Below are 115,343 nucleotides of genomic sequence, written 5' to 3' on the forward strand. Positions count from 1 at the left end.
GCGGCCGCCGCTCCGGCTCCCGCGCCTGCTCCGGCTCCCGCCCCGGCCCCCAAGCCTGCTCCCGCCCCGGCCAAGGCTCCGGCCGCCGACGGCAACGGCGCGACACCGTACGTCACCCCGCTGGTGCGCAAGCTCGCCGAGGAGAACAACGTCGACCTGGCCACCCTGCAGGGTTCCGGCGTCGGCGGCCGCATCCGCAAGCAGGACGTGCTCGCCGCGGCCGAGGCCAAGAAGGCGCCCGCCCCCGCGCCCGCGGCCGCTCCGGCTGCCGCCGCACCCGCCAAGGCTCCGTCGGCTCCGGCCGCCGCGCAGCTGGCGCACCTGCGCGGAACCGTCCAGAAGGCCAACCGGATTCGGCAGATCACCGCAACCAAGACCCGCGAATCGCTGCAGACCACCGCGCAGTTGACCCAGGTCCACGAGGCCGACGTCACCAAGATCGCGGCGCTGCGCGCGCAGGCCAAGGGCGCGTTCAAGGAGCGCGAGGGCGTCAACCTGACGTTCCTGCCGTTCTTCGCCAAGGCGGTCGTCGAGGCGCTCGGCGTGCACCCGAACGTCAACGCCTCCTACGACGAGGGCACCAAGGAGATCACCTACCACGCCTCGGTGCACCTCGGCATCGCCGTCGACACCGAGCAGGGCCTGCTCTCCCCGGTCATCCACAACGCCAGCGACCTGTCGCTCGCCGGTCTGGCCCGCGCCATCGCCGACATCGCCCACCGGGCACGCAACGGCGGCCTGAAGCCGGACGAACTGGCCGGCGGCACCTTCACCATCACCAACATCGGCAGCCAGGGCGCGCTGTTCGACACCCCGATCCTGGTTCCGCCGCAGGCGGGCATGCTCGGCACCGGCGCGATCGTCAAGCGCCCGGTGGTGGTGACCGACGAGACCGGCAACGAGTCGATCGGCGTGCGCTCCATGTGCTACCTGCCGCTCACCTACGATCACCGCCTCATCGACGGCGCGGACGCCGGTCGCTTCCTGACCACGATCCGTCACCGCCTCGAAGAAGCCGCGTTCGAGGCCGATCTGGGTCTGTAACCCGGGGAAGGTTCGTCCCGCAATGAAGGTCGTGATCGCCGGTTCGTCCGGGCTGATCGGGACGGCGCTCGTCGCGGCCCTGCGCCGCGACGGGCACGAGGTGGCGCGGCTGGTGCGCCGTCCCGCCGCCGCACCGGACGAGTTCGTCTGGAATCCCGTCCGCGCCGAACTCGACGAGCGGGCGTTGCGCGGGGCCGACGCGGTGGTCAACCTGTGCGGGGCGAGCATCGGCAGGCGTCGCTGGAACGGCAGCTTCAAGCAGGAGCTGCGCGACAGCCGCATCACCCCGACCGACGTCCTCGCCAACAGGGTGGCCGCCGCGGGCGTGCCGGTGCTGGTCAACGCCAGCGGCGTGCACTACTACGGCGGCGCCACCGGCGACCGCGTGGTGGACGAATCCTCCCCCGCCGGTTCGGGTTTCCTCGCCACGCTGTGTCGTGACTGGGAAGCCGCGACCGGTCCCGCCAGTGCTGCGGGCGTGCGCACGGTGCTGATGCGCAGCGCCGTCGTGCTGTCCAAGCACGGCGGAATGCTCGGCATGCTGCATCCGCTGTATTCGCTCGGCCTCGGCGGGCGGCTCGGCACCGGCCGCCAATACACGCCGTGGATCTCGCTGGACGACGAGATCGGCGCGATCGTCTTCGCGCTCACCAACGACACCGTGTCCGGGCCGATCAACGCGGTCGGCCCGGCACCGGTCACCAACGCCGAATTCAACCGCGCCCTGGGTCTCGCGCTGCACCGCCCGACCCCGCTGGTGATGCCCGCGTTCGCGCTGCGCGCGCTCGTCGGTGAGTTCGCCGACGAGGCCATCCTGCGTGGGCCGAGGGCTATCCCGACGGCGCTCGAAGAGGCGGGCTATCCCTTCCGGCACCCCACGATCGGCTCCGCACTGGCAGCGACCATCGGGCGCGACGCCGACGACAGGTGAGCCGTTCCTCCACGTGACGTTGGTGGATCTCCACGTGGCGTTCCCAGAGTTGTGAGCGATTGACGCCAACCATGGGCAGCTCGCGACTATGGCCATTCGCTAGCCAGCCCGAACAGACGGCACTGCTAAGAACATGACGCGGCTCATTAGCTCGCTCCGCCCTCGGATGGGTGGCTGTCGCGCAACCGCCCACCCTTACCGGCCCGGACGCGCGGCCCACAGGTGACCGATCCCGCATTGCCGCGTCACCCGTGACGCGCGATGATCGAATTTCGAACACCGACCGAAAGCCGCGTCGGCGAACACCCCGCACAACGCGCAGATGCCGACCTCCTGCACCGAACCACGGAGAACCTCGTTGACCGCCACGGACACCCGCCACGCCACCGTCATCCGCGACGCGCGCGAAGGTGACCTGCCCGCGATCCTCGACATCCACAACGCCAACATCGCCACCTCCACCGCCATCTGGGACATCGACGAGGTCGGCATCGACGAGCGACAGACCTGGTTCCGCACCCGCACCGCCGAGGGCATGCCCGTCCTCGTCGCCGAGGTCGATGGCGAGGTCGCCGGGTACGCCAGCTACGGCCAGTGGCGGCCGAAGGTGGGCTACCGGTACTCCGTGGAGAACTCCGTCTACATCGCCGACCGCTTCCAGCGCCGCGGCCTGGCCAGCGCCCTGCTCACCGAATTGATCGACCGCGCAGGGCAATCCGGCCGAGTTCACGCCATGATCGCCGCCATCGAATCGGGCAACACCGGTTCGATCGCGCTACACGAGCGGTTCGGATTCATGGTGGTCGGCGAATTGCCGGAGGTCGGCCACAAATTCGGCCGCTGGATGGACCTGACGTTGATGCAGTTGAGGCTGCCGGTCGACCCGCGGGACTGACCCGGGCATGCCGCAACCGTGTGGCATCCACCACACCGGCCCTTTGCCGGCGGCGCGGTCACTGGGCGTACCGTCAACGACGTGAACGACACGCGCACCACTCGGTCCGCCCGCTTCGATCGCACCCCGATCGTTGTCGAGGACCTCGGGCTAATCGACTACCACTCCGCCTGGGACCTGCAGCGCACCATCGCCGCCGAACGCGCCGACGGCCTCGGCGCCGACCGGCTGCTGCTGCTCGAACACCCCTCCGTATACACCGCGGGCCGCCGCACCGAGGAGGAAGATCTGCCCGTCGACGGCAGCCCGGTGGTGCAGGTCGATCGCGGCGGGAAGATCACCTGGCACGGGCCCGGCCAACTCGTCGGCTACCCGATCGTCCGGCTCGCCGAGCCTGTCGACGTCGTCCAGTATGTGCGCCGCCTCGAGGAGGCGCTGATCTCGGTGTGCACCGACCTCGGCCTGGTGTGCGGCCGTGTCGAGGGCCGCTCCGGCGTCTGGCTGCCCGCCGACGACTGGAACCCCGAACGCAAGATCGCCGCCATCGGCGTGCGCGTGCAGCGCGGCGTTGCCCTGCACGGCATCTCATTGAACTGCAACTCCATGGACGGCTTCGGGGCCATCGTCCCCTGCGGTATCCGCGACGCGGGCGTCACCACGCTCACCCGCGAACTCGGGCGCGAGGTCACCGTCGCGGAGATCAAGCCGCTGGTCGCCGACGCGATCGTGCGCGCACTCGACGGCGAACTGCCGGTCAGCGATCACAACATCGGCCGTACCACGGCGCTGGTAGACGGCTCCGCGCATCCGGCCACCGCAGCCAAAGCCGCCGACGGAACTCCTGACGTGGCCGCGAAGGCCGTGGACATCACTGCCCCGGCGAGCGCCGTCGACAACGGCACGGCAATCACCAGCGCCGGCACTGTCCCGAGCACCCCGGCGACCGCCGAAACCCGAGGCGTAAGGTCGATGAAGTGACCTCAGTCGACACCCCGACACCGCACAACGCGTCCGCACCCAACGGCCGCAAACTCCTGCGCATCGAAGCCCGCAATGCGGAAACCCCCATCGAGCGCAAACCCAAGTGGATCCGCACCCGCGCCACCATGGGCCCCGAGTACACCGAACTCAAGGGCCTGGTGAAGCGCGAGGGTCTGCACACCGTGTGCGAAGAAGCGGGCTGCCCCAACATCTTCGAATGCTGGGAAGACCGCGAGGCCACCTTCCTCATCGGCGGCGAACAGTGCACCCGCCGCTGCGACTTCTGCCAGATCGACACCGGCAAACCCGCCGCCCTCGACCGCGACGAACCCCGCCGCGTCGCCGAAAGCGTCCAGGCCATGGGCCTGCGCTACTCCACCATCACCGGCGTCGCCCGCGACGACCTGGAAGACGGCGGCGCCTGGCTCTACGCCGAAACCGTCCGGGCTATCAAGGCTTTGAACCCCAACACCGGCGTGGAGCTGTTGATTCCGGACTTCAACGCCGACCCGGACCAGCTGGCCGAGGTCTTCTCCTCACGGCCGGAGGTCTTGGCGCACAACCTTGAAACGGTTCCGCGGATCTTCAAGCGCATTCGGCCTGCGTTCCGCTACGAGCGCTCCCTCGCGGTGCTCACTGCCGCGCGTGAGGCCGGGTTGGTCACCAAGTCCAACCTGATCCTCGGCATGGGAGAAACGCCGGAGGAAGTCACCCAAGCGATGCGCGACCTGAACGAGGCGGGCTGCGACATCCTCACGATCACCCAATACCTCCGCCCCTCCCCGCGCCACCACCCCGTGGACCGCTGGGTCAAGCCGGAGGAATTCGTGGAACACTCGCGCGTCGCCGAAGAAATCGGCTTCGCCGGCGTCATGGCGGGCCCCCTCGTCCGCTCCTCCTACCGAGCAGGCCGCCTCTACGCCCAGGCGATGACCCACCACGGCCGCGGAATCGCCCCCACCATGGCCCATCTCGCCGAAGAAGGCACGGCTTCCCAGGAAGCTTCCTCCGTCCTCGCCCGCTTCGGGAGCTGACGGCCGAGCAACGGCCTTTCCACACCGTGATCGCATGCAAGACAACGAGTTCATCGAACCGGAGCAATCCGAATTTCTGGAGACCTTCGGCGCCGATCGAGTTGCGATTTCGGGCGACGTAGCTTCATTTCTCGTAAAGATCGACGCCGACCCGGATAACACGATCGAGTTGACCTACGACGTCATCGCGCGATCCGTCCGGGTTCGTTGGCTACACAACGCGGCTGTAGTTGCCGACCTGTACAAAGAGCGGGTTGACCGCCTGAGCGTCGACAAACACGGCTCGATCGAGATCGCGAGCCGAGGAACGGATCTCGCAAGCAAGTTGACCATCGAGGTCTACCCCATTCGTATCTCCGAGGTGCAATTAGCGTTTTGAGGAGAGATCAGCTCCCGGCGCCGGTCTGCTTATGTCCACCGTGCATCTGGAGCTTCCTGCTCTGATCACCGAGCTGGCGCCGAGCCCTCTTCGTCAGCGGCACTGTCGAGGAGGCACCCGGCGGATACGTGAGTGCGCAATGGCGTGCTATCGCCCAAGCGTTGATCTCGGTCAACACCCCGCCGTTCGCGTTCGAAACCGGGCTGCTCATCCAACGCGATGACCTCGGCATGCTCGGTGATCAGCTTGATCGCACACGATACGTTGTCGTTGCGGCGGGCCTTTGCTTCTTCCCAGCCTGAGTCTCAACCGTTCCAACCCTTTCGGCCACGGACGGACTCCCATCACCGTTCTGGAAACCGCTGCCCACATCCGTCCGACTCGGAGGACAATGTCGGCCATGATCGATGCGGTCGAAGCCACCCGCGCGCCGGTGAGGAGTGCTGAGTCGAGTGCCGAACGGGCGATAGCTCGGCTTTCTCCGGATCTGTCGCCGCTGTGGGACGCGCTGTATCAACGCTTCTCGTCGGGTCGGGCGGTCCAGCGGGTGCGCGTAGGCCCCCTGACCGCCGCGCAGCAGGCCGCAGTGGCCGACCTACTCGGGCTCGCTCGTCTGCCCGGTGAGTACGCGACCGTGCATCTCGTCACCATCGACAGCGCGTTGCGCGAGATCGCGGGCTGTGACACCAGAACCGCGCTCGAATTCCGGACCGGGCCGATCCCGGACCGGTCTGCGCAACGGGCGGCCGCGATGGCGGAGCGAGATCTGTTGTGGGAGTGGCTCACAGACCATGACGTGGTGCGCGCCCAGCCCGCCCTGGCCATGTGGGCAGCGGCGATGCGGCGCAACGGTCTGATCGCGGGATCGGTGACGCGCACGAAGACCGAACTCGACCGCGCCTTGCGAGTCCTGCGCGAACTGCCCGGCACCGGAGTACAACTACCCGTGTTCGCGGCGAATGTGCTCGGCGATCCCCACGCGCTCGACGACGGCTCCCGCCTGCACACCATCGTCGTTCGCGCGCTGACCGCCCTCTACGACGCGCAACCTCCCGCCGACGCGGTCGGACTGCGGCGACTGTGGGCGCGCGCGGGCATCTCCGACGACGAACTGTCCTCGACGGTGCTGGCCGCCGGCCTGCCGACCACCCGCGGCGACGCCGCGGTCGGCCCCATCCTGCGGACCTGCGCCGGCTCCGGCCTCGCCGCAGTGCTCAGTCTGCAGCAACTGCGCACCGTCCGCCGAGATCCCGAGGTAGCCGAAATCGTCTGGGTTGTCGAGAATCCCAGCATTCTCGCGACGGCTCTGGCCCGATTCGGTCCGCACTGCCCGCCGATGGTGTGTATATCCGGCTGGCCGAGCAGCGCCGCCGCCGTCATGCTGGAGCTGTTGTCGAACGCGGGCGCGAAACTGCGCTATCACGGCGATTTCGATGGCGAAGGCCTACGCATCGCGGCCAACATCGTCGCCAGATTCGGCGCCCTCCCGTGGCGTATGACCAGCGAGGACTACCTCTCCGCCGTCGGCAGCGAAGGCCCGCCCGCGGGCCGGGTGACGCCCGTGCCCTGGGACACCGAGCTGTCCGACCACATCAGCCGATCCGGGATAGCGTTGCCGCAGGAGCGCGTCATCGATCGGCTGCTGGCCGACATAGCACCGTGAGCTGTCGGTCCCCGCGCTTATGGTTGCTGCTGACCGCCAGCCGAGGGGAGGTTACATGGATCCGATTCGGGTGCCACCCGAGATGTTCCGGTTCACCGCCGGAGATCGCGCGGGCCTGTATGTGTCCATCCTCCATGCCTTCGGCGAGGCCAACGAACGGATGGAAACCGCTCTCGGGATCGATGACGTCCGGTCCCGGCTGCGCACTGTCGGCTGGCTCGAAGCCATCGAGGACGACGACCTGACCCACGCTCTGGGGCAACTGCGCGACTGGAACCTCGTGGACGTCGTCCAGAACCACACCGAGAACTACCGCACCGCCGCCGAATACGAGCGCCGCAATCTGCAGTACTCACTGACCAAACAAGGTGAGGCGGCTTTCGCCGGAGTCGTGCACGCGATGACGGTCCTGGCTTCGACCGGCGCGTTGCAGACCGCGGTCCTCGACGCGATCGCCGACCGCCTTGCCGATCTGCTGCGAGAGCTGGAATCGGATTCGGATCGCCGAGTGTTCACCACACTCACCGAACTCGAGGCTCACCTCGAGGCGTTGCGCGGCAACACCAAACAGTTCAACGGCGAACTACAACGCCTGCTGCGCGACGAGGGCGTCGACCTCACGGTATTCCACGAGGTCAAGGCCGCCACCGTCGTCTACCTGCGCGAATTCCTCACCGATATCGAGCACCGCACCCAGGCCATCGCCGCGCGAATCCAGGCGGTGGAGGACCACGGCGTCACCCGTGTCCATCAGCGTGCTCTCCTCGGCGCCGATCTGCCCCGGCTCACGGGAACCGATCCGGCAGCGGCCTGGCTCGAGCAGCGCCGCGCACGCTGGGACGGACTGCGCGCCTGGTTCCTCCCGACAGACGGGGCGGCGCCACGCATCGACCAGCTCCGCGTCGTCGGACGCAAGGCGATCGTCTCCCTGTTGCAGGTGCTCGACCGGATCACCGAGTCGCGTCGTCGTTCCAGCAGCGCCGTATCGGACTTCCGCGAGCTGGCGCGCTGGTTCTCGATACTGTCCGACCAGGACGATCTGCACCGTCTGTGGTCGACGGTGTTCGGCCTCGGGTCGGCACGGCACGCGCACCTGGCGCACGCGGACCCCGAGCTGGTCGGCTACACCGAATCCTGGACCTCGGCGCCCGCCGTCGAAGTCTCACCGTTGCTCCGCGCCTCCGGCCGCACCGAACGCTACGGCCGCACCGGAGCGATTCCCGATGTCGCCGCGATCAGAGCCGAGCGCAAGGCACGCGCCGCGATCGAACGCGCGGAGCTGGAGGCGGCGTGGGACATGCTCGACACCGGTGGCGCCGTGCGGCTTTCGTCGTTCGGGAAGCTCGAGCACGGTGTGTTCGAGCGGCTGCTAGAGCTGCTCGGCCGTGCACTGGCCTGCGCCCCCGGTTCGGGCGGCGTGCGTCGCGGCAGCACGTCCGACGGTCGCGTCGAGATCGCGCTGCGCCCACCGTCGGATGGCGCGATCGCCGAATTGACGACCCCGCGTGGCGTCTTCCGCGGTCCCGACTACGTCGTCGAGATCGTCCGCGGCGGAGGCCTGCGGCGTGGGGTGTCCGCTTGAACGCCGGACCGGAAGAACGGGGGGCCGCGGATGAGTGACCTCACCAATCAAATGGTGATCGCCGAACGCACAGAGGTCGCCCGCGGCGTGCGGCACCTACTCGCCGCCCCGCTGATCGTGGAGCGCGACGCGCCGGAGGTGTTCGACATCGTCCGGCGGCGGCGCGATCCGATCGCCAAGTGGTTCGACTACTACTGCGGGTGGACGCTCATCGTGGAGCCACGCCTGGGATACGCCCGACTGGTGAAGGTGCGCGCGGCACTCGACCCGACGCGTCCGGCTCGCCGGATACGCTCCAGCCGAGCCGAATTCGACAGGCTGCGGTATGTCCTGCTGTGTGTCACCGCCGCCGAGCTCTTCGCGGCGCCGGTGACGACGATCGGCTTGCTGGCCGGCCGCGTGCGGGCAGCCACCGCCGAGGACCCACTGCTCCCGAGCTTCGACTCCGCCGCACGCGCCCACCGCATGGCGTTCGTGGACGTCCTGCGGCTGCTGGAGTCGTTCGGCGTCCTGCAGGTGATCGACGGCGTCACGGACTCCTACGTGGATTCCGATTCCGCGAAGGTTCTCTTCCGTGTCGACGCGACACTGTTGTTGCGGCTGCTCGCCGCGCCGACCGGACCGTCCCAGCTCGCCGTCTCGGCCTCGGAAGTGCCGCTGCGCGTGGACGAACTACTGGACGAACTGGTCCGGGAGCGCCGGTACGGGCCCGCGAGCTACCCCGGCAAACACACCGACACCTCCGGTATTTCGGAAACTCAGCGCAACCTGTGGTTGAGGCACAGTGTGTTCCGCCGTTTGATCGACGACCCGGTCGTCTATTTCGACGATCTCACCGCCGACGAACGCGCCTACCTGGCGTCCCCGACCGGCAGGCAACTCCTGCGCAGAGCCGCCGACCAGGGTGGTTTCGTGCTCGAAGAACGCGCCGAGGGAGTGCTGTTCGTCGATCCGGAAGCCATCTCCACCGACTCACGTTTCCCCGACGATGCCGCGACGGCGAAGGTCGCGGCGCTACTCCTGCTGGACACGATGTCCGGCCCCGCCACCGACGAGCAGCTGCGCCGCGCCGCCGCCGACCTGCTGACGAAGTTCCCGCGTTGGGCGCGCACCTACCAGGGTGAGGAAGGCGCCCGGCAACTGGTGGCCGATGCACTGATGGTCCTGAGATCGTTCGGACTCGTCCGCATCCATGCATCGGGCCTGGTCGTTCCCCTTCCCGCTGCCGCCCGCTACCGCGTCACCGGCATTCGCACGTCCCCAGCTTCCGAGGACCCCTCATGACCGTCACCACATTGCCGAACCTCGTACCGACCGCCGAACGGGAACCGCGATGGGTGCCCACCAGGGCAGGCATCGTGAATATCTGGCGTTACTACGACGAGATCCTCGAATTCCACGACGGCCGACTGCTGTTGCGCGGACCGAACGGCAGCGGCAAATCCAAGGCGCTCGAGTTGCTGTTGCCCTTCCTGTTCGATGCGAACCTGCGGGCGAACCGGCTGTCCACCTTCGGCACCAATGAGCGCACCATGCACTGGAACCTAATGGGGGAAGGCGCTTCCGGAGCCACTCGAGTCGGGTACGTGTGGCTGGAGTTCCGGTTCCCCGGCGAATCGGGCCGGTGGTTCACCTGCGGGGCGCGCCTGCAAGCGACCTCACGGACGACGACCGTGCACGCCGACTACTTCACCACCGCGCTGCGCGTCTCAGACCCGGACGCACCGGATTCCCTCGCACTGACCGACGCGAACCGCCCGCTGACCAAGGCGGCCCTCGCCGAGCGGCTCGGTGAGCAGGGGACGGTGCACGAGAATGCCACGGAATACCGGGCGGCGGTGCGCTCGACCCTGTTCCCGGCCATGGGAGCCGACCGCTACGACGCGCTGATCACCGCGTTGCTGCAACTGCGCACGCCCAAACTGTCGCAGCGGCTGGACCCGGCCCTGCTGTCGTCATTGCTGTCCAGCGCGCTGCCCCCGCTCGATCGAGACGAGATAGCCGACCTGGCAGAGGGATTCGAACGTCTCGACGCCCAACGCGAACGACTCGCCCGGCTGGGCGAGGAGGTGGCGGCCACCCGAAAGCTGGCACGCCAGCAACAAACCTACGCGCAGCGGGTATTGCGGTCCGCGGCCGCGACTCTCAGCGCGGCGACCACCGAGATGGACAAGCTGGCCGACGCCGCGAAGTCGTCCGCGGCCGAGTACGAGCGGATCGCGGCGCTCGAAATGGAAACCATTGAGCGCGTGGGGAACTCGGAAGCCGATCTCTCGATCGCCGAAGGCGAGCGCGAGGGATTGATCAAGTCGCCCGCTTACCAGAAGGGCCTCGAACTGGACGACCGTCGCCGCGAGACCGCGAAGGCGCGCCGATGGGCCGACGACGCCGAGGCGAAATCTGCCGAGCTGCTCAGCCGGGCCGAGCGGGATGGGGCGAAGCACGCCACGGCACTCCAGGCCGTCGACCAGTGGGAACGAGTGGTGGCCACCGCCGGAATCGAGGCCGGTCAGTCGGGTCGCCGCGCGGGTATGACCGGCATCCACGACGAGCTCGCCGCCGACCCCGGTTCCCGGCAGAGCCGGACACTGCTCAGCGCCGCCGTCCGCGCCAAGCGCGGCCAGGTCGACGACATGCTCAAGGTGCTCACGCGCCACGACAACGCCGTCGCGCGACGCACCGACGCAGAGACGGATCTCGACAAGGCTCGCGCCGCACTGCTCGCGGCCGAACACGAACACGCGGAGTCCGAGCGCGCATTCGAAACCGAACTCGGCACACTGCGCGAGGCCGTGTGGTCCTGGGCGGGCTCGTGTGACGCGCTGTCGTTCGACGACCCGGATACCATTTCCGATCTGGTCGAGGACCGGCCCGCGTTGGTCGAAGCGGCCAATCGCGCCGCGACCCTACGCCTGCAGGAGGTGACCCGGCAAGAGACCCTGCACCAGAACGAGATCGACGCCGTGACGGCGCTGCGAGACGCCTGTGCGGACGAGCGCGAACAGTTGGCCCTCGAACAGGACATCCCGCCGGAGCCACCGCGCTGGCGTACCGCCGACCGCGCGGGGCGAGCTGGCGCACCGCTGTGGCGGTTGATCGATTTCGCCGACGGTCTCGCGCCCCGAACCGCGGCGGGCGTGGAAGCCGCGTTGGAGTCCTGCGGACTGCTCGACGCATGGGTGGGGGCACGAGGCGAGGTGGCCGGCCACGATCTGTTCGCCGATCCGTCAGCGGTCGAACCTGTTTCCGGCCGCTCGCTCGCCGAGGTGCTGGTCCCGGTGCCCGGCGCGGACGTCGCGCCGGAGCAGGTGAACCGGTTGCTGTCGAGCATCGCGTTCGGCGAACGTCTTCCCGGAGAAGCGGTCGCCGCCGTCGGGGCAGACGGCGCCTGGCGCTTGGCCACCGCGACCGGCTCGTGGTCGAAGGATCACCCCGCCTTCATCGGGGCATCGACCCGAGCCAAGGCACGCGAGGCGCACATCCAGCGCTTGCTCGCCGAGATCGCCTCGCACGACCGCCGCCTCGACGAACTGCGCGAACAACTGGACCACTGCGCCGCCCACCGCGCACTCATCGAGTCCGAGCGAGCGAACCTGCCGGCGTTCACCGAGGTGGACGCGGCCGAGAAACAGCTCACCAGAACGGAATCGGCGCTGTCGACCGCCGACGCGCAGGTACGCGACCGCGCGGCCACACTCACCACCCGCGAAGTCGAGGTGCGCCAAACCCAGCACGCCTTGGCAGTCGCCGCCGCCGAGACCGGGTTACCCACCGACCGTCTCGCGCTGGGACTCGTCGTCGAGGCCATCGAGAATTTCGCCGGTCAGGCCGGTGCGTGGCTGGACTCTCACGCAGACCTGCGCGCCGCCCGAGGCACCGCGGACACGGCTCAGGCTCTCGCCGAACAGTCCGCGGCCGACGCCACCACCTACGCCAAGACCGCCGCCGCAGCTGAGGACGAATACCGCCGCGCCGCAGCCGAACTCGCGGCGATCGAGGAATCCGCCCGGCAGGACTACCAGGAGACGCTGACCCGGATCAATCAAGTGCGCGCACGAGTCCGCGCACTCAACGATTCGATCAAAACCGACCGCGCCACCCTGACCGACCTCGCGCACCGGCTCGGCAAACTCGATTCCCAGCGCGCCACCGACCTCGCGGCCCGCGACACCGCGATCGCGTCCCGTGACGAAGTCGCGCTGCGATTCCGCCACCTGGCCGGCGGCACCTTCCCCGAGGACGGCCGGTTCCCCGACCTGCCGAAATTCCGCGCGACCCTCACCGCATCCGAGGGCGTGCGGGCCGCGCTCGACGCCGCCAGGATGATCTCGGCGGCCTGGCCGACCATCCCCCATTCACCGACGAACATCAGCGAGGCGATGCGCAGACTCGCCGACTCGGTCCACGAATGCCGGACCGCCTTGAGCACCCGCGCCGACCTCGATCTCGAATCCGACGGCGAGGTCCAGGTATTCGCCGCGGTCATCGACGGTGTGCGCGTGGGTTGCGCCGAACTGCTGCGCATCATCGAAGACGAAGCCAAGCAAGCCGAGAACGAGATCACCGAACACGAACGCCGCCTGTTCGACCACACCCTCACCGGCGACACCCGCCGCCACCTGGCCGCCCGCATCCGGCAGGCCAACGAGCTGGTCGACGGCATGAACACCCGGCTCAAAATGGTGCGCACCGCGTCCAACGTCGCCGTCGAACTCGTCTGGCAAGTCGGCAAAGACCTGCCACCGGGCACCAAGGCCGCGCGCGAACTGCTGCTAAAGGACCCCGCGCGACTGACCGAGACCGACCGCGAATCCCTGCACCGATTCCTGCGCGAACGCATCGAAGCCGCCAAGGCCGCCGACACCGCCACCAGCTGGGAGCAACAACTCACCCAGGTCTTCGACTACACCAAATGGCATCAATTCATCGTCAAGGTCGACCGCGGCTCCGGTGACGGCTTCCAAGAGCTGACCAAGAAACTGCACGGCGCCCTGTCCGGCGGCGAGAAGGCCATAGCCCTGCACCTCCCCCTGTTCGCCGCGGTCGCCGCCCACTACCAATCCACCCCCAGCGCACCCCGCGTGATCATGCTCGATGAAGTCTTCGTGGGCGTGGATACCGCCAACCGCGGCCAGATCTTCGCGCTGCTGTCGGCTTTGGATCTGGACTTGGTGCTGACCTCGGACCACGAATGGTGCACGTATGCGGAGCTGAGCGGTATCGGGATACACCAGATCATCAGCGGGGATGGGCAGGACGCGGTGACTACGGCGAGGTTCACGTGGGATGGGGAGGAGCTGCTGCCGGTGTGAGCGCCAGCGGCTGCGGGAGGTAGCTGACACACACCACCGGGCGCGACGGAAGCACCATGCTTTACCAGCCGTAGACCGAAAGGAGTCGCCAGCCGCGATGCACTCCATTGCTGTGCGACAGTATCCAATCATGCGGTCGGGCAGCACATCCGTCGCGAACCATCCCAGCGCACTGCACTTTTCAGGCTCCAGGTTGGTTGGCTCCCCACGCCACGTGTGAACCATGAAGAAGAAGGCCATCCGCCCGCCCGACGACGAGTTGTGCATGATGTGGCGGAAGTGCACATCGTCCGCCGCGATGGTCACGCCGCACTCTTCCTCGGCCTCGCGGATCAGGGCGTCGACCACCGATTCGTCGGCTTCGAGATGGCCGCTCGGCAGGTGCCAGGCTCCGTCCTCGAAGCCGGTGTTCTGGCGCTGGCCCAACAGTACTTCGTTCCCGCGGCGCAGCAGCAGGTGAATGTCGCCAGTCACCTTGTGCCGCTGCGGTTTTGCTTGCTGAGTGATCCGGGTCGTCGTGTCGGTCATTGGTTGGTTTTGTCTCGTCTCGTCGCGATTGAACTGGTTGTTCAATACGTTGAACCCGTAAGCGCACCGAGCCTAGGTCCCTCGCCGGCGGTGCGATATCGAACCGGATTGGTCTGTGTCAATTGGCAGCCCGCATGCTGACCCGCGGTCCGCACCCAGGCCGGTGCCGACGAACGGTGACCCGGACGCCACACCAGCGGTGAGCGTCCGGCCACCATGTCACATCCGTTGCGGTGCGGCGATCCCCAACTGCCCCAAACCGAGTTCTAGAGTGCGAGCCGTCAACTGGCACAGTGCGATTCGATTGGAACGGATAGGCTCGTCGGCCGCGATGACTGGGCACGAGTCGTAGAAGCTGGTGTAAGCGCGGGCAAGATCGTAGAGATAGCCAGCCAGCCGGTGTGGCTCCAAGACTTCGGCGACCTCGCCGAGGACGGCTCCGTAGCCGTCGAGGGCCAAAGCGAGCTCCCGCTCCGCCGGTTCGAGAGGACCGAGAGTGTCGACCGTGGCTCGGGTCGCGGCACCGGCCTTGCGCAGGATCGAACACACCCGAGCGTGGGCGTATTGCAGGTAGACGCCGGTATTGCCGTTGAGCGAGGTCATCCGGCCAGCGTCGAAGGTGTAGTCCTTGACCCTGGAAGTAGACAGATCCGCGTACTTGACCGCACCGATACCCGCTTGCTCAGCGATAGTGTCGAGTTCCGCCGAAGTCAGGTCGGGGTTCTTCTCGGCGACAACCGCACGGACACGCGCGACGGCCTCGTCCAGCAGGTCCATCAACCGAACCGTTCCTCCAGCACGAGTTTTGAACGGCTTGCCGTCCGGCCCCAGGATGGTGCCATAGGCAACGTGGTCGACACCGATCGCGTCGGTGAGCCACCCCACTCGCCGTGCCGCTTCGAAGACCAGCTGAAAGTGCAATGCCTGACGCGAGTCGGTGACATACAGCAGCCGGTCGGCGTGCAGCGAGGCGATGCTGTACCGGATGGTAGCCAGATCAGTACTGTCGTAGCCGTAACCGCCGTCGCGTTTGCGGGCCATCAGCACGGCAGGCTGGTTGTCGGTGCCTTTGACCTGTTCGGACAGCACTACGATCGCGCCGTCGCTGTCGACCGCCACGCCCTTGTCGACGAGTTCGGTGACGGTGTCGGCCAACTGGTCGTTGTAGAACGACTCGCCGATGTAGTCATCGGGTGTCAGCAGGACACCGAGGCGGTCATAGATCGCACCGAACGCTTTCTCGGACTCGGCAACGATCTCCCGCCATCGTGCGACAGTTTCGGGGTCACCGGCTTGCAGGGCAACCACGCGGTTCCGCGCCCGGTCGGCGAAGGAAGGATCGGAGTCGAACTGCGCGCGGGCGGCCTTGTACAAGCTGTCCAGCGCAGACACCGAGCTGGTGTCGGAATCGAGTTCCTCTGTGTGCCAGGGCGATTCGGGGCGTTCATCGATGTATTGGATGAGCATGCCGAACTGGGTGCCCCAGTCGCCCAAGTGGTTCGCGCGGACGACATCAGCGCCGAGGAAGCCGAGGACCCTGGCCAGGCTGTCACCGATGATGGTGGTTCGCAGGTGGCCGACATGCATTTCTTTCGCCACGTTCGGGGCCGAGTAGTCGATGACCACCCGACGCCCGTCCTCCGTGGTCGGGACGCCGAGCCGAACGTCGGCCAGTCGCGCCGCGACTGTCTCCCACACGGCCGAGTCCGTCAGGGTGATGTTCAAGAAACCTGGGCCAGACACCTGCACATCAGCGATCACCCCGTCTGTGACATCAACATGGGTGGCAAGCTCGCCGCCGAGCTGGGCCGGCGGCATACCAACCCGCTTCGCCAACGGCAACGCGGCATTGGACTGGAAGTCCGCACGATCGGATCGTCGCACTACCGGGTCCGCATCCGCCGTTTCCGGACGGACTCGGGCGATCGCCTCCGACACAGCGGCAGCAACACGTCCGAGCAGCGGCACAACACCGGCAGAGCTCACCTTCGATTCCTTTCGATGATGATGGTGAACCGATTGTCGCAGGTGCATGATGTGATCTCGAGTGTCCCGAGCATAGAGACCACCAGCAACGCCAAAGCCAGCTCGGCTCGTGGCGGTCTCCCATGATATGCAGCCCGAACCGTTCAATGTGAGGCACGGACCTCAGTCGACTTCGATACTTCTGATCAACCTCGCCAGCTCGATGACGCGACGATCCTGCTCTCCGTACCGAACCGCCATCTGACTGTGCAGATGCTGGAGCCTCGCCACCGCAGCCTGGACATCACCGTTCTGCACATCGCAACTCGCCAACTGCCGCTGGCAGAACATGACCTGCTCGTCGTACGGCCCACGCTCCGTGGTGATGTCGTCGGCGAGGCTCCGGTATACCTCGGCAGCGCCGGAGTAGTCGCCGATTTCGAAGCGGAGGTGGGCGAGCTGCATCCGGGCTTCGACCACATCCGCATCGCGCGACCCGAACAGGGGAACTGCCAAGTCCACCATGGTCTCCAGCGCATGAAGTGCCGGATCGTACTGCGAGTCGTCCGCGAGATCGCGTGCGCGTTCGACTGCCCGGTGCAGATCGCCGCGACTGAAATCAGCAGTCACAGCGACCTCTTCGAACACGTCGGCGCGTCTGCTGTCAGCCGGAGCGGATGTGCGATCGGCCGCATCACCAGGTGACATCCCAGTCGCGCCAACGGCTTTGGCGTACATAAATGCCGGACCATGCAGATCACCGACTTCCGGCAGCGACCCTAGCTCGGTCGCGTACCTGAGCAGCACCGTATACACCGTGGCCGCATCCTCGGGTCGCTGGTCGGGCGACTTGGCGAGCATGCTCATGATGAGACCGGCCATTTCGGCGGGCATCTCGGGAAGTATTTCGCGAATATCGGGCGACGGCAGGTGGACTTGGTTCTGCCACACCGAATACGGCGTAGTACCGGTCATCACCCGATCTCCGGTGAGCAGCTCGTGCAGCACCAACCCGAGCGCGTAGAGATCGGTCTGCGGCACCACCGGTCGGCCCTCGACCTGCTCGGGTGCCATGAAAGCGGGCGTACCGAGCGTGTGCCCGGTACTGGTGTACCGGGTCATGTCGGTATCGAGGATGACAGCGAGGCCGAAGTCCAAAACCTTCACGGTCCCGTCGGCGCACAGCATGAGGTTCGACGGCTTCAGATCGCGGTGGTAGATCCGATTTCGGTGGGTCGCCGCAAGCACGGCCGCCGCTTGTGCTCCGAGCGTCGCGACCACTCCGATCGGCAGCGGCCCGCGCCGGTCCAGGAGCTCACCGAAGGTGATTCCTTCGATGAATTCCATCACCAGATAGGGCCGTTCCGGGTCGCCTGGAACCGTGCCCGCGTCGTGGATCACGGGCATCCCGGGATGACGCAGGCGCGCCATGAGTTCGGCCTCACGGAAGAAGCGCTTGGTCCAGTCCGGATCGCTGTCGAGGCCCGGTTGCGGGAACTTCACCGCGATCCGCCGTTTCAGGTGGCGATCGAATCCCTCATAGACCTGCCCCATTCCACCGGCGCCGATCTCCCTTATGAGTTCGTACCGATCTCCGACGACCTGCGGTTGCACCGCCGCTACCTCCGTGAGTCCCGATGGGCTGGCACGCCGAGCTAATCGGCTGGGCTGGGTCGCAGTGCCCCTGCCGCCAATCCCCCGATGCCCGCGCGCACCACTTGTTCGATGCTCGCACGTCGTCGCCACCAGGACGACTCGAGTTCGGTCAGCTGCTCGAAAGCTGCGCCGTAACAGCGTTGCTCAGCCAGCGGGACACGGGGGACCTCGACTTGGTACAGATCGAACGGAAGACCGTCAGCGACATCGACCGCGCTCCGCAGCACACACGCGAGAAATCGTGAATCGAACGTGTCGGGGTTCCCACGGACGAGGTGAATACCCGGCCCGAGCAGTACGCCGTCCTCGGCGCATACTCTGACCGCGGCACCGCTTCCGATGACGACCGCGACGTCGCCGGTACGCACCGTAACGGTGCCCGGAGCATCGGCCGCGCCCCATCTCGAAGGCGGCCGAACGAGGCGGATGTCCTTCGCCGACAGCATCGGAAGGTCACCACATCCGGACCTGATCACCGCTGGTGACTCGTGAACGGAGACCGCCCCGGCCTCGACCAAGTCCTCGAGCGAGACGGTGCCACGGGACGCGAGGTTCGGTAGCAGCGCGGGCGGCATCGGCATCGGCTGGTCGAGCAACGCGGCCCGCAACGTGGCGTAATCGTCCCAGCCGTCGGTCACCGTCGCACCTCTCCGACATCGATCGAGTCATCGGGCACAAGTGCCCCCGCCGTGAGTCCAGTAGTCATGAGTTCGGTGACGTCTTCGGCGGCAGCGAAAGCGCGGCCCGCGGTAGCTCGCAGCAGGAACAGCCGACGAAAGATGGCCCCATATCGTTGTTGCTCCGGTAATGAAAGCACCGGGACCCGAAGTCTGCTCGGGTCGAACCGAACGGTAGAGGTCCTTGTCGCGGAGACATTCTCGGCCCCGGTCAGAAAGCCCGCGACAAACCACGGGTCGAGCCGTTCGCCGTCGAGACGCAACGCGTGCACATGCGGACCCAACACCGCACCGGCGTCCTCCGTCCCCGCCACCCGCGCGGCGCGTCCTGCACTTCGATCACTGCGCACGGCCGGAAGCAGGACGTCCCCGGCTCGGACCTCCATCACATCGGACGGCCGCGCGGACGCCATCGTCCCCGACGCCGGGTTTCCGGTGGCCACATCGGGCGCCGTCAGCACCCGCCTCGTATCGGTGGGTTCGCCGTGATCCGCATCCGCTGGTCGCGCGCGGATCCACTCCAGTTGGCCGTGGGACGCCAGATCGGCGACCGTCACGAACCGCCACGATTTGCCAGCCGCCTCGGACCAGCCGGTGACCTCCGCGGCCAAGGACGTCAACTCCGACGCCGCGGCGGCGAGTCTGCTCATCGCGTCACCGACCTGATCGGAGACCGCCCCCGAGTCCAGCGACGATCGCACATATCGCACCGGAGTGAGATCGACCTCGTCGTCGAGCACGTCCACCAGTCGCGCCGCCGCGGCCACACCTGATGTCTCCGCTCGATCGGGCGCCCCGGCATCGAACGCCTGCCACATCTGAACAACGTTGTCGGCGACCAGCTCTCGGTCGATCCGTTCCTCACCCGATACATCCTGGGACAAAGTCGTGGTGTCGACGAAGAGCAGTGCGTCGGGCACCGCCGCTCCGGGCACCGGGCGACGCAGGATCCAGATCTGCAGTCCGATATGCCACGGCTGTGCCGCGCCCGGAGCCAGGCCGATCACCGCGCGCAATGCCCCGGTCCGCACCAGATTCGCCCGAATCTTACGGCCCGAGGATCGAGTAGCCACCGCCGGTGGAAGCAACAGCACCGCATAAGCTCCAGGATGTAGATGGGCAAGCGCGTGCTGAACCCAAGCGAGTTCCGGTTCGCCGCGCGGCGGCAGGCCGTAGTCCCACCGGGTGTCCAGCGCGAGCTCGCTGGAACCCCAATCCCGTTGACCGTAGGGCGGATTGCACAGCACCGCGTCGAACTGACGACCGGCAAATGCGTCAGCCACGAGACTGTCGCCCAGTCGTATATCGGCTTCGAGTGCGGCATCCGCCTCTATCATGAGCCGCGCGCGATCGACCTGAACCCGCGAAACGTCCTGACCGTGCAGCTCGGCGGCGCCGACCTCGGCGGCCGCCAACAAGAGGGAGCCACTCCCGCATGCGGGGTCCAGCACGGTGCCGACCGCCTGTTTCGTTGCCGACGACAGCGCCGCCATCAGTTTCGCGACTTCGACCGGCGTCGTGTACACACCGGTGACAGGAGTGCCCTCCATTGCGCGCTCCGCCAGGGTGTCGACCGCGATCCGAATGCCCTCCTTGCCGGCTGTCCGCGCGACCGACTCCGCCACTTGCGCCGCGAACACCGCGTTGTCTCCGTCCAGGCTTGGCGCGACCCAGCCGTCATCGGAGCGGTGCAAGACTTCCATGACCTGTCGAACGAGCTTGGGCTCACGAGATCGAACCAGCGTCCGGAGGTCGGTCGACGGTGATTCCGACACCTCCACCCCATGCTCGGACAACCACCCCTGCACCTGATGCAGGTCGAAGAGCGGACGCGCGTCGGTGCCTGCGATGGCTTGGGGAAAGTCGTCGTGCCTCCGGCGCCAGTTGCTGACCGTCGCGCGGGTGACACCTGCGAGCCGAGATATCTCAGCCGCACTCACCTCAGACATGCCCTCTCCTCTCTGTTCTCTCCAGGCCACCCTGGCCCAGCGATGAGCAAAAATCAATCTCCTAAATCGTTTGACATTGCTTTCAGTCGAACATACAGTCTTACATCATTCGAACGACGATTCGTCGAAACCAATCGCTCACGACGAGGAGTTGCCGTGACTACGGAATCCGAAGGACCACTCGACCTGTGGAAGACCGCGGAATCACCGGTCCAGCGCTCAGCGACGGCACCGGCCGACCCGGTCGCGCCGCGTCCGCTGCCGGTTCACCACACACAGGGACCGCACCCGACCCCGGCCGTGGAGCCCGAACGTTGACCCCCCACCCGCAGCCGGGACCGCACTACCCACAGCACCATCCGGCACAACCGCCGTACCCGCCGATGCCGTATCCGCAGCCGCCGCCGGTTCCACTGGTGAATGTGGTGCAGCACAACGCGAATCGCGGAACCGGCCCGATCGTGGTGCGCCCGGCTTTCCCGCACGGACTGCACTTGGTGCTCTCGCTCATCACCTGCGGTATGTGGCTGCCGATCTGGCTGATCCACTACCTCATTTCCGGCAACCGCTGACCCACTACACCGCACTACGAGGTATACGAAACATGCGTACCGTCTCGACCCTGCTCGCGATCGGCGCGACCGCTATCGCCCTCACCGCCGCGGCGCCCAACACGATGGCCGCGCCCGACACCGGTTCAGCGAGCGGCTCCAGCAGCGGATGTGGCCCGCGCAGCGACGCGGACCGGCTCTTCCTCCGCGAGTCGTATCACGACGAAGAGAGCTGCGAGGTCCAGGAAGCCGCGATTTGGCTCGCCCTGTCGGAATGCCGGTGGCTCGACGCACACGGCAACTCAGCGCACAACCAGATCGTGCTCGCGGAGGACACGAGCGACACCCTTCAGTACCCCTACATCTTCCTCGACGCCGCCATCGCGGCCTACTGCCCGCAACACCAGCTCTGAAGTCGTTCGAAGGAACCGGAAACACCATGTACCGCAGACTCTCCACCGTTCTCGCCGCCAGCGCCCTCAGCATCCTGGCAACCGGCATCGCCAACGCCGAACCCGCCGCCCGGCTCCACGAGGGCATGCAAGTGGTCGGCCAGGACGTCCAGGCCGGCCTCTACCACACGTCGGGCCCGCGCCCCGACGACTACGGCGCCTGCTTCATCGAATGGCTGCCTTACAAGGGAGCGAAGTCGTCGGAACTCATCGACATCGAGTCCTACACGGGCGCTTCGTACGTCCACCTCGACGACGGCGACGTCGTCGATGTCACCGGCTGCGTCTGGATCCACGAGTAGCTCGCGCTCGAATCACTCTCGACAAGAACAGGTAGATACACCGTGGTTGACAATCACATGGGACTGATGGAACACGACGGCCTGGACAAGGCCCTGACGGCGGCGTCGGCCGACGCCGCCGCGGCGGGAGCGCGGGTGTTCCCCTGCACCGTCTTTCGCCAAGGGCAGCGCACGATGATCTCCACCTCGTTCCCTTACTCCTTCCTGGCGCGCCAGGTCGTGTCGGAGTCCGTGGACAAGGGCGGAGACCCGGCGAACACGACCAACCGGCCGCTGCTCACCGATCACGTCAAGACGATCAACACCTACGTGCGGGAGAACCAGGACAACTACATCCTGCCGCCGGTCACCCTCAACGCCCGTGAGCTGCCCGCACTGCACATGTCGCGCGGCAACTTCAAGAACCGGCTCGGTTTCATGGTGATCGGCGACAACGTACGCTTCTACGTCACCGACGGCCAGCACCGCATCACCGCGATCAAGGGCCACGGCTCGGGACGCTCGGCGATTCCGGGGCTGGTCGACCTGGGCACCGGCTTCGAGGACGACAGTCTCGCCGTGCTGATCGTCGTCGAGGACGATCTCAAGCGCATCCATCAGGACTTCGCCGATGCCGCCCAGACCAAGCAGATCCCGGCTAGTCTCCTCGCGGTCTACAACACCCGCGAGCCCGTGAACGGTGTCCTGGCCGATCTGGTGGAGCAGACTCGATTCTTCCGCGGCCGCGTCGACGCCACGGCCAAGACCCTGCCGAAGGCGTCGCAGTCGGTGTTCCTGCTGAACCAGGTGCGCCAGTTCGTCAAGGAGCTGCTGTTCGCCGATTACGCGCTGGCCGAGGAGTCGGTGGCGCGCCAGAGTGCTCAGCTGCTCGGTGACAAGGCTGCGCGAGACGAGTTCGTGGCCGATGCGGTCGCGCTGATCGATGCTTTGTCCGCGCACATGGACCCGTGGCAAGAGATCTGTTCGCTGCCGACCACGGGCGGACCTGCCAACCAGGTCGCGGACTTCCGGCAGAAGTACATCAACATGACGGCGACCGGGCTGGTGGTCATCGGCCGTGTGGGCTACGAGATCCGTAAGAGCCCCGACTTGGCGTGGCGTGCCCACCAGTACAAGCGGCTGGCCACGGAGATCGACTGGCGTCGAAGCGCGAGCATCTGGCGCAACAACGTCGTCGTGTCCGACGACGGCAAGGTGTCCACCCAGCGAGCACCGGTACGCGAGGCAGTCGAGAAGGTAAGGGAGCAGCTGGGTCTGCGGCCCGGTCAATAGGCGCGCCTCGGCTCGGCGAGAAACAGAACCACGGATCGCGCCGATCCTCCTGTGAAGAACGGCACACAGCCTGCCGAACCCGCTTGGTTCGGCAGGTCGTCCGATGCATCGGTACCTTGCCCGAGCAGGCTAATGTTGCCTGCAACAGGTGGGGCCGTATCGGCGGTGAACTGCCCGATATGCACGTACCGCACGAGCGGTGCGGACATCGCACGGTCTGTCGCGTTCGCGGGGGATCAGGCGACGTTTGGAACGACGAGACAGGACTGCGCATCTATGGACGAGGGTCGGTGGACAACGGTCACCGAGTCGAGTTTCGAGCATGAGCGCCGGGGGCTGGAAGCGATCCGGACGCAGCTGCCGAACGTCGATCCGTGGTACGCCTGGTCGAACTTCACCTTCACCGCCAAGACAGGGCACGTGCGTGAGGTCGACCTGCTGGTGATCGCCCCGAACGGCGTGTACATGATCGAACTCAAGGACTGGAGTGGAAGGCTCACCGGCCAGGGCGGAGATTGGGTTCAAACCACCACACGCGGCGATCGCCGGTTCCACCGGAATCCACTGCATCTGGTGAACCAGAAGAGCAAGGAACTGGCGGGCCTGCTCGGCGACAACGGTGCGCGCGTCTTCCTGAACTCCGCTGTGTGCCTTACCAATGCAGGGCTGCGGTTCGAACTTCCGGCGGGTGACCGCTCGAACACGCACACGATCCGGGAGCTAATCGATCGGCTCGACGCACCGGTCCGCGACATCAAGCACACGATCAACGCCCAGCGCGCGAAAGCGATCAAGAAGGCTCTAGAGCAGGTCGGTATCCGGCGCAGCGACGCGGATTTCACCGTCGGCCCGTACCTGTTGGAGCGCAAACCGTTGGACGCGGGCCCGACTTGGCAGGACTATCTGGCCGCGCACACCGAGCTGCGTGAGCCCGTCCGCGTCCGCATCTACCTGCGTGAACGTGGCGCCGACGAGCAAGCCCGCAAATCGGTTGACGCGGCCGCTCGGCGCGAAGCCGCTGTGCTGCGCAGGTTCCGGCATCCGGGTGCCGTGCAGCTGGAGCTGTTCGACCCGTCGGGCCACATCGCGGGGCCGGCTCTCATCTTCCGCTATCACCCGGACACGCTGCACCTGGACGATTACCTCTCCCGCCATGGCGAGTCGCTTGATGTCGGTGACCGAATCGAACTCGTGCGCCAGCTCGCGGAGACGTTGCGGTCGGCGCATTCGGCCCGCCTGTATCATCGGGCGTTGGCCGCTCGCTCGATCCATGTGATTCCCCGCGCTGGTGCGGGCGAAGGCCAGCGGTGGCGCTCACCCCGGCTGCAGATCTCGGACTGGCAGGTGGCAACCCAGCGCTCGGCCGGTACGGCGCTGACCATGACGCGGCACGCCCCGACTCTGCTTTCGGCGCACCACCTGTCCACCGGTTCGGACGCCTACCTCGCGCCGGAGGTGTCGGCACCCTCCCCCGACCCCATCGCCATGGACGTCTACGGCCTGGGCATGCTGACCTACCTGCTGGTGACGGGTAGAGCTCCCGCCACCACCCAGGCGGAGCTGCTGGCCCGATTCGAGGCCGGTGAGGAACTGCGCCCGAGCGCACTGGTCGACAACCTGCCGTCGGATGTCGATCTCCTGGTGGCCGCGGCGACGGACTATCGCCCATCCAAGCGGCTCACCTCCATGGACGAGTTCCTCGAGCTGCTCGAGGATGTCGAAGAGTCGCTCACCGCTCCCGTCGAGGAAGAGGTCGTCGCCGAGGAGAAGGACCCCCTGGAAGCCGTCCCCGGTGACGTGCTCGCCGGACGCTGGCTGGTGCGCCGCCGCCTGGGCACCGGCTCGACCAGCCGGGCCCTGCTCGTGCGCGACCTGCAGGCCGAGACCGACAAGCGCGGCGCCAAAACCTATGTGGTGCTGAAGATTGCGCTCTCCGACGACCGAGCCGATGTGCTCGAGCGCGAGGCCGGAGTGCTGCGCGGCCTGCGGCGGCATTCGGGCGTGATCAACCTGGTCGACCCGGGCGTGCTGACACTCGGCGGCCGCACCACCCTGGTCCTGGAGTATGTCGGCGACGAGCAGGGACTGGACCAGGACTCGGGCCATCGCACCGAAGAGACCGTCGCCCGCGAGCTGCGCGACAACGGCCGCCTGCAGGTCGGGCGTCTGGAGACCTACAGCGACTATCTGTTCGCCGCCAGCGATTTCCTGGAGGGTGAGGGCGTCTGGCATCGCGACCTGAAACCGGACAACATCGCGATCCGCGTGCGCCCCAACCGAACCCGCGAACTCGTCCTCATCGACTTCTCGCTGGCGGGGTACCCGGTGCAGAACACCGAGGCAGGCACCGACGGCTACTTGGACCCGTTCATCGGCACCCTGATTCGCAGCGTCTACGACGCGCAGGCCGAACGCTACGCGCTGGCGGTGACGCTGCACGAGATGGCGTCGGGCGAGCTGCCACGGTGGGGCGACGGCAGCGTGTTGCCGCGCCAATTGGATCCGGCAGAGTTCCCGTACCCGGCGATTGCCGCCGACGCATTCGATCCCTCGGTGCGCGACGGGCTCGTGGGGTTCTTCCGTAAAGCACTGCATCGCGATGTCGCACAACGCTTTTCGGATCTGAAGCCGATGCGCGATGCCTGGCGCAAGATCTTCCTCGACATGAGTCGCTCGGTGCCGCCGCGGCCGCTGAGCACGCACGCTGCGCCATCCGCCGATGTGGACGAGGTGTCGCCGGAGGACCAGCGTCGCTTGATCGCCGAGCAGGCGACAGTCGAGACCCACCTGTCGCAGGCGGGTCTGACCGCCGCCACCGAGCAGTTCCTCTATGGACTGGGTGTGAACACGGTCGGTGAGCTGCTCGACTACGGCCGAGGGAAGCTGATCAACGCACCCGGCCTTGGTGCGCGAGCCCGTCGCGAGATTCAGGACCGGCTCAAGGAATGGGGTCGCCGCTTCGGCAAGGACGAGCCCGCACCGCTCACTCCGGAGGCGCGCAAGGAAGCGAAGGAGGAGCTCAACGCCGCCGAGGCCGATCTCGGCGCAGGCCTGTTACGCACACTGAGCTTGGATACTCTGGCCGCCCGTTTCGTCCCGGAGCGCAATAACAATGGCTCCAACACCAGCAAGGTCAACGCGGTGGCTCGACTGCTGCGGATTCCCGGCGCGGGCGATCTGCCCGAACTGGATGCGTGGCCGACCCAGTCGGCGGTGGCCGAAACCCTCAACCTGACCTCGGGTCGAGTCGCGCAACTGCTGAAAGCCCAACGGCAGCAGTGGAAGAGGGATCCCGCGGTGCAGGCCCTGCGCGCGCAGGTACTGGAACTGCTCGAGGGATTCGGCCGGGTCGCCGCGGCCACCGAACTCGCCGACGCCTTGATCGCCCGGCGAGGCACCCGCCTGTCCGACCGCGCCCAGCGCCGCGCGCTGGGCCTTGCGGCCGTGCGCGTCGTGGTGGAGGTCGAGCAACTGACACCGGACGAGGCCGCGCTCTACACCGCTCAGAAACGCGACTCCGGCGCCAACCCGGTGGTGGTGCTGGCCCTCGAAGCAGGCGAGGACGCCGACCCTGACACCCCGGCCGCACCGGCACTCGCCAATTACGCACTGCGCCTGGGCAAAACGGCTGATGCGCTGGCAGCGCAGGAGACTCTCCCGACAGCGGCGACCGTGTTGGATCGGCTGGGCGCGATCGATCCGCCCGCAGGCACTCCCACCTTGGACGAGCGCCGCCTCGTACAAGTGGCTGTCGGCGCATCCCGCAACGCCGCTGTGACGCCGCGCCTCGAGATCTATCCGCGCGACCTCCCGTTGGTACGCGCCGTCCGTTTGACCCAGGCCGGTCTGCTGACCCTCACCCCGGGCGTTCCACTGAAGCAGCAGGCCGGGCTGCGGGCCGAGCGCGTGTTCGAACGGATCCTGGCACGGTTCCCCGAGCTGACCATCGCGGGAAGCGACCGCGACGTGCCCACCCCGGAGTTGACGAAAGCGTTGCGCGAGGCCGGGTTCGACCTTGTGGTGGCGACCCATCCCGAGTCCCGCGTCCAGCGCTACATCCCCGAGCACGCCGACCTGCAGTCCAGCTACACCGCGCACGCACCGCGCTGGACGACCGCCGTCAACAGCCACGCGGCAGGCAGGTACGCCGACGACCCGAACCTTGCCAAGGCCGCCCGCGCCGAGGAACTGCTTACCGGAGCCGCGCCACGGGACGGTTTCCGGGTGCTCACCTCCCCGACCACACCGACCTCGGCCACCCCAGCTGCCATTCGCGAACTGCGCGAACGGTTTTCGGTGCGCCCGATGTCCGCGACGGCCCTGTTCCTGGCGAACATGCACGATCTGGTCCCGCCGGGCACCAAACCCACCTGGGAAACCATCCTGCGCGCCGATATCGCCGAGCCGGGTTCCCGCGCGGCGCTGAAGTTCAGCGAATACGCGCGCACCGCGTGGGGCCGCATCGAAACCGAGATCGCCGACAACATCGCGGGCGACGGCCCGCTGCTGCTCACCGACACGCTGGTGTTCGCCCGCTACGACGCCATGGGCGTCCTCGGCCGCCTGGCCGAACAGGCCCGCCGTGGCAAGGGCGGCCTGTGGCTGCTGTGTCCGCAGTCCGACCCCCTGCGCCAGCCGCACCTCGGTGCGGTAGCGGTGCCGTACCAGTCCGCTCTCAACGAGTGGATCCAGTTGCCCGAAGCGTGGATCCGCAACATCCATCGCGCCACCGCCTCGACCGACACAGGAGTAATCGCATGATCGACCGCGCCGCACTGCTCGCCGACCTGAAGAAGCAGGTCGTCGCGGTCGAGACCGACCTCGAGAAGCAACTACGCATCCTGCCCGAGGTCAAAGCACGCCTGCACGACGAATGGGCCCAAGCTCGCAAACTCAACCGCACCGCCGCCACCGAAATCTCGTGGCTCGGCGAACGCATCACCCAGGTCGCCGTCGCCTGGGTTCTGGGCACCGTCTTCGTCCGCTTCTGCGAAGACAACCACCTCATCGCCGACCCCTACCTCACCGGCCCCACCGACGACCGGCGCGAACTCGCCCACGCCCGCTACGACGCTTACGTCGAAACCGACCCCGACCCGACTTACCGTGGCTGGCTCGAACACGCCTTCGCTGAACTCGGCGCGGGCCAAGCAGGAAAGCTCCTCTTCGACCCCAACCACAACGCCCTCTACCAGATCCCCGTCTCCCACGACGGCGCACGAGAACTCATCGAATTTTGGCGTGCCCGCGACGAACACGGGGTTCTCGTCCACAACTTCACCGACCCCCTCGACGAAGACGGCATCAACGGCTGGGACACCCGCTTCCTCGGCGATCTCTACCAGGATCTCTCCGAGGACATACGCAAGAACTACGCTCTCCTCCAAACGCCCGAATTCGTCGAAGAGTTCATCCTCGACCGCACCCTCGAACCCGCTATCCGCGAATTCGGTTACGAGACGATCCAACTCATCGATCCGACCTGCGGATCGGGGCACTTCGTTCTCGGGGCGTTCAAGCGGTTGACACAGCGATGGGCCGAAGAGCAGCCGACGAAAGATCGGCATGAGCGCGTCCACGCCGCGTTGAACTCGGTGCACGGCGTCGACATCAACCCGTTCGCGATCGCCATCGCCCGCTTCCGCCTCCTGGTCGCCGCTATGGCCGCCGCCAATGTGCGCACGCTCGCCGAAGCCGCGCGATACGAGTGGCCGATCAAGCTGGCGGTCGGTGACTCGCTGATCAAGGCACGGCAGCTGGAGCTCACCTTCGACGGCGACCAGCGCGACCTGCTGGCCGAATTCTCCTACGCTACCGAGGATGTCCACGACTACCCGGGAATTCTCGAAACGGGCCGGTACGACGTCGTTGTCGGCAACCCGCCTTACATCACTGTCAAAGACAGGAATCTCAACGAGCTGTACCGCGGCCTGTATGACGCTTGCTCAGGCAAGTACGCACTGTCAGTGCCCTTTGCACAGAGGTTCTTCGAACTCGCAAAGCGCGGCGATTCCGAAGGCAACGGCTTCGGTCGAGTCGGACAGATCACCGCAAACTCCTTCATGAAACGCGAGTTCGGTACCAAACTAATCGAGAACTATTTTGCACACTCTGTCGAACTCACCGAGGTGATCGATACCTCCGGCGCATACATTCCAGGTCATGGCACACCGACTGTCATCCTTGTGGGGACGCGGCGCTCGGGCAAAGATCGCGCTGCGACAGTCCGCACAGTTCGAAGCGTGCAAGGTGAGCCCAAAGCTCCCACCAATCCCGAAGATGGGCTGGTTTGGCGCGCAATTGTCGAACAGATTGATAATGCCCCCAGCCTGAGCCAGTGGGTCTCGGTCGACAACCTCGATCGCGAACGATATTTCGGCAAACAACCTTGGATTCTACTTGACGGCGGCCTGGAAATGGTTCAGCAGATTGACGCCAATAGTTCAGGCCGATTGCGCTCCGTTCTGGTACGCGACATCGGATTCGCCAGCTTTCCTGGTCAGGACGATGCCTTCATCAGTACACCGGACTCACTCGCACGCCGGGGCATCAGTAAACCGATTGCCCGGTGGCTGATCATCGGGGAGGCTGTGCGCGACTGGGACACCCATTGCCGCGAACAAGCGATCGCACCTTACGATTCCGAGCTCCGACCGCTAGCCTACGACGCTATGAGCCCGTGGGGCGCCCTCCTGTGGAGAGTTCGGAGCCATCTTCGAGCAACCACCGACTTCGGTGGCAAATCCCAGCAGGACCTTGGCAAGCCGTGGTGGACGTGGTACCGATGGGTCGCGGAACGCTACCGGGTGCCGCTTTCAATCACATATGCCGAAGTTGCAACACACAACCATTTTGCACTGGACCGTGGCGGAAAGGTGTTCAATAGGACAGCCCCGGTAATCAAGCTGCCTATGGAGGCTGGCGAGGACGACCACTTGAGACTCCTCGGACTACTTAACAGCTCCACCGCCTGCTTCTGGCTGAAAATGTCGTGCCACAACAAAGGCAGCACCGTAGATTCGCGGGGAGCGCGTCAATCTCGCGTACCGTTTGATGACTTCTACCAGTTCAACGGCACCAACTTGGCAGACTTTCCACTGCCGACACGGTATCCACTCAAACTGAGTATTGAACTCGACCGACTCAGCCAGAAGCTCAACCAATCCACCCCTGAAGTTGTGTCCCAAAACCAAACACCCACGGCAGAAGCGCTCCGTGACGCGAGGCAGCACTGGGAGTCGATTCGCCGTCAGATGATCACCCTCCAAGAGGAGCTCGACTGGCATGTGTACGGGGTTTACGGACTCATTGAAGCCGGAGACCTATGCGCGCCGGGTCACGATATTCCAGCGCTTACCTTGGGCCAGCGCGCATTTGAAATTTGCCTTGCACGCCAGGTGGCCAATGGTAAGTCCTCTGCGGAGTGGTTTTCTCGCCACGACTCGAGTGCCATAACCGAAATCCCCACTCACTGGCCGGACTCGTATAGACAGGTCGTTCAACGCCGGATCGACGCGATTGGGTCAAACCGGGCAATCGGCATGATCGAGCGACCAGAGTACAAACGCCGCTGGAAGTCCGACGGCTGGGATGATCTGCAGGAGAAGGCGCTGCGCTCTTGGCTCCTCGATCGCATGGAGCGCGACCTGTGGTTCGGCGACAGCGGTCAACCGCAGATGCTGACTTTGTCCCAAATCACCGACCGCCTCGCCGCTGACGAAGACTTCGTCTCTGTCGCAACGCTATACGCACCCCGCAACGACCTGGCCCAGGTCGTGGCAGACCTGATCACCGACGAGCACGTCCCTTTCCTCGCCGCCCTGCGCTACAAGCCCACCGGCTTGAAGAAACGTGCGGACTGGGAACACGTCTGGGGCATGCAGCGCCAAGAAGACGCAATGCCCGACGGCCACGAGAAGAACAAATTCCGGGACTCCATCCCGGTACCACCCAAATACACCTCCACGGACTTCCTGCGCACCTCCTTCTGGCAGGCGCGCGGCAAACTCGACGTGCCCAAGGAGCGGTTCATCTCCTACGGCTCCACCAACGTCGCCACCCCCGCGCTCTACGGCTGGGCTGGCTGGGACCACCGCGAACAGGCAATGGCCATCGCCATCTACCTCGCCGAGAACAGCCTCTCCACCGAGGAGATCACCCCGTTCCTGGCGGGCCTGCTCGAACTTCAGCCCTGGCTGGATCAGTGGCACAACGAGGTCGACCCCAACTACGGCATTGCCCCCTCGTCCTTCCTCTCCGGCGACCGCCGAAGCATGCAAGGCGAACACGGCCTCACCGACGACGACCTCCGCAACTGGCGGCCTCAGCCCGCGACCCGAGGTCGCCGCACCACCACCAAACGCACCACGAAGAAGAAGTCCGCTGCGGCGGAGGGGGACAACTGATGGACCAGCGCCCACTTCTGCGTGACCTCATCGATATCAAGGAGCACGTCGCCGGCTCGGACTACGTGCTCACCCTCGCCGATGCGGTCACCGAGGAAGGCTCCACGAAAGCGGTTGAGGACTACGTTCTCACCGACCGACTGCTCAACAACTTCGAGGAAGCCCTCGCGCTGATCAAGTCCGCGCTCGACGGGAACACCTCGAAACCGGCGTTCTTGCACGGCTCGTTTGGTGCCGGTAAGTCGCACTTCATGGCCGTCCTCTACGCCCTGCTCTCCGGCAACCCGGTCGCCCGCTCCCGCGGCGAGTTCGATCCGGTCATCACCAAGAACGATTGGCTGTTGTCGGACGGCAAGAAGTTCCTGATGGTGCCGTATCACATGATCGACGCCAAGGCGATGGAGCAGCGGGTGCTCGGCGGCTACGTCGAGTTCGTGCGCAAGAAGCATCCGGAGGCACAGATTCCTCCGGTGTATCGCACGGACGCGCTGTTCACCGACCTGCGGGCACTGCGGGCATCGATGGGCGAGGAGCGGTTCCTCGCTGTCCTCAACCAGGATCAGGCCGACGAGGACGACGAATGGGGTGAGTCGACCGCCTTTTGGACCACCCAGAAGGTCGATACCGCCCTGGCCGCTGAGGAATCGCACGACGGCGGCGGCCTGAATCTGGTGAATCCAACGACGCCGCCGGAGTTGCGCGCCAAGCTGGTGCACGACGCGGGCACCCATCTGCTGCCGGGGTTCGCTCAGCGCGCCGCCGAGGACGAGAGCGGATTCATCTCCCTCGATGCCGGGCTCAGTGTCATTGCCGCGCATGCGAAATCGCTCGGCTACGACGCGATCATCCTCTTCCTCGACGAGCTGATCCTGTGGCTCGCCAGCCTCATTCACGACGAGAAGCGGGTGGCGCGCGAGGCCAGCAAGATCACAAACTTCCGCGAGGGTGGTGATGCTCGCCGCGCGATCCCGATCGTCTCGTTCATCGCCCGCCAGCGCGACCTGCGCGAGCTGGTCGGTGAAGAGCTCGCGGGCGCGGCGGAATCGGCGATCCAGGACGCCCTCAACCATGCCTCCGGCCGGTTCGACCTGATCAGCCTCGAGGACCGCAACCTCCCGCAGATCGCCCACGCTCGATTGCTGAAGCCGCGTGACGCCGCCGCGAGCGCGGAACTCGACGCCGCGTTCGAGAAGACCAAGAAGCTCGGGCCGAAGGTGTGGGACACGCTGCTCGGCTCCGATGAGAGCACCACCGGCGCCGACGAAGCGTCGTTCCGGTTGAGCTACCCGTTCTCCCCCGCGTTCCTCGACACCCTCGTCCATATCTCGGCGGCCCTGCAGCGTTCCCGCACCGGTCTGAAGCTGATGGGCCAGCTGCTCGCCGACCACCGCAACGAGTTGCGCCTCGGCGACCTGGTTCCGCTGGGTGATCTCTACCAGCAGCTCACCCGCGGCGGTGACCGGCCGTTCGTCGCCGACAAGAAGGTGCTCTTCGACGCCGCAGACAAGCTGTACAAGACGCGGCTGCGCCCGTACCTGCTCAGCTCGTGCGAGGTCACCGAAGACGACATCGACGCCTACGTCAACCGGCGCGAGACCATCACCGATCCGAAGCTCGCAGGCAACTGCAAGAAGTTCGTGGGCCAGAACCGGCTTGCCTGCACGGTACTGTTGGCGGCACTGGCTCCCAGCGTTCCGGCGTTGCGCGACTTGACCATTCGCCGTCTCGGGGCGCTCAACCACGGCTCGATCACGACCATGATCCCCGGGCGGGAGGAGGGCGTGATCAAGGACATGATCGGTGAGTGGGCATCCCGATTCCCGGAGATCAAGCTCACCGGCACCGACGCGAATCCCGGTGTGCGCCTGGAACTCTCCGGTGTCGATGTGGAGTCGGTGATCGCCAACGCGCAGGTCAACGACAACCCGGCCAACCGGCTCGCGCTCGCTCGCGACCTGCTCGCGGAGGAGTTCGGGCTGGATCGCGCCAACGGCCGATTCGATGCCGACGAACTACGTTTCGTCTGGCGCGGGTCGAACCGCATCGCGGAAGTGGTCTTCGGGAACGTCAGCGATGAGGATGCCCTGCCCAACCACGACCTGCAGCCCGCCTACGAGGGCCGTTGGCGCATCGTCGTCGACCTGCCCTACGACGAGGGCATCCTCGGGCCGGTCGAGGACGCCGACCGCATCCGGCGGCTCAGGGAGGAACAGGGCGACAACCATCCGCGCACCGTCGCCTGGCTGCCGTCGCACCTGACCAAGCCACGCTGGGAGGACTTCCGCCGCCTGCTCGTGGTCACCAAGGCACTCGCCGACCCGTATCGGTTCGACACCCAGTACGCCCAGCACCTCAATCCCGACAACCGGGCCAGCGCGAAGCAGCTGCTGGAGTCCCAGCGCGAGACCCTGCGCAAGCGAGTGCTGGCCACGTTCAAGCAGGCGTACGGCTTGGCCGAACGCAAGCCCGACGACGTGACGAACGAATTGGACCGGCTGTTTCACCCGCTGCCCGATATCGACGGTCTCACCGTCTCCATCGGCCAGTCGATGCACGACGCCATCCGCACACTCGCGAGCAAACTACTCGCTCACCAATTCCCGGAGCACCCGAACCTCGACCCGGACGGCACCGGGACTGCGGTCAAGGCCGCCGACGCGAAAACCGTTCTCGCGCAGGTGAAGGGCGCGGCCGAGGCGCGGGACAACCGCTTCGAGGTCCCGGCGAAGGACCGCGCGCTCATGCGCCGGGTCGCCGAGCCTCTCGGTCTGGGCCAGCAGAAGGAGGCCTACTTCGAGCTGTCGAAGCGGTGGGCCGACCACTTCCGCAAGTCGGCGCAGAACGCGGGCAGCACCGGCGACCTGTCGGTGATCTCGCTCGGCGACTGGATCGACCTGCCGCAACCGCGCGGCCTGGAGCAGCACATCGCCAATCTGGTGATCGCGTCCTTCGCCGAAATGGACGACCGGATCTGGGTGCGCGGCGGTGTGCCGATCGACGCGCCGGAACTCACGAAAATCCAGGCCGGCGACGCGCTGCGCACTCAACCGCTGCCGAGCGAATCGGATTGGGACACCGCCCGAAACCGGTTCGAAGTCATCTTCGGTGAGAAGGCGCCGACGCTGCGGCGAGGCGGGCCGGTGCAGCTGTTCGCCCGGCAAATCAACAGCGCCGCCACGAAGTACCACGATCTTGCGGCACGACTCGTCGAACAGTTGGAGAAGCACGCCGATTTCCTCCGGCTCGACGACAGCGAACCCGGCGAGCGGCTCGCTCTCGCTCGTCGCTCGCTCGAGCTGCTGTCGGCTCTCGCGTCTGCCGGTGCGGGCGGGTCCGCCGGTGCCAAGAAGACCGTCGAAGCGCTCGCGCACTTCGACCTCGCCGACGTCAATGCGGACCGGTACGCCACCTCGATCAAGTCGGCGGAGACGGTGATCACGGCGCTCACTCACGCTGCCTGGCGCAATCTGGAGCAGGCGAGTTTGCTCGGCCCCGAGGGTGCCAAGTTGTTGGACTCGCTGCGCACCGTCGCCCGAGCCGATCAGCGCTCCGCCGATCTGGCAGAGGCACTTCGCAGCACTGACGCCAAGGTCACCGAGCTGACCACGCGGCGGCTTCGCGAGGAGGCCGCGCGCAATCAGCAGGCGGCCACAGTAACGCCGCCACCACCGGTATCCGGCCAGACCACCGAGGCCGCGACCGGTGCGGACGACATCGACCTGGTGACTCCTTCCAGCAACCCGCCGCTGGACGGCAGCACACCGCATTCGGACAAGCGTTCTACTCGCCGGTCCGGCAAATACACCACTACGGCTGGTGATGCGGTGGCGAAGTTCTCCGCCGACTTGGCGGAGCTGGCCGAACTGGAGCCCGGCGCCTCGATCGAAATCCTGTGGAAGGTCATCGAATGACCGGTACCACCGTGACCACTGCGCTGCGGCTGTCGAGAACGACCGTCGCGCAGTATCTCTCGTCGCACAAGCGGCTGAAGGAGGTCGTCGGTACGCCAGGTGACCCGGTCACGCTGCTGTTGCGTGGCGAACCTGAGTGGGAGGGCGACCCCGTCTTGGCCCTCGCGGACGGTCGCCGCGTGCGGGTATCGGTCGGCGCTTCGCCGCTGTCGGTGCATGAAACAGTTCTCGCGCACGCTCGTGAGATCAGCCCCGATCCGCGAGTACTGGTGGTGCTGACCGGTGTCGAGGAACACGACCTCGATCCGGCCATTCTCGTGCGTACCCACCGCGGTCGCGTACACACGGTGGACCGATGGGACATCGTGCGGGAAACTTTCGGCGCCACCGAGGTCGACCCCCGGCTCAAGCGGGAAGGGTGGGCATGCGAGGCGCTGCTCGATGCCGCCGGAGCGCAGGGGTGGCCGACCACGCTCGCCGGCGGTGTTCTCTCCCGCACCCCTGCCCTGGCCACGCTGGCCACCCGCCGACTGGGCATCCAGGCCGCGGTCGACCGAATCGATCCCCTCAGCCTGCTCGAATGGTCTCAACGGCCGGGTGGACCGCAGCTCCTGCTGGATCTGCGTGCTCCCGAACGTGACGGGCTCACCGAATTCCTCAGCGAGAACGAGCAATCCGGCGCAACCGGTGCTGTTGTGACAGCGCTCGTGCGCACCGGGCACGGCGCAGAAGCCATCGCCTACGGCTTGGTGTGCGCGACCCTGTGGCGGCATGCCATCGCGGACAACGCGGTGTATCAGGCGCGCGGGCGGGTCGAGCGCTGGCTCGGCGACCATCCGCCTGCGGTGGGTGGCGAACTGGACCGCCTGCTGGCGACCTTCGGCCGCACCTGCGAGGACTACGTCCGGGATCTGCTGGTGAAGGCACGTTCCTCGGCCGACCTGCACGACGAAGCTGAAGAATCCGCTCGGCACGCCCGCAAAATAGCGGATACCGTGCTCACACAGGCCGATCTTCTCGTCCGCCAGTTCGGTGCGGGCACGGCCGCGGAACACAGTCCGCTGCTCACCGCGGGCCTCGAGGCCCGACTCACGGCCGCGGGCAAAGCCCTCGGTCGCGGCAAGGCCGAGGAGATCGACAAGGCCGTGGCCGCTCTGCGCGCACACGACCTCGCCGCAGACCATCGTGTCCGCATCGGCCGAGTTCGGATGGCTCAACGCCTCACCCGGTGGCTCGACACCGATCCCGACCCGACCGGTGGCAGCGTCGCTGCAGCACTCGACCGGCAGATGCGGGACACCGCTTGGGCCGACCGCGCCCTCGACTACCTCGATGCCGGCGGCGATGACGACGCCGCCCTACGCGTCGCCTACGACACCATTGCCACCCGAGCCCGCACGATCCGCCGTGAATTCGACCGTGAGTTCGCGGAAAACCTTGCGGTCTGGACCGAATCGGGAACGTCGCCCGGCAAGATGTTGACGGTCGAGAGTTTCTTGCATCGTGTGGTTCGCCCGCTCGCCTCCGATCACCGTGTGCTGCTGATCGTCGTGGACGGCATGAGCGCCTCCATCGCGACCGAGCTGGCCGGAGAACTACGCAGCACCTTCGCCGAATACGATCCCCTGCCCGGCGAGGGGAAGCCCTACCGCCGCTGTATGGCTGCGGCGCTGCCGAGTCTGACCGCGGTCTCGCGCACTTCGCTGTTCGCGGGCAAACTCATGAAGGGCGATCAGAAGACAGAGGAACGTCTCTTTCCCCAGCATCCGTTCTGGGGCGCGAAGCGGGCCGAGGTCTTCCACAAGAACGACCTGCGCAGCAAGCCCGGCGAGCGGTTCGGAGCAGACCTGAGTGCGGCTCTCGCCGATCCCGGCTGCCATGTCGCCGTGGTGCTCAACACCATCGACGACCGCCTCGCCAAAGAAGCCAAACTCGACGACTCCGGCTGGGAGACACGAGAAATCGGCGATCTGCGGGCCTTGGTCTCGGTGGCGACGGGGCAGGGCATGGTCGTTCTCATCACCAGCGACCATGGCCATGTCATCGACCGGCACGGTGTGCTCGTCGAGGCGGACAACGTCGAGTCGGCACGGCACCGCCTGCCCGCTGCCGAGTTCGACCAGCGCACCGAAACCGAGATCGCGCTGCACGGGCCCCGTGTCGTCTGGCCGGAGCCCGGCGCCTCGATTGTCGCATTGTGGGACAACGACTCCCGCTACACCGCTCAGAAGGCGGGGTATCACGGCGGCGCTGCCCTGGCGGAGATCACCATCCCTGTGCTGGCGTTCCTGCCGTTCGGCGCCACACCGCCCGTCGGCTGGCGGGAACTGGGTGACCAGCGGCCCGAATGGTGGCGCGACGGTACCGAATCGCTGCCCCAGCACCCGACCCCCGCTGTCGAACACAAGGCACGGACTCGCGTCGCCAGCAAGGCGGCCGAGAAGCAGACCGATCAGATCACTCTGGACATTCCGCTGCTCAGCGCCCCAGCCCTGCCGCCGCAGACGAACGCCGCCGACGAGCTGGTCACCGGACTGCTCGCTTCGGAGGTGTTCGCCGCGCAGCTGGAGCAACTGGCGCGGAAACCGGCAACCACCAAGCTGGAGAAGGCGATTCGGGCACTGCTCGACGGACCGCAGTCGACCACCGCGCTCGCCCAACGGGTCGGCGACCCACCGACCCGCGCCGGCGGCTTCGCGGCCGTACTCGGGCAGCTGCTCAATGTAGACGGAGCGCAGGTGCTCGAGACTCTGCCGGACGGCCGGACGCTGCGGCTGCATGTCGGGCTACTGCGTACCCAGTTCGGGCTGCGATGAGCGCAGGGCGTCGCCGGCGATGTCCGTTCGGTACATCGTCGTCGGTGCCTGGCCGATGGCGCAGCCGCAGAATTGCTCGGTACGCGAAACCCCTACGGAAACGGATCCGCTCGATGTTGAATCGACACGCGGTGCACCTGGGCAAAGCAGACTGGGACCAGTAGTCTCCTGTAGCCGAAAGACCTTGGTACACAGACGATGACAGATCGCGATCTCCGACGGTAACGTCGGAGACATCAGACGGGGGGAACTATCCCTTGGCGCTCGACAACCCGATGCTGCGGACCCTGTTGGAACGCATCCACTCCGGCGAACTCCAGCTGCCGGACTTCCAACGCGAGTGGAAATGGGACGACCAACGCATCCGAGAGCTGATCGCCACGGTCACTCTGAACTACCCGCTCGGCGTGGTGATGACACTGGACACCGGAGGCGCAACCCGCTTCCGTACCAGGCCACTGACCGGTGCCGAAATGGCGGGGCACGTCGAGCCCGGTGTGCTGCTGCTGGACGGACAGCAGAGGCTCACCTCCCTGTATCAGTCACTGTTCCTCGACAGGCCGGTCCGCACCGTCGACTCGCGTGGTAACGAGATGGAACGGTGGTATTACGTCGATATCGTCAAGTCCGTCGGTTCACCGACGGACCGCGACGACGCCATCGTGTCGGTCCCAGCAGACAAGGTCGTCCGGACCGGCCATGGCCGCCGACCGGGCCTGGATCTCAGCGATGTCGCCGCCGAATGCACTGCCGCGTACTTCCCGCTGCACATTGTGTTCGACATCAACCAGGTCCACTCGTGGCAACGTGCGTTCACCGAAGCGGATCCCGGCCGCAACTGGCCCATCTGGTCCGAATTCGAAAGACAGGTCATCCAGCATGTGCGGTCGTACGCCGTTCCAATGATCCGACTCGGCGCGGAAACCTCGACAGACGCGGTCTGTTCCGTTTTCGAACGGGTGAACACTGGCGGTGTACCGCTGAACGTCTTCGAGCTGCTGACCGCGACCTACTCCGGTGATCGGGAATACGAAACCCAACACGGCGACTACTACCGGCTGCCCGAGGTATGGAGCGACATCAAGAAGGGCCTGGCAACGGCTCGGCACGTATTCGGCAATGTCGACGCCGGCATCGAGAACGGGCTCACCAGTAGTGATTTTCTGCAGGCAGTCGCTCTGGTGCGCACGTGGAAGATCAAGCAACATCGCCCGACAGCGCCGGTCTCGTGCAAACGCCGCGATCTGCTCACCCTGCCGCTGCACGACTTCGACCAGCTCGCACCGGCCGTGCGCGACGCGTTCGCCTGGGTGGGGGAATTCCTGGCCGAGCAGTGCATCGTGACACCGGCCGATCTGCCCTACCGCTCGCAGCTGATACCACTGGCCGCCGTGCGCGCCATCCTCGCGGAGCGAACCGACGAGCCTGAGATGCGCGCGCGGCTCACTCGTTGGTACTGGTGTGGCGTTCTCGGCGAGATGTACGGCGGGTCGACGGAGAGCCGGTTCACCCGCGACGTCGAGCAGCTGATCGCATGGCAGGACGCCCAAACGACCGTTCCCGACACTATCAGCGAAGCGATCTTCGTCGCCGACCGAATGGACACGTTGAGCACCCGCAACAGTGCCGCGTACAAGGGCATCATCGCTCTGCTGATCAAACAGGGAGCCACCGACTGGTACTTCGCTACGGATCCACTCACCGAGGCGACCTTGGTTCAATACGCCGTCGACATACGTCAGATCTTCCCGAAACAGTGGCTCGCCCGGCGCGGAGTACCCAACTGGCAGGCAACGTCGATCGTGAACAAGACACCGCTGTCAGATCGCGCCAACAAGAGCCTTGTCGGCCCGCCCAGTCGGTATCTGCCAGTTCTGGCGAGCGAATGCGGCACACGTAATGAATGGTTCGACGACGTGGTGGCCACCCACCTGATCGATCCCACGCTGTTGCACGCCGACGACTTCGACGAGTTCTACCGCGATCGCAAAGCACAGCTGCTGAAGCTCGTCGCCGAGGCGATGGGCAAGAGTACGTTCGGAGGCACGAAGTGACCTCAGTGCCGACACCGCAGCAGTTGCAGGCACTCGTCGATACGAGTATGCCGGTGAAGGATTTGTTGGAATACTTCGGTTTCCGCAGACGAACCTATGACACCGTACCCGTGATCAGCAAGGCACTACAGGCCGCCGGGCTGACTACGACTCCGGGCTTCGCGACGTGCCATCGGGACACACTGATCATGATTGTCGACATCGACAACACAACAGTGGAGACCGACGACGACGAGAGCTGCGACGACTTCCTCCCCGGAACCTTGCCGCAACGCCCGTTTCTGGTCGGGGATCTGCCATCGGCTCGTGGTCGGCTGATCTCGGTGACCTCCGATGTGTCACTTGCCAAAGCGGTCCACTTGATGCGAAGTCACGACATCTCTCAGATACCCGTCATCGACGGCTCGTCGGACCTCAAAGGAGTAGTGACCTGGCAGTCGGTAGCCGCGCTACGGGAAAAACCGCACCTGCAAGCGAAGTTGGCCGATGCGACGGTCGGAACCGTCGACAGCGCGGAGACGCATCAGGAGCTCTTCCCCAGGTTGCAGATCATCGAAAAGCAAGGATTTTTGCTGATCCGGGAAAGAACCGGTGTTTTCAGCGGCATCATCACAACTGCCGATGTCACAGCCCATTTCCATCAGAGCGCTCTGCCGTTCTTTCTCGTCGGTGAAATCGAAGGCAAGCTACGCAGACTGCTCAGCCCGATCAGCCCGGAAGCGATCGAGCTCGTCCAACACGATAAACAGAAGACGGGCAACATCAACGATCTAATGTTCGGCCAGTACGAGATGCTGCTCCGGCACAACCATACGAAAACGAAACTTGCTGCGAGCGCGGACGCCAACTGGCAGTGCCTCGGCTGGAGCACCGTCGATCGCAGCCTGTTCGTGGCACAGCTGGCTCGGGTCCGCGCAATCCGGAACGTCATTGCGCACTTCAGCCCCCAGCAACTCCCCGAATCCGACTTGAACGAGCTGCGAAGCTTCGCCCAACTGCTCAACCACCTGATGTAGGCGACGATCCGCGGCGCCTGTCCACGCTGCGAGCCCGCCGCGTCGGCGGCACTGATTTCGCCGCGGACTGGGGACCCCGATCCGCATCTGCCAACACGTTCGCAATCCCCGACTTAGCGGAGTAGACGTTCGCTCCTCGATTCGGCGTCATCTCTGCCCATGCGAGACTGTCCAGGTGAGTAGCCAGCCAACCCAGGTCAGCGCGGCCCGGCGTCGCGCGGTCATCGATGCGCTGCGGCGGGGCGCGGTGCCGGAGAGCGGACTGGACCTGCTCGCTACCGGGCTCGACCGATTCGAGGCCGCCCTCGACGCGGAACTCGACGTGGTCGAGTCCGGCGGGTCGGTGTTCAAAGCGGTTCGTGGTGAATACGGATCCGGTAAGACGTTCTTCTCGCGATGGCTGGGCGAGCGTGCGAAGCGGCGCAACTTCGCGGTGTCGGAGGTTCAGATCTCCGAAACCGAGACACCGCTGCACAAGCTGGAAACGGTGTATCGGCGGCTCACCGAGAGGCTCACGACGGCGAGCTTCCCGCCGAGCGCGCTTCGCTCGGTTGTGGACGCCTGGTTCTACGCGCTCGAGGAAGACGCTCTCACCGCCGGCGCTGACGAAGACTCGCTCGTCGGCGCTGTCGACGAACTAATGACCGCCCGGCTGGTCGAGGTCTCGCGCCATGCGCCTTCCTTCGCGACGGCGCTACGGGGATACCGCACGGCGCTGGTCAACGGTGACGAAGCTACAGCCGCCGCGATCCTGGCATGGCTGGGCGGACAGCCGAATGTGGCCGCCGCCGCCAGGCGGGCCGCGGGTGTGCGAGGCGAACTCGACCACTTCGGCGCCTTCGGGTTCCTCCAAGGCCTGCTCACCGCGTTGCGCGACAGTGGTCATCGGGGTCTGCTGCTCGTGCTCGATGAGGTGGAGACCTTGCAGCGAGTGCGGTCCGATGCCAGGGACAAAGCCCTCAACGCCCTGCGTCAGCTCATCGACGAGGTCTACTCCGGCCGGTTCCCTGGGTTGTATCTGCTCATCACTGGCACGCCCGCGTTCTACGACGGGCAGCAAGGGGTGCAGCGTCTGGCGCCGCTGGCGCAGCGTCTTGCCACGGATTTCACCACGGATCCGCGCTTCGACAACCCCCGCGCCGTGCAGCTCCGGTTGCCGGGGTTCACGATGGATTCGCTTGTTGCGCTAGGTATTACGATCCGCGAACTGTATGCCGACGGTAGTGAGCACCCCGAACGGATCCGTGACATCGCCGACGACGCCTACATCGCCGATCTTGCCCAAGCTGTGAGCGGTACTCTCGGCGGTAAGGTCGGTGTCGCGCCCCGATTGTTTCTCAAGAAGCTCGTTGGCGACGTTCTGGATCGCATCGACCAGTTCCCCGACTTCGATCCGCGACAGCATTACAAGCTCACCGTCGGCACCTCCGAACTGACCAACGCCGAGCGCAATCTCGTTCGTGCCGACGACATCGACCTGAAACTGTGACCGACGAGCCGTGGGATCGCCTCCACCCGGTGGTGGTCCACCACATCGTCAACACGCTGGGCTGGCCAGGCCTTAGACCACTGCAACAGGACGCCATCGCACCGCTGGTCGACGGTGCGGACGCCGTTCTCCTCGCGCCGACAGCGGGCGGAAAGACGGAGGCGGCTTGCTTTCCGCTGTTGAGCGCCATGGAACAGCAGCACTGGACCGGCATTTCGGTGCTGTACCTGTGCCCGCTGAAGGCACTGCTGAACAACCTGGTCACGCGGATCGACTCGTATGCGCAGTGGCTCGGCAGGCGTGCGGCGCTCTGGCACGGCGACGTCACGGACTCCAAGCGCGATCGCCTCCGCCGCGAGCACCCCGATATCCTCCTGACGACGCCGGAGGCGTTGGAAGCCATGCTGATCGGCACGAAGACCGACCACAACGAGTTGCTCGGCAATATCCGCGCTGTCGTCGTCGACGAGGTCCACGCCTTCGCCGGTGACGACCGTGGTTGGCATCTGCTGGCTGTGCTGGAACGTCTACAGCGAGTCACTGGGCGTCCAATTCAGCGCGTCGGCTTGTCCGCCACGGTCGGCAACCCGAACGATCTTCTCACTTGGCTACAGGGGTCAGGGGCAAGCACCCGCCCCGCCCGAGTCGTCGCTCCGGGTGTCACGCTGCCGTTAGCGGCGAAGAGCGCCGCTCCCCCGCCGGGGGAAGTCGAACTCGACTATGTCGGCTCACTCGACAATGCCGCCAAAGTGATCGCGGCGTTGCATCGGGGCGAGAAACGCCTGGTCTTCTGCGACTCCCGACGACAAGTCGAACACTTGGGCGCCGCGCTGCGGGAACGCGAGGTAACGGTGTTCCTCTCCCATTCGTCGCTCTCCGTCGACGAACGCACGCGCGCCGAACAGGCGTTCGCCGAGGCACGGGACTGCGTGATCGTCTCCACATCGACCCTCGAGCTCGGCATCGACGTCGGCGACCTGGACCGGGTGATCCAGATCGACTCACCCACGACGGTCGCGTCATTCCTCCAGCGAACTGGACGCACCGGCCGCCGCGCCGACAGCACCCGTAATTGCCTGTTCTTGGCAACCACCGACGATGCCCTTGTCCAAGCCGCGGGGCTGCTGCTTCTCTGGGGCCGCGGTTGGATCGAACCTATTACTCCGCCACCCGAGCCGAGACACCTTGTCGCCCAGCAGCTGCTGGCCGTCACGTTGCAGCACCACAGCATCGGCGACCGCCTCTGGACACACGAGTGGAATGATCTGGCCCCCTTCGACGAATCCGCCTCGCCGATACTGCGGCATCTGCTCGCCCAGGGATATCTAGACGAAGACGGCGGACTGCTCCACGTGGGCCCGGCCGCCGAAAAGCGGTTCGGCCGCAAGCATTTCCTCGATCTCACGGCGGCCTTCACAGCACCACCGCAGTTCACTGTCCTCGCTGGGCGCCAGGAGATCGGCCACACCGACCCCTCGGTTCTGACCGACGACAGCCCTGGCCCGCGGCGACTGCTGCTCGCCGGGCGCAGCTGGCAGGTCACCTACATCGACTGGAGTCGGCGCCGCGCATTCGTGGAACCGGCGCAGACCGGGGGCGTGGCGAAATGGTCGAATCTGGGCCTTAGAGGTTTGTCGTTCGAACTCGCGCGCGCAATACGCGATGTGTATCTCGGTGCGGACCCGCCGGTCGACTTGACCCGTCGGGCCAGGACGCAACTGGCCGACATCCGAGCCCCCGAAGGAACAGGCAATGCCCGCGCGGAGGCGACGGTCGTTCACCGGGACGAAGAACGGGTTTACTGGTGGACCTGGGCGGGATTCCGAGCCAACGCCACATTGGCCGCATCGCTGCCCGACATCGTCTATCCGAATCAGCGGCCGAACGATTTCAGCATCCGACTGCGACCGGATCTGACGATAGACATGTGGCGAAGCGCGCTGGCCGAACGGCGCGAGCTCCTGCCGTCCCTCGTGTTGCCAGAGGTCGACGGGCGTGCGGCGCGCGGGTTGAAGTTCTCCGACGTCCTACCGGACGAGGTCGCAACGGCGATTGTGTCCGCTCGTCTCGCCGATCTCGACTCTGCGCGGAGGGTGCTTGGGGAGAACACGGCGTTCTACACCATCTGATTTGCAACGAGCTCCGCACGTCGAGGCTGGGGCAATGACACATCACCGAGCTGGACCCGGAGGTCTTTGACTAGAGTCCCATGGGCGCTAAAGCCAACAGGAACCTAATCGATTACTGCAGAATGCTTTTCGTCCGATGACCTACGGGCGAGTCGGGCCGCGCCTGCCTATGCTGCTGTATGGCGGGCTGAACAGTTAGGGGGGTATGTGGGCTGGCGCGAAGAGGTGGTCACCGCACTGGGTGCATGGCTGGAGGCGGAGGGCGGCGGTGGCGACAAACCGCGCTGGCGACGGATCGGCCGCGCGGTCCGGGCCGCGGAAGAGGGCATGTTCAGCATCGATGTTCGCGGGCTGAACATCAACGCCGATCAAGTCCAGGCCGACAGTCTCCGGCTCGCCGGTCCCGACGAGTCCAGTCTCGAGAACAGCCACGCGGTCATGGACGTCTCTCAGGACGGTTCCACACTCCGCGTGCGAGTCGCGGAATTCGTCGACCCATCCGATCCCACCCTGTGGCTGTATCAGCAACCGCCGACCTTCCTCATCGAGTCGCTGCGCAAGGGAATCGCGGCCATCAACGAGGACGGCCTGGCGGGTTCTCTGGCCCGGGGCGAGCTCGCGGGCACTCTGGCCCCGATCGGCACCGCTGCCGATGTTCTCACTCCCGCTCAGAACAAGGCGTACCGGGCGTGCCGTGGTTCCGGTCTGTGGCTGGTATGGGGGCCGCCGGGAACTGGCAAGACGTCCGTACTCAAACGCGCCATCAGTGATCTGATCGCCGACGGCAGGCGCGTCTTGCTGGTGTCGGCCACCAATATCGCCGTCGACAACGCTTTGGCGGGCGTAGTGCGCGAAAACCGCCACGGCTCGGGGCAGTTGGTGCGCGTCGGGCCACCCCACCTCCGCGAGGTGGCCGAGAACCGTGAGGTCTGCCTGCCGCTACTGGTGCGGGACCGACTGTCCGACGTCGAGCGCCGACGTGCCGAGCTTGCCGCCGAGATCACCGAGATCACGGTTCGCAAGAAGCGTCTGGATGCCCTGGACGCCGCACTCGTCGATTTCGACGCCGTGACCTACATCCAGGCCAGCACCCGGCTCTCCGACCCCGAGTTCACCGTCGAACACATGACCGCGGAAATCGAGCATCTAACCGAGCGGCACCGGGTCGTGAGCGAATCCCTGCCCGCCGCGGAGCTCCGGGTGGAGACGGCGACAGAGCGAGAGACGGCGGTCAGCACGGATCGCCGAATATGGGCACAGGTTGAAGAATTGAGCCAGGAGGCAGCAAACCTGGCGCAGGCAGCGGCCAAAGCCAAGTCCGATGCCGCAGTGGCCGAGGCGTCCGTAAAAGCCGCGCTGCGCGAGCTGTCCCGTCTGCACGGGCAGCCGCCACTGAACCGGTTGCGTCAGCGCGCGGCTCTCGCCGAAGCCAAGCAGAAGCTGCAGGCTGCGGAAGACGAGCACGCGCATCTGGCAGAAAGCGCCCGCACGGCCGACTCGGTTGCCACCGTCCGCCGAGCCGAGATCGCATTGGATATCGACCGGCTGACCCGTCGAGCGTTGATCGATCGCCGCACCCTCGACCGCATCGCCGCGGAGTTGCGCGAAGCCACCGCGACCGCCACCGTGCTTCGAAGCAACGAACGGACCTATTCGGCACGACTGCGGCTGCTGCACAGCGCATTACGTGAGTCATCGGACGCCGCGGAGATCGTGGCGGAGGCCGCCCGCCGCGGGTATCCCGATCGATACCGCGACGCAGCGGAACTACGGCCGCAGGTCACCGCCGACAACTCCCGGCACGCCGCCTTGGTCGAGCAGCATCGAAAGATCCAGCAGGAGTACGAACAGCTCGCCAAAGACGCCCAGGGCGAGATCATCCGCTCGGCGCGACTGGTCGCCACCACACTCGCCAGATTCCGCACCAACATCGCGGTATTCGAGGGACCCTATGATGTGGTTCTCGTCGACGAGGTCGGCGCCGCGACCTTGCCCGAAGTGCTGCTCGCGGTCTCGGTGGCCCGCACGACCGCCGTACTCCTCGGCGATTTCCTGCAACTTGGGCCCGTGTTCTCCGAAAAGCTGCGCATGAGCCGCCGCACCGACGTCCGCAGGTGGCTACTCACCGAGGTGTTTCAACACTGCCGCATCAACAGCCCGGCGGCGGCGCAAGGCCACGACTACTGCATCACTCTGCAAGCTCAACATCGCTTTGGTGTCGATGTCATGGAGCTGGCGAACACCCTGGCGTACGGCGGAGTGTTGACCGCAGGCGAAGTGGCGCGGGCGCGTCAGCGATTCATGGTCGCGGGCGACGCCGAGATCGTCATCATCGATACCGACGGTCTGGGTGAGCTCGCGCAGATCTACCGCCTCGGCCGGGCGAAGGGCTGGTGGCCCGCGGGAATGCTGCTCGCGCGGGCACTCGCCGATCTTCACTACGGGGAGGGCAACACCGTGGGCGTCGTCACCCCATACTCCGCGCAGGCCGACGCGACTCTCGAGGCGTTGCGCGAAATCGAGAGCCCCACGGGAACAATCGCCGATGTCGGTACCGCGCACCGGTTCCAGGGCCGCGAGTTCGGGGTTGTGATATTCGATCTGGTCGAGTCCGCCCTCGGATCGGGTATGTGGATGGCCAAAGCCCGCCGGTCCGACACCGACGACTGGCAGAACAGCGGGCTGCGCCTGTTCAACGTCGCAGTGACCCGAGTACAGCAGCGCCTCTATCTCATCGGGAGTCGCAACCGAATTCTCGCGGCCTCGCCCGATTCGGCGTTAGGCGCGGTCCGCAGCCTGATCGAAGCGCGTAGGGTCCGTACCATTCCCGCGGCGCATTTGGTGGCTCCAGTCGGCGATTCGGCTTCGCGCCTCGGGCCGTTCGGCTCGCAGCTGGCCGAAGTACTCGGCCGACACGTCGAGATATCCAGCATCGAGGACGAAGACGCATTCTATGAATTCCTCGGCGATCGACTGGCTCGAGCGCGGCACTCCATCTGGATCTGGTCTCCGTGGGTGGCCAAGCGTGTCCGCTCGCTCTTGCCAGCGCTGGACGCGGCTCAACGGCGGGGGGTGCGGATCACCATCTTCGTGCGTGACCCGAAGAGCGCCAAACAACCGACGTTCCCCGCATTCGTCAACGAACTGAAAGCGGTCACCCCTACCGTGATCGCGGTCAATTACCTACACCAGAAAATCATCGTCATCGACGAGAAGCTCGTCCTTCTCGGCAGCCTGAATACGCTCTCGCAGAGCCACAGCCGTGAAGTGATGGTGGCGATCCACGGTAGTCACTTCGCCAGACGCGTACTCGACCACGAACACGCAGAAGATTTCGCCAAAGTGCCGCTGTGCCCGCACTGCGGTACCGGCGAAGTTGATCTGCGGCGGTATCAGCCCCGTGACAGTGGGCCGCACTGGCGCTGGCACTGCTACAACGAGAAATGTCCGGGCCGCAAGGGAAATCGAGCGTGGACGACGCAGATAGCTCTGAAGTCACACAACCGGAAACAGCGTTCCAGAGACTGAAGGTCGGCTCAGCCGATATCCGGCAGCGCCAGTCGAAATCGGTTCGGTTCGCTACTGCCACCGTGTCGGCGATCCGACCGATCGTTGTCGGTGATGCGACAGGCGAGGATATGATGGGCCACCGGCACGGCGAACCTGGATCTGTGCCGCTCACTCGGACAATCGATCCGATGATCAAGGCACCAGATCGGTGAGGAACTCCTGGGTCTCGGGGTCGGTGGCGTAGATGATTACACCCCGCATACCGCGGGTGAGCAGTACCTTGTAAACATTGCGGATAAGCTTGTCGAAATCCTCGTCGAACAGTCGCTTCGACTTCATAGCCTTGTCCTGGTTGCTTCCCCGCACGCTGGCGAGGCGCCCGTCGCGAACCACCAGATCGGGTCCGATGATTACGCCCGCCCAGTCGTATTCGAAGCCTTGCGCGGTGTATACACAGCCGATCTGATCGAAACCGGCCGGATCGGTTGCCCAGTACAACCTGGACGGGACTCCATTGACCGCCCTGTCGGACTTCGAATTCCATGGCATCGACCACGACCCGATGCGAACGTCGTCGACCAGGCTGCCATCAGGGTTCGGATCGCTCCACGGCCAGCAGTATCCGGCAGTGACGCGCGCCGACTCCCCGGCGTCGTTTTTCGCCCGCAGAAAGTCCCGCATCTGTTGCGGTGACTGCGCCACCCGAACCTCGAAGTTCGGGTGACCACGCCACAGAGTCGGACCGCCAACCCGCAAGCCGAGTAGCCGACGTACCCACTCGTCATACTCTTCGCTACCACCGCACCGGAACAAGCCATCCAATTCGATAGGGTGCACCGGGTAGCCGGCACGGGTTGCGTGCGAATGGATCTCCTTGAAAGTTCCCACTTCACCCGGCCGAACGACCTGATATTCGTCCAAGAGGAACACTGGGACCTTGGCCGCAGCGATTAGTTCGTCGACCTGCGGCCGATCGGTGCGCTTCTCCTTCTTGGTGAACCGGTTGGTCGAAACCGACCGGATGCGATGAGCTTCATCGCAGATCAGTACATCCAACTCGTTCTTCCGATAATCGGCGAACGTGCGGTAGTACTGGAACAAGCCCTTCAGCTCGGTAGAACCTCTCGCTGGGAATTTCCGTAGCGATTCGGTGAACGCTTGTGAGCCGGTCGCGTGCCGGACCCGTTTACCTTCGCGGTGTAGTTCCGCGAGCAACGTGACCGCGATGAGGCTTTTCCCGCTGCCGGGACCGCCGGTGACGATCACGACGCTCTTCTGATCCCGCTCGTGGGACAACCGCACCTGGTCGAGCACCCGCTGGTAGGCTATCTCCTGCTTGTCCAGCAGTGAGTACTCTGTTGCACTCCGCAATTCCGATGCCGTCAAGGCAAACAGGCTGGGTCGCTGACGGATCGGGCTCTTCAACAACCGTTCTGAGGTGGCAACGCCTGACTCCGGCGCGAACCGACTCTTCAGGAACCTCAGAAACTCGTCGCGCCCCTCTCCGGTGAACATCCGGCCAAATCGATCGGGTTGTCGGGCTCGCAGGGTACTGATCGAGTTCTCGGTCGCGTTGTGCAGGTAGGCCACGCCATGTACCGCGTGCGGCCGATCGTGGAGCACCTCGACATATTGTGCGAGGTATTTGCAGTAGCCGCGTACCTGTTCGATCGGATGTAGCTGTTCATCTGGTAGCCCACGAGCCCTGACAATGCGGTCGCTGTTGTACGCCAGCTCGGCCTCGCTCCACTGCTTGAGCTCGACAACTACATAGCTGTCTTCACCGGTCTGCGGATCGATTCCGCTGAGGATCACGTCCGCCCGGGAACTCGTCTCCGGCAGCCGATATTCGATCAGCATGTCGACCTGCTCCAGTCCGGCATCCTGCAAGTCCTGCGCTAACCGTGGGAGGCTGGCTTCCCAGGATCGCATCTCGGAGTTACGCTGCCCCGCTTGCCGTCGTAGATGATCGGCGATCATCTCGGCGAGCGTCGCCTCGGCCGACCAGTTCAGCACCTCTGCCGCGGTCGACCGCAGAGCCTTCTCCACCACGCCCCTCTACCCCTAGGCAGCACGAAACCTCGTGCAGCGGGGGGCCTATCCGCGCAGCGGAAGCCCGTCGGGCCGCAACATGACAAGCAAGATCGTATCCCATCTTCTCACTCCGGTCCGATCCTCGTGTCGTACAAGACATTCGACTTGAGCTGCGGAGCTGCCCACCGCCAGCCCGCCCCCCATGAACGCGATCTGGCTAATATATGGCTACCATCAGTCGGGCAATGGCATCCCTGGTGATCCGAACGCTGGCCGGATCAACCATGCCGGATCGGATACTGCCGGGCCTATGGCAGGATCTCTGCCCATGGCACGCTCGACAACGATCACGATCAATGGCAGTCATGTTCAGATCAGTGATGAACAGATCTTCCTGGCCACCCGTGACCAGACCCCGGGGACGCCGCAGACTTACGTGGTTCTTGTCAACAACGTCCTTTGGCCGCCGACTCAACTCATCCGATCGGCCACGGGAGTGCCGGCAAGCTCTGGTGAGACCACCAATTACAACTCGCACGCCGCGCTGAAAGCATTGAACGAGCTGGGCTTCGCGACGTTCGAGCGGGTGGAATACGACGCGCGGGGAGCGGTAGTGGTGCGCGAAAGCCGCAAGCGCAGCTAGGTTCTGTGTCGAATTGTTTGGGTTGGTGGCCTCTGATTACTTGTGTCGGAGCCATTGGTTGATGGCTGCGACGTGGAGTGTGGCGAGGTAGCGGACGGCGAGTTTGTCCGCTGCCTTCGCGGCGTGCTCCGGCGGCGTGAAGATGGGCTCGCATGGTCGTGGAATCCACACAGATCTGCCCGCCAACGGATCCCGTCGATGAGTTGCCGTCTGCTCCACTGCGGCGGGCGACCCGTTGGTCGTTGAACCCATCTACCGGAGTCCTCACCCATTCACCAACGCCCACAACAGCGTTCATCGAGCACAGCAGCCCTGCCGGAGACCTCTTCGATCACTTCGACACAGGCCCTACGTGCTGGTGGAGGATACGGCCATTATGCTGCCGCTACCCGGAGTCGTCCGCACGAAGTGTAAGCGTCCGACCGTCCGGGTCCGTCACGGTGAAAATACCGCTTTCCACCCGAACGATGTCCGCACCGACCCGACGCAGCGCGGCCTCAGGCTCGGGCACCGCCAGTGTGATCTCAATTCCGCCGGCAGGCTCTAGTCCCCCGCGGGACTGGCGAATTGCCATGCCTGGAACGACGGTCACGGTATCGGCGCCGACCATAAGTTCGGCACCGAGGAGCCTGCCGTAGAAATCCGCGCACCGACCGAGATCGGAAGTCGGCAGAACCGTCTCGATGAGCCGTCCACCGGATCGATCGCGGCATAGCTCGGCGGAATCATGATGAAGTCGCACCTCACGTTCGGGCGCGATCGGCGTATCGAGCATGACGGACTGCCCCTCGTCGAGACATAGCCGCACCCGCTGACGTTGCTCGTCCAATCTGTTGATTCCGGTTACACGGAAGGTTCGTCCATCCGGAAATACGCCAGTATCACCGCATTTCGATGACGCCAGACCATCGACGGCCGCCCGGCGCTGTCCGGACGGACGCCTATCCGGGGGCTGCACCGGAACTCCTGGACCGGAGGACAGATCCGCCGCGACCGAGACGAGATACGAAGCGTCCTGGACCGAGGTTCCCAGCGATCCGAGCCATTCGTACCCGTGCATAGCACCCAGCAGACCACCGGCCATCGACGCGAGAGTATCGGTATCGGCCTTACGCAGAAATGCCGCCGCTACGAGTCCCGACAACGGCTCGTCGGCAAAGTGCGCCGCGACGAAGATGGCGCCGGCCGCCGTGATGGTTCCGGAACCATTGGAATCGGAATCACAGCAGCCGAGTTCACGTAGCGTATCTTCCGGCGCGCTCGCCGATCCTCCGCGCAGCGCAGCGTCGACGACCGTCAATAGCTGATACATCTCCCCGCAGGTCGCCGACCAAGTGGCTATGAATTCGTCTACTTGCTCGGGCGTACCCCAGTCCTCGGGCAGCAGCTCCGCGGCTCTAGTCGCCTCGACGAGGCTGCGTTCGGCGACACCGAGGATTTCGCCGCATCCCAACACCGACTCCGTCCGCAGCAGATACGCCAGGACGTGCGCGTAGACGAGCGCTCCCACCAACGCCCGCGGATGACCATGGGTCGTGACGCCATCGCGGATCACGCGCCCGGTGAGATCGCGCGGGCCGGACGCACAGATCGCATGCGGCGCGATCCGCATCGCGACACCATTGGCCCCTGCGTCCCTATACGTACGCAGCGATCGCGTACCGTTCGATCGCGGAGGAACCCGCCACGGTGCGACGCCCCTCGCCCAGGAAGCGGCTGCCCGCAGAACTGCGCCGCCACCGCCGCGCTGATAGATTGGCCACGTCGGCAACTCGACCTCGACGAGCTGCGCCGCCCAATGCGAACCGTGTAGACAGGCACGGGCGGTCGCCAACATCAGCTGCGTATCGTCGCTGTACGCACCGGCGTCGACCACATCGCGATAGCGGGACCGATAGTGACCGGCCGTCCGCGTCCACGACCGGAACACCGGCTCGGGCTGCCGCTGGTCCCGCGCTCGCTGGCCTCCGAGCAAACCTCCGCGCTGTTCCTGCGGCCACCCGAGCGCATCACCGCAGGCCGTGCCCACGATCACGCCGCGGGCTCGGTTACCGAATCGGCTAGCGCTCAAGGTTGTCCGCCCGCTACTGGCCGCCATACCGTCTCCTCGAGGCGACTCGAGGTGGTGACCGCGGCGCTGACCAGCTGTTTGTCGAAAAGACCCAGCGAGACCAGCGAAGGAATCGACTTCGGGACCGACGTGATGCCGATGCGCTGCACTCGCCCGTACTCCTCCTCGGCGGCGTCGGCCGAGGGGAAAACGATCGCGCGCACCGCCGACAGCGGTATGGGACCCGGTACCAACAATTCCGCTTGGACGTCGGTCGGACACCGTGGGTCATGGTTCGCACCCCGGGTACGCACTCGGTTCCCCTGCCCGGAAACGCTGGCCGCATAGCACCGACGCAGCGCCTCGACACCCGGTGCCGCACCACCGGCAGCGGCGTTACGCGCGCAGAACAACGTCCCGTGCCGTGCGGCGATTTCCTTGTCGATCAGGAAGCACACCCAGTCCGGGTAGCTGACGGCGTTCGGCTTGCTCTTGGCCACCGACAGGTAGTACGCGTTCGGGTATTGGAAGCTGCAACACACCCTGTCCGGATGCCCGTCGAGGCGCTCGAGGTCGGTCTCGGTAAAACAGGCGCGGACGTCGTCGCGGAGTTCGGCGGCGCTTCGTAGTTCGCCGTCGGCGAGGATGTGTCGCAGGTTGCGCGCCGGCGTGAAATGCGCCAGACGTTCGAGCGGCATACTCCGCAGTTCTGCCAGAACCTCGGCATCGAGCAGGGTCATCGCCCGCCGCCGTACAGGGTGTCGTCGAAGGGCGGCAGCAGGGGCGTCAACTTTCCGGAGTACGTGATGACGACCTCGCTCCTGGCCCGCGTGACACCGACGTACAGCAAACGACTTTCACGCCCGGCGGCCTCGTCGAAGCCGAACGACTGGATCACTTCCGGGTTGGGCATGCTGTCGACGCCGCAGTACGGCATCAAGACGATGTCGAACTCCAGCCCCTTGGCGGAGAAGTAGGTTCCCGCGTAAATGCCCTCCGTCACATCCCATTTCGTCATGTCGTCGTGCAGTATGCGCACATCGCTCAGACCCTGTACCGCTCGAACGGTATCCTCCCGCGTGCGGACAAGCACCCCGATTCGTTTGGTGTTGCGTTCCAGTTGCGCCTTCCACGCGATGTACCCGGCCTCCGCGTCGCGGTTGCGGCAGTGCATCAAGGTCGGTTTCCTGCCGGGCGCGCGCCGCGGCTGGTTCGGAACGACAAGATCAGGGGCGTCCTGAAAGTGCGGCATCTCGGCGATGGCCAACGCCAGCCGGGCGATCTCCGGGCTGTTCCGATAGTTGTCGAGGAAGGTCTCGACCTTCGACACGCTCAGTCCACAGGACCGCCACGACACACCCCGCCCATAGATCTGCTGGGCATAGTCCGCGAAGAGGGTCAGGCTGCCGTCCGGGGGGATCGACTCGGCGAGCGAACGAATGGCCTCCGGCGAGAGATCCTGTGCTTCATCCACAATGATGTGCCGGTAGGCACGCTCGGTCTCGTCTTTCGCCAGCGCGGTACGCACCGCCGAGGCCACCGAAGGCCAGTCGTACTGCAGGTTCGCCTCAGCTAGCAGTTGCCGGTATGCCTCGCGCACTTTCCACACCGCGGCGCGCTGATTCGACTGCAGCGCCACGCCACGACCGCGCCGACTGACTTCGAGGTACTCGGCTTCCGAGGCCAGTCCGTGACCGTCGATCCATTCCAGCTCGTCCTCGAAGAACCGATTCGGTCGATCGAAGAAGGCCCAACCGGGGTACTCGGCCGCAACACCGCGGACACCTTTATCGATCAGTGCCTTTCGCCGATAGTCCTTGGCAATCGCGTTGCTGCCCAGCACCTTCCGGCTCATCAGATAACTGGTGGCGAACTGACCGTAGGTCTGGATCGTGATCCGGCCACGATACTCGGCGGCAAGGTGGCGCAGGTATGTCGACAACGAACGATTGGAGGTCAGCACCGTGGTCGGGCCGTTATCGCGCGTACGCCTGTCCGCGAGATGCGCGGCCCGATGGATCGCCATCACTGTCTTCCCCGATCCGGCGGTACCGAGCACAACATGATGACCGCTCGCCCGTAGGTACACGACATCGGATTGACGGCCGTCCGGCATGGGCAACGCCACGAACACCCTCCCCCACTTGGAAACTGATCCCTGCGAGGATCACAGGAACCGTTCGCGATAGTAACGGATCGAGGGGTCAGTCGCATCAGCTGTCCCGAACGAATGATGTTGCAGCACTGCGCAGTTCATGACAACCAGCCAATAGTCTCCCGGGCCGATCGACGCCGGCTGGCGATCACACGTAGGCGTACAGCTGGTAAGTGTGATCCCACCGGCTCCATCGCCCTCAGGCCACACACCGACCTGACCACCGGGGTAGCCCAACGGGCACGCCACCTCACCTCCCTGAGAGATCGCCGATGAATATCCATGGAGTGCCATGCACAAGTGGGATATGACCAGATGCGCGTTCAGGCGAGATGTCACTCCACCACGCGTATTTCGGGGGCCCATGGCAGCAAAGCATTCCTCCAGTTGCCGACCCGCGAGGAGTTGACCGTCGACCAGCACCGGGGCCGCGCACCTCACCGCGGGCATAGCGACCTTGGCACCCGACAGCTGCGCTTCGCTCAGGCGGGTGGCCGTCGGGCCGAAGTGGCATCCTCGGAGATCCGCACCACGAAGATCGGCTTGCCGAAAGTTGGTTGAGCTCAGCCCACACCCGCGCAGATTCGCCTGGCGCAGACGGGATTTCACGAAGCTAGCCCGGAATAGGTTCGCGCCGGACAGGTTGACGCCTTCTCCTTCACACCCGTCCGCCTCTGCCTTGTGGAGATTGGCACCGGACAGGTCGGAGTTATGCAGCTTTGTACCGAGCAGCGTTGCCCGGTCCAGGTCGGCTCCCGCGAGATTTACACCGTCGAAATCAGCCATGGCAAGATAGGCGTCGGAAAGATCGAGATCTCGGAGATCTGCGCCGTGGAAGTTCAAACCAGCACCGCCGAGCACACCACGGAGACCCTCACCCGGAGCGGTACGGATCCGAATGTATTCATGCAACGCGGTTGACGCGGCGCGGTCGACCGGCCATACGCGCACCTCGTACGAACGTTCCCCGAATTCCTCCACCACTGCTCCGCAGCACCCGTTCAACTCGCCACACCAACGCGTCCAATCGACCCCACCTTCCGATCCATTGCGGGACTTAAAGGTAGATGTAGCCGAAAAAGGCTAATGGTTGCCCGTCGTGGCCAGGAGCTTCTGCAGATCGAATACCAGCAACTCGCTGTATCCGCCGACGCTCGCCAGATGATCGAAGATCGAGCGAGCAGCTGATTCTTCGCGCTGCTTGTTTCCCTCGAGGTCGCGAATCGTTACAACTATCGGATATTTCGAAAACGGGATTCCGAAATCGTCCTCGTAATCATGTGAGGTTTCCACCTCGACGACCCAGTGCTCGACAATAGCCCGGTGAATCACTGCGTCGCCCGAAGTATCATCGAGATGCAGCTCGGCGCCAGCTGCGAGTCCTATATCTCTAATTGCTTCTGCGTCACTCTTGCGAGCTCGCAAGAATATCTCATGGAATGCGCTCATAATCCTCCCTCTCTATGGCCACACAATTTCCCATCCATCTCCGACTATTCGAATGTTGGTCATCTTACCTGGGCTCGCGCCGAGGAAGCGATTCAATCCCCGTCGAGCTTCATCCTCAGTTATTCCACTACCCCGACCATCGATAATGGCACTTTGCGCCTGGCCGGACGCACTGTTGAGCGCGTTCTTCACTGTCGAGTTGGATGCCCCATCGGTTAGTGTCTTGAATTCCGTCGGAACCCCGTCGACTGTGGCATCTGGGGTCCTCTGCGCGCCTTCGGGAACCCCCTTCACATCTTTGCCTTCATCGGCTAGGAGGTCTGCGATCTTTCGTTCTTCGGGACTGAACGCCTTCTCGGACTCGTCGATCTTCCCACGCTTCTTGGGTCCATTTGGCCCGCCCTGGCCGCCGTCCTTGCCATCCTTCTTTCGCAGTATTCGGTCGCGTAGCTCCCTCATTTTCTTCCGGGCACTCACCATTTTTGCTACCGCATCATCGGCCAGCCCTCTCAACTGAAGGGCCTTGCGTGCTCGCCAGGCGGTGACGGCCGCTTTGATCGTCACGGACCATCGTCGTGCCGACTCGACTGCGCTAGCCCCAGCGATGATGCCGCCTACGCCCGTGATACATGTGGCAATGATGGTCACGGTCGCTTTGATGGCGGCCTCGCGAACAATGGATTCGATGTATCCCAGGATCTGCTTGCGCAGTTCTTCGATGGAATCCTTGTAGCCTGCGCAGGATTTGCTTATCGCCTTACAAGTATCGAGCAGATCGCCGATCGAGGCCTCGATGCTCTTCAGATCTTCGCGAACCTGGCCCACATCATCAGATTTGACTTGGTCGAACAGCGTCACCGAGATCGTGATCTTGTCCTTGGCGTTCGTGTTCTGGTAGATCGTGCCCAGGCGGTCCCATGCATCGGCGGCTTTGGCAAGTTTCGTTGTGTCACCGTCTGGCAGCGGGCAGTTGATCGCGTCGAGGACTTCGACTGCCGTTTCCGCGAGACCTATCCCGCTTCCGCCGGCTGCGGCGGGCACCGAATAGGGGCCGAATCCCTTGGCTGCGGGATCTTTTGGCCTCTCCGGCTGCGCCGTTCCCTTCAGCTTCGCATCGGACTGCGCATGGACGAATCCGAGGTCGTTGAGCGCGACGCCATAGGCATACAAGGCCCCATGCGTCTCCTCGAAGAGCCCTACCGCGTCCGCGGCCGACTGGTTGTAGTTGGCGGCCCACGCCCGCCCATCCTCGTCGATTCCGGCCATTGCCCCGCAGCTGGAGAGTTCGCTGAAAACGAACCTGAAGCTGTCCCACAAGGCTTCTGCGGCATCGAAGCAGTTGGTGGCAGCCTTGTAGTAGGCGCTCGGATCAACGGCTAACGTCATATGCCGAGAATCCGTCGGTTCTCGGAGACCGCACTGGTGTAGCCTTCGTGCGCAACCTTCACCGCTGCTTCGAGGGCTGCGAGGCCTTCCTGCATATCGGTGACGCCTTTGGCCCACTCGGCGTGTGCTTCTCTATACGCCAATGCCGCCGTCCCCACCCAAACACCTTCGACTTCCTTTGCCTTCTGCTCGATTTCGGCGAGCCGGTCGGCAACGGCGGCGGCGTATCCGCGCATGCGGGCGGCCAAGTCCTCCAGTTTGTCGAGATCAACTGAGAACGATGGTGTCTCCGCTGTCATAGCTTGTGATGTCCGTTCACGGCAAGTCCAGGGAGCTGATCCCAGCCGCATGTGACTGGTCAGTCGCGCGGAGGGTTTCGGCAGTCACACCCAGCTTCTCTGCCAACTCGAACAACGCGTCCCACACCTGGTCAGCGCCTTCGTGGAACTCCGCCCACCCCGCAGCGAAGATGTCAGCGTTGTTTCCGGACCAGCTGTCGATCGTGGCGTGAGTATCCGCCACCAGCGACGCGTATCCGGACTTACACTCCTCCGCGACGGCATATGCCAAACGCCCTAATGCCCTGACTTCGTCAAGATCGACCGACAACGATGCTTCAGCCACGGCATCCCCCTTTCCAGCCGAACTGGCTCCAACGCAACGATACCCGAGGCTCATAGAGTTTCTAGGCAAGAGGCACAGCAGTCACGTCGTCCGGCCTGCCATGACATGCTGAAATCCGACTGCGACGGCAACCTGCGCACTGGCCGAAGGCCTCGAGCGCTCGCCAATTGGGCAACGCGACCGATCTCCGATCAGGACAACTCAGCGGACACCCGTTCCTCCCTCTCCATCTCGTCGACCTCCCACATGCACGAATCGCAGAGGAGCGGGAACGGTCGGCACCGGGATCGGGTCCGCGCCACACCGCGTCCGCACGCCGTAGACAACTTTCGGACAACCCATCTGCCACCGTCGCCGACGAGCCCTCAATATGTAAGCAAGCACATCGATCTCCTCGCCACCACAAAGTGAATTACCCTCCGGTACCGCGTGATTCGTCGGCAGATTCGTGGCAAACTGCCGACCGCAATACAACTGGATGGAGCACCATGAAGTACATCGTCACCCTCGCTTCCGCCGCGATCGCGGCCTTCGGCTTCGCTCTCGCTACCCCGCAGGAAGCCACCGCCGAACCCTCCAACTGCCACGCCTCTTACGTCCCCTGCCTGCCCATCGTCAGCGACGTGGACTGCGAGGGCGGCAGCGGCAATGGTCCCGTCTACACCGGCCGCGTCCAGGTCATCGGCCCCGACGAGTACGGACTCGATCGCGACGGCAACGGCATCGGCTGCGAGTGAACGAAAGGGCGGCCCCGCCTCGGCACGGCCGCCCATCGCCCTCGCAGCGATTTCCGCGCATACCTGAGGAATTCAGTTGTCGGCCCCGGCGGATACCGTGCGGACAGCACTACCGCTGTCACCGCACTCCGACTCCGGGTAAATGCTGGAAGTTACTGGATTTCACTGGAAGATATGGATACGCTCGCGCCATGACCGACGCCGCCGAGAAGCTGGAGGCGCGCATCACTGAGCTGCGTGCCGAGGTGCGGCGCGCGGTGACCGCAGGGGATCGCGCGACCGCCCGCCAACTCCGAGCCGAGTTGCGGCGGACCGAGGACGCTTGGGATTCAGCCGTTCTCGGGGCCGAGACGCCGCAGGCGGAGGTGCCCCCGGAACGGACGGAAGCGGCCGCGATGCCGATCCGCGAGCACGTTCATCGCGCGCTCACGCTGATCGGCGCACCCGCTTCGCCGAAACTGGTTCTGGCGGTCCATGAATCGTTCTTCTCCGGCGCGATCGCTCCCGCCCGGCTGACCAGTCTGCGCCGCGACGAGGAGCGGTCGTTCCGCGCCTCGCCGTTCACGCGCCCGTACTACATCTGCGCGGCCCTCACCGCCGATCACCTCGCCCCGGCGCGCGGACTGATGGCGGTGAGCACCTGGCCGTTGGCGCAGCGGATGATCGGGCCGCTCAGTCCGCGTGTGGATCTGCTCACGGCGACCGTCCGGCTCGCCGAACAAATTGCCGCTCAGCCCGACTGCGGACCCGGTGCGCGACGGGTGTTGTGGAAGCTGTCGGTTTCCGTTCCCGGCGTCCAGGGTTCGCCGGACACGATCGACCCTGTCGCGGTGATCGACGCAGCCACGAGAGAGCTCGCGGTCCACCGCGACGAGGACACCCGCCGCCGCGCCGAGGCCGCGCGACGTGCGAGTCAACAGCTCGATGAGGCCTCCCGGTTGTTCGGTGTCCGGCTCGGTGTGGCTGGCAGACGACGAAACGAGGTGGGATGAACACACTTTCGGCACGGCTGGATGAGCTGCGCGGTGCAGCGCCGGCGTGCCGCCACAATGCCCGCACCATTGCGGCGTTGACGGCGAATCCCGGCTGCGCACGGCGCGCGCTGCTGGACGCGGCGGCGGCCGACAAGGCAGCCATCGCCAGGGAGCTGGGCTTTCCGCCCCGATTCGGTCAGTCGCAGTTCGCGATCACGCGGGGCAACGCGTTCGAAGCGATGGTGAAGGAGAACGGTTGCGCGGAGCTGCTCGCGTTGCTGCGCGACAAGCTGCACCTCCCTATTCCCGAGGTCGCCTATCACGATCTGAATTCGGTCGGTGACAACGCGGGTAATGCCGTGCGCTACAAACGGACTCGTCAGCTGCTCGCCCACGCGATCAGTTCCGGCGAGGGCACCCTGTTCGACCATCCGATGCTGCGGCTGGACATAGCGGGCGCCACCGCCTATCTGGAGCCGGACGTGGTCGCGTTGCAGATCGGCGGTCGCTTCCACGTGGTGGAGATCAAGTCGTTCCCCGTGGTCGACGGGCAGGCCGATCCGATGCAGGTCGCCGCGGCGGCGCGGCAGTCTGCCGTCTACGTCATCGCGCTGCGCGAACTCATGACCGAGATCGGCGAATCGCCGGACCTCGTGTCGCACAACGTGATCCTGGTCTGCACCAGGGATTTCACCAACCGGCCCACCGCCGAGCTGGTCGACTTGCGCAAGCAGATCGCGGTCGTGTCGCGTCAGCTGTCGCGGCTGACGTCCATCAGCGAGCTGATCGAAACCCTGCCGGAGGGTGCGTCGTTCGCGCCCGGTGAGCATCTTGCGAAGACGATCGCCGATATCCCCGCCCGGTACGCGCCCGAATGCATGTCGTCGTGCGAGCTGGCTTTCGCGTGCCGCGATGCCGCGCGGACGACCGGCTCGGTGGACGCGCTCGGCCGCGGTGTCTGCGACGATCTCGGCGGCCTTGATGACATCGACACCGTGCTCGCCGTCGCCGATGGTTCGCGCGACCTCGGGCCCGAGTTCGCCGACATCACCCGGATGCTGCGGCAAGCCGATCGGCTTCGGCTGGAGATCGCCGGATGAGCAAACGGAGTGAGCGAATCATGTGCCAGCGCGCATCGCGCATGCGGGAGCGGAGCGTCAGGAAGTGCAGGCATGGGCGAACCGACCAGGAAGCGGCGCGTGAGCAAGTGCATCGGTCGCCGGTGCGCGACACGCATGCCGACGCTGAGCGACGGTGAGCCTCAGAAATGAGTGCGCTGACCGCCCTCGCCCGCCTGTACGCCGTACGCGCGGGCCGCGCCCAGCCGATCGCCGACGTGCGCCACACCCACCTTTCGGACAATCCGCTTGTCATGGTGCCGCTGAAGCTGGCAGGTGAGGCCGCCGCACCGCTGGCGGTCATGGTGGGCACCGATCCCGCCGCACCGACACTGCTGACCGTGCCGCAGCCACGAGACCGCGTGCTGCGCCTGCGCTTCCTCGCCGAACTCGCCGATATCGTGCTCCCCTACCTCACTGCCTACGCCGAGAGCACCGAGCAGGTGACCACCAAGTCGGGAGAAACCTACGAGCGGTGCGTCGACGCACCTCAGCTGTGGGTGCCGAACTCGGGCGGAGTGGGATTCCTGAAATTACTCGGTCGCTCGGTGCGTTTTCACCGAACCGAGGGCGAAAATGCTGTCCCCGAATCGATTCCGCTGCTCGGCCGTTGGCTCACGTGGTTCTGTGATCGCGCCGAGCATCCCGGGTCCAGCACGCTGGTTCCCCTCACCTCGGCGCTCTCGGCGCACTGGGCTACCGGCCAATCCGCCCTCGAGGACGCCAACCTCGCGGCGCTGCTCGGGTGGATCGCTCCTCCGCCCGGCAGCACTGGCCCCGAGGCCGCCGCGCGGGCTGAAGACCCGCTGTCGGTGCCGCCCGCCGGTCCCGCCACCGACCCCGGCTTCGACAATGAAGAGCTTGCCCCGCTCATCGCCGCATACGACGCGGCCGAGGACGACGCGGCGAAATCCTCTGCAGCACGGCGCATCGAACGCGCGCTGCATGCCCAGGTCGAGCCGACCTGGCAGCTCATGTGGCAGGGGCTCGCGCTGCTGCGTGAACTCCCGGCCGGTGCGCGAGTCGCCCGGCGGTGGAACGAGGACGTCGGGTCGTTCTCCTACTTCGCCGGATCGGTGTCCGAAGGTGTGCCCCAAGCGCGGCGGGATTCGGCGGTGTCAGCCGTGCGGAAGCTTCTCGATCGCGAGCGAGCACTCGAAAAGTACGAGGCGGAAAAGGCTTTCGACGATCCTCGGGTCATGGTCGAACATCGCCTGGCCGGAACGGCTTTCGTGGGAACCGTCATCGGTGTCGATCCGCTCCGCGTTGTGATGAGTGAGAAGAACCGTCCCCTGCTGCGCCCGATCCTGCAAGTGCGTACCGCCGATCCGCTCATCGCGGCCGAGGGCGATGAATTCTGCAATGTCGGCAATCCCACCCAGACGGCAACGGTGTTGCCGGTGGAGGGCGATCACGACTACGTCGTGCTTGAACTGTCCGGCGGGATGGGCAGCGGGAAGGTCGCCCGCCCAGGGTCGGTTCCCGAGCTCGGCGCTACTGTCTGCTTCGCCGGTTTCAAGATCGGTAGTGGCGGGCCGCCCGCGAAACTTCCCGCTCGCGAAGAGACTCCGTGGACACACGGCGGCCCGCCGCCGGAGTGGACGCCGGACTCCGAACCCATCGAGGAACTGTGATGCGAACAGCGGACGCGGCCGTCGACGGCATTCTCACCGACCTCGCCGACACCTCGCACCGCGCCGTCGTGGTCGATTCACCGCCCGGCGCAGGCAAATCCACGCTCGTTGTGCGTGCGGCGCGACAGCTCGCGGAATCCGGTGGGCAGCACATCGTCGTCGCGCAGACCAACGAGCAGGTCGATGATCTCATCGATCGCCTGGCCACCGCCGATCCCGCGCTGCGTATCGGAAGGTTGTCTCGCGCGGGGTATCTCAAGCCGGAACGCATCGACCGGCCGAGCGTGACCGTCGGACAGAAGGTCGCGGACCTCACCGAGAGCACCATTCTCATCGGCACCGCGGCCAAATGGGCGACGATCGACGATGGGCGGTGGCCGCACGCCATCGTCGACGAGGCGTACCAGATGCGATCGGATATGTTGCTGCGCATCGCGAATCGTTTCGATCACGGACTGTTCGTCGGTGACCCGGGCCAGCTCGATCCGTTCGCGACAGTCGAGGTCGGTCGGTGGGCGGGCCTGGACTGGGATCCCACGATGAGTGCGGTCAGCGTGATGCTGGCGAACAACGACGACATCCCCGTGCACAGCCTGCCCGTGTCTTGGCGGCTGTCCGCGACGGCGGCGCCGGTGGTCTCGAAGGCGTTCTACCCCTTCAACGAATTCCGAGCAGGAACCGGAATCCACGATCGCCGGATGGAATTCGCAGCGGCCGGGCTGCGGGGCGCGATCGACGACGTGCTCGATGAAGCGGCAGAACACGGTTGGGGCTGGTACGAACTGCCCGCCCGTCACACCCTGCGCACCGACAGCGAAGCCGTCCGCGCGATCGCCGAGATCACCTGCCGCCTGCTCGAACGCGGCGCGACAGCCCATTCCGAACAAGGCTCCCGCCCGGTGACGGCCGAACGAGTCGCCGTCGGGACCGCCCACCGCGACCAGGCTGATGCCGTGCGCACCGCACTGCGTGGAACCCCGGCCGAAACGGTCACCGTCGACACCGCCAACCGCCTGCAAGGCCGCGAATACGATGTCACCGTGGTCCTGCACCCACTGTCCGGCCGCCGGGACGCCAGTGCATTCCACCTAGAAGCGGGACGTCTCTGCGTTCTCGCCTCCCGCCACCGTCACGCTTGCATCCTCGTCGGACGCGCCGGCATTCCCGAGCTCCTCGACGCCCACCCCTCCGCCGAACCCGTGCACCTGGGCGTTCCCGTCAAGTTTCCCGACGGCTGGGAGGCCAACCAGGCCATCCTCACGCACCTGTCCCATCACCGCGTCGCGGCAAACGTCTGACGCTCCGACACACTTCTTCCTTTCCGAGCAAGCGCTTCGACCCCCGACGACCTTGTAGTTCGGTCTGTCATCCACCTGCCAGACGCCTCACTCCATGCCTGGCGGTCTGCGTTCGGTCTAGTGCGGCGAGCGAGTCGCGGTCGACCGATTCAGAACTGAAAGGAACCCGATCGCAACTCGGTACGTCCAACCTTGCTATGGAGAACGTCAACGGAAAGAAGCACAAAGAACCAGGTAGCAGCGACCCACAGCGTCGAATGAGACGGCAGAACCATCGGTGTGACGGTTGCCGCGTGCGAGTCAATCGACGAAAGGAGCCGATGTGATGGGACGCCACCTTTCGCGGCGTCCCCTAGCGGCAAGCCCCAACTTGATCGCTGACGTTCAGCATTCGGGCGGGAACGGAAAGCAGACAGGCGGTACAGCCATCGGCCCCGCGCCAGACTGCTCGGCGACCTGCCCTGGCGGCGGAACGACTTCCGACTGCGAAACGGGTCGGGCTGGTTCGTTCGCGCTGTCGGGCCTCGCCGAGCAGGTAGACGCCATGAGCCAAATCGCGCAGAGAGTCAGGGCGACTACGGCGCAGGCAGCCAGTTGCTGGACGCGATGGTTGTCGCGCAACGCCGAAGAAACTCCGGTGCTCTCCAACGTTTGCGGAAGAGAAATCGTCCGTCCGAGGATCTCGACGCTGCGCCGCGTTTCCGGGACGGGTGCTGGGCGGAGGCGGCGCAGCGGTTGTGGCTCGGTCTCGGGTGTGAACCAGGCTGGTTCGCGGATGACCGACGAAATGGCTTGCGGGCGGGGAGCTTCGGTCTCCGGCAGTATCCAGGATGACCACCGGTCGGTGAACTGCGATTCCGTGGCGCTGTCGGGGAGCGTAGACACCGGGTGCTCGGGGCGTGCGGGGCGGGGGTTGTCCTTGATCAGCACAACGCCTCCCGACGACTGCGTCTCGGTCTGCTCGGCGAGCGACGGCTTGATGTCGTCCTCGACCAGAACCGAGCCCTCCGGCGATGGCTGTGTGTCGGCCTCGTCTGAGTGCGAGGACCGGTGGGTTTCCAGTGCCACTGCGGAGTGTGTCGCTTCCGCGCCGTCCTCCAGAGCAGGAGCGGACGCTTCCGCCGGTAGCGGGAACGCGGCTTCCGCCGTCTCCGCGTCCTCCGGTTCGATCAACGGTGCGTGCCCGCCGCCCTCGGACCTGCGTGGTGTCCGGATCGGCTCGACGTCGGGGTCGGGCTCGATCCAGGGCGGCTGCTGTTCGCGCGGCCGTCGGTCGGGCACCTTGTCGAGAAGTGGCTTGCGCTCTCGCGGAAAACCCTCGGTTACAAGCTCTTCGATCGACACCTTGTCGCCGAAGTTCAGCTCCTCCAGCAGCGCGTGGACGTCCTCTGCGGTCCACACGAACCGCCGGCCCGCGGTGCGGTGGAACCAGGCACGCAAATCGCCCGGCGTAGAGCCGAGCACGACGCCGCATCCGTGTCGCCGCGATTCGACGTTCAACGTCACGGTCGATTCCCGCGGCGGCACGACGACGACCAGACCGTCGACGAACGCGTCGGGATGACGCGAGCTCACCAGCGCCTTCAGGTTGAAGACGTTGTTCGTGACCTGGTCGAACGGGCTGGTGTCTTGCTCACGGACGTGGATCGGATCGCCCTCGAACCCCGACAGCCGCCAGCGGCCGTTGGCCTGGACGGTGAGGGTTCCCGCGCTCGCGTCCGGAGCCATGCCCTTGACCTCTAGGACCACGACCGCTCGAGGTGTGATCACCAACAGGTCCGCTTCCTGCGCGCGTCCTCTGTGATCGCGCTCGGGGATGTGGCAGCCCGAAATGGCCAGGCCCACAATGACGTACTGGCCCGTCCATGTCCGCATCCACTCGAGCACTCGCTGCTCGGATCTCGGTATCGCCGTTCGTTCGTTGATGACCAGCATCGACGGCCACCTCCATCGCGTCCACGCCAATCGACGGCTCAACGTTATTCGCCGCCGCGGCGCCTCGCGAATCGAAAGGCACTGTAAGAGCAGGGTATTGGCGACGCAAGGGCTGGCGTGTCGGGCGTGCCGGTCCACGATCGCCAACTGAAACGAATACCTTCCCGAGGTCGACAGACCTAACGACCTGTTCGGCCATATCGAGTCCGAGGAGTACGTATGAACCGCATTGTGAGGAAGATCGCCGGAGTTGCGGCGGCGGCCGCGGTGGCGCCGGTGGTGCTGGCCGCGACCGCGCACGCCGAATCGGGGCCGGTGTTCTTCAGCGCGGGCGGCATGAACTGCGCGATCTACGACAACGGTACTGTCGGTTGTGATCTCGGATCACCGACGCGCTTGCAGTACAACTTCCTGCCCTTCCTGCTGACGGTGAACGAGATCGTCATCGACCAGCCGTTCCTGCCCGCGCACCCGACCTTCGATCCGGGCACGCCGTACACCCTGCCTGGCGGCAACCCGCCACTAAGGGATGTCAAGACCGGCGACTGGCAGTGGGGCTCCTACATCGAGTACGCGGGGGCGCGCTGCGAGTCCGGCTTCCACGGCAGCTTCAGCTGTCAGTCGAAGGGACGGTCGTTCACGTCTTGGAGTGGAACGATCTCGGCCTGATCGAAAGTGTTGGCCGCAACAGCGGAGCGAGACGTCACAGTCCGCTCCGCTGTGGCGTTTCCCGCCGTCGTGCCACGTACCGATCGCCATGCTGCTCTGCCTCTGCGAACCGATACACCAGGTGACTGCGGCGGGGCCCGCCCTTCCTCTTCATGTATCTGCACGTACGACCGGTCTGGAGTTGAATCAGGTCTATTGCGAGCGGCACGTGACAGTAGCGATGACCCGATGCACACCTCCGGATCCCATCGGTGAGCAAGGGCTCGCCGCGATCAACGAGCTTGGAACCACTTGGGGCCGTGGACCGCTGCCCCCTGGCGAGCAATGCCGCGTTAGTTGACCATATTGCGAGTCCGGCCGCAGCCATCGCGATGCCGCCGATATCATTAGCAACAATCAAGTAGCACAACACGTTCCGTGATACGGTGACCACTCGCCACGTGGGGTGTGGTTCGGCGTGGTCGAGTCTGTCGGCCCGGGAGGGGGCGGGTGGTACGACATACAGGGGGACTGAGATGGCGCGCACAGCTAATGCGAGGGGCGGCCGATGATGCAACGCCCATCGCCTATTTGGGTCTTTCACATCACCCGTCTCGAACATGTTCCATCGATGATGGCGCATGGAATTTGGAGCGATACCCTCGCCTCGGCGAATGGGCTGACATCTATCCCGATCGGGCACAGCCACCTCAAGCAGCAACGTGCCGCCCGGACAGTGCCGATACCCCCAGGCGGATTTTTATCCGATTATGTTCCCTTCTACTTCGCCCCTCGCAGCCCGATGCTGTACGCGATCAACAAAGGACGCGTCGCGGGATATACCGACGGTTGCGATCGCATTGTGTACTTGGCCACTACCGAGGCCGAACTGCGCGGGCGCGACCTTCCAGTGCTCGGCACCGACAGGCATGCACTCGCGGCTTACGCACGCTTCACCGCCGACGGCACGGAGCTCCGACAGCTGGTGGACTGGCCGTTGATGAGGAGCACGTACTGGCACGATGTGGACGAGTACCCAGACCGGTGCGAACGTCGGCAGGCAGAGTTGCTCGTTCACCGGCGTGTCCCGTGGGATAGCATCCTGTTCATAGCGACTCGATCCGACGAGGTTGCGGCCGAGGTCAGGCAGATCATGGGGTCCGGCAGCCCGGTACCCAAGGTGGATGTCAGACCCGGCTGGTACTTCTAGGGGATGGAGGACGACATGATTCGGGAGGAACACGGGAACCTCCTCCGCGCCGATGCCGACGCACTGGTCAACACAGTCAACACGGTCGGAGTGATGGGCAAGGGCATCGCCCTGCAATTCCGCCGTGCCTACCCCGATATGTTCCACGCCTATGAATGCGCAGCCAAGGCAGGTCGGATCAGGATCGGCGAAATATTTGTCTGGGAAACCGGAGCGCTGAGCGGTCCGCGGTTCATCTTGAATTTTCCAACAAAGCGGCATTGGCGCTCACCCAGCAAGCTTCCTGATATCGAAGCTGGACTGAAAGACCTTGTGACGGTCATCCGCACATATCAGATCCGTTCCATTGCCATTCCCCCGCTTGGCTGCGGAAATGGCGGCTTGTCCTGGCATGATGTTGCGCCGCTGATCTGGACGGCACTCGAACCCACGGCGGCCGACACCGAAATCAGGGTTTATCCGCCTGAGGGCGCCCCTCCAGCGGCCGAGATGATCACTCGCACGGCGGCGCCGAGGATGACCATCGCCAGAGCCGCCGTCCTCAAGCTCCTGAAGGTATATGAAGACACCGCCATGCGCGCGGCAAGTCAGGTCGAACTACACAAGCTGGTCTACTTCCTGCAGCATGCGGGACAGGATTTAAGGCTAGAATTCACGAAGGGGCGCTACGGGCCTTACGCCGACAATTTGCGCAAGACATTACGCGAAATCGAGGGTCATTTCATCACCGGATTCGGGGATGGCAGCCGAAGGGCATTGGAATCCGAGCCAATTCGCGTGATACCGGATGCTGCCGATCGTTCCGATTCGATACTCGCCGATCATCACGCGGCGACACAGCGCGTCGAGCGAGTCATCGCGCTGTCCGAGGGCTTCAACAGCATGTATGGCATGGAACTGCTGGCTAGCGTCCATTGGGCCGCGGTGCACGGCAAGTCCCGGAACCGATACGAGATCATCGAGTATGTCCAGGCCTGGACGGAACGCAAGGGGATGCTTTTCACCGAGGAACATATCGCCGCCGCAATCACGCAGCTTGTGAAACAAAACTGGCTTTCAGCAGGACTCATCGATTAGATGCCGCGTGAGCCTGTTCGACGCCGCCGTGCCGGCATCGCGAACAGCCCACTCGAGAGTTCGATAGGGGTGTCCGCTGAGCGGCTGCAAAGGTCGCGGCGGAAGGCCGTTCGCTTCATCACACCGACAGCAGCTCTCGCCCATCCCAAGTGAACCGCGCCGTCGTCACCGCATCATCGCCATCCCCGCCCACGATCTGGTGGATCCCGATCCCACCCAGCTCCCCATACCTGCACCACTCGTGAGCCGAGGTCCTTCGTGGCGGGCAGCAGCAGCGGCCGCACGCTCAGCGGACCGATTTCCGATAGGTCCGCTCAACTGCTCGACAACGGCGCGAGCATCGAACCCGGCGGAGTCGAGCAGCAGCGCGTTCAGCTCGGCGACGTCGACCATCCGGTATTCGCCGGGTCCCCTGGTCGATCCGAGAAGATCCGCGATAGCGGTTTGATCACCGATGTTCAATTTCCAATCGGGTGATCTGACGCCCCGTCGAGAGCCGCCGATGCAGCGCAGTCCACAATGGCGCCAGGTCGATCGAGAGACGCCGAACGGACCGGGATGCCTCCATCTACGCAGGCTGCGCCTCACCTCGCCGGCCAACCCGTCCCCGCAGCGCCAGCACACCCAGAGCCGACGCCACCATGCACCCGCCGACCACCCACAGTCCGGCTCGCTGCGTCCCGGTCCAATCCTTCAACCAACCCGTCACATACGGCGCAGCGAATCCGCTGACGTTCCCGATCGAATTGATCAGCGCGATCCCGCCCGCCGCCGCGGTGCCGGAGAGGAATTCGCTGGGCAACGCCCAGAAGGTCGGCAGCGCGGCGAGTACTCCCACTGCGCAGACGGTTACCGCGGTCATGGCAGCGAACGGGTTGCCGAGGTACAGCGCGACAGGGATGGCGAGGCCGCCGACGAGCGCGGGTAGTGCCACGTGCCAAGCACGTTCGCCGGTGCGATCTCCGTGCCTGCTCCACCAGACCATCACGACGGCCCCGATGAGGTAGGGCACCGCGTTGATCAAGCCGCGCTGCACGACCGAATAGCTGACGCCGTACTGCTCCTCGAATCCTTTGATGATGGTCGGCAAGAAGAAGCCGAGCGCGTACAATCCGTAGACGACGCCGCCGTAGATCAGCGCCAGACCGAAGACGCGGGGATGGGTGAGCGCTTTCCGCACCGTCCAGTGTTCGGCCTGTTCCACGGCTTCGTGTTCGGAGGCGAGTTCGTTACTGAGCCAACGGCGTTCGTCAGGGGTGAGCCAGCGTGCCAATGCGGGACTGTCGGTGAGATAGAACCACGTCACGACCGCGAGCAGGATCGCGGGAATGCCCTCCACGAGGAACATGAACCGCCACCCGCTGAGGCCGAGAATGCCCTCACCGTATTCGATTATCAGGCTGGAGACCGTCGAGCCCAGCGCCGTGGACACCGGTACGGCGACCATGAACAACGCCACGATCTTCGCCCGCTGCGACCGCGGGAACCAGTACGTGAGGTACAGCAGGATGCCGGGAAAGAATCCGGCTTCGGCGATGCCCAGCGCGAAACGCAAGATGTAGAGCACGGTTTCGTTGGGTACGAACGCCATCGCGGTGGCGACCGCGCCCCAGCTGAGGAGGATGCGGGCGATCCAGCGGCGCGCACCGAACCGGTGCAGCGCGAGGTTGCTCGGTACCTCGAGCAGCAAGTAGCCGATGAAGAAGATGCCGGAAGCGAATCCGAACGCCGTCTCGGTCAGCCCGAGATCGGCCTTCATTCCGCTCGGACCCGCGAATCCGATATTGACGCGGTCTAGGTAGTTGACGAAATACAGCAGGCCTAGGAAGGGCACCAGCCGAAGGGTGGTCTTGCGCAACGTCGTTCGGGACACATCGGTCGTGACAGCCACCCGGGCACTCTTCCCGGGAAGGCTCGGCACGTCAAGTTTCGGCTCCATGCGCCGTAGACCCTTCTGCAGATCGGGCCCGCCAGGCACTCACGCCGCCGGTCGCCGCTGTGCGGCGAACGTGGCGGCCGAGCACGTCGAATCGCTACATCGCGGCGGTCAGTCGAGGATGTTTAGGACGACCCCGACAAGCATCAACCCCACGAATGCCGCCAGTAATGCGGTGATCACCCAACTGAACCTGATCCAGTTCAACCCCGGCCATCGCATGGGCTGGGGACCGATCGCACCGCGCAGTATGTACAACGCCGGGGAGCGATAGTGGACCGTTGTGCAGTGGCCTGAGACGACAGGGACCACCGTATCGGCGAACCCCATATCCCGCACCCACGCCTGAAAGATCCATTCGTACCACCACTTCGGCTTACTGGTCGAGACTTCGACGTGGTGCAGGCCAGGTGTCATTGGGATGTGCGTCCTCCCCCAAGCCACATCCGGCACCTCGACACCATCCACGAAAATCCGTGGGTGGGCGGACGCGTATGCGTTGGCGGCGATCCACCATCGAAAGTATCGAGCATCCAGGAGGATTCCCGTCTCACCTCGCCCCGGACGATAAGCGTCGACCGGATCGACGGCGGTCCCGTGCTTCAGCAGGAACCCGTGCGGGCCGATGGTGCCGGGCGGCGGGGCCATGTACGCGCTACCGTGCGGCGGGACACCAGAGAATCCGTGCTGCGGCTGAATCCCGCTGTGCGGCGGCATGTTGTGCCCGGGATACCCGACAGCGCCGTTGTGACCCGACGGTCCGGTCGGCGGGGCACCCGCGGAGGAACCAGTGCCGGGTGTTCCGAAGCGCGCACCGGGCTGTTGTTCGTAGCTCATCAGGGTTTCATCTCTCCATATGCACAGGCTGCTCGAGGCACATACCTGCGAGGTCTCGGCTACGCGGTCTGCGGCTGATTCTGCTTGCCGAGGAGGGCGTTGATGACACCCATGACGGCCTGCATGAGGGTGTTCACGTCTTTGAAGGCGCTGGCCATCTCGACGAGCAGCATCGAGATCTTGAAACCGTCACGCGCGAACCGTCCGTACACCGACGCGATGACGTGCGCGGCCCCGCCGCCCAGCGTGAGTGCGAGTTCGATCGTGTAACCGATCAGAGCGCCCAGCAGGCTGGCCAGGATGTCCTGCACCATCTTGCGGAACGTCTTGACGATGTCCGCCACGATCTGCATCGCCTCCCCGAGGCTGGCCGCGACCCCGCCGGCTCCGAGGATCTGATCGATCATGTCGGTGGCACGGTTCCGGTATGCGTCCCCCGCGTTACCGGTCCAAGTCGCGATGTCCTTCTCCAGACCGTTCTTCCAGGTTTCGCTCATGCTGGTGAGTTCGTTGGCGATGTTCGTCCAGCTTTCGGAAAGCGCTGCGCATACTGATCGGCGATCGCCGTGCCCGCCGGATCCTCGCCCACGGTGTCGTTCACGGTCTGCGCGACCTGGGTGCGTAACGTCGCCTGGGCCCGCCGCAGGCACGACATGATCTCGGCCGAGACCACCGCTGGGTCCATGCCGCGGGTGCCGGCGGCGAGCGCGATGTCGGTAGGCACGCCGTTGTTGTCCACCGTCACACCGATTCGCCCATCGCGACTGGTCTCGGTGACCGTCAGCGTCGCCATCCGCTCGCGCAACTGCTCGAAACTCTTGGCCTGACGCTCGAAATCCGCTGCTATGCGTGCGATGTCCTCCGCGGCACGGCTCGGATCCAATACCTCCATCAACCCCTCCTCCTCGAACTCCTACGTCACTGCAGGCGACGCGCAGCTCACGACGTTGTGGGTCTCGCCTTCTTCCTCTGACACGACCGCCGTCCGATCGGTTCCATCGAGATCCCGCGATCACCGAGTCGATCTTGTGCGACCACCGCGGGATCTGCGGCCCGTCCGGCCAGCTCATCGCCCTTCTCCCCCCGATTCGTGGACGCACGGCTACCGATGGTGGGAAGCTCGATATAACCGCGGTGTCGAGGCGAGGAAGCGTGACACATGGTGGACAAATCGAGTGGACCTGCCGGGGGCAACGGCAGAGCAGTGACGGTGGATCGGCCGGAACGCATTCGGAACGTGGTCCTGGTCGGTCACAGCGGGGCGGGGAAGACGACGCTGGTCGAGGCGATGGCGCTGACGACAGGCGCGGTGAATCGCGCGGGGCGGGTGGAGGACGGCACGTCGCTGTCGGACTACGACGAGATCGAACATCGGCAGCACCGGTCCGTGCAGGTGTCGGTGGTGCCGCTGGCGTGGCAGGAGATGAAGGTCAACCTGGTCGACACCCCGGGATACGCGGATTTCGTCGGCGAGCTGCGGGCGGGGTTGCGCGCGGCGGACGCGGCGCTGTTCGTCATCTCGGCGGCAGAGGGCGCGGAGGGGGTGAGCGGGGCGACGCGTGCGCTGTGGGAGGAGTGCGCGGCCGTCGGCATGCCGCGCGCGATCGTCATCACGCACCTGGACACCGCGCGCGCGGACTTCGAGGAGATGGTGCAGACGTGCCGGGAGGTGCTCGGCGGCGGGGCGTCGGAGAACATCCTGCCGCTGCATCTGCCGGTGTACGGGCCGCGCGGCGTTGACGGGCATCGGCCGGTCACGGGGCTGATCGAGTTGCTGCCCAACTGCGTGGCCGACTATGCCTCCGGTGAAGGAGTGCGCGGCGAGCCGTCGCCGGAGCAGGCCGCGGAGCTGGAAGAGGCGCGCAATCGGCTCATCGAAGGCATCATCGCCGAGAGCGAGGACGAGTCGCTCATGGAGCGCTACCTCGGCGGCGAGGACATAGAACTGGACACGTTGGTCGGCGATCTGGAGCGCGCGGTGGCTCGCGGCAGTTTCCATCCCGTGCTGTTCGGCGCACCCGCGCCGGAGGGCGCGCGGCAGGGTCTGGGAACGATGGAGCTGCTCGACCTGATCACAGGCGGTTTTCCCGCTCCGACCGAACACGTCGTCTCTGCGGCCCCGGCGACCAACGGCGCCGCGCCGACCCCGCTCGCCTGCGACCCGAAGGCCGCGCTGGCCGCGGAGGTCATTCGCACCGCTTCCGACCCTTATGTGGGCCGGGTGTCGCTGGTGCGGATCTTCTCCGGCACTCTGCATGCCGACGACACCGTGCACGTCTGTGGACACGGGCTGGCCGAGCGCGGACATCCCGACCACGACGTGGACGAGCGCGTCGGTTCGGTGACGGCGCCCTTCGGCAAGCAGCAGCGCCCGCTGGGCGAGGCCATCGCCGGCGACATCGCCTACGTCACCAAACTCGGCCACGCCGAAACCGGCGACACACTGTCCGGCACCGGAAAACCGCTGGTGATCGAGCCTTGGCCGATGCCGGATCCCTTGTTGCCCATCGCGATTCAAGCGCACAGCAAGGCCGACGAGGACAAGCTCTCACAAGGTCTGGCCCGGCTTGCGGCGGAGGATCCCGCCCTGCGCGTGGAAAACAACAGCCAGACACACCAATTGGTGCTGTGGTGCCTCGGCGAGGCGCATCGTGATGTCGCGCTGGAGCGGCTGCGCACCCGGTTCGGCGTGCAGGTGGACACCGTCGATCACAAGGTCGCGCTGCGAGAGACGTTCGCGGGCAGCGCGAAAGCGCGCGGCAGGCACGTGAAGCAGTCCGGCGGGCACGGGCAGTTCGCGGTGTGCGAGATCGAGGTGGAACCACTACCCGGTGGCTCGGGAATCGAGTTCGTGGACAAGGTGGTCGGCGGTGTGGTGCCGCGCCAGTTCATCCCCTCGGTGGAGAAGGGCGTGCGCGCGCAGGCGGCGCGCGGAGTCGCCGCGGGATATCCGCTGGTGGACGTGCGGGTCACGCTGTTCGACGGTAAGGCGCATTCGGTCGACTCGTCCGATGCCGCGTTCCAGACCGCGGGCGCGCTGGCGCTGCGCGAGGCGGCGGCCACGGCGGGCATCGATCTGCTGGAGCCGTTCGCCGAGGTCTGGGTCGTGGTTTCCGACGACTACCTCGGGCCGGTGCTGAGCGATCTGTCGAGCCGTCGTGGACGGGTGCTGGGCACCGAACCGCACGGGACCGGGCGCACGCGGATCCGCGCCGAGGTGCCCGAGCTGGAACTCAGCCGCTACGCGATCGACCTGCGTTCGCTCTCGCACGGGACCGGTGATTTCAGCAGGACCTACGCGCGCCATGAGCCGATGCCCTCGCAGCTCGCCGGTGCGCTCCGGGAAAACAGCAAAGGCTGATCACCCTTCGAAACTGTCGCCTGTCCCGGCGCAAATGCTGAGCTCGGCGGCCACTATTCTGAAACACATGGCAGCAGGCAAGGGCGGTAACCCGTCGAAGGAAGCGAAGGCCGCGGCGAAGGCGGCGCGCAAGCAGGCGTCGAAGGAGCGGCGCCAGCAGCTCTGGCAGGCGTTCCAGATGCAGCGCAAGGAAGACAAGCTCCTGCTGCCCCTGATGATCGGCGCGGTGCTCGGCATCACCCTGCTGTTCCTGGTCATCGGGCTGATCTTCGATCTGCAGTGGTTCCTGCTTCCGATCGGCATCCTGCTCGGCGTGCTGGTGGCGTTCATCGTCTTCGGCCGTCGCGTGCAGAAGAACGTCTACGCCAAGGCCGAGGGTCAGGCGGGCGCGGCCGCGTGGGTGCTCGACAACCTTCAGGGCAAGTGGCGGGTCAGCAACGGCGTCGCGGCGACCACCCAGCTGGACGCGGTGCACCGGGTGATCGGCCTGCCCGGCGTGATCTTCGTCGGCGAGGGTTCACCACAGCGGCTCAAGTCGCTGCTCGCCCAGGAGAAGAAGCGGACCGCGCGGCTCATCGGCGACACCCCGATCTACGACGTCATCGTCGGCAACGAGGAGGGGCAGGTCCCGCTGAAGGAACTCCAGCGCTACCTGACCAAGCTGCCGCGCAACATCGACACCAAGCGCATGGACAACATCGAGGGCAGGCTCGCCGCCCTCAGCTCGCGCAGCGGGCCCGCGCTGCCCAAGGGTCCGATGCCCGCGGGCGCCAAGATGCGCGGTGTGCAGCGCACGATTCGCAGGCGCTGAGAACGGCTTACGCTAGGCCCGCGTCCCACATTCCGGGACGCGGGCCTTCGTCTTTTTCGGGATGTGCCTGGTCAGGCGGGCAGCTGCCGCGGCCGTGGAAAAAACCTCTCCGAAGCGGGAAGAGCGGACTCGTATCTAACTGTTCAAACTAATTTGAATGGTTAGCCATGTTCGACATCGACCCTAGGAGAGAAGTCATGACTGTCGTCCACCACCGGACCGCCCAGATCCAGGGCCTCACCGTCTTCTATCGGGAGGCGGGCGATCCCGCGAACCCCACCCTGGTCCTGCTGCACGGATTCCCCAGCAGCTCGGCCATGTTCCGCAATCTGCTCCGCGACCTCGGCGACGCCTACCACCTGATCGCTCCCGACCACATCGGCTTCGGCCGGTCGTCCATGCCGCGCGTCGACGAATTCGACTACAGCTTCGACAAGCTCACCGAGATCACCGCCGAACTCCTCGACACCCTCGGCATCGACCGCTTCGCCCTCTACATCCAGGACTACGGCGCCCCGATCGGACTGCGCATCGCGAGCCGCCAGCCGGAGCGAGTCACCGCGATCATCACGCAGAGCGGCAACGCCTACCTCGAGGGGTTCACGCCGTTCTGGGACATCCTCTTCGCGCACGCGAAGGACCGCGCCGCCAACGAAGGCGAGGTGCGCAAGCTCCTCGAACTCGACGCCACGGAATGGCAGTACCTGCACGGCGTTCCCGAGGACCGTCGCGACCGTGTCAGTCCCGACACCTGGACCCTGGACCAGAGTTACCTCGACCGTCCTGGCAATAAGGAGATCCAGCTTCAGCTCTTCTGGGACTACCAGTTCAACCTGGACTCCTACCCCGCTTTCCAGAAGTACTTCGCCGAGCATCGGCCGCCCGTGCTGATCACCTGGGGCGAACACGACGAGATCTTCGGGGCCGAAGGCGCCCGCGCTTACCTTCGCGACCTTCCGGACGCGGAGATGCACCTCCTCGATGCTGGGCACTTCGCCTTGGAGACCCACGGGGACGAGATCGCCGTACTGATTCGCGACTTCCTGGGGCGGACGGTTCGCTAGGGCCCTGTCGCCACGTTCGCGTGGCTCGAGTAAATCGAGCGGAGAGGAATGGCGGTCGACTCGCCGCGTCGAACCACCACTTCTCTCCGCTCGATCGCGGTGGGCGGCATGTTCACCCGGGAGTTGCTCGCTCCCTGGGAGCAGGAAAGCTGAGGGCAGGCGGCCTGAGAGGCCTTCCACTGCGCTCACCACGGCCCACCATGCTCACCGCGGCGGGTTCAGCCAGCAGGCTCGTGGCAACGCCCGATCCGACCGCCGCGTTCGAGCGGCGGCGGTTCCGTCTCGACTCGACCAGCGCCTTCCCGACGCGCCGCTCTAGCGAGGGTTGACCTGCGCAGTCCCGGCTTCCCGGTCCTACCGCGACTCGGGTGACGCCCCAGGACAAATCGTCTCCAGCGCGTCCCGGCTGCCCGCGGTCCTACCGCGACTTGACCAACGCGGTCCCCGTCGCCCGGTCGTGCATACCGCGCCCGTCTCCGTCGGTGAACAGCGCGGGCACCACGAAAATCAGCAGTACCTGGCGCGCCAACGCCCGCACGAAGCCGACCGGCGCGGCCGCGTCGATCCGGATGACTCGCAACCTGAGGAAGTACTGCCCCGGCGTGAAGCCGAACAGCGACACCGCGGCAACGCCGATGACGAACCAGATGAGCAGCGGAAGGTTCGCGTTCACACCGCGCACGATCAGCGCGGAGATGCCGACCGCGATCATCCAGTCCACGAACAGCGCCGCGATCCGGCGGCCCATCCCGGCCAGCGAGCCCGCTCCCTCGCGGGGAAGCCCGAGAAGTTCGCCGGGAAACTCGGACGTAGCCGAGTCCCCGGGGTCCGCAGAGGGTCCGGAAAGCCAGGATCCGGTGATACGCGCCATGGCCTCCAGAATAGGCGGCAACTCTCCCGCGCCCAGCACCGCATAAGAGGAGTTCAGCCTCACAGGAAGCGTCGCGAACGACAGGACTACCATGCTTGGCGAGACAGGGTGGCCATCGCCACCCGACCAGCCGCACGTGTAACACTGGCGAAACACAGCCTTGACTGTAGGGAAACACCGCATCCATAGCGTCTGGTCGCGACGAACCCATGCAATCGACACTGGCTGGGAACCGATCCGTAAGGAGAACAAGTGACGTTCAGCACGGCCGATGAGGTCATCCAGTACATCAAGGAAGAGGACATCGAGTACGTCGATATCCGCTTCAGCGATCTTCCCGGTGTGCAGCAGCACTTCTCGATCCCGGCCAAGGCCTTCACGGCTGACCTCGCCGAAGAGGGTCTAGCGTTCGACGGTTCGTCCGTCCGCGGCTTCCAGTCGATCGACGAGTCGGACATGCTCCTGCTCCCCGACTACTCCACCGCGCGTATCGACCCGTTCCGCGCCGCGAAGACGCTGAACCTGAACTTCTTCGTCCACGACCCGTTCACCCGCGAGGCCTACTCGCGTGACCCGCGCAACATCGCGCGCAAGGCGGAGGAGTACCTGCGGTCGACCGGCATCGCCGACACCGCGTACTTCGGCCCCGAGGCCGAGTTCTACGTCTTCGACTCGATCCGTTACGAGTCGAACATGAACGGCGCGTTCTACGAGATCGAGTCGATCTCCGGCTCCTGGAACACCGGCGCGGAGTTCAACCCGGACGGCACCCTGAACCGCGGCTACAAGGTCCGCAACAAGGGTGGTTACTTCCCCGTCGCGCCGTACGACCACTACGTCGACCTGCGCGACAAGATCTCGACCAACCTGCAGAACGCGGGCTTCGAGCTCGAGCGCGGCCACCACGAGGTCGGCACCGCGGGCCAGGCGGAGATCAACTACCGCTTCAACACCCTGCTGCACGCTGCCGACGACCTGCAGCTGTTCAAGTACATCGTGAAGAACACCGCGTGGCAGGAAGGCAAGACCGTCACCTTCATGCCGAAGCCGCTCTTCGGTGACAACGGCTCGGGCATGCACGTGCACCAGTCGCTGTGGAAGGACGGCAAGCCGCTGTTCCACGACGAGGCCGGCTACGGCGGTCTGTCGGACATGGCGCGTCACTACATCGGCGGCATCCTGCACCACGCGCCGTCGCTGCTTGCGTTCACCAACCCGACCGTGAACTCCTACCACCGTCTGGTTCCGGGCTACGAGGCCCCGATCAACCTGGTGTACTCGCAGCGCAACCGCTCCGCGGCGGTCCGCATCCCGGTCACCGGCAACAACCCGAAGGCCAAGCGCATCGAGTTCCGCGCGCCGGACTCCTCGGGCAACCCGTACCTGGCCTTCGCCGCCATGCTGATGGCCGGCCTGGACGGCATCAAGAAGAAGATCGAGCCGCTGGCCCCGGTCGACAAGGACCTCTACGAGCTCCCGCCGGAGGAGGCCAAGAACATCCCGCAGGCCCCCACCAGCCTGGCGTCGGTCATCGACCGCCTCGAGCAGGACCACGAGTACCTCACCGAAGGTAACGTCTTCACCCCGGACCTGATCGAGACCTGGATCGACATCAAGCGCACCCAGGAGATCGCTCCGGTGAACCTGCGTCCGCACCCGTACGAATTCGAGCTCTACTTCGACGTGTAAGCCGTCGTACGGCAAGGTGTCTCGAGCCCTTCCGCACTTCGGTGCGGGAGGGCTCGTCCCGTTTCGGGACCGAGATCCACCCCTCTGCCACGAGCCGATAAGCCCCGACTGGCACGGTGCGGCTAGAACGGTGGCATGACCGACGTAGCATATTGGGCGCCACAGACTTCCGAACCGCTTCAGTTCGTCACCGATCTGGTCGGTGACGCGATCGTGCAGCCGAATCCAGGGGCGCGGGTTGTCATTGATCCAGAGGTAGCCGCGAAGAGCGTTGCTGCTGAAGCTCGCTCACGTATCGCGGCGGTGCTGGACGGGTTCGGCGGGGCACCGGCTGTTCTGCTCAGCGGTGGCGTGGATTCGATATATGTTGCGGCCGTGGCGGTTTCGCTTGGCGCGAGACCGAATGCGATTACGGTCGTGACCGAAGGACAGTCCGATGAGGCGAATGCGGCCGTCGTGGCGAAGGCGCTGGGGCTTCGTCATGATGTCATCCGGCTTTCTGCGGCCGAGGTGGTCGATCTTGCGCGGGAGGTGATGGCGCGACTCGGTACGTCGGAACTGTGGGAAGTCACGGCTGGGATACCGATTCTCGCTGCCCGTCGCCGCCTCGGCATCATCGACGACCTCGGTGCGATTCTCACCGGCAGTGGCGCTGACGCGATCTTCGGTGGAGGGCGGAAGCTGTCGTACGCGGTGGGCTCCGATGAGGCGCGGGTCGAGCTCGATCACCTCATCCGCGCCGAGACGGCGGCGAATTTCCGGGAAGCGCGTTTGGTGCCCAACTTCTATCCGGCGCTTCTCGATGAGCATGCCGATCGGCTCGTTCATGTATTCCAGACCGTGCGGTGGTGGCAGGTGGCTGAACGGTTCGCTCCGCCGGTGCTTTTCGGTGTGCACGATGGCCGTCAGGTCGACAAGCTGGCGTTGCGGATCGCTGCCGAACATGAGCTCCCCGCCGAGGTGAGAACTCTTGCGTGGGCCGCGAAGTCGCCCATTCAGCGATCCTCCGGCCTCATGTCCGTCCTCGCCGCCGCTGCCCGGACTTACGCCGCGAACCTCGCGGGCGCCCAGACTTACAGCGACCCGCGCACCGAGGATGCCGAGGCCGTCGCGACCCGCCTGTATCTCTCGATTCTCGAGCACCGCTAGAACCGCGAATCGAGACGAGTGGTCTTGCGGAAAGCTGGTGGGGATTCAGCAGCACCCACGTGCTTGCGCTGCGTGAGCACTTCGCCGAGCGCGCCGAAGATACCCGCGGCATCGATTCGGACGACGAGTACATGATCGAGTACAGCAGACGATCTGGACAAGCTGCGTGCTCGACTTCGAGCTCTCCGGGCACGAGATGGGGACTACGACTGACCGCTAATCCATCCCGGCAGTCGATCTGAGGCACCAAGAGGCCGCCGCACCCAAACGCTGGATCCCGTTGGGCGGGTTGTAAATCCCGCTGACCGGGTCGACCGCGACGAACCTGAGAACTCGCTTAGAACACGTTCTAGTGTCGCCCGGCATGAAGATTTCATTCATTGCTCTCATCGGTGCGGCGCTCAGTGCGCTGGCCTTGGTCTCCACCCCTGTTCCGCCGAGCGCGGTGGCCGAGCCGACGGTGGAGGCGTCGGCAACCCGGATCGACTTGCAGGGGGCCGTCAATGTTCGGGATATCGGAGGCTATTGGACGTATGACGGGGCTCGGGTCAAATCGGGCAAGGCGTTTCGGGCCGATTCGCTGGAGAAGCTGACCGATGCGGATGTGCAGAAGCTGGGAACGCTGAATCTGCGTGCGGCGGTGGATCTCCGAACGCCAGCCGAGGTGCAGTTCGCGGGGAAGGACAAGCTGCCCGCCGGTGTTTCGGCGGTCGCTCGGCCGATCGACGACACCGGTTTGTTCCAGCAGATGTTGCAGGCGATCCAGTCGCGGGATCCGCAGAAGCAGGAGGAGTTGCTTGGCAACGGGCGGGCCGAGCAGATCATGGCCGGGGTGTATCGCAGTTTCCTGAACGAGGCCTCGCGCAACGCCTTCGGGCAGACGATCCGCGACCTGGCGAACTCCGACCGCGCCACGCTCTACCACTGCACGGCGGGCAAGGACCGCACCGGCTGGCTCACCTACGTGGTGCTGCGCGCCGTCGGCGTGCCGGAGGGCACGGCTCGGCAGGACTATCTGCTGTCCAATCAGTACCGCGCCGCCGCCGATGCCAAGCTGCGTGAGGACGTGAAACGCGCTGGGCTGATGCAGAACCCAGACTTGTTGATCCCGCTGCAGGAGGTGCGCGACGTCTACCTGGACACCGCCATCCAGCAGATGGAACAGAGCTACGGCGATTTCGGCAAGTTCCTCACCCAGGGCCTCGGCCTGGATCCGGGCACGATCCTGAAATTGCGCAAGAACCTGGTCGGCTGAAGCCTCTGATCCCGAGCCCTCGCCATCCGAGGTGGCGGGGGCTCGGCGCTGTTCTCAGTGGTCGGTGCTCGGCTTCACGACGAGCCCGAGGACGGTGAGATCCAGATCGCCGGACGCCTCGGTCCAGCCCATGGCGCGCAGCTCGCTGGGCGCGCGCACGCCGAGCGCGTGTCGCAGGCCGAGAGCGACCGACCGGGCGAATTCGACCAGGACCGGCTCGGCCAGCGGCCAGAACAGGCTGCGCTGCCAGTTGTCGATCTCGAGCCGGGAGACCGGCGCCTGCCAACCGAGTTCGCGCAGCATCCGCTCGTCGTCGGCGGACATCGGCTGGGCCAGATAGCGATTGCCCGCGAGCTCGGCGGACAGCTTGATATCGAACTGCACGAACTGGACATACCGGTTGCCGGGCGCGGCGATGATCAGCGTCGCGCGCGAGGGTAGTTGGGCCAGGCAGCGAGCCAGCGCCTGCACGAATCGGTCCCAATCCGTGGTCACCGGCTCGGTCATATTTCCCCCGGTCGATCGCACTAGAGCCCGATCATACGCCGACCTGCCTGAGACACCGGGCGAATCTTTATGGCGGCTCCGCGGGCCTGCCGATCGCACCCCACATTCCGGGGCTGGACGGCGGCCCAGGTGACGCACCATAGTCCTCTGGTGCGAGTGGGTTCTGTGGTGGCGCGGGTGGCGGCCGGAGTGGCGTTGACGCTGGGTATGGCGACGCCCGCGGCGGCCGAACCGCCCGGCGTGCCGTTCACCTGGTGGCAGGCCTATCTGACCGCACCGGACGGCACCCGCCTACACGCTGACGTGCTGCGCCCGCCCGGCCTCACCGACGACGCCAAGACGCCGGTGCTGCTCACCGTGAGCCCGTACCGCTCGCACCTGGCCTACCTGACCCACCCGCTGCCGGAGGGCGGCCCGTCCGTCGAGAACCTGCCGGTCGATGACGCGCTGCGGGCGGGCTACACCTATGTGCTGGTGGATCTGCGCGGGTTCGGCGGCTCGAACGGCTGCCCGGACTACGGCGGACCGGGCGAACGGTCGGACGTGGTCACCGCGGTGGAATGGGCAGCTTCCCAGCCTTGGTCGACCGGACGGGTCGGCATGACGGGCACCTCCTACGAGGCGTGGACGGGCATGCTCGCGCTCGCGGCGAAGCCGAAGGGACTGGCGGCGGTGGCCGCGTTCGCACCGGTGGTCGACCCGTACTCGTACCTGTACATGCGCGGCGTCTCGTGGAAGTTCTCCGGGAAACCGGTGACGGACAACGGCATCCGGCCCGCCGACCAGGTCGGCTTGGAACATCTCGCCATCGCCTCCACCCCCGCGCACTGGAGCGACTCCCCCGAATATCAGGCGAACGCGGTGAGCATGCCGCCCGGCTGCGCCGAACGCTACGTCGACCTCACCACCGACCACGACGCCGCCAACCCCGGGTGGCGCGAGCGTGACCTCGTGGACGATTTGCGCGGCAACACCATTCCGCTGTTCCTCAGCCAGGGCTTCCTCGACGCCAACACCCGGCCGGACCGCGTCTTCGAGATGTGGCAGGGCCTCGGCCCCGGCGAACACCGCGCCTGGTTCGGCCCGTGGGGGCATACCGACTGCCACGCCAAATGCGGCACACCGTTTTTCGACGGCGAGCTGATGGCGTTCTTCGATCGGCACGTGGCCGGCAAGGACGTCGAGGTGCCAGGCCCCCGGGTCAGGGTTGGTCAGTTCGACGGCGGCTGGCGGGCCGAAACCTCCTGGCCGCCAACGGATTCGACCCGCGTAGCGGTGCAACTGCGGACCGGCTCCTACACCGACCGCGGCCTGCTGCCCGGCCGGGATCGCGAGATCTGGTCGGTGTCACAGCCGTTGGCGGAGCAGACGCATCTGTCCGGCATGGCGACGGCCGCGCTGCGACTCACCGGTCCGGAATCGGCGACCGTCGGTGTCGAGCTCTACGACATCGCGCCGGACGGACGCGCCACCATCGTCACCCGCGGCATCGCACCGGTGCGGCCCGAGGTCGAGCTCCGGCTGCTGGCCCAGGACTGGCCGCTCGCCACGGGCCATCGGCTCGGCGCGAAGATCACCGACGTGATCGACGACGTCTGGTCGCACGCGCCGAGCAATGCCGCCGTCACCGTGCACGCCGCACGCTTGGAGCTGCCCGTGCTCACCACCCCGCGCAGCCCCGACCTCACCGGCGGGACACCCGACATGCACGCGAGGTGGCGCGTCGAGAAGAGCTTCCAGCTGGGCCCCGACATCATGAACGACCCGGCGACCGCCGTCGACCTTCCGACTTCAGGGTGACGAAGCGGGCCGTCCACCACGGCAGCACCGACCAACCCGTCCCGTTCGCCGACGCGCGTGTTGAAGAATGCAGTGATGCTCACGAACACGCCGCCCCCGACCGGTGCCCGATGACGCCCGCGACCACCCCCGCCGGGGTCGACGACCGCGTCGCCGAGCGGCTCGCGGCGGCGCTGCGCTGCGCCACGGTGTCCACCGAGGACTCGACCGGCGCCGCCGACGCCGCCTTCGAGCAGCTCGCCGCGCACCTGGAGCGCTCGTTCCCGCTGGTGCACGCCGAACTCGAGCTCGAGCTGTTCGGGCACAGCAGGCTCTATCGCTGGCCCGGCGTCGAACCGGGACCTGCCTGCGCGATCCTGCTCGCCCACCAGGACGTGGTGCCGGTCGACGACGCGCGACGCTGGACCCATCCGCCTTTCGACGGCGTGGTGGACGACGAGTTCGTCTGGGGTCGCGGCGCCATCGACGACAAGAGCAGGCTGATCGCCATCCTGGAGGCGGTGGAGTCCGCGCTTGCCGAAGGCGTGCGCCCCCGGCACACCCTCTACCTCGCCTTCGGGCACGACGAGGAGATCTTCGGCGACGCGGGCGCCGTCCGGATGGCGGACCATCTGCGTAGGCACGGCGTGCACGCGGAGCTGCTGCTCGACGAGGGCGGCGTGATCACCGAGGGCGTCGCCGACGGCGTCGACCTGCCGGTGGCCTCGATCATGCTGGGCGAGAAGGGTTATGCCACAGTGCGGCTCCGGGTGCAGGAGACCGGAGGGCATTCCTCGATGCCGGGCAGGCAGACCGCGGTCGGCCGGATCGCCAGGGCGGTGGGGCGCATCCAGGACCATCCGATGCCGCTGCGGCTGACCCCGGTGATCGCCGACATGCTCACCCGGCTGCGCGCGGTGATGCCGGAGACTCGCAGGCGGCTGCTCGGCATCGCCGCTCTCGCCGGGCCGATGATCACCAGGATCATGGCCGCCCGCCCGCAGACCGAGGCGCTTGTGCGCACCACCACCGCCCCCACCGTCATCAGCGGCGGCGTGAAGGCGAACGTCCTGCCGCAGCGCGCCGAGGCGCTGGTGAACTTCCGCATCCTGCCCGGCGATTCGGTGGCCGGGGTGCTCGCGCACTGCCGCAGGGTGATTCGCGATCCCGGCGTGCAGGTGGAGCTGGTCGGGATGTCGTCGGAACCGTCGCGGACCACCGCGCCCGGCCCCGCGTTCGAGCTGGTCGCCCGGCTGGCCGAGACCGTCGTCCCCGGCATCGCGGTCACCACCGGTCTCGTGCCCGGCGCCACCGACTCGCGCCACTACGACGATCTCGCGGCCACCCGGTGCAACTTCGCGCCGATCGTGCTGACCCAGGACGACCTGGCGACAATCCACGGAACCGACGAGCGCATCTCCCGGGTGAACTACGCTCGGCTCATCGAGTTCAATCGGCGGTTGATCGAGGAACTCGCGCATGGTTCTACCCGAGAGGAGCGCAGGTGACCCGCATCGAGGACGGTCATTTCGAGGGCACGGGCAGCCGGATCGCTTGGCGCGCATGGCTTCCCGAGACCGCGGCCAAGGCGGTGGTCGTGCTGGTGCACGGCGTCGCCGAGCATTCCGGCCGGTACGGTCACGTCGGAAAGCGGCTGGCCGACGCCGGGTTCGCGGTCTACGCGCTCGATCACCTCGGCCACGGCAAGTCCGCGGGCAGCAAGGCGAACATCGGCTCCATGGCGGGCTCCGCGGACAATGTCGAGGGCATGCTCGACATCGCCGCCCGTGAACAGCCCGGCGTGCCGAAGTTCCTGCTCGCGCACTCGATGGGCAGCTTGATCACGCTGTATCTGGCCACTCGGGCGCCGATCGACGTGGCGGGCATCGTGCTCTCCGCCCCGCCGCTTGACATCCCGGTCGTCAACCCGGTGCAGCGACTGCTGGCGCCGGTGCTGTCCCGGCTGACGCCGAATCTCGGTGTGCTGACGCTGGATTCGTCGATGATCAGTCGCGATCCCGCGGTGGTCGCCGCCTACGACGCCGACCCGCTGGTCTATCGCGGCAAGCTCCCGGCCCGCACCGGCACCGAGATCCTCAACGGGACCGAGACGGTCAAGCGGCGGCTGGACAAGCTCACCGTCCCGCTGCTGGTGCTGCACGGCACCGAGGACGCGCTCGCCGCACCGTCGAGCACGGACCTGATCGAGCGCGGCGCGGCTTCGAAGGACCTGACCGTCATCCGCTACGAAGGCCTCTACCACGAGATCTTCAACGAGCCGGAGCAGGACCGGGTGCTCACCGACGTGGTCACATGGCTGGAGGCGCACCTCACCGAGCCGTAGGATCCGGTCATGGGAACCACATCGACCGGATCCGTCGCGTTCATCCGCGCCACCTGGCACAGCTCGATCGTCGGCAAGGCCCTGGAGGGCTTCACCGCCGAATACACCGACCTCGGCTTCGACCCAGCCACCATCGACGTCTTCGAGGTGCCGGGCGCGTTCGAGATCCCGCTGCACGCCAAGCGGCTCGCCCAGACCGGTGAGTACTCCGCGATCGTGGCGGCCGCGCTGGTCGTCGACGGCGGCATCTACCGGCACGATTTCGTCGCCTCCGCCGTGATCGACGGACTGATGCGCGTGCAGCTGGACACCGACGTGCCGGTCTTCTCCGTCGTGCTCACCCCGCACCACTTCCACGAGCACAGCGAGCACGTCGACTACTTCACCGGGCACTTCGTGACCAAGGGCGCCGAGGCCGCCCGAGCGCTGGCGACCACGCTCAGTTCGCTGCGCGCGCTGCCCGCCGCGGCCGAATAGCTCCGGCCGCGGCGGACCCGGTCACTTGAACTTGGTCATGCAGGCCTGCTCGCCGTCGAGCACGCCGGTGCGGAACGCCTCGAGCCGCTGGTAGCCGCTCTTCACCACCTTGCCGTCCACGTCGGCGGCGGCCAGCCCATCGGCGAGCAGTCCGGAGACGGCCTCGTCGAGGTCGTTCGCCGAGAGGCGGGGGTCGCTGGTCGGCTCGCTCAGCTTGGTGGTGAAGGCGCCGCTGAGGCAGGCGGTGCGCAGGCCCGCGGTCTCCGCACCGGTCAGCGAGAGCTTGCGCTCCTGCTGCACGGCGAGCATGTAGCGGGAGACGAACACGACGAACGCGTTGTAGTCACCCTGCACGACCGCGGACAGCGGCTCGCCGTCGCCGTCGAGCGGGCCGCCGCGCTCGGCCAGTTTCGGTATGTTCGTGCCGATCGTGTTCGTGCTGGGGCAGTACGAGACCGGTTCGGTGGCGGTCACCTTCGAGCAGTTGCGCACCACACCGGAGTAGTCGAACTTCGGTGCCGCGGCGAGCGGGAAGGTCTTGGCCAGCGCCTGGCTCACGCTGGTCAGCGAGACCTGGTCCACCGGAAGCTGCTGGCTCTCCTCGTCGTCCACCTCGAAGGTCACCGGCAGGTCGCCGCGACGCTGCTTGATCTCCTTCTTGTCGATCCTCTTGCAGGCCTCGGCGCCCTCGGTGTAGCCGAGTTGCACGGCGGTCACCCGCTCGAACGCCGAACCGTGCACGTTGTCGGGGTCGCTGGGATCGGTGTCGCGCACCGCGATGGTGGCGCCGAGCACGCCGTCCAGTCCGTCGGTCATGTTCATGGTGAAGTGCGCCGCGTCGCCCTCGGCGACATGCCGCAGGAAAACACCCGCCAGGCAGTCGGCCTGCTGCTCCTTGACCAGCGCGCCGGTGAACAGCCCGGCGATCTTGGCCTGCCCCTGGATGGCGTGCCCGTACTCGTGCGCGAGCACCATCACCACCGACATCGGGCCGTACTTGTCCTCCAGCAGCGGAAGCAGCACCCTGCGGTCCCAGCCGATGGTGTGGTCGAGCCCGCAGTAGGCCGCGTTGACCAGCTTGTAGGTGTCGGCCTTGCAGAATTTCACCGACTGCTCCTTGGGGGCGCGCGCGTCCCAGGAGATGTACTTGTCCACCGGCTTGAATGCGCCTGGAAAAGTCTTGGCGTACTCGACCTTCCAGTACTCCTCGATGTCGGCGATGGCGTTGAGGGCGAGCCGGTCGACCCGTCCGCCGTCGCCGTTCTCCGCCGTCAGCGGCGCGTCGGGCACGCCGGGACGCGGGCCGCTCGGGCCGGTGCTGGTCGCCGCGCCCGCCACCACCCACGGGTTGTCCGGATCGGCGGCGGTGACGCCCGCCGAGCTCGTCGTGGTCTGTGAGCTAGCGCAGCCCGTGAGCGCAGCGCCGACCACCGTCAGCACCGCGATCGCGGCGAACCGCAGCCGTTTGGTCCTCATCAGGTCTTCCTCCCCGGTCCTGCGGGCCCTCGCCCGCGCCGCCGCCGGACGGTGGTCTACCCACACCGCCGGTCGAGCGTTCACATGGTAATCGCTGACATCCCTACGCGCGTATCGCGTTGGGGCGCCCTCGGTTAGGCATCGGAGCCCACCACCGCCCAGGAATCGCGGCGCGCAACCACCTTCGCGCCGGGTGAATGCCACGCACACTCCGCACGCCCCACATAGGCATCGCCTGTGTGAGGCGTGGATTCGGGACGTGCGAACAGCACGAGGGTCCGCGCCGGTCAGGCCTCGAGCCGCAGCACGGCGAACACCGCGCGGTGATCCGATCCCGGGATGGACAGGCTCTCCATCTGTTCCGCGGTGCCGCCGGCGACCAGGATGTGGTCGATACCGATCACCGGTCCCCATGGCCGGTCGGTCGGATAGGTGGGCAGCGGGCCCGCGCCCGCGAGATCGGCGGCGGAGTCGAATCGGCCGCCGACCAGATCGCGGAAGGCCGAATGATCGCGTGTCGCATTGAAATCCGCGCCGACGAGTGCGGGACCGGCTTGCGCGTCGAGGATTTCACGGATCTGTCTCATCTCCGCGCTCCATGCGGCGAAATCCAGCGGCGGCGGCATCGGGTGGAAGGCGTAGACGGCGACCGGACCGCGCTGCGGGTGCTCCATCGTCGCCGAGAGATTCGCCATCACGAAGCCGTCGTATTTCCTGGTGTCGCGCAACGGGTATCGGCTGAAGATGCCGCTGCCCGATCCCCAGGTCCCCGGTTCCAGGTAGTGGTACGGGAGCTCGCCCGCCAGTTCTGTAGTGAGCCGCGCGGCCGCTTCGGACGTCAGCTCCTCGAGCGTGAGCACGTCCACGCGGCGCTCGCGCACCTCGCGCACCACCACGGGCAGGTCGGCGCCGCCGAACAGCAGATTCGACTGGAGCACCCGGATCTCCGGGCCGCTCGCGGCGCGCCCGTCCGCCACGAACAACGGCAGCTGCGTCCACAGCACCGCGACCGCGACGACTCCCGCGGCCGCCGCGCTTCGCCACCCCCGTGCGACGACGAACAACAGCAACCCGACCATCGCGCCGAGCATCAGATACGACGCCCCGGAAGCGACGAGCACCGGCATCTGCCGTTGCCAGGTGCTGAAATACAACACGACGCCCACGATTCCGACGGCCAGGGCGCACCACCCGAGACCGAGCAGCACCCGGTTCACCCATACACGCATGCGATCGACCCTAGGCGGGCTCGCCTGCGAAAAGCTTGCGCGGTCCATAACGCCACAGGATCCGCACAATTCCTCCACTCGCCGTCGCCGAACGCGCAGGTTCGCATCACTGTCGGCTGCGGTGGGCGTGACGGGGCATCCGCCGGCGGCGTAGGACGCGCTCAGCCCCCGAAGACGCGCTCCACCACCGCTTTCGCGCGCCGCGTGACGCGCATGTAGTTGTCGAGGAACTCGCTGCCGTCGTCGTTGCGCCAACCCGCCACTCGCGCGACCGCCGAGAGCAGGCGGCCGGGGCCGGGCAGCTGATCGGTGGCCTTGCCGCGCACCAGGACCAGGGCGTTGCGCGCCTCGGTCGCGGTGAGCCAGGCGTCGCGCAGCAGCGCGACATCCTCGGCGTCGAGCAGCTTCGTCTCTTCGATGACGTCGAGCGTTTCCAGGGTGGAGGTGTTGTGCAGCGCGGGCACCTCGTGGGCGTGGCGCAGCTGCATGAGCTGCACGGTCCACTCGATGTCGGCCAGGCCGCCACGGCCGAGCTTGGTGTGCGTCGCGGGGTTCGCGCCGCGCGGCAGGCGTTCGGCGTCGACTCTGGCCTTGATGCGCCGGATCTCGCGCACCGCCTCCGCCGAGACACCGCCCGCCGGGTAACGCACCTTGTCGATGACGTGCAGGAAGCGCAGTCCGAGCTCTTGATCGCCCGCGATCTGGTGGGCACGCAGCAGCGCCTGCACCTCCCACGGCTGGGCCCACTGTTCGTAGTAGGCGCGGTAGGCCGCGAGGGTGCGCACCAGCGCGCCGTTGCGTCCCTCCGGCCGCAGTCCCGCGTCGACATGCAGCGGCGGGTCTGTGCTCGGCGCGCCAAGCATCCGCTGCACCTTCTCGGCGACGCCGATGGCCCATTTCACGGCCTTGGTCTCGTCCTCGCCGGGACGCGGATCGCAGACGAACAGCACGTCGGCGTCGGAGCCGTAGCCGAGCTCCATCCCGCCGAGCCTGCCCATCCCGATCACCGCGAAGTCGGCGGGCGCTGGCGCTCCGCTCTCCGCCTCGGTCGCCCGGATCACCGCCGAGAGCGCGGCTTCCAGCACCGCCACCCACACCGACGACAGCGCCTGGCACACCTGCGGAACCTCGAGCATGCCGAGCAGATCGGCCGAGGCGACCCTGGCGAGTTCGTGCCTGCGCAGCGAACGGGCGGCCGCCACAGCGCGTTTCGGGTCCTCGTAACGGGACGCCGCCATGAGGATGCCGCGCGCGACGTCCTCCGGCTGCGGGACCAGCAGCAGCGAACCGCCGGGTCCGTCGGCGTACATGCGGATCGTTTCCGGCGCGTTGATCAGCAGATCGGGCAGGTATTCCGAGGAGCCGAGCACGATCATCAGCCGCTGCGCGATCGCGCCCTCGTCGCGCAGTTCGCGCAGGAACCAGATCTGATCGGCCAGCCCCTCCGACACCCGGCGGTAGGCGAGCAGGCCCGCGTCGGGATTCGGTGTGTCACCGAGCCATTCGAGCAGGGTGGGCAGCAGCAGCGCCTGGATGCGACCCTTGCGCGAGACCCCGCCGGTGAGCGCCTTGAGATGGCCGAGCGCGTTCTCCGGCGCCGCGTAGCCGAGCGCGGCCAGCTGCCGGACGGCGGCGTCCGGGCTCAGCCGCAGCGCGTCGGAATCCATCCGCGCCACCGCGTCCAGCAGCGGCCGGTAGAACAGCTTCGCGTGCAATCGCCGCACCCGCACCGCGTTCCGGCGGATCTCGGAGCCGAGCACGCCGACCGCGTCCTGCCTGCCGTCGGGACGGATGTGGGAGGCGCGAGCCAGCCAGCGCATGCCCTCCTCGTCATCGACCGCGGGCAGTGTGTGGGTGCGCTTGAGCCGTTGCAACTGCAACCGATGTTCGAGCAGCCGCAGGAATTCGTAGGAGGCGGTGAGATTCGCGGCGTCGTCCCTGCCGACGTAGCCGCCCGCGGCGAGCGCGGTCAGCGCCTCCACGGTGCCCTGCACGTGCAGCGACTCGTCCACCCTGCCGTGCACCAATTGCAGCAGCTGCACGGCGAATTCGACATCGCGCAGGCTGCCGTGCCCGAGTTTGAGTTCGCGTTCCCGCAGGTCGGCGGGCACCAGGTCTTCCACGCGGCGGCGCATCGCCTGCACGTCGGCGACGAAATCGGGCCGCTCCGAGGCGGTCCAGACCATCGGCATCACCGCGTCGCGGTACTGGCGCCCGAGCTCGAGATCGCCCGTCATCGGACGGTTCTTCAGCAGCGCCTGGAACTCCCAGGTGCGCGCCCACCGCTTGTAGTAGGCGAGGTGCGACTCCAGGGTGCGCACCAGCGCACCCTGCTTGCCCTCGGGGCGCAGCGCCGCGTCCACCTCGAAGAAGGCCAGACTGCCGACGCTCATCATCTCGGCGGCCAACCGGGTCGCGATCGCGTCGGCGGGTTCGGCGACGAACACCACGTCCACGTCGCTGACGTAATTCAGTTCGCACGCACCGCTTTTGCCCATCGCGATCACCGCGAGCCGGACCGGGACCCGACCGTCCTTGCATACCCGCGCGACCGCGACCGCGAGCGCCGCGGTGAGCGCGGCGTCGGCCAGATCGGTGAGATGCCTGCCGACCATCTGATACGGCAGCACCGGCTCGTTCTCGACGGTGGCCGCCAGATCCAGTGCGGCGAGCAGCATCAGCTGATCGCGATAGCGCCTGCGCAGCAGCGGCACCGCTTCCGGCCCCGCGATCCCCGCGCGGAACAGCAGCGCGTCCGTCCCCGACGCGTGCCCCTCTTCCGGCACCGCGTCGACGGCGTCGAGCAGGTCGGCGAGCACGTCCTCGCGCGTCGGCAGCGCGTCACGGCGCAGCAGCTGCCACGAGGCGGGTTCGGCGACCATATGGTCGCCGAAGGCGCTCGACGAGCCGAGCAGCGCGAAAAGCCTGCCGCGCAAGGACTTATCGGTGCGCAGTGCGGAATCGACTGCGGCCCAGTCGCTTCCGAGCCCTTCGCGGAGACGCATCAGGGTGCTCAGCGCCAGGTCGGCGTCGGGCGCCCTGGACAGCGACCAGAGGACCGGGATGCTTTCGACGTTGTCCCAGCCCAATTCGCGCAGCGAAGCCGCGGCCGTCGGCTCGAGCAATCCAAGCCGACCGACACCGGGGACAGCTGAGCGCGCAGACGGTGGCCGGACCATAGTCTTTAAACTACATGGCCGCGCCGCGCGCCCAGGTCACAGTCCGAGGTACTCCTTGAGCTCGAACGGAGTCACCTGGCTGCGGTAATCGGCCCACTCACGGCGCTTGTTGCGCAGGAAGAAGTCGAACACGTGCTCGCCGAGGGTCTCGGCGACCAGCTCCGAGCGCTCCATCGCCTGCAATGCCTCGTCCAGCGTGCCAGGCAGCTCGCGGAAGCCCATCGCGCGCCGCTCGGCGGTGGTCAGCGACCACACGTCGTCCTCGGCCTCCGGCGGCAGCGTGTAGCCCTTCTCGATGCCGCGCATACCCGCCGCGAGCAGCACCGCGAACGCCAGGTAGGGGTTGCAGGCGGAATCTGGGCTCCGGATCTCGACGCGACGCGAGGACGACTTGTTCGGCGTGTACATCGGCACGCGCACCAGCGCGGAGCGGTTGGACCGGCCCCACGAGGCCGCGGTCGGGGCCTCGCCGCCGTGGATGAGCCGCTTGTAGGAGTTCACCCACTGGTTGGTGATCGCGCTGATCTCCGGCGCGTGCTCCAGGATGCCCGCGATGAACGCGCGGGCGGTCTCGGAGAGGTTGATCGGGTCGTCGGGGTCGGCGAACGCGTTGTTCTCGCCCTCGAACAGGCTCATGTGCGTGTGCATCGCCGAGCCCGGGTACTGGGCGAACGGCTTGGGCATGAAGGTGGCCCGCACGCCCTCGTCGATGGCCACTTCCTTGATCAGATAGCGGAAGGTCATCACGTTGTCGGCCATGGACAGCGCGTCGGCGTAGCGCAGGTCGATCTCCTGCTGGCCGGGCGCGCCCTCGTGGTGGCTGAACTCCACCGAGATGCCCATCGACTCGAGCGCGTCGATGGCGTGGCGCCGGAAGTTCGGGGCCGAGTCGTGCACCGCCTGGTCGAAGAAGCCGCCGGAGTCGGCGGGCTGGGGCTGGGTGCCGTCCTGCGGGCCGTTCTTCAGCAGGAAGAACTCGATCTCCGGGTGCACGTAGCAGCTGAACCCGACATCGCCCGCCTTGTTCAGCTGCCTGCGCAGCACGTGGCGCGGGTCGGCCCAGGACGGCGAGCCATCGGGCATGGTGATGTCGCAGAACATGCGCGCGGAGTGCTGATGGCCCTTGCTGGTGGCCCAAGGCAGCACCTGGAAAGTGGAAGGATCCGGGCGGGCGACCATATCGGCCTCCGACACCCGGGCGAAACCCTCGATGGCCGACCCGTCGAAGCCGATGCCCTCCTCGAAGGCGCCCTCGAGCTCGGCGGGAGCGATGGCCACGGATTTCAGATAACCCAAGACGTCGGTGAACCAGAGCCGCACGAAGCGGATGTCCCGCTCTTCGAGCGTCCGCAGCACGAATTCCTTCTGGCGATCCATGTCCGCGAGCGTAAGCATCCGGCGTTAAATCCGTGTTACATCCGTGCTCGGGATTGCGTTTCAGGTGCGAGAGGGACTATCTGGAACGAAGTTCACCGTCGCCGCGGTGTGACGGTGAGCACTTCCGCCACACCGTCAGCAGGTCAGCCTCGGCTCGGGGACCTTCAGATCGACCAGGTAGGCGATCACCGCGGAGTCCAGGCACTCGTCGCCCGCCACCAGCGCGGCGGTGTGGCGGTTGCCCTGGAAGGTGATCAACGCGGCGTCCAGCTGGGCGGCCAGGTCGACGCCCGCCTGATACGGCGTGGCTGGGTCGTCGGTCGTCGAAACCACCACGACCTTCGGCAGGCCCGCCACGGAGATCCGATGCGGGTTGCCGCTGTTGGGCACCGGCCAGCTCGCGCACAGTTCCAGCGGGGCCTTACCGGTGCCGCGGCCGTCGTCCAGGAACGGCGCGGCCTTGCGGTACTCGGTGTCCTGCCGGCCCGCAACCGCGGGATCGGTGACCCGAGGGTCGTCGACGCAGCGGATGGCGTTGAAGGCGTCCTGGGTGTTGTTGTAGGTGCCGTCGTCGCGGCGGCCGTCGTACATGTCGGCCAGTTGCAGCAGGGTGTCGCCGCGACCGTCGCGCAGTTCGTCCAGGCCGAGGGTGAGCACCTGCCACAGGTCGTCGGAGTACAGCGTCTGGGTGACGCCGGTCATGGCGTCGCTGTAGCCGAGGCCGCGCGGGTCGGTGGTCTCGGCGGGCTTGTCCCAGAGCGGGTTCACCAGCTGGCGGAAACGCGCGACGGCCTGGGCCGGATCGGTGCCCAGCGGGCAGTCCGGTTCCTTCGTGCAGTGCTGGGCGTAGGCGTCGAACGCCGTCTGGAAGCCCGCCGCCTGGTGCAGCGATTCCTGCACCGGATCCTTCGACGAGTCGACCGCGCCGTCCAGCACCAGGGCGCGCACCCGGTCCGGGAACTGCTCCGCGTACAGCGAGCCGAGCTTGGTGCCGTACGAGTAGCCGAGGTAGCTGAGCTTCGGGTCGCCGAGCACCGCCCTGATCACGTCCATGTCCCGCACCACCTCGCGGGTGCCGACGTGCGCGAGCAGCGCGTCACCGCTGCGCTCGACGCACTTGTCGGCGTACTCCTTGTTCTCGGCCTCCGCGGCCGCGATGCCCTCGGGGGTGTTCTCCTCCGGACGCTCGGCGCGCTCCGCGTCGGTCTCCTGCGGCGTCAGGCACAGGATCGACGGCGTCGACGCGCCGACACCACGCGGATCGAAACCGACCCGATCGAAGCGCTCCGACAGGGGCGTGCGATTGGCGATCCCCGACATCGACAACCCCGCGACGCCCGGCCCGCCGGGATTCATGAGCAGCGACCCGATCTTCGCCCCCGACGCGGGAATCCTGCTCAACGCGATTTGCGCCGTCGGACCGTCCGGCTTCGCGTAATCGATCGGCACGGCGATCTTCGTGCACTGCGCGTTCGGCGGGAACCGGTCGTCCGGATCACCGAACCCATCGCACTCTCCCCACTGCGGCGTCTGCTGGTAGAACCGCTCCAACCCCTGCTCCGGCGCAGGCATCGGCCCCTTCGGCTCCGCTTGCTCGACGGTGCACCCCGCCGCAACCACGGCAAGCACCGCCGCCACCAGCACACCACGCCCACGCCGCCATCGCATGCTTCGATCCTGCCAGGAGGGGTACGCGGGACAGCCCGGTGCCTCGATTCGAGTAGTCCACTACGCGCAACAACGGCTGTGCGCGTCATAACAATGGCAAACGCTCGTAATCGAATCCGGGGCCGCGCGCCACTGTCGACGGAGGCGCGGCGAAGGGAGTTCGTCGCCATGGGATCGGTGCTGCTGATTCGCCCGGCGGACCATCTACTGGTCGGCGTCCGCTGGACGGGGTTCACGACCAGCGGCGTGGACGGTGCGGGCGCACCTGTGCTGACGGCAGGCGACCAGGCGCGCCTGGTCCTGCTGTTTCCGCCGCAGCACGTCGGCGAGGAGTGCTCGCCGCCCGCCTCCGCGGCGCCGCTGTCGCTTCCGGCCGGAAGCACGGGATCGATGGTCCCCGGCTGGCGGGCGGTACTGTCCGGGTCCAGCCGCATCTCGATCGATGTCCCACCGGGAAGACGGATCGCCTTGACGGCGAGCGGGATTCTCGATGCTGTCGGGAATGTTCCGCTCGTGGTGTCTTCCGGCGTGCCCGGGGCGGACGAGACCGCGATCGAGCTGCCGTGGCGAGTGCTGCTCGCGCCCGGAGTCCACACGCAGGCCGGCACCGTGGTGTGCCGCCATCCGAGCGCGCCCGTCTCGGCCGGAGGGGTCAGCGGACTGTGGCGCACCCGGTTGGTCGACGCCGCGTTGTCGCCGACCGGTGCGGCGCCGGATGCGCGGCTCACACTGCGGGTCGCCGATCCCGTGCTTGCCGATACGGCGGATCCGGCCTTCGGTCCGATTGCTCCGAACAACACGCTCGCGCTACCTCGGTCGGCGCGCACCCGGCTCGCCCTCGAGACGAACAACCGGCCCGCGACCGCCACGCGCCTCGAGCTCAGTTCCTTCGGCGGGACGCTGTTCGCGGCGGGCGCGTGGCCCGGCTTCGAATGGGAGCAGCAGACGGCACTCGGCCGCGACATGAAGGTTCGCGCCCGATTCGAAGGGGTCATGTACCCGCTCGGCCATCAGGCCGAATACCTGGAGGTGGTGACGCGCGAGTTCGACACGCACACCACGGCGGGCGGCGCCGCGGTGCTCCGGCGCATCGGCATCCTGACCATCGTCGAACCGACCCGACGCGAGCCCGCCGCCGACGCGATTCGCCGCCGTTTCCCGCTCGGCGACGTGGAGATCACCCAGACGACGTTCGTCGACATCGCCTCGCCCAACTCGGCCGTTCCCGGCGCGGCGTGGCGCATGACCGCGCTGCCTGGAATCGGGACGCAAGCGACTCATTTCCGTCCGACGAGCACTACCGGAGAGCCCGTCTTGTTTCCGATCCGGTGTGCGACCGGCGGCGCGGACGCGACCTTCGCCATGCCGCTGCTGTTCGTCGCACGAATCCAGATCGATCAGACGTCGACCTCGCTCACCGATCCCGGCCTCGCCCAACGCCTTGCCGCCGACTACGGAACCGCGCAGGTCCGGTTCGCGCCCACCCCGGTCGACCTGACCGGCGCACGCGCTCGCGGACCCGGCGATGTCCACGAGGTGCACGGCGTGACCATCGCGGGCATCGCGCAGCAGGCCGATCTCACCGGCGGATACCGACCGGCGCTCACCCAGTTGGAGATCGCGCTGCCCGCGCTGCGGGTGCTGCGCGGCGACGCGCAGCTCTCGTCGGTGCGGTTCACCGAGAAGTATCTGCGCAACGGCGCCGAGGACGTGCTGCTGGAGATGTTGCCGAACCAGATCAGGGAGATCGACTTCGCCAAGAGCGCCGACAAGTCGGGCGGGCTGGTCGCCCCGAAGTACGTGGCCAACGCGATCTCGCGGACGCTGGGCCCGGTCAACCTACAGGCCATGCCGCATCCGGCGACCGGCTTGATCGATCCGGCGGCGCTGTTTCCCTCCGACCAGGCCGCGCTGCTCGGATTCCCCTTGAAGTCGCTGTTGACCCAGTTGCGGGTGCCGCCGGAGATCACCGCCGTCCCGAGGTCGGGAGCGCCTCCGGAGGTGCGGATGCAGTGGCGCGGTGTGACGCTGCGCTCGACGGGTCCCTTCGTCGCCCGGCCGAGCACGCGACTCGACCTTTCCGTCACAGCGAGCGCCGAGCGCAACGAGACCGTGTGCAGTATCAAGGATTTCACGCTCGAGCTGCCACCGGGGCCGAAACGTGTGCTGCGCCTGACCTTCGCGGCCCTGACGTTCGCGCAGCGCGACGGCGGCGCGCCGGACGTCGCGGTCGACGGCGTCGCCGCCGAGTTCCTCGGCGAGCTGAAGCTGCTGGACAAGTTACGCGACGTGATCGACCTCGGCGCGGCGGGCAAACTGCTCGATGTGTCACCGCGCGGCGTCGCGGTGCGGTACTCGCTGCCGCTGCCGCCGGTGGCGGCGGGCGCGTTCGTCATGCGCAACATCGCGTTCACCGCGGGCATCGACATCCCCTTCAACGGTGACCCGGTCGGCATCGCGCTCGGTTTCGCCGGCCGCGCCAATCCATTCCAGCTCAGCGTGCTGATGTTCGGCGGCGGTGGTTACCTCGAGATTCAACTCGGACGGGACGGATTGAAGCGCCTCGAGGCGTCGCTCGAATTCGGCGCCTTCGTGGCCGTCGATTTCGTCGTCGCGTCGGGCGAGGTGCACGCGCTGGGCGGTGTGCGGTACACGCTGGAGTCCAGCGGCGCCGTGGCACTGACCGGGTACTTGCGCATCGGCGGTTGTGTCGACGTGCTCGGTCTGATCAGCGTGTCGATCGAGCTGTGCCTTTCGCTGAGTTATCAGTCCGAACGCAACGCGTTGGTCGGCCGGGCGACGTTGGTGATCGAGATCGATCTGACGCTCTGGTCCGACAGCGTGGAACTCGACAGCGGCGAGTGGGTGCTCGCCGGAGCGCCAGGCCGCCGCCTCATGCCTCGCGACACCGACGCCGCCCTCGCGCGATGGCGCGAATACCGATCCGCCTTCGCGGGCCAGCGGCGCGAGCAGCCGCCGCTGGCTGCCGCGACGACCGAAAGCCATGAGCGATGAACGAATCCGAGTACTTCCACATCCCGCTGCGCGTCGACCTGCCGCACGCGGCTGAACGAGTCACCTTCAGCCCGGACGGTCGCCGGCTCGCCGTCGGCGCCGGGTGGCGTTTCTTCGGCGGGAACGAGAGACGAGGCCTCAGCGTCGTGGATGCTGACTCCGGCGAGATCGTCTGGACCACAGCGGATCTGAACTGCCTCGACATGACATTCACACCGGACGCGCAGCGGCTCGCGGTGAGCGCGCTCAGCCACAACAGCGACCTTCGCATCCTGCTGTTCCAGGTCTCCGACGGCGAGAAACTCTGGGAGGCTCCCGCTGCCGGGTTCCTCGCGTTCAGCCCGGATGCGACCCTGCTGGGCGTCGACGGTGTGAGCGAATCCGCGGGCGGTGAACCACCGCGCAGTTTCGTGCTCGACGCGAACAGCGGCGCCCTGCTGCACAAACAGGGCTCTTCGATGGCCGTTCCCGGGTTCACCGCCGATTCACGGCTGATGTGCACGGGATGCCCCTCGGTCGCCGAGGCATCGACGGGCACACTGCGGTGGACCGGGGGCGATCACGTGAACGTCGCGTCCGCCGCGGTCTTCACCGACAACGACGATGCCGTCCTCTTCGCCAGCGCGCCCGACGCGCATATCCTCGTTCTCCAGGTCGAAGCCGGCCTCGACGGCGCCCCCGGCATTCGGTCGTTCGTCGACGCACCGGAGCTCTTCAACGCCGACCAATGGATCGGCGCGATCTCCTTCAGTCCAGGTCGCGGCATGATTCTGCAGCTGGGCAGGCAGGATCTGACCCTGATCTCCGTGACCGACGGCAGCGTTCTGCATCGGTTCCCGAAGACCAAGCCCGCCATCAACACCGCCGCCGCCTTCCGCGCGAACGACCGGCAACTGGCGCTCAACATCTCGGTTCCGCCTGCGCCGCCGGACTTGCCGGGCGCCGGGATCAGCGTCGTCGACACGCGAACGGGTGCGACCCTCTGGTCCGATCCCGGTCTGGAGTGCACCGATCTGGCACTGAGCGCCGATGGCGCCCGCCTCGCCGCCGTCGGCGAAACCTCCCTGCTCGTCTACGAACTCGGCCTCCCGGCACGCTCGCGACGCGACTGTCAAGCGCCTGTCTCCGCGCTGGCGACGAGCGCCGCGGCGGCGGGGATCGTCGCGGCGGCGGCGGACAACAGCCTCATCGTCTTCCGGGCGGCGACCGGCGAGAAGATGCTCGAGCGCGTCCATCCCGGAACCATCGGCGCCGTCGCGGTCAGTCCGGACGGGCACAGCGTCGTCACCGCGAGCAGCGACGGCCGCTGCAGACACTTCGACACGCTGACCGGCGACCGGTGGATCGGCAAACACAACGCACCGGTCAACGCCGTGGCCTTCAGCGACGACGGCAACCGGGTGGCGACCGCGAGTGCCGACCGCACCGCTCGACTGTTCGACCGGACGCCGGGCGCCAACCCCGACGATCGGACGGCGTTGTGGTCGCATCAGCATCCCCAGGGCGTCAGCCATGTCGTGGTCGGACCCGCGGCGGCCTGGCTCGCGACCGCCTGCCTCGACCGAAAGGTCCGCATACTCTCCGGCTCGACCGGCGACGAACTGCACAGCCCGTTCGAGCACGACGGGAAGATCCGCGCCCTCGCGGTCGCGGGCACAACCCTTGTCACCGCCAGCGACGACGGCAGCGCGCTGGTCATCGACGCCGTCTCCGGGCAACGCCGGTTCCGGCTCGAACATCCCGGCAAGGTCACCACCGCGGCGGTGTCGTCCGATGCCGCGCTGCTCGCCACCGCCGGGATCGGAAGCGACTGCCATATCTGGCGTATCGACGGCGCACAACCGGTATTGCTGCACCGCCTCACCGCCCGCGCGATCGTCAACGACCTCGCGTTCGGGGCAAACGGGCAACTCGCCATCGCCACCGAGCATCAGGTGGTCGCCGTCGTCGATCCTGGCACCGGACGCGAAATCGAACGGCTCATTCATCCGAAAGCCGTGAGCCGCTTGGCATCCGGCATCGATCGCGGCCTGCTCGCCACGGCCTGCGCCGACAACGTCGCCCGCGTCTACGAGATGAGAGAAGAATGAGCGAACTGCTGTGGGTGGCCGTCCCCGACGGCAGGCGAGGGCAACGAGCGTCGCTGCGCGTGCTCGTGGTTCCGCGGCTCTCGGAGGGCCTCATCACCGACCTCGGACTCGGGGATTGGCCGTCGACCCTCAACGACCAAGCCGAGTTCCAGCTGCGTCTGCGCACACCGGCGGGCGAACGCATCGCGCAGCACGACGTTCGTCTGGTAACCCGGGCGCGATCGGAGCTGTGGACCGAATTCTTCGGCGGTGCCGCCGGTTTCGCGAACGAATGGCAGCAGAAGACGGTTCCGGCGCCCGAGATGTCGGAGACCTTTCAGGTCGGGAGGAAGGCCGCGACCACCGCGCGAACGCTCACCCGCACCGGCGCCGTGAAGACGCGCGAGGAAACCCAGGCCGCGATCAAGTCCGAGGTCGCCGCGTGGGCGGACGCCACCGGGGCGCCCGCGTCGGACGGCGCCGAGCCGCCGCCACCGGTGGTCACCGACTTCCACCGCACGGTCGCCAATCTGCGCGAGCATCCCGCCGTGCTGCTCGAGCTCGGCTTGGTGTTCGAACTGGACATCGACGTCGCCGACCTGGAACCGGGCGGCGGGCTGCTGTCGGTCCGCTGTGTCGACCCGCCCTTCCTGCGCAACCTCGTGACGTCACCGTGGACGCGGTACGAACTCACCGATACCGTCTTCCGTCCCGCACCGGACCCGGACTCCGCTTCCTTGATCCGCGCCGGCGTGCTCGACCTGTCGAGCTCGGTGTCGCTCACCGACCCCACCGCCCCGGCCGATCCGGGCCAATGGGCGATCTCGACCTTCGACGTCGACGGCGCCGCCGACGGATTACGCCAAGCCGCGCACGATTTCGCGCTGAACCCGCCGAAACAGGCCACCGTGCCCCCGTTCCGGTCGTCGGGCATCGCGTTGATCCGGCCCGGCCGGAGCACGGAATTCGGCGAGCGGCGCGGCGCCGCTGGTCGACGCGCCGCCGCCTCGATCGGCGACGCGGTGTTCTCGGCCGACGATCTCGTCCTCGGCTACCGGGTGGATATCCGCCGCGAGGGTTCGGAGTGGCTTTCGGTGTGCGGACGCGATGCCGCGTACCGCGTCAACGACATCCCGATCGTCAGTGGTCAGGAGGAAGGGCATGTCAAACCGTTCACGGCGGTGCGAGGCGCCGACGGACAGCTGCGCGCCGACGAGGTCGTGCTCCGCTGGGACGGCTGGAGTCTGGCCGTCTCTCATCCGGACTTGACCGGCGACAGCCCCGGACCGGTCCGCAACCCCGCCCAGCCCCTGCCGTTCGACTTCGAGTGGGAATTCAAGACGCCGCAGGGGAGCCTGCCCGCCCTTCGGTTCGCCGACCTCTATCAGATCCGGGTGCGCATCGCCGACATGGCCGGTGGCGGGTTGACACACGACGAGCTGCAGGACGCCACGGTCGCGAGTGCGAACGTCAGTTACCTGCGCCACGACCCCGTCCTACCGCCAACGCTGCACGGCACCGCGAGCTTCGCGGTGGGCGCGGCCATCGATCGTCTCGTGATCCGCAGCGACCACAACATGACGGTGACGCAGATCCACGACGCCGACCCCGACTACCCGGCCACCGAATCGCGCGTCCTGCGCCCGCCGACGGTGCCCTTCCCGCTGATCGAACAACACCGCATGCTCGACGACCCCGACCTGACGGACGAGGAATCGTTCGAGCTCGCTCGGCGCGCCATGCAGTCCGACGGCAGCGGCGCCGGGCTCCCCGATCCGGTGGCGAACGGCGTGCACGCGTTCGTTCCGAAGGCCGAGCTCGGCCTCGCCACCTCGATCAGCGACATCAGCGCCTGGTCGCCGTCCTGGCCGGACCACGCACAGAAGACGATCCGGCTGGACGAGGAGCTGGGCGCCAAGCCGATCACGATGGTCTGGTCGGGCAACACACTGAAAGTGACGCTCGCCAAGGGCAAGCAAGCGACGATCGAGCTGACCTCCACGCTCGACGGCGAGCGGTCGAACCATCTGGCGATCAGCGACTTCCTCGCGGGCGGCGCGGGCGGCGAACCCGCGATCCCGCCCGACAGCACGAAAGTCGGCCGCAATCCCGTGGTCACGCCGCCACGGCGCGTCGTCGTGGTGCACGCGGTCAAGCGTCCGCTGCTCGAACCACGATGGAATCTCCCGGCGGGCACCGTGACCCGGAACCGTCACGACACCACCGCGCTGCTCGAACCGAGCTTCGCGCTGCCCGGTCCGGCTGCCGGGCTGGACGCCGACAGCACGGGCCGCATCGAAATCGCGGCCGAGTGGACCGAATTCGCCGATGCCGGGCCCCAAGCCGGTCCTGGCGCCCGTCCGGTCGCCGTCGCTCGTGTGCACAGCCAGACGATCCCGCAAGGCGCGCCACCGCAGCTGCGGTTCCGCCACGAGTTCGGCGACACCAAGCACCGCAAGGTCACCTACAAGGTCAAAGCGATCAGCCGATACCGCCAGTACTTCAAGGCCGCCGAACCCGAGTCCGAGTTCGAGGTCGCTCGCGCCCAGGAGCCGGTCGACATCCTGTCCACGGCGCGGCCGACCGCACCGACGGTGCTCGGGGTGGTTCCTGCATTCCGGTGGCGTCAGGAACAGGTCGGCGCGAACCGCATCGAACTGACGAGGTCAGGGCAGCGGCTGCGCGTCGAGTTGGCCCGACCGTGGTACGAAACCGGTGAGGGCGAACAGCTCGCTGTCGTCGTCGCCTCCGCCGGTGGCCCCGCACCAGCACTGCGCGGCGTCGTCAGCCGCATGGGCCGTGACCCGGTATTCGGGACACCGGCCACCGAACCGTTCCCACCGCCGTCGTTCTTCCGTTCGGCGTCGCCGCCTGCCCTCGCGGACCTGCCCGAGCTGGGCGAAAAAGTCACCGTCGTGCCGTTCCAGGTCGATCCGAGCGGAGACCACTGGTTCGCCGATGTGGAGCTCGCTGTCCCGGACAACCATCAGTCCTACAACCCGTTCGTCCGGCTGGCCGTGGCGCGGTATCAGCGCGACAGTATCGATGGGCTGCAACTGTCCCCTGTCGTCGTCGCCGAAAGTGTCCCGCTCCTGCCCGACCGCCGGGTGACCGTCGACCGAAACGGATCGCAGCTGCAAATCGCGGTGACGGGTATTTCGCCCAGCCCGCTCAATCGCCTCGAGGTCGTCCTCGAGCGCTGCCCGGCCACGGCGGCGCCGGAACAAGTCGACATCGTCATCGACGACCCGAACGTAGAACCGGAGCTGCCTGCCTGGCGGCCTGTGCCGGGGCATGCGGTCTTGCGGGCCCAAGACGGAACCATTCCGCCGTTACCGCTGCCCGTCGCGGCGGCGGGGCGCCTGCGCTTGCGGCTGCGGGAAACCGAAAATCTCTCCGGCCCAAGCGATCCGCAATTGCCGCGGGAGCTGACCCAGCGCAATGTCTTCGTCGGCACGATCGTGTTGCCCGCCGAATGGCACGCCTGACCGAGTGCGCGATCCTCGAGAGCCGGGGCGGGGCGTCGGATAGCCGAGGCCCCGCCCGTCCGGCCTACGGCGTGAACGGACGCTGGTCCATGAAATCGGCGCCTGCGTTGAGCGTCAACAGATTCGGCGTCTGGTCGGGCGGCATGAGATTCGCGATCTTGCGGTGGAACAGCGAATACCCGCCGACGAACGATCCGTTCGCCCAGACGTCGAGCAGCGCCCCGGTGAACTGCCCGTTCACGGCGCCGTCGTAGGACTCCTGCGAATCCTGGCAGCCGGACAGCAGCACGACGCCCGCCTGGATGTCCGCTCGAGACTGCGGCCCGCTCAGGCGCTGCACGAACGAGTACAGCTGGCGCCGTCGCTTGTTGTCCTCGAGCTCGACCTCGCGCGGCATCGCCTTCACGGCGCCCTGGACGATCTTCACGGCGCCTTGTTCGCCGGAACGACTCAGGGCGGCGGCTCTCTCGACGATGGCGTCGCGAGTGCCGCGGCTCAGCAGCTCACGCACCACCGTGCCGCTATGACAACTGTCGGAGCACACGACGATCCGGACGCCGGGAGCGAATTGCGCCCACATCCGATACAGCTCGTCGTCGACTATCTGGCGGTCGTAGGCCACCCAGGTCTCGTCTCGGTCGTCATCCTCTTCGCTGTCGACGTCCCACACCTGGCTCCCATGTCCCGAATAGGTGATCAGAACCAGATCGCCCGGCCGCGCCTCGTTGGCCAGCCTGCCGATCTCCCCGATGATCGCGTACGAGGTCGCGTCGCTGTCGAGGAGTTTCGTCGTCGTCGCGAACCCCTCCGCCGCCGCGATCGCGGCCATGGAGTTGGCGTCGTTCACACAGCCCGCGAGGGCGCCGTCCCAGCCGTCGTACTCGGCGGGATCGACCCGATTCAATCCGATATGCAAGGAGTATCCGGTCACTGCACTGCCTTCCGTCGGGGGTACTCGTGACGTCTCCCGATCCGCCACGCCCCGATCGTCCGGCGGTCCGCGCTACCGGGCTAGCGTGTCCGACTACCCGAACTTCGATCCGGCACTACGCGACGACGGTCGTCGGCGGATGCCGAGAGGGGCCGAGGTACAGCTGTCCGGATGGCCCGCCCCGCCTGTGATCAATCGCACCGCCCAGCACCCTTAAGTGACGGTCGAGACCGGTGGCAGACTGGAGGCGTCAGACAACCCGGGGACCCGGCCAGGGCCTCGAGGCGACAACTCCGAAAGGGACGATGATGTCCGTATCCGATGCGGAAACCCCTGCCTACGGCGCGGCGCAGGCCGAGACCAAGAAGGCACGGCGCAAGACGCGGGTCCCCCACCTTCAGCAGATGAAGGCCGACGGTGAGCGCTGGGCGATGCTCACCGCCTACGACTACTCCTCGGCCCGCCTGTTCGAAGAGGCGGGCATTCCGGTCCTCTTGGTCGGCGACTCGGCCGCCAACGTGGTGTACGGGTACGACACGACGGTGCCGATCACCGTCGACGAGCTGATCCCGCTGGTCCGCGGCGTGGTGCGCGGTGCGCCGCACGCGCTGGTGGTGGCCGACCTGCCGTTCGGCACCTACGAGTCCTCCCCGCAGCAGGCGCTGGCGACGGCGACGCGGTTCATGAAGGAGGGCGGCGCGCACGCGGTGAAGCTGGAGGGCGGCGAGCGAGTGGCCGAGCAGATCGCGCTGATCACCGCGGCCGGTATCCCGGTGATGGCGCACATCGGCTTCACCCCGCAGAGCGTCAACACCCTCGGCGGTTTCCGGGTGCAGGGCCGCGGCGACGGCGCCGAACAACTCATCGCCGACGCCATCGCCGTGCAGGAGGCCGGTGCGTTCTCGGTCGTGATGGAGATGGTTCCCGCCGAGCTGGCCGGGCAGGTCACCCGCAAGCTGACCATCCCGACCGTCGGCATCGGCGCGGGTGCCGACTGCGACGCCCAGGTGCTGGTCTGGCAGGACATGGCGGGCTACACCAGCGGCAAGACCGCCAAGTTCGTCAAGCGGTTCGCCGAGGTCGGCGACCAATTGCGCACGGCGGCAGCGACCTACGCCGACGAGGTGCGCCGCGGCGTCTTCCCCGGCCAGGAACACAGCTTCTGATCGAACTCGGATGACGACCGGCCGGTCGAGTGGCATCGCGCCGCTCGACCGGCCGGTCCGCTCGGTAGGCGAACCGGGCTACGGGCCGGTGGCGGCAAACAATGGCAGACTCGAAGCCGACATTCCCGACCCGATTCAGAGGTACCGATGCCGCACAGCCGTTGGATTTCCCGCAGCACCTCGCTGGTGGCCGCAGCGTTCGCCGCCGCGACACTGGCCGCGTGCGGGACGACCGGACAACCCGAGCCCACCGGCAGCACGGGATCGACCACGTCGGCGAACGCGTCGGCCACCACGACTGCCGCCCAGGGCACCGGCACCCAGAAGCCGACGAAGGAAGTCACCGACGCCGCCGCCAAGCAGCTGTGCGACGCGATCCGGCCCGAGCTGTCCAACTTCCGGGTGCAGGGTCCGACGCTGGGGCGGGTCGGCCTCAACCTGATCGTGCACCCGTGGGGTCTGCAGAACGGCATCGACGTGCTCGGCAACAAGGCCGTCGTCGACACCGTCACCGTCAAGAGTTGCCCTGACGTGCGCCAGCAGGCCATCGAGGCGCTGGCGACGCCGGACCTGGCCTCGATCATCGTCGGTTTGTGATGCGCACCTTGTACCCCCCGATCGAGCCGTACGATTCGGGCCTGCTGGACGTGGGCGAAGGCCATTCGGTGTACTGGGAGGTCAGCGGCAACCCCGATGGCAAGCCGGTGGTTTTCCTGCACGGCGGACCGGGCGGCGGCACCGCACCGTTCCACCGGCAGTTCTTCGATCCCTCTGCCTACCGCATCGTGCTGTTCGACCAGCGCGGCTGCGGCCGGTCCACCCCACACATCGCCGACGGCGCCGATCTCGCGCACAACACGACCTGGCACCTGGTCGCCGACATCGAAGCGCTGCGTGAGCATCTCGGCGTCGACCGCTGGCAGGTGTTCGGCGGCTCCTGGGGCTCCACGCTGGCGCTGGCGTACGCGCAGAAGCACCCGGAGCGCGTCACCGAGCTGGTGTTGCGCGGCATTTTCCTGTTGCGGCGCAAGGAAATCGACTGGTATTACAACGGCGCGGCGGGCAACGTCTACCCGGACGAGTGGGAGAAGTTCCTGGCGCCGGTACCGGAGTCCGAGCGCGACGGCGACCTGGTCGAGGCGTACCACCGGCTGCTGCACTCCCCAGATCCCGAGATCGCCACGGCGGCCGCGATCGCGTGGTCGGTGTGGGAGGGTTCCACCAGTTCGCTACTGCCGCACCCGGATCGGGTCGCCGAGACCGGGGAGCCGCGGTTCGCGCTGGCGTTCGCGCGCATCGAGAACCACTACTTCCGGCACGGAGGGTTCCTGGCGGAAGGGCAGCTGCTGCGGGATGTCGGCGTCATCTCGCACCTGCCGGTCGTCATCGTGCAGGGTCGGCACGACATCGTCTGCCCTGCGGTGAGCGCCTGGGATCTGCATCGCGCCTGGCCCGGTTCGCGACTGCACATCGTCGACGACGCGGGCCACGCGGCCAACGAGCCCGGCATCGTCGACCGGTTGATCCGAGCCACCGACGGTTTCGCGAAGGTGGGCTGAGCCATGGCGGTCGCTGCCGGGGACGCCCTGATCGCCGCACTGCGCGACGACGTCGACCGGCTGCTGTCCGCCGAGCCCGACGTGCGCGCGGACGCACCGGATTCGGTCCATCAGATGCGGGTCGCCACCCGGCGGCTGCGCAGCGTGCTGCGCTCGTATCGCAATCTGTTCCAGAAGAAGCCCGCGGCCGAGATCGGCGCCGAGCTGAAATGGCTGGCCGGGCTGCTCGGCGTCGCCCGCGACGCGGAGGTCCGCGCCGACCGCTTCGCGGACCTGCTGGCCGAGCACGGCGACGCGCCGGACATCGAGACGGTGACCGACCGGCTGGTAACGGCCGAGCGCGCGCGCTACGACGCCGCGCACGCCGAGGTGCTCGCCGCGCTCGACACCGACCGCTACCGCGCGCTGCGCGAGCGCCTGACCCGGTGGCGCACCGACCCGCCGCTGCGCCGCGCCCGCGCCGCTGCGCCCGCCACGGATTTCTTCGGCGTGGTGTTGCTGAGCGACCACGAGCGGCTGTCAGCGCTCATCCGGCACGAGCCGACGGTGCCCGGCGCGGAACGCATCGAGACGCTGCACGATATTCGCAAGAGCGCCAAGCGTTTACGGTATTCCTGCGAGGCCGCCGAACAGGTCATCGGCGACTCCGCCGCCGATCTCGGCGCGCGCGCCAAGCGTCTGCAGACCGTGCTCGGCGACCACCGCGACGCGATCGAGTCCACCGAGGCGATCATCGAGCGGGCGGCGCAGGCCGAAGCGGCGCGTGAGGACACCGCCACCTACCGCCGTCTCATCGCGGCGGAGACCGCCGCCGCCAACCACGCCATCGCCCGCTATCCGCAGGCCGCCGAAGCCCTCTCCACCAGCCTCTGGTGACGACGCAGCCCATCCGCACGCCCGTGCAGCGGACAAAACCGCTGCGCGGCGTGGAAACGGTTCGCGAGGACTCAGTCGACGAACGCGAAGCCGATCTTGCGGGTGACCGGATCTGCGCGGGTCAGGCGGACGCGGACGGCCGCGCCTTCGGGCGGGGTTCCGACGCACGGGCCGAGCACCGGCGGGTCGGCGATGAAGACCTCCGCGGGCCGGTTGCCGTTGGCCTCGCGCACGACGACCGCGTCGAACTCGGCGTCGGGGCGTTGCGCGAGCAGGCTGGCCTCGGTGAGGTCGATGCAGGCCCGGTCCACCTTGCCCGCGACACCGTCGGTGCGCCGCATGGTGTCGACGGTCGGGTCAAGTCCGTCCCGAACCCATTGCGGCACCGGCTCGCCCGCGCAGTAGGCCAGGCAGATCTCGGTGGCGAACCGGTCGGCGAGGCGGCGCAGCGGAGCCGTGACGTGCGCGTAGGGTGCGCCGATCGCGCTGTGCGCGGAACTCTCCGGCCCCGATCCGTTGACCACGGTGTAGGCCGCGCCGCGCAACAGGCCGGTGGCCTCCGACATGAGCACGAGGGCGGCGGGGGTGTTGGGGTCGAGCCCGGCAAGCATGCGGCCCACCGGCTGATCCTCGGGCCATGTCACGCCGAGCGCGGCGGCGGTGCGGCGCAGCGAGGCGATCGCGGATTCGGCGGGCGGCGGCATGGTGCGCAGCAGGCCGACCCGCTGCCCGTCGGCGTCGGCGCCGTCGAGCATGATGCGCGCCGCGCACATGCCGGTCAGCAGGGAGACCTGCTCGTTCCAGTCGTCGGCCGCGGTGCGCGGCTCCAGGACGAGCCGCCAATGTCCGTCGTTCGCGTCGTCGCGGATGACGCTCTGGGCGGGCAGACGCAGCCCGATCGCGCCGCGGGACAGTCCGGCCTCGATGCGCCGCGTGCCGAATTCCGGCAGGGCCGCGATCGAGGGGTGCAGCGCGCCCGCGTCGGCGTCGGCCTGGACGCCCGCGTAGTCGAGTCGCGCGCGGGAGCGGACGGTCGCGCGCACCACCGAGTAGCTCCGTGGTTCGGCGTTCTCGTCGAGTTCGATGGTCCACAGGGCCGCGGGTCTGGTCTGCTCGGGAAGCAGGCTCGACGCGCCCTCGGAGAGCACGGGCGGGTGCAATGGCACCGTGCCGTCCGGGAGATAGAAGGTCTGACCCCTGGCGCTCGACTCCCTGGCGAGCGCACCGCCCGGGGCGATGACGGCGCCGACGTCGGCGATCGCGTAGTGCAGGGTGAAACCGGAGCCGTTTCGCTCCAGGTGGAGGGCCTGGTCCAGATCCATGGCCCCGGGCGGGTCGATCGTCACGAGTTCGATATCGGTCCGATCGACCCGGTCGCCCGCGAACGCGTCCACCGCGTCGCGGGCTTCCTCGGAGGCCTCGGCGGGGTACGCCGAGGCCAAACCGAATTCGGATCGGATGGCGCCGAAATCGACCGGCGCCGAGATGATCCGCTGGTGCAGTTCCACGTGGAAATACGTTACTGCAGTGCCAGCATCGTGCCGTTCAGCTCGTTGAACGGACCGAACACCGTGAACGTCACCCGACCCGTCGGATAGGTCGACGACAGATCGGCCGCGGCGTCGAGCGCCTCACCGAACGACGCCGCGGACGGGTGCGGAAGACCGGCGATCGCCAAGCCGAGATTGTTCTCGGCCACCCATTTGGTGTCGGCGGGACTGAGGTCGACCTGCACCCCGCCGGGAAGCGGAGTCAGCGCGACCGCATTGGCGGACCCGGCGCCAAGGGCGGCGAAAACCGATGCGGCCCCGGCGATGAGCGCGCCGGCGACCAGTGAACGAACTACCCGCATAGAGTTGAGACCTGCTTCCGCAATCGAAGTATGAATCGGCCCGCTGCTGCCCGGCACCGGGCCTTGCCAACGGCGACTACTGTATGACGTCGGTCACGATCTAGGCCAGTCCAGTACGAATCGCCCGGCCCGGCTCGTCGTGTCGCGCCGGACTGCTACTCTTCGGGACCGGTGCGGGCGCTGATCTCACCGCCCATTCCGAAGAGCCACCGTACGTCGACATTTTGGAGTTGTGCACTGATGTCATCGATCATCTTCGACTACCTGATGCCCCTGCTCGGCCCCGAGCAGGCCGCATACTGGGCGCAGGTTTTCATGGTCGATCCCACCTGACCTCACAGAGAACGCCACGCGCCGGTCGCCTTCCGTTAACCTCACGGAAGGCGACTTTCGCCAGGTACCACTAGCATCCCGCACCGTGAGAAGAACTTCCGCCGCCATCGCGGTCAGCACCACCCTCTTCGCCCTGCTCGTGGCAGGTTGCGGCAGCGACGACAAGGACGGCGCCGCGCCGGCCGCCACGTCCTCGGCCGCCTCCCCCGCCGCCCAGCCGAACAGCGCCGCCGTGCCCGACAGCGCGAAGGCGGGCATGTTCGTGGTGAGCTACCGCAGCGCCTTCCCGAAACTGGCCGACGGCCGCAGCGACGCGCAGGTCGCCGAGATCTTCACCGCCACCTGCAAGGACGTCAAGGACGGCAAGGCCGAGGACGCCGTCGTGCACAACATCGTCGACCGGACCAAGTCGGGTCAGACCGCCGCGACCAAGGAAGAAGCGCAGGCCATCTACACCACGGCCAAGTACCTCTGCTGACCATTTACGCGGCCGCGCGCCAAGGCGTCTGATTCACCGCGTTCTCCGAGTGCGTTCGGCGCCCGCGATCATCGAATCGCGGGCGCCGCACGGGGCGGACGAGTTGGTCTGTAAGCCGGATCCTGTTCCCGGTTCGCACCGGGCGGCGACCATCCATCTGGGCACACCGTCGCCGGGTGCCTCGAGCGGCCCACCCGCAGGCTCGGGCGAGCAGCCCTCGAACGCCTGCGCAGCCGCACTCCGAGGAGTGCGACCTTCGACCTTGCTCCGGGCGGGGTTTACCGAGCCGCCCCGGTCACCCGGGGCGCTGGTGCGCTCTTACCGCACCGTTTCACCCTCACCGCACGTCCCCGAAGGGACGCGGGCGGTCTGTTCTCTGTGGCACTGTCCCGCGGGTCACCCCGGGTTGCCGTTAGCAACCGCCCTGCTCTGTGGAGTCCGGACTTTCCTCGGCGACGGGCGGCGGCACCGCGTGCCCGTTCCCATCGCCGCGGCCGCCCGACCAACTCGTCCGCGCGTGCCAGGATACTCCCCGTCCGGTGGACGGTCGCTCGCGCCAGTACGGTTAGGCGTCATGGAACGTCTCGAGGTCAGTTTTCCCTCAGGTGGCCAGCAGTGCGCCGCCTGGCTGTATCCTCCCGCAGGCGTCCCCAAACCCCGGCCGCTCGTGGTGATGGGGCACGGTCTGGGGGGCACGCGGGATATGGGATTGGACAGGTACGCAAGGCGATTCGCCGCAGCGGGCATGGCGGTGCTGGTGTTCGACTACCGACATTTCGGTGCGAGCCAAGGTGAACCGCGCCAGCTGCTGAATATCGCGCGGCAGCGGGAGGACTGGCGCTCGGCGATCTCCTACGCGCGCACGCTGCGCGGCATCGACAAGACCCGAATCGCGCTCTGGGGCACATCCTTCGGCGGCGGGCACGTGCTGACGGTGGCGCCGGAGGACGACTACCTCGCCGCCGTGGTCGCCCAGGTGCCGTTCACCAGCGGCTGGGCTTCGGCGTGGGCCAAGGGCCCGATCAGCTCGACCAAGGTCGCCGCCATCGCCGCCGCCGACTTACTGATAGGCCCGTTGCGGCGCAAGCCGGTACGCATCCGGCTGGCCGGGCGCAAGCGCTCCGCGGCGCTGATGAGCGCGGCGGACGTGCCGGAGGGTTACGGACGACTGGCCGAGGAGAGCGAGACCTACGACCCGAAAGTGGCCGCGCGCATCGCGTTTCCCGCGCTGTTCGACTCCCCCGGCAGGCACGCCAAGGCGCTGAAGGTGCCGGTGTTCTACGCGGTGGCCGACAACGATTCGATCGCGCCCGCCAAGCCGACGCTGAAGGCGGCCGAGCGCACCAAGCACGCGGTCGTGAAGCGTTATCCCGTAGGGCATTTCGATGTGTACTTCGATGATGTCTTCGAGCAGGCGGTCTACGACCAGACCGAATTCCTGGTCTCGGTACTGCGGCCGTGAGCACCGTCCCCGGCGCACTTCCGGTGCGCCGGGGCGGGTATCGTGTCGGGTACCGATTTCCTTCTGCGATGGCCCCGATGCGCCGCGAAGCATCGTCACGATGAAACTTCTTGTCTCCCTTGGGAAGGGTCTTCCCGTCCAGCGATGACCGCCGCGCGGTTGCGAAGCCGCCCGGAACTACGCGAGCAGCGACGGCGACGCGCGCACGGCTGCTGGAATCATCTGATCGCCGCGCCACTGTGGCCCAAGCACAGCGCCAATCTCGGCACGCTGCTGCGCACCTGCGACGCGGTCGGCGCGTGCCTGGCCGTGCCACGCCGCCCGTGGGTGCCGGACGCGCTGAATCAGGGAAACACGTTGCGCCACCGGCAATGTGTGCACTGGGTGGACGGCCGCGTCGACCGCTGGCTGGCCCGGCAGCGGGCGGGCGGTTCGGCCGTGGTCGGCGTCGAGCTCACCGACGAATCCATCCGGCTGGCCGATCTGCCGACGGCGCGCAAGCGCACGGTCATGGTGCTCGGGCACGAACTCGACGGGATTCCGCCCGAGGGACTGGAGTTGCTCGATGTGGCGGTCGAGATACCGATGGTCGGCACCGGGCACAGTCTCAACGTGGCGGTGGCGGGGTCTCTCGTGTTGTACAAGCTCGCCGGGCTCTGCTGACCGGGCAGTTGTCAGCGGGAGCGGCGCAGGATGCGCCACAGGACCAGGAACCCGGCGAGCGCACCGACGGCGAAGGGCAGCGGTTGTTCGCGGATCGCGGCGGCCAGACGACGACCGCGCTCGACGACCGGCTCGGGCAGCGCCTCCTCGCCGTGCTCGGCCGCCTCGATGACCCGGGTCCTCGCCCGGTCCACCAGATCCGTCGCGGCGAGCGCGGCCGTCGCGCTGCGATCCTCGGCGCGGTCTTTGGCCTCGGCGGCCTTGTCGCCGACGGTGTCGGCGAGTTCGTGCAGCTTGTCGGTGTCCGGGTCGGCCGGGTCTCGCGGGTCCATGGGTACCTCCTCGTCACGAGTGTTCCGCATCGCGTACCCGGGAGGGTGCGGCCCAAACTGCTGCGCGATCTTGTCGGTGCCCGCGGCTACAGTCGCGGGCCATGAACGCTGCGACTGCCGCTGTTGCCGAGATCGTGCGTGGGATCGAGCCCTGTGACGGGCTGGAGCGCGAGCACATCACGGCGACGTTGGACTGGCTCGCGTCGACCGATGACGTGTTCCGCAGGGAGAAACCGGCGGTGCCGCCGCGGCATCTGGTGGCGTACACGGCGCTGGTGGATCCGGCGGCGCGTGCGGTGTTCCTCGGGCGGCACCGGCTCGCGGGGCTGTGGTTGCCGATGGGCGGGCATCTCGATCCGGGCGAGCATCCGCTGGCGGCGGCTCGGCGCGAGGCCTGCGAAGAGCTCGGTATCGCAGCCGAGTTCGACGTGGTCGGTCCCGCGCCGCTGTTCCTCACCGTGACCACCACCGTCGGCATCGGCGGCGGTCACGAGGACGTGAGCCTCTGGTACGTGATCCGCGGCGACCGCACCCGCGACTACCGCCTCGACCCGCGCGAATTCGGCGGCGGCCGCTGGTGGGACGTAGACCGTTTCGCGGTGCCGGAATCCGACCCGCATTTCGCCCGCTTTCTG

Annotated in this window: 83 protein-coding genes, 1 other RNA gene and 2 pseudogenes (1 of these 86 running past the window's edge); 53 read left to right on the forward strand and 33 right to left on the reverse strand. The window is 66.6% G+C overall.

What is annotated here, in order from left to right; all coding sequences use genetic code 11:
* The 10 genes and pseudogenes from sucB to NX1_RS10640 form a co-directional block, all read left to right on the forward strand.
* The coding region (gene sucB / locus NX1_RS10595) for a 2-oxoglutarate dehydrogenase, E2 component, dihydrolipoamide succinyltransferase (RefSeq protein ID WP_068057180.1) at window positions 1-1,044 on the forward strand (1,044 nt) is incomplete at its 5' end.
* Between the two features lie 22 nt (window positions 1,045-1,066).
* Window positions 1,067-1,975 (forward strand): TIGR01777 family oxidoreductase, encoded by a 909-nt coding sequence (locus tag NX1_RS10600; protein ID WP_068057181.1) that lies wholly within the window; start codon window positions 1,067-1,069, stop codon window positions 1,973-1,975.
* A gap of 358 nt (window positions 1,976-2,333) precedes the next feature.
* Window positions 2,334-2,870, forward strand: coding sequence for a GNAT family N-acetyltransferase (locus tag NX1_RS10605; RefSeq protein ID WP_068057397.1), 537 nt, complete (start codon window positions 2,334-2,336; stop codon window positions 2,868-2,870).
* Window positions 2,871-2,951: 81 nt separating this feature from the next.
* Window positions 2,952-3,653 (forward strand): annotated as a pseudogene (gene lipB / locus NX1_RS10610) (lipoyl(octanoyl) transferase LipB); the annotation flags it as partial.
* A 191-nt stretch (window positions 3,654-3,844) separates the two neighbouring features.
* Window positions 3,845-4,885: a lipoyl synthase gene (lipA, locus tag NX1_RS10615; protein WP_068057183.1), complete on the forward strand. Its 1,041-nt coding sequence runs from the start codon at window positions 3,845-3,847 to the stop codon at window positions 4,883-4,885.
* Window positions 4,886-4,919: 34 nt separating this feature from the next.
* Window positions 4,920-5,264, forward strand: coding sequence for a hypothetical protein (locus NX1_RS10620; protein ID WP_068057185.1), 345 nt, complete (start codon window positions 4,920-4,922; stop codon window positions 5,262-5,264).
* Window positions 5,265-5,664: 400 nt separating this feature from the next.
* Entirely contained in the window at window positions 5,665-6,927 is a 1,263-nt protein-coding gene (locus NX1_RS10625) for a TIGR02679 family protein (protein WP_068057187.1), read from the forward strand.
* A 55-nt stretch (window positions 6,928-6,982) separates the two neighbouring features.
* The gene (locus NX1_RS10630) at window positions 6,983-8,509 is read left to right on the forward strand and encodes a TIGR02677 family protein (protein WP_068057189.1); all 1,527 of its coding nucleotides are present in this window, start codon (window positions 6,983-6,985) and stop codon (window positions 8,507-8,509) included.
* 30 nt (window positions 8,510-8,539) lie between these two features.
* Complete coding sequence (locus tag NX1_RS10635; RefSeq protein WP_068057191.1) at window positions 8,540-9,793, forward strand: TIGR02678 family protein; 1,254 nt, start codon at window positions 8,540-8,542, stop codon at window positions 9,791-9,793.
* Entirely contained in the window at window positions 9,790-13,821 is a 4,032-nt protein-coding gene (locus tag NX1_RS10640) for a TIGR02680 family protein (RefSeq protein ID WP_068057193.1), read from the forward strand. The genes NX1_RS10635 and NX1_RS10640 overlap by 4 nt, the downstream gene beginning before the upstream one ends.
* A gap of 201 nt (window positions 13,822-14,022) precedes the next feature.
* On the opposite strand, the pseudogene NX1_RS35265 reads toward NX1_RS10640, so the two are convergent.
* From NX1_RS35265 to NX1_RS10665, 5 genes and pseudogenes are all read right to left on the reverse strand, one after another.
* Window positions 14,023-14,349, reverse strand: a pseudogene (locus NX1_RS35265) (NUDIX domain-containing protein); the annotation flags it as partial.
* Between the two features lie 219 nt (window positions 14,350-14,568).
* Complete coding sequence (gene argS / locus NX1_RS10650) at window positions 14,569-16,482, reverse strand: arginine--tRNA ligase (RefSeq protein WP_245668429.1); 1,914 nt, start codon at window positions 16,480-16,482, stop codon at window positions 14,569-14,571.
* Between the two features lie 15 nt (window positions 16,483-16,497).
* On the reverse strand, window positions 16,498-17,868 hold the full coding sequence (locus NX1_RS10655; RefSeq protein ID WP_245668436.1) for a serine/threonine-protein kinase: 1,371 nt from the start codon (window positions 17,866-17,868) through the stop codon (window positions 16,498-16,500).
* Between the two features lie 101 nt (window positions 17,869-17,969).
* Window positions 17,970-18,608 (reverse strand): restriction endonuclease subunit S domain-containing protein, encoded by a 639-nt coding sequence (locus tag NX1_RS10660; protein ID WP_068057201.1) that lies wholly within the window; start codon window positions 18,606-18,608, stop codon window positions 17,970-17,972.
* On the reverse strand, window positions 18,605-20,596 hold the full coding sequence (locus NX1_RS10665; protein WP_068057203.1) for an N-6 DNA methylase: 1,992 nt from the start codon (window positions 20,594-20,596) through the stop codon (window positions 18,605-18,607). The genes NX1_RS10660 and NX1_RS10665 overlap by 4 nt, the downstream gene beginning before the upstream one ends.
* A 314-nt stretch (window positions 20,597-20,910) precedes the next feature.
* On the opposite strand from NX1_RS10665, the gene NX1_RS10670 reads away from it, so the two are divergent.
* The 4 genes from NX1_RS10670 to NX1_RS10685 are packed head-to-tail and all read left to right on the forward strand — an operon-like array spanning window position 20,911 to window position 23,173.
* Entirely contained in the window at window positions 20,911-21,168 is a 258-nt protein-coding gene (locus tag NX1_RS10670; protein WP_218024100.1) for a hypothetical protein, read from the forward strand.
* A 32-nt stretch (window positions 21,169-21,200) separates the two neighbouring features.
* Window positions 21,201-21,560 (forward strand): DUF732 domain-containing protein, encoded by a 360-nt coding sequence (locus NX1_RS10675; protein WP_068057207.1) that lies wholly within the window; start codon window positions 21,201-21,203, stop codon window positions 21,558-21,560.
* A gap of 26 nt (window positions 21,561-21,586) precedes the next feature.
* On the forward strand, window positions 21,587-21,901 hold the full coding sequence (locus NX1_RS10680) for an Rv1352/Rv1906c domain-containing protein (RefSeq protein ID WP_068057209.1): 315 nt from the start codon (window positions 21,587-21,589) through the stop codon (window positions 21,899-21,901).
* A 42-nt stretch (window positions 21,902-21,943) separates the two neighbouring features.
* Window positions 21,944-23,173 (forward strand): DNA sulfur modification protein DndB, encoded by a 1,230-nt coding sequence (locus NX1_RS10685; protein ID WP_218024101.1) that lies wholly within the window; start codon window positions 21,944-21,946, stop codon window positions 23,171-23,173.
* Here NX1_RS10685 and NX1_RS36130 read toward each other — a convergent pair.
* Window positions 23,167-23,382 carry a hypothetical protein gene (locus tag NX1_RS36130; protein ID WP_157119663.1) on the reverse strand — a complete coding sequence of 72 codons (216 nt, stop codon included), beginning with the start codon at window positions 23,380-23,382 and terminating at the stop codon, window positions 23,167-23,169. The genes NX1_RS10685 and NX1_RS36130 overlap by 7 nt on opposite strands.
* A 67-nt stretch (window positions 23,383-23,449) precedes the next feature.
* On the opposite strand from NX1_RS36130, the gene pglW reads away from it, so the two are divergent.
* The 9 genes from pglW (at window position 23,450) to NX1_RS10730 (ending at window position 48,521) form a co-directional block, all read left to right on the forward strand.
* Window positions 23,450-27,934 carry a BREX system serine/threonine kinase PglW gene (pglW, locus tag NX1_RS10690; protein WP_068057213.1) on the forward strand — a complete coding sequence of 1,495 codons (4,485 nt, stop codon included), beginning with the start codon at window positions 23,450-23,452 and terminating at the stop codon, window positions 27,932-27,934.
* Window positions 27,931-31,578 carry a BREX-2 system adenine-specific DNA-methyltransferase PglX gene (gene pglX / locus NX1_RS10695; protein WP_068057214.1) on the forward strand — a complete coding sequence of 1,216 codons (3,648 nt, stop codon included), beginning with the start codon at window positions 27,931-27,933 and terminating at the stop codon, window positions 31,576-31,578. Before pglW ends, pglX begins: the two co-directional genes overlap by 4 nt.
* On the forward strand, window positions 31,578-35,489 hold the full coding sequence (pglY, locus tag NX1_RS10700) for a BREX-2 system ATPase PglY (protein WP_068057216.1): 3,912 nt from the start codon (window positions 31,578-31,580) through the stop codon (window positions 35,487-35,489). The genes pglX and pglY overlap by 1 nt, the downstream gene beginning before the upstream one ends.
* Window positions 35,486-38,305, forward strand: coding sequence for a BREX-2 system phosphatase PglZ (gene pglZ / locus NX1_RS10705; protein ID WP_068057218.1), 2,820 nt, complete (start codon window positions 35,486-35,488; stop codon window positions 38,303-38,305). The genes pglY and pglZ overlap by 4 nt, the downstream gene beginning before the upstream one ends.
* Window positions 38,306-38,562: 257 nt before the next feature.
* Window positions 38,563-40,359, forward strand: a complete 1,797-nt coding sequence (locus tag NX1_RS10710) for a DUF262 domain-containing protein (RefSeq protein ID WP_218024102.1) — start codon at window positions 38,563-38,565, stop codon at window positions 40,357-40,359.
* Window positions 40,356-41,375, forward strand: coding sequence for a CBS domain-containing protein (locus NX1_RS10715; protein ID WP_068057220.1), 1,020 nt, complete (start codon window positions 40,356-40,358; stop codon window positions 41,373-41,375). The genes NX1_RS10710 and NX1_RS10715 overlap by 4 nt, the downstream gene beginning before the upstream one ends.
* Before the next feature lie 175 nt (window positions 41,376-41,550).
* Entirely contained in the window at window positions 41,551-42,864 is a 1,314-nt protein-coding gene (brxD, locus tag NX1_RS10720) for a BREX system ATP-binding protein BrxD (protein WP_068057222.1), read from the forward strand.
* Window positions 42,861-44,993 carry a DEAD/DEAH box helicase gene (locus NX1_RS10725; protein ID WP_068057224.1) on the forward strand — a complete coding sequence of 711 codons (2,133 nt, stop codon included), beginning with the start codon at window positions 42,861-42,863 and terminating at the stop codon, window positions 44,991-44,993. The genes brxD and NX1_RS10725 overlap by 4 nt, the downstream gene beginning before the upstream one ends.
* Window positions 44,994-45,200: 207 nt before the next feature.
* A complete protein-coding gene (locus NX1_RS10730; protein ID WP_068057226.1) occupies window positions 45,201-48,521 on the forward strand; it encodes an AAA domain-containing protein in 3,321 nt (1,106 codons plus the stop codon).
* Window positions 48,522-48,695: 174 nt separating this feature from the next.
* Here NX1_RS10730 and NX1_RS10735 read toward each other — a convergent pair whose 3' ends face one another.
* Window positions 48,696-50,555 (reverse strand): DNA/RNA helicase domain-containing protein, encoded by a 1,860-nt coding sequence (locus NX1_RS10735; RefSeq protein WP_307650448.1) that lies wholly within the window; start codon window positions 50,553-50,555, stop codon window positions 48,696-48,698.
* A 184-nt stretch (window positions 50,556-50,739) separates the two neighbouring features.
* Here NX1_RS10735 and NX1_RS36895 point away from each other — a divergent pair, with 184 nt between their 5' ends.
* A complete protein-coding gene (locus NX1_RS36895) occupies window positions 50,740-51,180 on the forward strand; it encodes a hypothetical protein (RefSeq protein WP_169812215.1) in 441 nt (146 codons plus the stop codon).
* A gap of 385 nt (window positions 51,181-51,565) precedes the next feature.
* On the opposite strand, the gene NX1_RS10745 is transcribed toward NX1_RS36895, so the two are convergent.
* The 8 genes from NX1_RS10745 to NX1_RS10780 all read right to left on the reverse strand — a co-directional run bounded on the left by NX1_RS10745 (window position 51,566) and on the right by NX1_RS10780 (window position 58,844).
* The gene (locus NX1_RS10745; protein ID WP_084501312.1) at window positions 51,566-53,278 is read right to left on the reverse strand and encodes an ADP-ribosylglycohydrolase family protein; all 1,713 of its coding nucleotides are present in this window, start codon (window positions 53,276-53,278) and stop codon (window positions 51,566-51,568) included.
* Complete coding sequence (locus NX1_RS10750; RefSeq protein WP_068057231.1) at window positions 53,248-53,970, reverse strand: DarT ssDNA thymidine ADP-ribosyltransferase family protein; 723 nt, start codon at window positions 53,968-53,970, stop codon at window positions 53,248-53,250. The genes NX1_RS10745 and NX1_RS10750 overlap by 31 nt, the downstream gene beginning before the upstream one ends.
* Window positions 53,967-55,358: a 3'-5' exonuclease gene (locus tag NX1_RS10755; RefSeq protein WP_068057403.1), complete on the reverse strand. Its 1,392-nt coding sequence runs from the start codon at window positions 55,356-55,358 to the stop codon at window positions 53,967-53,969. Before NX1_RS10755 ends, NX1_RS10750 begins: the two co-directional genes overlap by 4 nt.
* Before the next feature lie 39 nt (window positions 55,359-55,397).
* The gene (locus tag NX1_RS35270; RefSeq protein ID WP_157119666.1) at window positions 55,398-56,366 is read right to left on the reverse strand and encodes a pentapeptide repeat-containing protein; all 969 of its coding nucleotides are present in this window, start codon (window positions 56,364-56,366) and stop codon (window positions 55,398-55,400) included.
* A gap of 102 nt (window positions 56,367-56,468) precedes the next feature.
* Window positions 56,469-56,834 (reverse strand): hypothetical protein, encoded by a 366-nt coding sequence (locus NX1_RS10765; protein WP_157119667.1) that lies wholly within the window; start codon window positions 56,832-56,834, stop codon window positions 56,469-56,471.
* Between the two features lie 12 nt (window positions 56,835-56,846).
* On the reverse strand, window positions 56,847-58,220 hold the full coding sequence (locus tag NX1_RS37345) for a CdiA C-terminal domain-containing protein (protein WP_068057238.1): 1,374 nt from the start codon (window positions 58,218-58,220) through the stop codon (window positions 56,847-56,849).
* Window positions 58,217-58,519: a WXG100 family type VII secretion target gene (locus tag NX1_RS10775; RefSeq protein WP_068057240.1), complete on the reverse strand. Its 303-nt coding sequence runs from the start codon at window positions 58,517-58,519 to the stop codon at window positions 58,217-58,219. The genes NX1_RS37345 and NX1_RS10775 overlap by 4 nt, the downstream gene beginning before the upstream one ends.
* A 16-nt stretch (window positions 58,520-58,535) precedes the next feature.
* Window positions 58,536-58,844, reverse strand: a complete 309-nt coding sequence (locus tag NX1_RS10780; protein ID WP_068057242.1) for a WXG100 family type VII secretion target — start codon at window positions 58,842-58,844, stop codon at window positions 58,536-58,538.
* Between the two features lie 488 nt (window positions 58,845-59,332).
* Between NX1_RS10780 and NX1_RS10785 the strand changes: the two genes are divergently transcribed.
* From NX1_RS10785 to NX1_RS10805, 5 genes are all read left to right on the forward strand, one after another.
* Window positions 59,333-59,581, forward strand: coding sequence for a hypothetical protein (locus NX1_RS10785; protein WP_068057244.1), 249 nt, complete (start codon window positions 59,333-59,335; stop codon window positions 59,579-59,581).
* Between the two features lie 191 nt (window positions 59,582-59,772).
* The gene (locus NX1_RS10790) at window positions 59,773-60,573 is read left to right on the forward strand and encodes a hypothetical protein (protein ID WP_068057246.1); all 801 of its coding nucleotides are present in this window, start codon (window positions 59,773-59,775) and stop codon (window positions 60,571-60,573) included.
* The gene (locus NX1_RS10795; protein ID WP_068057248.1) at window positions 60,570-61,655 is read left to right on the forward strand and encodes a hypothetical protein; all 1,086 of its coding nucleotides are present in this window, start codon (window positions 60,570-60,572) and stop codon (window positions 61,653-61,655) included. The genes NX1_RS10790 and NX1_RS10795 overlap by 4 nt, the downstream gene beginning before the upstream one ends.
* Window positions 61,656-61,822: 167 nt before the next feature.
* Window positions 61,823-63,307, forward strand: coding sequence for a hypothetical protein (locus NX1_RS10800; protein WP_068057250.1), 1,485 nt, complete (start codon window positions 61,823-61,825; stop codon window positions 63,305-63,307).
* Window positions 63,307-64,605 carry an AAA domain-containing protein gene (locus NX1_RS10805; protein WP_068057252.1) on the forward strand — a complete coding sequence of 433 codons (1,299 nt, stop codon included), beginning with the start codon at window positions 63,307-63,309 and terminating at the stop codon, window positions 64,603-64,605. Before NX1_RS10800 ends, NX1_RS10805 begins: the two co-directional genes overlap by 1 nt.
* A 384-nt stretch (window positions 64,606-64,989) precedes the next feature.
* Here NX1_RS10805 and NX1_RS10810 read toward each other — a convergent pair whose 3' ends face one another.
* Entirely contained in the window at window positions 64,990-66,540 is a 1,551-nt protein-coding gene (locus tag NX1_RS10810) for a nuclease-related domain-containing protein (RefSeq protein ID WP_068057254.1), read from the reverse strand.
* Window positions 66,541-66,759: 219 nt separating this feature from the next.
* Between NX1_RS10810 and NX1_RS10815 the strand changes: the two genes are divergently transcribed.
* The 3 genes from NX1_RS10815 to darG all read left to right on the forward strand — a co-directional run bounded on the left by NX1_RS10815 (window position 66,760) and on the right by darG (window position 69,475).
* The gene (locus NX1_RS10815; protein WP_084501317.1) at window positions 66,760-67,209 is read left to right on the forward strand and encodes a hypothetical protein; all 450 of its coding nucleotides are present in this window, start codon (window positions 66,760-66,762) and stop codon (window positions 67,207-67,209) included.
* 547 nt (window positions 67,210-67,756) lie between these two features.
* Window positions 67,757-68,398 (forward strand): type II toxin-antitoxin system toxin DNA ADP-ribosyl transferase DarT, encoded by a 642-nt coding sequence (gene darT, locus NX1_RS10820; RefSeq protein ID WP_068057256.1) that lies wholly within the window; start codon window positions 67,757-67,759, stop codon window positions 68,396-68,398.
* Between the two features lie 15 nt (window positions 68,399-68,413).
* Window positions 68,414-69,475 (forward strand): type II toxin-antitoxin system antitoxin DNA ADP-ribosyl glycohydrolase DarG, encoded by a 1,062-nt coding sequence (gene darG, locus NX1_RS10825; protein ID WP_068057407.1) that lies wholly within the window; start codon window positions 68,414-68,416, stop codon window positions 69,473-69,475.
* Between the two features lie 165 nt (window positions 69,476-69,640).
* Here the strand turns inward: darG and NX1_RS38680 are convergent, their stop codons facing one another.
* The 5 genes from NX1_RS38680 to NX1_RS10850 all read right to left on the reverse strand — a co-directional run bounded on the left by NX1_RS38680 (window position 69,641) and on the right by NX1_RS10850 (window position 73,140).
* Entirely contained in the window at window positions 69,641-69,868 is a 228-nt protein-coding gene (locus NX1_RS38680; protein WP_373864874.1) for a hypothetical protein, read from the reverse strand.
* Between the two features lie 175 nt (window positions 69,869-70,043).
* Window positions 70,044-71,366, reverse strand: coding sequence for an MFS transporter (locus tag NX1_RS10835; protein ID WP_068057260.1), 1,323 nt, complete (start codon window positions 71,364-71,366; stop codon window positions 70,044-70,046).
* A gap of 156 nt (window positions 71,367-71,522) precedes the next feature.
* On the reverse strand, window positions 71,523-72,248 hold the full coding sequence (locus tag NX1_RS10840) for a hypothetical protein (protein ID WP_157119670.1): 726 nt from the start codon (window positions 72,246-72,248) through the stop codon (window positions 71,523-71,525).
* Window positions 72,249-72,307: 59 nt separating this feature from the next.
* On the reverse strand, window positions 72,308-72,745 hold the full coding sequence (locus tag NX1_RS10845) for a hypothetical protein (protein ID WP_068057264.1): 438 nt from the start codon (window positions 72,743-72,745) through the stop codon (window positions 72,308-72,310).
* On the reverse strand, window positions 72,742-73,140 hold the full coding sequence (locus tag NX1_RS10850) for a YbaB/EbfC family nucleoid-associated protein (protein ID WP_068057266.1): 399 nt from the start codon (window positions 73,138-73,140) through the stop codon (window positions 72,742-72,744). Before NX1_RS10850 ends, NX1_RS10845 begins: the two co-directional genes overlap by 4 nt.
* Before the next feature lie 267 nt (window positions 73,141-73,407).
* Here NX1_RS10850 and NX1_RS10855 point away from each other — a divergent pair, with 267 nt between their 5' ends.
* The 3 genes from NX1_RS10855 (at window position 73,408) to NX1_RS10865 (ending at window position 77,484) form a co-directional block, all read left to right on the forward strand.
* Window positions 73,408-75,609: an elongation factor G-like protein EF-G2 gene (locus tag NX1_RS10855; RefSeq protein WP_068057268.1), complete on the forward strand. Its 2,202-nt coding sequence runs from the start codon at window positions 73,408-73,410 to the stop codon at window positions 75,607-75,609.
* A gap of 67 nt (window positions 75,610-75,676) precedes the next feature.
* Complete coding sequence (locus NX1_RS10860; protein ID WP_068057412.1) at window positions 75,677-76,420, forward strand: DUF4191 domain-containing protein; 744 nt, start codon at window positions 75,677-75,679, stop codon at window positions 76,418-76,420.
* A 197-nt stretch (window positions 76,421-76,617) separates the two neighbouring features.
* Entirely contained in the window at window positions 76,618-77,484 is an 867-nt protein-coding gene (locus NX1_RS10865) for an alpha/beta fold hydrolase (protein ID WP_068057270.1), read from the forward strand.
* Between the two features lie 418 nt (window positions 77,485-77,902).
* On the opposite strand, the gene NX1_RS10870 is transcribed toward NX1_RS10865, so the two are convergent.
* Window positions 77,903-78,355, reverse strand: coding sequence for an RDD family protein (locus NX1_RS10870; RefSeq protein WP_068057414.1), 453 nt, complete (start codon window positions 78,353-78,355; stop codon window positions 77,903-77,905).
* A 252-nt stretch (window positions 78,356-78,607) separates the two neighbouring features.
* On the opposite strand from NX1_RS10870, the gene glnA reads away from it, so the two are divergent.
* From glnA to NX1_RS10885, 3 genes are all read left to right on the forward strand, one after another.
* Window positions 78,608-80,044: a type I glutamate--ammonia ligase gene (gene glnA / locus NX1_RS10875; protein ID WP_068057272.1), complete on the forward strand. Its 1,437-nt coding sequence runs from the start codon at window positions 78,608-78,610 to the stop codon at window positions 80,042-80,044.
* Window positions 80,045-80,179: 135 nt separating this feature from the next.
* Entirely contained in the window at window positions 80,180-81,193 is a 1,014-nt protein-coding gene (locus NX1_RS10880) for an asparagine synthase C-terminal domain-containing protein (protein ID WP_084501319.1), read from the forward strand.
* A 352-nt stretch (window positions 81,194-81,545) separates the two neighbouring features.
* The gene (locus NX1_RS10885) at window positions 81,546-82,448 is read left to right on the forward strand and encodes a tyrosine-protein phosphatase (RefSeq protein WP_245668430.1); all 903 of its coding nucleotides are present in this window, start codon (window positions 81,546-81,548) and stop codon (window positions 82,446-82,448) included.
* 54 nt (window positions 82,449-82,502) lie between these two features.
* Here NX1_RS10885 and NX1_RS10890 read toward each other — a convergent pair whose 3' ends face one another.
* A complete protein-coding gene (locus tag NX1_RS10890) occupies window positions 82,503-82,943 on the reverse strand; it encodes a TY-Chap domain-containing protein (RefSeq protein ID WP_157119671.1) in 441 nt (146 codons plus the stop codon).
* A 162-nt stretch (window positions 82,944-83,105) separates the two neighbouring features.
* On the opposite strand from NX1_RS10890, the gene NX1_RS10895 reads away from it, so the two are divergent.
* The 4 genes from NX1_RS10895 (at window position 83,106) to NX1_RS10910 (ending at window position 87,555) form a co-directional block, all read left to right on the forward strand.
* Window positions 83,106-84,755: a CocE/NonD family hydrolase gene (locus tag NX1_RS10895; RefSeq protein ID WP_245668431.1), complete on the forward strand. Its 1,650-nt coding sequence runs from the start codon at window positions 83,106-83,108 to the stop codon at window positions 84,753-84,755.
* A 110-nt stretch (window positions 84,756-84,865) separates the two neighbouring features.
* The gene (locus tag NX1_RS10900; RefSeq protein WP_068057420.1) at window positions 84,866-86,242 is read left to right on the forward strand and encodes a M20 family peptidase; all 1,377 of its coding nucleotides are present in this window, start codon (window positions 84,866-84,868) and stop codon (window positions 86,240-86,242) included.
* Window positions 86,239-87,078: an alpha/beta hydrolase gene (locus NX1_RS10905; protein ID WP_068057278.1), complete on the forward strand. Its 840-nt coding sequence runs from the start codon at window positions 86,239-86,241 to the stop codon at window positions 87,076-87,078. Before NX1_RS10900 ends, NX1_RS10905 begins: the two co-directional genes overlap by 4 nt.
* A 9-nt stretch (window positions 87,079-87,087) precedes the next feature.
* Window positions 87,088-87,555 (forward strand): 6,7-dimethyl-8-ribityllumazine synthase, encoded by a 468-nt coding sequence (locus NX1_RS10910; protein ID WP_068057280.1) that lies wholly within the window; start codon window positions 87,088-87,090, stop codon window positions 87,553-87,555.
* A 21-nt stretch (window positions 87,556-87,576) separates the two neighbouring features.
* Here the strand turns inward: NX1_RS10910 and NX1_RS10915 are convergent, their stop codons facing one another.
* From NX1_RS10915 to NX1_RS10935, 5 genes are all read right to left on the reverse strand, one after another.
* The gene (locus NX1_RS10915) at window positions 87,577-89,031 is read right to left on the reverse strand and encodes a neutral zinc metallopeptidase (protein WP_068057282.1); all 1,455 of its coding nucleotides are present in this window, start codon (window positions 89,029-89,031) and stop codon (window positions 87,577-87,579) included.
* A gap of 287 nt (window positions 89,032-89,318) precedes the next feature.
* Window positions 89,319-90,260 carry an endonuclease/exonuclease/phosphatase family protein gene (locus NX1_RS10920; protein ID WP_068057284.1) on the reverse strand — a complete coding sequence of 314 codons (942 nt, stop codon included), beginning with the start codon at window positions 90,258-90,260 and terminating at the stop codon, window positions 89,319-89,321.
* 161 nt (window positions 90,261-90,421) lie between these two features.
* Window positions 90,422-93,439 (reverse strand): bifunctional [glutamine synthetase] adenylyltransferase/[glutamine synthetase]-adenylyl-L-tyrosine phosphorylase, encoded by a 3,018-nt coding sequence (locus tag NX1_RS10925; protein WP_068057285.1) that lies wholly within the window; start codon window positions 93,437-93,439, stop codon window positions 90,422-90,424.
* Between the two features lie 36 nt (window positions 93,440-93,475).
* Window positions 93,476-94,816, reverse strand: a complete 1,341-nt coding sequence (locus tag NX1_RS10930; protein WP_068057287.1) for a glutamine synthetase family protein — start codon at window positions 94,814-94,816, stop codon at window positions 93,476-93,478.
* Between the two features lie 135 nt (window positions 94,817-94,951).
* Window positions 94,952-96,484 carry an alpha/beta hydrolase gene (locus tag NX1_RS10935; protein ID WP_068057289.1) on the reverse strand — a complete coding sequence of 511 codons (1,533 nt, stop codon included), beginning with the start codon at window positions 96,482-96,484 and terminating at the stop codon, window positions 94,952-94,954.
* A gap of 168 nt (window positions 96,485-96,652) precedes the next feature.
* Between NX1_RS10935 and NX1_RS10940 the strand changes: the two genes are divergently transcribed.
* Genes NX1_RS10940 through NX1_RS10950 form a run of 3 tightly spaced genes read left to right on the forward strand, consistent with a single transcriptional unit; the run spans window position 96,653 to window position 105,056 of the window.
* The gene (locus NX1_RS10940; protein ID WP_068057291.1) at window positions 96,653-99,499 is read left to right on the forward strand and encodes a relaxase family protein; all 2,847 of its coding nucleotides are present in this window, start codon (window positions 96,653-96,655) and stop codon (window positions 99,497-99,499) included.
* Window positions 99,496-101,589: a WD40 repeat domain-containing protein gene (locus NX1_RS10945; RefSeq protein WP_068057293.1), complete on the forward strand. Its 2,094-nt coding sequence runs from the start codon at window positions 99,496-99,498 to the stop codon at window positions 101,587-101,589. The genes NX1_RS10940 and NX1_RS10945 overlap by 4 nt, the downstream gene beginning before the upstream one ends.
* Window positions 101,586-105,056 carry a hypothetical protein gene (locus NX1_RS10950; RefSeq protein WP_068057295.1) on the forward strand — a complete coding sequence of 1,157 codons (3,471 nt, stop codon included), beginning with the start codon at window positions 101,586-101,588 and terminating at the stop codon, window positions 105,054-105,056. Before NX1_RS10945 ends, NX1_RS10950 begins: the two co-directional genes overlap by 4 nt.
* Before the next feature lie 64 nt (window positions 105,057-105,120).
* Here NX1_RS10950 and NX1_RS10955 read toward each other — a convergent pair whose 3' ends face one another.
* On the reverse strand, window positions 105,121-105,987 hold the full coding sequence (locus tag NX1_RS10955) for a caspase family protein (protein ID WP_068057296.1): 867 nt from the start codon (window positions 105,985-105,987) through the stop codon (window positions 105,121-105,123).
* A 308-nt stretch (window positions 105,988-106,295) separates the two neighbouring features.
* Here NX1_RS10955 and panB point away from each other — a divergent pair, with 308 nt between their 5' ends.
* The 4 genes from panB to NX1_RS10975 all read left to right on the forward strand — a co-directional run bounded on the left by panB (window position 106,296) and on the right by NX1_RS10975 (window position 109,588).
* Window positions 106,296-107,153 (forward strand): 3-methyl-2-oxobutanoate hydroxymethyltransferase, encoded by an 858-nt coding sequence (gene panB, locus NX1_RS10960; protein WP_068057422.1) that lies wholly within the window; start codon window positions 106,296-106,298, stop codon window positions 107,151-107,153.
* Between the two features lie 147 nt (window positions 107,154-107,300).
* Window positions 107,301-107,750 carry a hypothetical protein gene (locus NX1_RS10965; protein ID WP_068057297.1) on the forward strand — a complete coding sequence of 150 codons (450 nt, stop codon included), beginning with the start codon at window positions 107,301-107,303 and terminating at the stop codon, window positions 107,748-107,750.
* Window positions 107,750-108,712 carry a prolyl aminopeptidase gene (pip, locus tag NX1_RS10970; RefSeq protein WP_068057299.1) on the forward strand — a complete coding sequence of 321 codons (963 nt, stop codon included), beginning with the start codon at window positions 107,750-107,752 and terminating at the stop codon, window positions 108,710-108,712. The genes NX1_RS10965 and pip overlap by 1 nt, the downstream gene beginning before the upstream one ends.
* A gap of 3 nt (window positions 108,713-108,715) precedes the next feature.
* On the forward strand, window positions 108,716-109,588 hold the full coding sequence (locus NX1_RS10975; RefSeq protein ID WP_068057301.1) for a CHAD domain-containing protein: 873 nt from the start codon (window positions 108,716-108,718) through the stop codon (window positions 109,586-109,588).
* A gap of 71 nt (window positions 109,589-109,659) precedes the next feature.
* Here the strand turns inward: NX1_RS10975 and NX1_RS10980 are convergent, their stop codons facing one another.
* Window positions 109,660-111,096, reverse strand: a complete 1,437-nt coding sequence (locus NX1_RS10980; RefSeq protein WP_084501322.1) for an RNB domain-containing ribonuclease — start codon at window positions 111,094-111,096, stop codon at window positions 109,660-109,662.
* A gap of 11 nt (window positions 111,097-111,107) precedes the next feature.
* The gene (locus tag NX1_RS10985) at window positions 111,108-111,440 is read right to left on the reverse strand and encodes a hypothetical protein (protein ID WP_068057303.1); all 333 of its coding nucleotides are present in this window, start codon (window positions 111,438-111,440) and stop codon (window positions 111,108-111,110) included.
* A 418-nt stretch (window positions 111,441-111,858) separates the two neighbouring features.
* On the opposite strand from NX1_RS10985, the gene NX1_RS10990 reads away from it, so the two are divergent.
* Window positions 111,859-112,251, forward strand: coding sequence for a hypothetical protein (locus NX1_RS10990; RefSeq protein WP_068057305.1), 393 nt, complete (start codon window positions 111,859-111,861; stop codon window positions 112,249-112,251).
* A 95-nt stretch (window positions 112,252-112,346) separates the two neighbouring features.
* On the opposite strand, the gene rnpB is transcribed toward NX1_RS10990, so the two are convergent.
* Window positions 112,347-112,761: RNase P RNA component class A (gene rnpB / locus NX1_RS10995), an RNA gene on the reverse strand.
* Between the two features lie 64 nt (window positions 112,762-112,825).
* Here rnpB and NX1_RS11000 point away from each other — a divergent pair.
* Together NX1_RS11000 and NX1_RS11005 are read left to right on the forward strand one after the other, a co-directional pair.
* Window positions 112,826-113,713 carry an alpha/beta hydrolase gene (locus NX1_RS11000; protein WP_068057307.1) on the forward strand — a complete coding sequence of 296 codons (888 nt, stop codon included), beginning with the start codon at window positions 112,826-112,828 and terminating at the stop codon, window positions 113,711-113,713.
* A 144-nt stretch (window positions 113,714-113,857) separates the two neighbouring features.
* Window positions 113,858-114,376 (forward strand): TrmH family RNA methyltransferase, encoded by a 519-nt coding sequence (locus NX1_RS11005; RefSeq protein WP_068057310.1) that lies wholly within the window; start codon window positions 113,858-113,860, stop codon window positions 114,374-114,376.
* Window positions 114,377-114,387: 11 nt separating this feature from the next.
* Here NX1_RS11005 and NX1_RS11010 read toward each other — a convergent pair whose 3' ends face one another.
* Entirely contained in the window at window positions 114,388-114,708 is a 321-nt protein-coding gene (locus tag NX1_RS11010) for a hypothetical protein (RefSeq protein ID WP_068057312.1), read from the reverse strand.
* A 101-nt stretch (window positions 114,709-114,809) separates the two neighbouring features.
* Here NX1_RS11010 and NX1_RS11015 point away from each other — a divergent pair, with 101 nt between their 5' ends.
* Window positions 114,810-115,343, forward strand: partial view of an NUDIX hydrolase gene (locus tag NX1_RS11015; protein ID WP_068057314.1) — the 5' portion only. The gene runs 48 nt beyond the window's last position; only the first 534 of its 582 coding nucleotides appear in the window; its start codon is at window positions 114,810-114,812; the stop codon falls past the right edge of the window.

It is taken from the genome of Nocardia xishanensis NBRC 101358 (assembly GCF_001613365.1).
GTDB classification, from domain to species: Bacteria; Actinomycetota; Actinomycetes; order Mycobacteriales; family Mycobacteriaceae; genus Nocardia; species Nocardia xishanensis.

What these genes read in the sequence shown, in the direction of transcription:
- NX1_RS10600 (WP_068057181.1), top strand. Translation starts at nt 1,067, where the DNA reads ATGAAGGTCGTGATCGCCGGTTCGTCCGGGCTGATCGGGACGGCGCTC.
- NX1_RS10620 (WP_068057185.1), top strand. Translation starts at nt 4,920, where the DNA reads ATGCAAGACAACGAGTTCATCGAACCGGAGCAATCCGAATTTCTGGAG.
- NX1_RS10625 (WP_068057187.1), top strand. Translation starts at nt 5,665, where the DNA reads ATGATCGATGCGGTCGAAGCCACCCGCGCGCCGGTGAGGAGTGCTGAG.
- NX1_RS10630 (WP_068057189.1), top strand. Translation starts at nt 6,983, where the DNA reads ATGGATCCGATTCGGGTGCCACCCGAGATGTTCCGGTTCACCGCCGGA.
- NX1_RS10635 (WP_068057191.1), top strand. Translation starts at nt 8,540, where the DNA reads ATGAGTGACCTCACCAATCAAATGGTGATCGCCGAACGCACAGAGGTC.
- NX1_RS10640 (WP_068057193.1), top strand. Translation starts at nt 9,790, where the DNA reads ATGACCGTCACCACATTGCCGAACCTCGTACCGACCGCCGAACGGGAA.
- NX1_RS10655 (WP_245668436.1), bottom strand. Translation starts at nt 17,868, where the DNA reads ATGGGGCAGGTCTATGAGGGATTCGATCGCCACCTGAAACGGCGGATC.
- NX1_RS10665 (WP_068057203.1), bottom strand. Translation starts at nt 20,596, where the DNA reads ATGTCTGAGGTGAGTGCGGCTGAGATATCTCGGCTCGCAGGTGTCACC.
- NX1_RS10675 (WP_068057207.1), top strand. Translation starts at nt 21,201, where the DNA reads ATGCGTACCGTCTCGACCCTGCTCGCGATCGGCGCGACCGCTATCGCC.
- NX1_RS10680 (WP_068057209.1), top strand. Translation starts at nt 21,587, where the DNA reads ATGTACCGCAGACTCTCCACCGTTCTCGCCGCCAGCGCCCTCAGCATC.
- NX1_RS36130 (WP_157119663.1), bottom strand. Translation starts at nt 23,382, where the DNA reads ATGTCCGCACCGCTCGTGCGGTACGTGCATATCGGGCAGTTCACCGCC.
- pglW (WP_068057213.1), top strand. Translation starts at nt 23,450, where the DNA reads ATGGACGAGGGTCGGTGGACAACGGTCACCGAGTCGAGTTTCGAGCAT.
- pglX (WP_068057214.1), top strand. Translation starts at nt 27,931, where the DNA reads ATGATCGACCGCGCCGCACTGCTCGCCGACCTGAAGAAGCAGGTCGTC.
- pglY (WP_068057216.1), top strand. Translation starts at nt 31,578, where the DNA reads ATGGACCAGCGCCCACTTCTGCGTGACCTCATCGATATCAAGGAGCAC.
- pglZ (WP_068057218.1), top strand. Translation starts at nt 35,486, where the DNA reads ATGACCGGTACCACCGTGACCACTGCGCTGCGGCTGTCGAGAACGACC.
- NX1_RS36895 (WP_169812215.1), top strand. Translation starts at nt 50,740, where the DNA reads ATGAACGCGATCTGGCTAATATATGGCTACCATCAGTCGGGCAATGGC.
- NX1_RS10745 (WP_084501312.1), bottom strand. Translation starts at nt 53,278, where the DNA reads ATGGCGGCCAGTAGCGGGCGGACAACCTTGAGCGCTAGCCGATTCGGT.
- NX1_RS10750 (WP_068057231.1), bottom strand. Translation starts at nt 53,970, where the DNA reads ATGACCCTGCTCGATGCCGAGGTTCTGGCAGAACTGCGGAGTATGCCG.
- NX1_RS10765 (WP_157119667.1), bottom strand. Translation starts at nt 56,834, where the DNA reads ATGAGCGCATTCCATGAGATATTCTTGCGAGCTCGCAAGAGTGACGCA.
- NX1_RS37345 (WP_068057238.1), bottom strand. Translation starts at nt 58,220, where the DNA reads ATGACGTTAGCCGTTGATCCGAGCGCCTACTACAAGGCTGCCACCAAC.
- NX1_RS10775 (WP_068057240.1), bottom strand. Translation starts at nt 58,519, where the DNA reads ATGACAGCGGAGACACCATCGTTCTCAGTTGATCTCGACAAACTGGAG.
- NX1_RS10785 (WP_068057244.1), top strand. Translation starts at nt 59,333, where the DNA reads ATGAAGTACATCGTCACCCTCGCTTCCGCCGCGATCGCGGCCTTCGGC.
- NX1_RS10790 (WP_068057246.1), top strand. Translation starts at nt 59,773, where the DNA reads ATGACCGACGCCGCCGAGAAGCTGGAGGCGCGCATCACTGAGCTGCGT.
- NX1_RS10795 (WP_068057248.1), top strand. Translation starts at nt 60,570, where the DNA reads ATGAACACACTTTCGGCACGGCTGGATGAGCTGCGCGGTGCAGCGCCG.
- NX1_RS10800 (WP_068057250.1), top strand. Translation starts at nt 61,823, where the DNA reads ATGAGTGCGCTGACCGCCCTCGCCCGCCTGTACGCCGTACGCGCGGGC.
- NX1_RS10805 (WP_068057252.1), top strand. Translation starts at nt 63,307, where the DNA reads ATGCGAACAGCGGACGCGGCCGTCGACGGCATTCTCACCGACCTCGCC.
- NX1_RS10810 (WP_068057254.1), bottom strand. Translation starts at nt 66,540, where the DNA reads ATGCTGGTCATCAACGAACGAACGGCGATACCGAGATCCGAGCAGCGA.
- NX1_RS10815 (WP_084501317.1), top strand. Translation starts at nt 66,760, where the DNA reads ATGAACCGCATTGTGAGGAAGATCGCCGGAGTTGCGGCGGCGGCCGCG.
- darT (WP_068057256.1), top strand. Translation starts at nt 67,757, where the DNA reads ATGATGCAACGCCCATCGCCTATTTGGGTCTTTCACATCACCCGTCTC.
- darG (WP_068057407.1), top strand. Translation starts at nt 68,414, where the DNA reads ATGATTCGGGAGGAACACGGGAACCTCCTCCGCGCCGATGCCGACGCA.
- NX1_RS38680 (WP_373864874.1), bottom strand. Translation starts at nt 69,868, where the DNA reads ATGGTCGACGTCGCCGAGCTGAACGCGCTGCTGCTCGACTCCGCCGGG.
- NX1_RS10840 (WP_157119670.1), bottom strand. Translation starts at nt 72,248, where the DNA reads ATGAGCTACGAACAACAGCCCGGTGCGCGCTTCGGAACACCCGGCACT.
- NX1_RS10845 (WP_068057264.1), bottom strand. Translation starts at nt 72,745, where the DNA reads ATGAGCGAAACCTGGAAGAACGGTCTGGAGAAGGACATCGCGACTTGG.
- NX1_RS10850 (WP_068057266.1), bottom strand. Translation starts at nt 73,140, where the DNA reads ATGGAGGTATTGGATCCGAGCCGTGCCGCGGAGGACATCGCACGCATA.
- NX1_RS10855 (WP_068057268.1), top strand. Translation starts at nt 73,408, where the DNA reads ATGGTGGACAAATCGAGTGGACCTGCCGGGGGCAACGGCAGAGCAGTG.
- NX1_RS10860 (WP_068057412.1), top strand. Translation starts at nt 75,677, where the DNA reads ATGGCAGCAGGCAAGGGCGGTAACCCGTCGAAGGAAGCGAAGGCCGCG.
- NX1_RS10865 (WP_068057270.1), top strand. Translation starts at nt 76,618, where the DNA reads ATGACTGTCGTCCACCACCGGACCGCCCAGATCCAGGGCCTCACCGTC.
- NX1_RS10870 (WP_068057414.1), bottom strand. Translation starts at nt 78,355, where the DNA reads ATGGCGCGTATCACCGGATCCTGGCTTTCCGGACCCTCTGCGGACCCC.
- NX1_RS10880 (WP_084501319.1), top strand. Translation starts at nt 80,180, where the DNA reads ATGACCGACGTAGCATATTGGGCGCCACAGACTTCCGAACCGCTTCAG.
- NX1_RS10900 (WP_068057420.1), top strand. Translation starts at nt 84,866, where the DNA reads ATGACGCCCGCGACCACCCCCGCCGGGGTCGACGACCGCGTCGCCGAG.
- NX1_RS10910 (WP_068057280.1), top strand. Translation starts at nt 87,088, where the DNA reads ATGGGAACCACATCGACCGGATCCGTCGCGTTCATCCGCGCCACCTGG.
- NX1_RS10915 (WP_068057282.1), bottom strand. Translation starts at nt 89,031, where the DNA reads ATGAGGACCAAACGGCTGCGGTTCGCCGCGATCGCGGTGCTGACGGTG.
- NX1_RS10920 (WP_068057284.1), bottom strand. Translation starts at nt 90,260, where the DNA reads ATGCGTGTATGGGTGAACCGGGTGCTGCTCGGTCTCGGGTGGTGCGCC.
- NX1_RS10925 (WP_068057285.1), bottom strand. Translation starts at nt 93,439, where the DNA reads ATGGTCCGGCCACCGTCTGCGCGCTCAGCTGTCCCCGGTGTCGGTCGG.
- NX1_RS10930 (WP_068057287.1), bottom strand. Translation starts at nt 94,816, where the DNA reads ATGGATCGCCAGAAGGAATTCGTGCTGCGGACGCTCGAAGAGCGGGAC.
- NX1_RS10935 (WP_068057289.1), bottom strand. Translation starts at nt 96,484, where the DNA reads ATGCGATGGCGGCGTGGGCGTGGTGTGCTGGTGGCGGCGGTGCTTGCC.
- NX1_RS10940 (WP_068057291.1), top strand. Translation starts at nt 96,653, where the DNA reads ATGGGATCGGTGCTGCTGATTCGCCCGGCGGACCATCTACTGGTCGGC.
- NX1_RS10945 (WP_068057293.1), top strand. Translation starts at nt 99,496, where the DNA reads ATGAACGAATCCGAGTACTTCCACATCCCGCTGCGCGTCGACCTGCCG.
- NX1_RS10950 (WP_068057295.1), top strand. Translation starts at nt 101,586, where the DNA reads ATGAGCGAACTGCTGTGGGTGGCCGTCCCCGACGGCAGGCGAGGGCAA.
- panB (WP_068057422.1), top strand. Translation starts at nt 106,296, where the DNA reads ATGTCCGTATCCGATGCGGAAACCCCTGCCTACGGCGCGGCGCAGGCC.
- NX1_RS10965 (WP_068057297.1), top strand. Translation starts at nt 107,301, where the DNA reads ATGCCGCACAGCCGTTGGATTTCCCGCAGCACCTCGCTGGTGGCCGCA.
- pip (WP_068057299.1), top strand. Translation starts at nt 107,750, where the DNA reads ATGCGCACCTTGTACCCCCCGATCGAGCCGTACGATTCGGGCCTGCTG.
- NX1_RS10975 (WP_068057301.1), top strand. Translation starts at nt 108,716, where the DNA reads ATGGCGGTCGCTGCCGGGGACGCCCTGATCGCCGCACTGCGCGACGAC.
- NX1_RS10985 (WP_068057303.1), bottom strand. Translation starts at nt 111,440, where the DNA reads ATGCGGGTAGTTCGTTCACTGGTCGCCGGCGCGCTCATCGCCGGGGCC.
- NX1_RS11000 (WP_068057307.1), top strand. Translation starts at nt 112,826, where the DNA reads ATGGAACGTCTCGAGGTCAGTTTTCCCTCAGGTGGCCAGCAGTGCGCC.
- NX1_RS11005 (WP_068057310.1), top strand. Translation starts at nt 113,858, where the DNA reads ATGACCGCCGCGCGGTTGCGAAGCCGCCCGGAACTACGCGAGCAGCGA.
- NX1_RS11010 (WP_068057312.1), bottom strand. Translation starts at nt 114,708, where the DNA reads ATGGACCCGCGAGACCCGGCCGACCCGGACACCGACAAGCTGCACGAA.